Source organism: Streptomyces lichenis, assembly GCF_023218175.1.
Lineage (GTDB): Bacteria > Actinomycetota > Actinomycetes > Streptomycetales > Streptomycetaceae > Streptomyces > Streptomyces lichenis.
On the sequence record NZ_JALPTH010000003.1, the window covers coordinates 114,033 to 224,843 of the forward strand.

Genomic DNA, 110,811 nt, shown 5'->3' on the forward strand with positions numbered 1-110,811 from the left:
TGTTCCCTAATATGACGGTGCTGCGGAACATCACCGAGGCGCCGGTGCGGGTGCTCGGGCTGGACAAGGACGAGGCCGAGCAGCGCGCCCGCGAACTGCTGGAGCTGGTGGGGCTGTCGGACAAGACCGGCGCCAAGCCCTCGCAGCTGTCCGGCGGTCAGCAGCAGCGGGTGGCGATCGCCCGGGCGCTGGCCATGCGGCCGCGGGTGCTGCTGCTGGACGAGGTGACCTCCGCGCTCGATCCGGAGCTGGTCGCCGGGGTGCTCGACCTGCTCCGGGACATCGCCCGGTCCACCGACATCACGATGCTCTGCGTCACCCACGAGATGAACTTCGCCCGGGACATCTCCGACGAGGTGTTCATGTTCGACGGGGGCAAGGTCATCGAGTCCGGGCCGCCGGAGCGGATCTTCACCGACCCGGTCCAGGAGCGGACCCGGGACTTCCTCGGCGCGGTGCGCTGAAACCCGGCCGATCGCCGCCGGTGCCACCGGGGCCCCGGGTCCCCGGGTCCGCCGGCACCGGCGGGCGCGCCGGGGGGACACCGGGGCGGTCGGCGGCGGCGCGCTGACCATGGATTTCGGCCGACAGTAATGCCATGGGCATATGCCACCGCGTTCCGTCCCAGCGTATGCCCGTGAGGCAGGGCACTTTCTTGCCAACGGGGGCCCATGGAACGGGCCTTGGCGGTTATCGTGGTAGGCAAGCATGCGGTCACAACCTGAGGTGGGGGAACCGTGGCGCTGAAGCCCGAGCCGACCGCGCCGTTCCATTCGGTGCAGTACGCCCTGCGCGTCCTCGAAACGATCTCCCGCCACGGCGGCGGGGTCAGCGACGCGCAGATCGCCCGTGAGACCGGGTTGCCCACGGCGCACCTCAGCTCCCTGCTGCTGATGCTGCGGCGGGAGGGATACGTCGAGCAGATAGGCGACGGCGCGTACGTGGTGGGGGACTCGCTCGTCCTGCTGGGCTCCGGTGTCACCCGGCCCGAGGCGCTCCAGGCCAAGCTCCAGGACACCCTGACCGAGCTGCGGGACTCGGTGGGCGCCGCCGTCTACATCAGCCGCTACATCGACGGCGAGGTCAAGATCACGCAGATGGCCGACGGCCCGCACGCGCCCAAGGTGAACGAGTGGGTCGACTTCCGCTCCGCCGCCCATGCCAGCGCCGTCGGCAAGTGCCTGCTCACCCAGCTCGACCGGGACGGCCGCCGGGACCACCTCGCCCGCCACAAGATCGCCCGGCTCACCTCGCGGACGATCACCAACGAGAACGTGCTCTTCTCCAAGCTGGACAGCCAGCCCGCGACGGTCCCGGTGCTCGACCTCCAGGAGTACGCGGTGGGCACCGTCTGCGCGGCCGTGCCGCTGACCGCCGGCGCCGCGGTGGGCTGCCTGGCGCTCTCCATGCCGATCGAGCACGCGCACCGGCTGCGCACGGCCGCCGACACCCTGAACCGAAGAGCCGCCCCGGTGGTGCTCTCGCTCGCCATCTGAAGACGCCGGACGCGATGTACCGTGCCGGTCGCGACGTAATGCGCCGGCCGCGAGGTACCGCGCCGGTCGCCTGGCCGAGAATTCCGGCGGCGGCGGGTGATTCCCGTGCCGGTGGACCCTGTGCCAAGGCATGACGAAAAGGCTCCCCGCTTTCGCGAGGAGCCTTTTCCGTCGGTGCGCCGCCAGGGACTCGAACCCCGGACCCGCTGATTAAGAGTCAGCTGCTCTAACCAACTGAGCTAGCGGCGCCTGCTGACAGAGTTAATAGTACCCGGTCCTCCGGGGTGCTCACGACCACCAGCGGGTTACTCCAGTCGCGGAGGCAGGCGAGGACGGCGAGCCGGGCGGCCGGTCGGGCCCGGTCGTTCCGCCCGGCGGTGGGCGGAACGACCCGGCGTCGGGCTGCCGTCAGAACTGGACGTCCGAGCAGGCGTAGAAGGCGTTCGCCGTGTCGGCGACCGTCCAGACGGCCAGCACCAGGTGCTTGCCGCTCTTGCCGCTGGGGATGGTCCCCTGGTGCGACAGCGTGGCCGGCGGCTGCTGGCTGTTGTACGGAACGGTGAGGAACGGCTGCGGGTCGAGCGCGGCCCTGGTCAGCGGCTTGGTGCGGTCCCAGCCGTTCTTGGTGATGTAGTACTTGAAGTCGGTGGTGCGGTGGCGGGCGGTGAACTGCCAGCGGAAGGTGTAGCTCTGGCCGCCGCTGACCTGGGTGGCCGGCCAGTTGCCGCCGCGCGGGTCGTCCAGCTGGGCGAACGGGCCGTTGCCGCCCGAGCAGATCTTGCCGTCGGCGGGGCCGGCGCCCGGGAAGCCCTTGAGCCCCTCGACCGACTGGGGCTCCCACTGGATGTTGCCGCAGCCGGTCACCGTGCCGTTGGCACAGAGCTTCTGACGGCTGATCGGGGAGTCGGTGTACCCGTGGCTGCTGGCGCTGCCGGTGGCCATCAGGGAGGCCCCGGCCACACCGAGGGCGACCAGGGCGGTGCCTATCTTCTGTCGCATGCTGTCGCTCCAGACGAAACGTGGGGGAGGTTCCGGGAGTTCCGAAGGGCTCGGGAACTCAGGGAGTGCGATGAACCGTGCTGCACGCGTGCGGAGGTACGGCCGGACCGGTGGGGATAACGGCGCCGTCGCGCCGTTGCGGTCTAGACCAAGTCCCAATGTATGGATGCCGATTCAACATGTCCATACCAATCACGGGCCTTCCGGCAGACCACCGCGACCGGTGTAGAAGGCCACCGTCAGGTCCTTGACCAGCGCCTTGCGGTCGTAGTCGTCCAGCTCGACCAGACCACGCGTGGTCAGCCGGTGGACCATGTCGTCCACGGCGTCCACCACGGAGGTGAGCACGGTGTCCCGGTGCCGGGCGTCGATCGAGGCGATTCTGGCCCGCTGCATCGCGGCCGCGATCTCCGGCGCGTACTCGATGCGGGTCGGCTGCGCCGAGAAGACGTCGATGCCGACCGGGGCGCACTCGGCGAGCAGCAGGCGGGTCAGCGCCTCCCCCACCAGCTCCGCGTCCCGGAGGGTCGGCGCGTCCTCGTGGAAGGCGTCGGCCGGGAGCTGGGACAGCACCCGGGCCATCGCCGCCTCCACCTGCTCGCGCAGATAGCGCTCGTGGTCGGCGACGCCCAGCGCGGCGCGTACGGTGTCGCGGACCCGCCACACCACCAGCACCACGACCCGTAGCGCGGTGCCGTTGGCGTCCATCGCGGGCAGCGGCTCGCTGCGCCAGTGCCGCAGCCGTACGTCTACCCGGCGGCGCAGCAGCAGTGGGCTCACCCACATCAGCCCGGTCCGCCGCACCGTGCCGCGGTAGTCGCCGAACAGGGTGAGCACCCAGGCGTGGCCGACCCGGCCGCGGGCCAGCCCGCCGAACGCGAACAGCACCACCAGCACGCCCAGCGCCAGCACGGCCCAGACGGCGAGCGGAATGCCGTGGAAGGGGTACGGGGCGAGGCCCAGCATCCGGGCCAGCTCGTCCGGGATCGCGCCGACCCGCCAGAGCACGGCAGCGCAGCCGGTGGCGGCGACCACACCGACCGAGGCGCCCGCCCAGCCGGGGAGCACCGGGCCGGGCCGCTCGGCCAGCCCCCGGTCGGCGGTCGGCGCGGGACGGCGCGGCGCGCCCTTGGCCGGGGGCTTGGCGGTCGCCGAGGCCCGGGCGGGGGCGCCGGCCGCGGGCCGCCGGGTGGCGCCCGCCGGGTCGGTGGGACGGTGACCGGCCCGGGTTCCCCGGGTGCTCCGGGCCGCCCGGGCGGTGAGGGCGGCGAAGGGGCCGCCGGCGGGGCGGACGGGTGCCCCCACCCGTACCGCGCCCTCGGTCCGGCGGGCCGGACCCGAGGCCTCGGCGACGCCCGCCCCCTCCGGACCCTCGTCCGGCTCGTCGTCGCGGAACAGCAGGTGCACGGGGATGGGGCCGGTGGTGTCCCCCCCGATCACCGGCACCCGACGCGGGGCGAGCGCGGGACGGGACAGGGGCCCGGTGGTGGGGGTGGGCACGTTGCCCGCGGTCGGCGCGGTCGAGGCAGCGGTCGACCTGGCCGGCTCGATCGTGACGGAGCCCGTCGTGGTCGGCGCGGGCGAGGGGGACGCCGTCGTGGTCGGCGCGGTCACGGCTGACCCGGTCGCGGCGGTCCCGGCCGCGTTCGGCCTGTTCGTGTCCGGCCCGGTCGCGGTCGCGCCGCTCGTAGCCGAACCGGCCGCCGGGGGTTCCACCTGAGGGTTCAGCCCGGCCCGTACCGGCCCTTGGTCGGTGGCGGGCGGCCCGTCCAGCCCCGTCCGTACAGGCCGACCGGCGTCGGGGGTCGCCCCGGGCGGCACCGCGAGCGCCGTCGGCAGGGCGGGGGCGGCCTTCGCCCCGTCGGGGGCAGGGCCATCGGCCGTCGCCCCGTCGCGCGTGGGGCCATCGGCCGTCACCTCGTCGGACGCCGGGGCTCTGGTTGCGCTGGCGGACACCGGAGCCTCGGCAGTCGCGGCGCCGGGTGCCGGGACCTCCGCCGTCGTGGCACTGGGCGCCGGGATTTCGGCTGTCGCGGTGCCGAGCCGCGTCGCCCCGCCCGATTCTGGGGCCGCGGTGGTCGTGACGCCAGATGCCGTCGCCTCGCCGGACGCCGGAATCCCGGCCGTCGCTACCCCGAGCGCCGGGCCCCCGGCCGTAGCGGCAGCCTCAGGCGCCGGGACCCCCGCCATCGCCTTGCTGGACGCGGGGCCCCCGGCAGTCTCGGTGCCGGACGCCGGAACCCCGGCCATCTCGGCCCCAGGCGCCGAAGCCCCAGCCATCGCGGCCCCAGGCGCCGAAGTACCGGCAGTCGCAGCACCGCGCTCCGAGCCCCCGGCCGCCGTAGCGCCGCGCGCCGGAGCCTCCGTCGCCGTGGCACCGGGCGCCGGAACCCCAACCGTTCCGGACCGGGCGCCCCGGTCGGCTCCGCGCGCCGGAGCCCCCGTCGTCACGGTGCCGCCGGGTGCCTCGTCGGTCGCTCTGTCGCCTGCCGACGTGGTCCCGCTGGTCGCCGCGGGGGGTGTCCCGCCCCGCACCACAGCCGTGGCCGCAGCTGGCGGCGACGTGGGCGCGGGCCCGGCCGGCGGAGGCACCGAGACACCCGCCCCGCCGTCCGGCCCCTGGGCCACCCTCCGAGGCGCCGCCCTACCGCCCTCCCCGCCCGTCGGCACCGTGGCAGGGGACCCGGCCGCCCGACCAGCCACGACCCGGCCGGCGGCCGTCTCACCACCGGCGCCCCTCCCAACAGCCACCGGCACACCCGCCCCACCATCCGGAACCACGCCCCCCGCCCAGGAGGCCTCACCAGCCGTCCGACGGGCGGGTGTCTCACCACCGGCGCCCGCCCCCCGATCCGGCCCCCGACGATCCACCACCCGGGGCGCCGCGCTTCGGCTCTGGCCGGGGGTTTCCTCAGCGGCCATCGGCCGGTCGGAGGTCTTGCCCGCGGCGAGCGGCCCCATGGCCGTTGCTCCCTCGGCTCGCGTGGATTCCTCGGCTCCCGCCGTCCCCCCGGGTGTCGTCTCCTCGCACGCCGTGGTGCCGTGCATCGGCCGATCGCTCTCCGACATCGCCGTACTCAACCCGGCTCCTCCTCCTCTTTCTGGATGTCTGCTTCTGGGCTTCCGAACAGGCCTGGGGCGGGTCAGGCGAACAGGCGGCGCCAGGTCTCCGGGCCCGGGTAGCCGTTCGCGGCGGCGCCGCGCCAGCCCTGGGCGCGCTGGAAGGCCTCGACGTTGCGGCGGTCGGCCTCGGTCCAGCGGGGGCCCGGGCCGGATCGGTAGTGGCGGCCGAAACCGCGCTTGACCAGCTGGCGGCCCAGCTTCTCGACGTGGGCGTTGGACTGGCCGGGGCGGAAGTGGGCGCGGCCCGGGAAGGGGGACGCGGAGGCGCCGGGGGTGCCGGTGGCGGCGATGTCGCGGCCCTTGCCGGTGACCAGCAGCCGCCAGGTGTGCGGGCCGGGCAGTCCGTCGGCCTCCTGGCCCTTCCAGCCCTGGGCGCGCTGGAAGGCCCGGGTGGCCTGGCGGTCCGCGTCGCTCCAGCGGGGGCCGGGCCCGGAGCGGTAGTAGCGCTTGCCGCCGCGCTCGGTCAGCAGCCGCCCCAGCCGGGTGACATGCGCGTTGTTCGCGCCGGGGCCGAAGGCGGCCGCCCCGGGCCAGCGGGCCGAGACGCCCGGGCTGCCGCCCGTGGTGGTGGTCAGGCCCTTGTAGCGGTAGGCGACATAGGCGGCGGAGTTGTTCCAGTACGCCATGGGCGTCGCCTGCTTGCGGGTCTGCGGCCTGGCCTGCTCGTACGCGGTGTACGTGGTGCGCTCCGCGTCCACCCAGCCGCCGAAGATGGTGGCGTGGGAGCCCGCGTTGGGGTCGGCCGCGTTGTGGAAGAGCAGGATGTCGCCCGGCTGGAGCTCCGAGCGCTCGATGCGGGTGCCGAACGCCGCCAGGCTTCCGGTCCATTCGTTCCCGGCCAGGTTCCAGGCCATGGAGACGTACCCGGAGCAGTCCTGACGGTAGCCGTCGCTCCAGAACTTCTCCATGGAGTACGGGACCTTGGCGACCACCCAGCGCTCGGCTCGCTCCATGATCTGGGCCCGGGTGGTGGGGCGCAGCACGGGGTCGACCAGGGGGCGGCCGTGCAGGGGGCCGGCGTTGCCCTGGGGGGCGGACCCGTCGGGGTCGTCGGGGTCGTGGAGGAGGCGGTGGGCTGGAGCGGTGGCGGTGGACGGGAGGTGTACGCCGGCGGGTGCGGCGGGGGGCGCGGCGAGCGCGGTCGGGGCGCCGCCGGCGCCCAGGGCCACACCGGCGGCGGTGACCAGGACCACCGCGCCGCGGGCGCAGGGCGCGGCCGGGTGGCCGCCCTCCCGCCGGCCGGGGGCGAGCGCGCGTTCGCGCCGGCGGCGGGCGCAGCCGGGGCAGGGGCAGTCGGCGGCGGGTTCGTACTCCTCGAAGACCGGTGCGGCCATGTGGTTTCCCTCCAGGGTCTTCCGGTGCTGCGGACGTCAGCGGACGGCGGGCGGCGGGGTCTCAGCCGGTGTGACCGCACACACAACCGATCTGACATAAGGCATTTTGACGTCCTAAATGGGATAAAAGGGGAGCCGACAGGCCGGGAGCACTTCGGGAGTCGGGTAGAGTTACGCAGGTCAGCAGGCGCCGCTAGCTCAGTTGGTTAGAGCAGCTGACTCTTAATCAGCGGGTCCGGGGTTCGAGTCCCTGGCGGCGCACGCATCGCAGCGAGGCCCCTCACCATCGGTGAGGGGCCTCGCTCGCGCCGCCGGTGTGCACCTCAGCACATCCGAGCGGCCCGCGGGGCGGTTTCGGCTATGCGGACCGATCAGCTCCGCGGCGGCCCCTATCCTGTTCCCCATGCCTTCGAGGGGCGACCGTCATCGCTGGTGGCGGTGGTCCTCGGGGGCGGCCCGGCGGCGGACGGGATGCGGAGGGGAGACGGACACACGCGCGGGAGCACCCCGGGCGGCGGCCGTGCTCCCACCGTGATCTGTCTCATACAACCGGGCAGCCGCCTTTCCTGTCTCACAGGACTGGGGGGAAGGTGGCCCCGCCACCGGGGCACCGGACGCGACCCACGCGGACGCGCGCCTCGGACCGTACGACTCGACCGATCACGCACCACGCGGCAGCACGCGTGCGGGGGGATGACATGACCTCGACGCCGTCCGGCGCCCGGCGGGACCTCGACCCGTCCCAGACCACCCAGCTCCGAATACCCCCGCAGCTGAGGTCGGGGCGGCGCCCGCGCCCGGCCGACAAGCCGCTGCCGCGCTACGACTACGAGCACTACAGCCGGCTCGCCGGCCCGCTCACCCAGCCGCCGCCCGGCAAGCCGTACACCGTGCAGTACCGCTCGCTGATATCCCAGGAGCCGCACCGCATCCGGGCCGCGCTGCTGCTGGGGGCCGCGCCGCTGGTGTCGCTGGGCCTGTTCGCCTGGCTGATGCAGCCCCAGCACTGGACCGAGCGCGACCCGAACCTCGACAACGACCTGCTGCTGATCCTCGACATCGTGATGCTGGTGTCGATCGGTCTGATCGAGCTGTTCCGCACCCTGAACGTGCTCTCCAACGCGCACGCCACCCTGGTCGCCCGCGACCCGGTGCCCGTGGTCCCCGAGTCCGGCACCAGGGTCGCCTTCCTCACCTCCTTCGTCCCGGGCAAGGAGCCCCTGGAGATGGTGACGAAGACACTGGAGGCGGCCGTGCGGATCCGCCACCGGGGCCTCATGCACGTCTGGCTGCTGGACGAGGGCGACGACCCCGAGGTCAAGAAGGTGTGCGAGCGCCTGGGCGTCCGCCACTTCTCCCGCAAGGGCGTGGCCAAGTGGAACCAGCCCAAGGGCGCCCACCGGGCCAAGACCAAGCACGGCAACTACAACGCCTGGCTGGAGGCGCACGGCGGCGACTACGACTTCTTCGCCTCCGTGGACACCGACCACGTCCCGCTGCCGAACTACCTGGAGCGGATGCTCGGCTACTTCCGCGACCCGGACGTCGGCTTCGTCATCGGCCCGCAGGTGTACGGCAACTACGACACCTTCGTCACCAAGGCGGCCGAGTCCCAGCAGTTCCTGTTCCACGCGCTGATCCAGCGGGCCGGCAACCGCTACGGGGCGCCGATGTTCGTCGGCACCTCCAACGCGGTGCGGATCTCCGCGCTGAAGCAGATCGGCGGGCTGTACGACTCGATCACCGAGGACATGGCGACCGGGTTCGAGATGCACCGGCACCGCAACCCGGGCACCGGCAACAAGTGGCGCTCGGTCTACACCCCGGACGTGCTGGCCGTCGGCGAGGGCCCGACCGCCTGGACCGACTTCTTCACCCAGCAGCTGCGCTGGTCGCGGGGCACCTACGAGACGATCCTCACGCAGTACTGGAAGGGCTGGGGCTCACTGCCGCCCGGCAAGCTCTTCAACTACACGATGATGATCATCTTCTACCCGATGTCGGCGCTGAACTGGATCCTGGCCGCGCTCAGCTGCGCCCTCTTCCTGGGCATGGGCGCCTCCGGTGTGCAGATCGACCCGCTGATCTGGATGATGCTGTACGGCAACGCCTCCGCCCTCCAGATCGGCCTGTACATCTGGAACCGCCGGCACAACGTCTCCCCGCACGAGCCGGAGGGCTCCGGCGGACTGGCCGGCATGGTGATGTCGGCGCTCTCCGCGCCGATCTACGCCCGCTCGCTGATGGACGCGGTGCTGCGCCGCAAGTCCAGCTTCGTGGTGACCCCGAAGGGCGACTCGTCCAGCCCGGACACCCTCTTCGGCACCTTCCGCATCCACCTCTTCTTCATCCTGGTCTTCGGCGGCTCGCTGGTCTCCTCGTTCTTCCTCGGCCATGACCACCCGGCGATGATCACCTGGGCCACGCTGGCGCTGCTGATCACCGCGGCGCCGATCTTCGCCTGGCGCTACTCGATGCGCGAGGCGGCGCGGGAGGCGAGGCGGGGGGAGCGGCGCGGTGGCCACCGGGCCAAGGGCCGGCACGGCGCGGGGCAGCCGGCCGCGACCGCCCCGCTGCCGGCGGCGGCGCCCGCCCCGGCCCGTACCGCCGAAGAGCAGCCGGCGGCTGACGCCGCCGCCGAGGCCGCGGCGAACACCGGGCCGAGCTGGGCCGAGCAGAACGACACCATGCAGATCGCCCTTGGGGGACAGCAGAAATGAGCGCCCAGCCCGCACGGCCGCGGCCGAACCACCGCCGCAACCGCGCCCGCCGCATCCTGATCGGCACGGCGGTGGTCGCGGTGGTCGCCGGGTTCAACGGGCCTGCCCTGTACCGGTACGGCTCGGAGAAGTACCACGACTACACGATCAACAAGCCCGAGTACAAGGCCGCCAACGGCCACTGGGACTTCCTCGACGTACCGGCCGAGTTCCGGATCAACGCCATCCACGCGGCGCTGCTGCACACCGGCAAGGTGCTGCTGATCGCGGGCTCCGGCAACAACCAGAAGAACTTCGACGCGCAGAAGTTCGAGTCGGTGCTGTGGGACCCGAAGACCAACGCGTTCAAGAAGATCCCCACGCCCAAGGACATGTTCTGCGCCGGGCACACCCAGCTGCCCGACGGCAAGCTGCTGGTGGCCGGCGGGACCAAGCGGTACGAGAAGCTCCAGGGCGATGTCACCAAGGCCGGCGGCCTGATGATCGTGCACAACGAGAACCCGGACAAGCCGATGACGCTGCCGGCCGGCACCCGCTTCACCGGCAAGGCCAACGGCAAGACCTTCGTCTCCAAGGACCCGGTGGTGGTGGAGCGCGCCGAGAAGGTCCACGACAAGGCCACCGGTGCCTTCCTGCGCACCGAGCCGGGCCTGGGCCGGATCTATGTGGAGGCCGAGGAGTCCGGCAAGGAGTTCGAGACCGGCACCGAGGACAACTACAAGGTGGCGGGGCTCAAGGGCGCCGACGCCCGCAACGTCTACGGCATGGCACAGAAGCTCGCCCTGGACAAGAAGGACTTCCAGGGCATCAGGGACGCCTTCGAGTTCGACCCGGTGGCCGAGAAGTACATCAAGGTCGACCCGATGAACGAGGCCCGCTGGTACCCCACGCTCACCACGCTCAAGGACGGCAAGGTCCTCTCCCTCTCCGGCCTCGACGAGATCGGGCAGATCGTCCCCGGCAAGGACGAGATCTACGACCCGAAGACGAAGAAGTGGGAGTACACCGGGTTCGAGCGGCGCTTCCCCACCTACCCGGCGATCTTCCTGCTGGACGACGGCAAGCTGTTCTACTCCGGCTCCAACGCCGGTTACGGCCCCGCCGACGTGGGCCGCGACCCGGGTGTGTGGGACCTGGAGACCAACACGTTCGACAAGATCCCCGGGCTGAGCGACGCCGACCGGATGGAGACCTCCGCCACGGTGATGCTGCCGCCCGCCCAGGACCAGAAGTTCATGGTGATCGGCGGCGGCGGGGTCGGCGAGTCCACCGACTCCAGCGAGAAGTCCCGGCTGGTCGACCTCAACGCGCCCAAGCCCCGCTTCAAGGACGGCGCCGCGCTGGACAAGGGCACCCGCTACCCCAGCGCCTCACTGCTCCCGGACGACAGCCTGCTGGTCACCGGCGGCTCCGAGGACTACCGGGGCCGCAGCGGCTCCAACGTCCTGGAGGCGCGGACCTACGATCCCCGGACCGGCGCGTACACCCGGGTCGCCGACCCGCAGGTGGGCCGGAACTACCACTCCGGCTCGGTGCTGCTGCCCGACGGCCGGGTGATGATCTTCGGCTCCGACTCGCTCTACTCCGACGCGGCCAACACCCGGCCCGGCGTCTTCGAGCAGCGCATCGAGATCTACACCCCGCCCTACCGCTACCGGGACGACCGCCCGCAGGTCACCGGCGGCCCGAAGACGATCAAACGCGGCGGCAGCGGGACCTTCACCGTCCCCGGCGCCGCCAAGGTCAGGACGGCCAAGCTGATGCGGCCCAGCGCCGTCACCCATGTCACCGACGTGGACCAGCGCTCGATCGCGCTGGACATGGAGAAGACGGCCGACGGGATCAAGGTGACCGTGCCGAAGAACCGCGCCCTGGTGCCCTCCGGCTGGTACATGCTCTTCGTCACCGACGACAAGGGCACCCCGAGCGAGGCGGTCTGGGTCGAGGTGCCCTGAGGCCGAGGTGCCTGGGGCCGGGCCCGGCCCGCGCGGGGCTGGGCCCGGCCGTGAAAGGTGCGGGTCAGGCCGAGTTGCGGGCCAGCTCCAGGGCGTAGTCCGGGTACCACTCGCCCGCGCGCGGGCCGCCCTTGCAGTCACCGTCGGACTCGCCGGGGCGCTTGATCCACAGATACGCGTCGACCTTCGGGTCGGCCGTCTCGGTGGTGGGCGTCTCGCCGAGGGCCCGGCCGGGCGGGTTGCACCAGCTCTGCGCCGGGTCGCCCTCGGTGTAGGGGCCGTTGCCGTTGCGGCTGGTGTCGATGACGAACGGCTTCCCGCCGACCTTCTCCGAGACCTTCTTGCCGTACTCGGTGCTGGCGGCCGTGGTCTGGAAGTTGGAGACGTTCACCGCGAAGCCGTCGGCCTCCCCGACCCCGGCCCACTGGAGCGGTTCGAAGATCTGGTCCGGCTTGCCCCAGCCGGCGTTCCCCGCGTCCAGGTAGACCCGGGTGCCGGGCAGCTGCTTGAGCCGCTTGACGGCGCCCTTCAGCAGGTCGTACCGCTCCTCGTGGTACTGCTCCTGGGTGCAGCCGTCCACCATGTGCATCACCGCGTCCGGCTCCACCACCACGGTGGCCCGGCGGTCGCCGATACCGGCGGCCACCTTGTCCAGCCAGGCCCGGTAGGAGTCGCCGTCGGCGGCGCCGCCCGCGGAGTGCTGGCCGCAGTCGCGGTGCGGGATGTTGTAGAGGACCAGCACCGCGTCCCGGTCGGCCTTGGCGGCCGCCTCGGTGTAGCCGCGGGCGTCCTCCTCGGGCGTCTCCACGCCGATCCACTCGCCGACCGGCTGGGCGGCGATCCGGCGCACCAGCTCGGCGTTGTCCTTCTCGCCCTTGCGCTGGTAGTTCTCCAGCGCGGCGGCGGCCTTGCTCTTCGGGTTCACCCAGAACGGGTCGGCGCCCTTGGGCTGCTGCCCCACACCGGGCGCCGCCTCGGGCCCCTCGGGTGCCGGAGCGTCCGGGGACGAGCACCCGGCCAGCAGCAGCAGTGCCGCCGCCCCGGCCGCGGCCGCCCCGGCGCGGGCACGCCCGGTGAAACTGCCGTACATCGACTCCCCCTTGGGTGTGCCTTCGGCGGGCCCGCCCCCCAGGCGTCCCGCCCCGGTCAAGGCCGGTCCGGCCAATCCTGACACACCCGTACCAGCGGCGCCGGAGGCGGCCACCGGCGCGGACACCCGATCAGACACCGGCGGGGTCACTCGGGACGGGAGCGGGTCTCGCGGCGGCGGCGCGAGGTGCGCAGCGCGACCGCGACCGCGGCGACCCCGGCGAGCACCAGCCCGATCACCGTGTGCGGGGTGCCCGGGCCCTGCTCGTCGGCGGCCCCCAGGTCGATCGGCGCCTGGGCGGCGGACAGGCTCAGCGGCTCGTCGGTGGAGACCGGGGCGGCCGTACCGTTCGGGCCGCCACCCCGGGCGTGGGAGACCGGGGGCTGGTGGGCCACCTGGACCCTACCGGCGTCGTGGTGGGTGCGGCCGCCGCAGACCACGTCCATCGGGTGGCCGCCCGCGCGGGCGTGCGAGGCGACGGTGGTCGACCCGTAGAGCGGGCGGCCCGCCCCGTCGCGCCCGGACAGTTCGGCGACCGAGAAGAACGCCGGGGAGCGGACCTCGCCGCGCCCTCCCGGGCAGCCGAGCACCTCGACCTCCAGACCCGCGCCCGGGACGGCGGTGGCCGGGGCGACGAAGGCCCGCACCGGGACCCGGTCGGCACCGTCCCCGGCGTGGGCGGCCCCGGCCGCCGGGGAGAGCACCAGGGCGCCCGCCGCACCCGCCACGGCAAGCGGCGCACGGAGAGCAAACAGAGCTGAACGCATCGTGAACCTCCTGGAAGGAAGGTTCACCCCGTTCGGCCCTTCTCGCATCCCGAGGAGCGCCCGGCGGACCGGCTCCGCGCCAGGCTCAGACGCGTTCGACCAGGTCGGCGATGGAGTCCACGACCGTGGAGGGCCGGAACGGGTAGCGCTCCACGTCCGCCGGAGTGGTGGAGCCGGTGAGCACCAGGAAGGTCTCCATCCCGGCCTCCAGACCGGCGAGGACGTCGGTGTCCATCCGGTCGCCGATCATGGCGCTGGTCTCGGAGTGCGCGCCGATGGCGTTCAGCCCGGTGCGCATCATCAGCGGGTTCGGCTTGCCCGCGAAGTACGGCTCGCGGCCGGTGGCCTTGGTGATCAGCGCGGCCACCGAGCCGGTGGCGGGCAGCGGGCCCTCGGTGGAGGGGCCGGTGTTGTCCGGGTTGGTGCAGATGAACCGGGCGCCGGCGTTGATCAGCCGGATCGCCTTGGTCAGCGCCTCGAAGCTGTAGGTGCGGGTCTCGCCGAGCACCACGTAGTCCGGGTCGTGGTCGGTGAGCACGTAGCCGATGTCGTGCAGGGCCGTGGTCAGCCCGGCCTCGCCGATGACGTACGCGGTGCCGCCGGGGCGCTGGTCGTCCAGGAACTGCGCGGTGGCCAGCGCCGAGGTCCAGATGTTGCCGACCGGCACGTCCAGGCCCATCCGGGCGAGCCGGGCGTGCAGGTCGCGGGCGGTGTAGATGGAGTTGTTGGTCAGCACCAGGAAGGGCCGCTCCTTCTCCCGCAGCCTCTTCAGGAAGGAGTCGGCGCCGGGGATGGGCACGCCCTCGTGGATGAGGACGCCGTCCATGTCGGTCAGCCAGGACTCGATCGGCTTGCGCTCTGCCATGGTGCGGGACTCCTGCCGTACTGGATCATCCCGGTGAGGGATGCTGCTGTCTGCTGGGGACGCCGCGACAGCGCTGTGGCGACGCCCCCAGCCTAGTCAGCCACTCGGCGGGCCAGGGGAAAGAGCCGGGGGCGGCCCGGGGGCCGGTTCCGAGGCCCCGTTCCGAGCCAGGGAAGGGATCAGCCCGGGCCGGGGCAGGACTCCGCCCGGGCCGGAGGAGGGCTCGGCTACGGGGGTGGGGCTCCCCGGTGGGGACGGCTCGGCTACGGGGGTGGGGCTCCCCGGTCGGGCGCGGCTCAGCTGCGGCGGTGGCGGAGGCGGGCGGCGAGGGCGACCATTCCGGCGCCGAGGGTGAAGGCGCCGGCGGCGGCGCCCGCCAGGATCAGCACGTCGCGGCCGGTACGGGGCAGCTCCTCGGCCCGCTCACCGGTCCGGCCGCCGTCGTGGAGCGTGAACCGGTAGTCGGGGGACGTGCCGACCCAGTCCCCGTCGTCACCGCGGCGCTGCACGATCGCCGCGTTGACCGTGACGGCGTCGGGCCCGGCGTCGGAGGTGAAGGCGAGCCGGACGGGCACGGTGACCGTCCGGCCGGGCGGGACCGTGTAGCCGGGGAAGCCGTCGGCGCTGTCGTCCAGGACGCCGACCAGCTCATGCCGGTCGGTGGTCTCCACGGTCGCCGGGTAGTGCCGTCCGCCGCCGTCCTCCTCGTAGAACTCCAGCTGGACCTGGGCCGGGCGCAGGGTGCGGGAGCGGTCGGTGAAGACGATGACCGGGTGGATGTTGCCGCAGGCCTGGGCGGTGGTGTTGGTCAGCTCCACGCTCCAGCGGTGGAAGCCGCCGCCGGGCTGGTACGCGGCCGGGCCGCCGAGGACGCGGGTGCGGATCGGGAAGTCCCGGGCGGCCGGGTCGCCGCAGGTGGGCTGCCGGCCGGGCAGCGCCGCCTCGAACGCACCGCGGTCCGGCCCGGGCCCCCGGTCGGGCTCCACCCGCGCGGAGTGTGCCCCGGGCCCGGTCCGGCCGGTCTCGCCGAGGCCGGCGGCCTGCCCCGGTGCGGCGGCGGCACCGGCCGCGCCGAGGGCGAGCACGGCGGCGGTGACTCCGACGGCGGGAGCGGTACGCAGTCGCATGGCGGACCTCCGCGGGGACCTGGCCCGCCGGGACGGCACCGTCCGGAGGACCGGGGCCTGGCCGTCAGGGCGGGGCGGGCGTGGGCAGTCGTGCCCCGAGAACCTCCCACGCCGCGCCTCTCGCGTACCGAGCGGGCCAGGCCGTTCAGCCGGATGGCCGTACGCGCGGGTCCGGACGGGCTCCCGCGCGTCGGCGTCAGCGCCCCAGGAGGGGTGCGAGCACCAGTTGGGCGGCGCCCTCGGCGATCAGGTGCCCGGAGGCGGCGCGATCGGTGCCGGTGCTCCGGTCGTCGCCGGTGCCGGTGCTCCGGTCGGCGTCGGCGTCGGCGTCGGCCGGGTCCTCGGCGAGGGCGACCGGGACGGCGGGCTCGCCGCTGCGCCGGGCGCGCTCCGCCAGCACCGCGGCCACGCCCTCGGTGAAGGCCGCGGGGGCGGCGGTGACCACCCGGCCGCCGAGCAGCACCCGGTCGATGTCGAGCAGCCCGGCCAGATTGGCCGCGCCCGCGCCGAGCACCCGGGCCGCCCCCGCCGTGTCGCCCCGGGCCACGGCGGCCAGGCAGAGCGCCTCCAGGCAGCCGCGCCCGCCGCAGCCGCAGGGGGGCCCGTCCAGCTGGACCGTCTGGTGGCCGAACTCCCCCGCGGCGGTGCGCGGGCCCCGGTAGACGGCCCCGTCGAGGACGAGCCCGGCGCCCAGCCCCGTACCCACATGGAGGTACGCGAAGGAGCCCGGGTGCGCCGCCGCCCCCGCCTCCCCCTCCCGGCCGCGCAGGGCGAGGGCCAGCGCGGCGGTGTTGGTGTCCTTGTCCAGGACGACGGGCAGGCCCAGCCGGTCGGCGAGGGCGTCGCGGAGCGGGAAGCCGTTCCACTCGGGGAAGCCGGTCACCCGGTGCGGGACGCCGGCCAGGTGGTCCAGCGGCCCGGGCATCGCCACCCCGACCCCGAGCACCGGCCGCCGCCCACCCGAGGAGCCCCCCGCGCTCCTCCTGTCTCCGCCGCCCCCGGCATCCCGGCCGCCGTCTCTCCGCGCGCCGCTTCCCCGGGCGCCGGTCAGGGCCGCGACCTCGCCCTCGGCGACCTCCATCACGACCTCCGCGCCCGCGCCCAGGTCCAGCGCCACGGTGTTGGCCTCCACCACGGTGCCCGCGAGGTCGACCAGGACCGCGGTCAGCTCGTCCCGGTCCAGATGCAGGCCCACCGCGTGCGCGGCGCCGGGGACCAGCCGCAGCACGGTGCGCGGCTTGCCGCCGGTGGAGGCGCGGCGGCCCGCGTCCTCGGCCAGGCCGTCCGCCCGCAGTCGCGCGGTGATCTTGCTGACCGCCTGCGGGGTGAGGGCGGTCAGCCCGGCCAGCTCCAGCCGGCTGACCCCTTCCTCACCGGCCGCCCGCAGCAGCCCCAGCACCAGTGCGGTGTTGTGGTTGCGCAGTGCCGGCAGATTCGCGCCCAGACCCATGTTCACGGCTCCATTGTGGGGGTTGCTTGCAGTTTGGCAACAGCGTTGCTTAAGTGGGGGGTATGACTGCCACCACTCCGCATACCCCACCCCCGGACACCCCCTCCCCGGCGCCTCTGCGGGTCGGGCTGATCGGCTACGGCCTGGCCGGCTCGGTGTTCCACGCCCCGCTGATCGCCGCCACCGAGGGCCTGGTCCTGGACACGGTCGTCACCGCGAACCCCGAACGGCGCGCGCAGGCCCGGGCCGAGTTCCCGGAGGTCTCCTTCGCCGACTCGGCGGAGGAGTTGTGGGCGCGGGCCGGCGGCGGACCGGACGGGCTGGACCTGGTCGTCATCGCCTCCCCCAACAAGACCCATGTCTCCCTGGCCACCGCCGCCCTGCGGGCCGGGCTGCCGGTCGTGGTGGACAAGCCGGTGGCCGGCACCGCGGCCGAGGCGCGGGCGCTGGCCTCGCTCGCCGAGGAGCGCGGGCTGCTGCTCTCGGTCTTCCAGAACCGCCGCTGGGACAACGACTTCCTCACGCTGCGCGCCCTGCTGGACGGCGGCGAGCTGGGGGACGTCCAGCGCTTCGAGTCCCGCTTCGAGCGCTGGCGGCCCGAGCCCAAGGGCGGCTGGCGTGAGTCCGGGGCGCCGGAGGAGATCGGCGGGCTGCTGTACGACCTGGGCAGCCATGTGGTCGACCAGGCGCTGACGCTGTTCGGCCCGGCGGTACGGGTGTACGCGGAGTCCGACGTCCGCCGCCCCGGCGCGGAGGCGGACGACGACACCTTCATCGCCGTCACCCACGCGGGCGGCGTCCGCTCGCATCTCTGGGTGAGCGCGACCACGGCCCGGCTGGGCCCGCGCTTCCGGGTGCTGGGCTCGCGCGCCGGCTACGTGAAGTACGGGCTGGACCCGCAGGAGGCGGCGCTGCGGGCGGGCACCCGCCCCGGGGCGCCCGGGCCGGAGGGCTGGGGCGTGGAGCCCGAGTCGCAGTGGGGCACGGTCGGCGCGGGGGACGAGGTGCGCCCGGCGCCCTCGCTGCCCGGTGACTACCCGGCGTACTACGCGGGCATCGCCGCCGCGCTGCGCGACGGTACGCCCCCGCCGGTCACCGCCGCCGAGGCGGCGCACGCCCTGGACGTACTGGAGGCGGCCCGCCGGTCCGCCCGCGAGGGCGTGGCGGTGGCCCTGTGAGCACTCTTCCCGCCGACCCGGCCGCCGTCGAGGAGCTGACCGCCCAGCAGGAGGCGCTGACCCTGGACCGGCTCACCCACGAGGACGCCTGGGCGCTCGGCACCCTGCTGGTGGAGCTGGCGCGCGAGCGCGCCCTGCCGGTGGCGATCGACATCCGGCGCGGGCCGCAGCAGCTCTTCCACGCCGCGTTGCCCGGCTCCAGCGCCGACAACGACGACTGGATCGACCGCAAGCGCCGGGTGGTGGAGCGGTACGGCGACAGCTCGCTGCTGGTCGGCACCCGCTTCCGCGCCCGGGGCAAGTCCTTCGACAGCGACTCCCGGCTGGACCCGGCCCGCTACGCGGCGCACGGCGGCTCGTTCCCGCTGGCCGTGCGGGGCGCGGGCGTGGTCGGCACGGTGACGGTCTCGGGCCTGCCGCAGCTGGACGACCACGCCCTGGCGGTGGAGGCCCTGACCCGCTTCACGGGCCGGGGGTAGCCCTCCGGAGACCGGGCAGCGACCGGAGACCGGGCAGCGACAGACCGGGCAACGACCGGAGGCCGGTGCCCCGGGCCGGACGTGCGTCCGGGCCCGGGGCACCCGCGCCCCCTCCCCGTATCCCTTGCCCCTACGCGTCCTTCAGCTGCTGGCGCTGGCGGCCAAGGCCGTCGATCTCCAGCTCCACCACGTCCCCGGCCCGGAGGTACGGCTTGGGTTCGGGCTGGCCCATCGCCACCCCCGCCGGGGTGCCGGTGTTGACGACGTCCCCGGGGTACAGGGTCATGAAGTGGCTGAGATAGCGCACCACTTCGCCGACCGGGAAGATCTGGTCGGCGGTGGAGCCGTTCTGCCGCGGCTCGCCGTTGACCCGCAGCCGCAGGCCGAGCGCCTGCGGGTCGGGCACCTCGTCGGCGGTGACCAGCCAGGGACCCAGCGGGTTGAACGTCTCGCAGTTCTTGCCCTTGTCCCAGGTGCCGCCCCGCTCGATCTGGAACTCCCGCTCGGAGACATCGTGCGAGACGGCGTACCCGGCGACATGGGCCAACCCCTCCTCGGCCGACTCCAGGTAGCGGGCGGTGCGGCCGATGACGACCGCGAGCTCCACCTCCCAGTCCGTCTTGACGCTGCCGCGCGGCACCAGGACGGTGTCGTCCGGGCCGACGACGGTGTCCGGCGCCTTCAGGAAGACCACCGGCTCCGCCGGGGTCGCGGCGCCGGTCTCGGCCGCGTGGTCGTGGTAGTTCAGCCCGATGCAGACCACCTTGCCGATCCGGGCGACCGGGGGGCCGATCCGCAGCCCGGCGCCGTCCAGCGGGGGCAGCACACCGGCCCCGGCGGCGGCCCTGATCCGGTCGAGCAGGGCGGCATCGGAGAGCAGGGTGCCGTCGATGTCCGTGGCGATCGCCGACAGGTCCCGCAGAGTGCCGTCCCGGTCCAGCAGCGCCGGCCGCTCGGCGCCGGCCGTCCCGACGCGCAGCAGCTTCATGGTCTTCTCCCTGTGGTCGAGGTGAGCCCCGGCCGATGGGGTGCGGCCATCGTCAGGATTGGTCGATCGTCCAAGAGTCCGATCCGTCCCGCAAGACCCTGTTCACCCCCTGGACCGGGGCCCGCCCCGTCAGGCCGTGACGGGTGCGGCGGCCCCGCCCCGGTACAGACAGGCGCGCTCGGCGGCGGTCCAGGCGGTGGAGGTGACCACGTACAGCGCGGCGGCGAGCGGCACCACGGCGACGGTGATCAGGGTGGCGTACCCCAGCAGCGGCATCACCTTGGTCAGCCCGCCGACCGCGGCACCGCCGGGCCCCTCCACCGCCGCCGCCGGCATCGCGGCCAGGTCCCGACGGCCGCGCCGGTAGGTGTACGTGCCGACGGCGGCGACGATCGCGAACAGCGCCAGGTACACCAACCCGGCCGGGCCGAAGAGCCCGCCGTGGGCCAGGGCGTCGGTCCACCGGCCGCCCAGCGGGGCGGCGAGCAGGGTGTGGTCGCCGAGGCGCCCGCCGGAGAACAGGTGGAACATCAGCAGGAAGGCCGGTGCCTGGGCCAGGCTCGGCAGGCAGCCGGCCAGCGGCGACACCTTCTCCTCGGTGTGCAGCTCCAGCACGGCGCGCCGCAGCCGCTCGGGGTCCCTGGCGTGCCGCTTGCGCAGCTCGGCGATGCGCGGGGCGAGCCGCACCCGGGCCTGCTGCCCCCGGGCCGCCGCCCGGGACAGCGGATGGACGGCGAGCCGCACCAGCACGGTGAGCAGCACGATCGCGGCGGCGGTGGCCGAACCGTGGAAGACGGGCTGGAGCAGGCCGGCCAGCTCCTCGACGAGCGAGGCGGCGGCGGACATGGGGGAGGCGAGGACGGACAGGGGTGAGGCAAGGGCGGACATGGGAAGCGAACCCTCCGGGGGTCTCGTCATACCGAGGAAAGGGCACAACAGCGCGGGCCGCGAGACCAGCGGTGTCGGGATGCTCGGAAGGACGGACCACGGGGACGCCTGACCCGGCAGCGGTGCACCCGGGGTGCGGGCACCCTGGTGTGCGTGGGCCCGGGGTGCGGGCGCACGGGGGTGCGGAGGTCCCGGATCCGGGGGCACCGGGGTACGGACGCACCGAAGGTGCCGGTGCACCGGGGTGCGGAGGGTCCCGGATACGGGAGTGTGCTGCCGTGGCGATGGTGTCCGGTCGCTCGCGCGCCGGGCGCCCTACGCGGCCGTCGCCACCGGACGACCGGGCGCCCTCGGGCGTATTCGCCCCGAGGCGTCGGGATCGCGCTGCGGCAGGAAGGAGGTGCGCCGCTCACGGTCGCGCAGAGCAGTGCGCACCCTGCCCGGCGGCACCACGGGGACCAGGCGGGGAGCGAGGGCGGCGCAGGCCGAGAAGGCGGCGCCGACGGCGGTCAGGGCCACGGCGGCGGTGAACGCCCCGCCGTCCGCGTAGAGCACGGACAGCAGCCCGAGGGAGACCAGGAGGACGAACAACGGGCCGCTACGCCAGGGCAGCGGCCGAGCGCCCACGCGCCCGCCGGTCCCGGCCGTCGCGCGGGTCGTCCCCCTCGCGATGCGGTCCATGTCCGCCACCCCCTCCCGCGACACTGTAACGCCCCGCCCCGAACGGGAGTTCCCGGATCCGGCCATCGATCGCGCCACCTCTCCCCCGGCCTCCGCGGGACGTCCTCCGGCGCCCTTCGGCCCCTCTTCCCGGCCTCCCCGCTGCTCCCCGGCGCACAGCAGTACGGTGTCACCCATGCGCCCCGACACGCCTGCCGACCACATCACCGAAGCCGAGCGCCTGCTCCGCACCGCGGCGCAGTACCCCGAGGACCGCGAGCCGCTGCTGCTGCGCGCCGCCGCCCATCTGGAGGTGGCCGGCGACCCGGCCAGGGCCACCCCGCTCTACGACGAGCTGCTGGCCGCCGACGCCCCGGAGAACCCCCAGCTCATCAGGGCCCTGAAGGCGGCGAACCTGTGGGAGTACGGCCATGAGGCCGAGGCCCGCGCCATCATCGCCGGGGTCCGGGCGACGCCCCCGGCCGACGCCGCCGCCTGGGAGGTGCTGGCGGAGACGCTGGAGGCCCACGACGAACTGGAGGAGTCGGAGGCGACGTTCACCACCGCGGCCGAGGCACTGGTGGCCGCCGGGGACGAGGAGGTGCCGTATCCGGCGCAGTCCCTGCTGGCCGGGCGGCACCGGGTGCGCCGGCTGCTGGCGCTGGAGCACGACGGCTGGGACCGGCTCGCCGACCGGCTGCACACCGCCCCCGTGTCCCTGGACGAGCTCCACGACCCCAAGCGGCTGTGGGCGCTCGGCTCCTCCGACCCGGCCGAGCTCCAGGCGGAGATCGAGCGGCTCCGCTCCGAGCTGGGCTCCTTCCGCGTGGCGCTCTCCCGCCCGTTCCCGGTGGCGGTGCTGCTGTGGTCCGAGGCCGAGCTGGACGAACTCCTCGCCGCCTACCCGGAGCTGGAGTCCGAGTACCCGACGCACCGGGCGCACCTCACCGACCTGGAGGCCTCGCTGCGCGAACTGGCCGCCGCGGGCACCCCGAACCTGGGTGTCGTCCGCGGCACGGTCCCCTCCTACGAGGCGTTCGCCGCCTCCGAGGCGACCGCGCCGTCCAACGCCGCGCTGCTCCCCCAGTACGCCACCACCCTGGCCGCCCGCGGCCACGCCACCCCCTGGCCGCCGCTGCGCACGGCCCCCTGCTGGTGCGGCTCGCAGCGCCCGTACGCGGACTGCCACGGCACCCAGCGCTTCTGACCGCCCCTCCGGCACGGACGGCCGCCCGGCACCGACATACATTCGGGCGGTCGTCCGTCTTTCCTTCACACTTCAACCACTGTACGTTCATCCCTCATCACGGGGAACGACTGGTGCGCCAGGCCCCACGTCAGCCCATGTCCGAGGGAGACGCCGCCATGACGAACCCGTACCAGCCGCACCCCCAGGGCCCGTTCGTCCCCCCGCCGCCCGCCCCGCTCCCGCCCGCCGCCCGTCCCCTCCACCGGATGAAGCGGGTCTGGGCCGGCGGTCTGCTCCTCCTGCTGGTCGGCGCCGGCTGCGGTGCCGCGACCTCCTCCTCCGACGGGGCCTCGGGCACCTCCGCGAAGGCGGCCGCGCCCGCCGCCACCGTCACGGCGACGGCCACCGTCACCGCCACCCCGGCCGCCGCCGAGCCCGCCCCCACGGTCACCGCCACCAGGACGGTCACCGCCACCGCGACCACCGAGGTCACCGTCACCGCGACCGCCACGGTGACCCGCGAGGCCCCCGCCCCGGCCGCCGCGGACGACGGCGGCGGCCACGAGGACACCTCCGGCACCGAGGACGTCTACTACGCCAACTGCGCCGCCGCCCGGGCCGCGGGCGCCGCCCCGGTCCACCGAGGCGAACCCGGCTACGCCTCCCATCTGGACCGCGACAACGACGGCGTCGGCTGCGACAACGGCTGAGCCGCCCGCCCGGCCGTACCGCCGCACCGGCGCCGTACTAGCCTCGGTCGCGGAGCGCGGCCCCCGGTCGCGACGGGCGGTGGCAAAGGAGCCGCGCGATGGGCGTGGCGACGGACAGGAGGACGGACATGGCCAGGATTCCGGCGACGGTGGTGGCGGCGAGCGGGCTGGTCGGCGGGTACGCCGTGGCGCGGTGGACCAGGAAGCGGCCGCTGGGCGGGGTGGCTCTGGCGGCGGCCGGCACCGTGGCGGCGCGTGAGTGGACGCGCGACAGCGGCGGCAAGGCCGCGGCCGCGCTGACCGCCGCGTATGTGGCCGCGTTCGCCGGGTCGCACCCGCTGGCCAAGAAGGTCGGCGCCTGGCCCGCGGTGTTCTCGGTGGCCGGGGCGATGGCCGCCGCCTCCTGGGCGGTCGGCCGCAACGTACGCGCCTGAGACCGACCGGTACCGGTACCCGTAGGGGCTGAACGCCGGCGCCTCCCCCTCCGTACTACCGGGTGCCTCCCCAGGGTGGCTGGACGGGTGACCGGTCGGGCAGGGGCCGGTCACCCGCCCGGCACCACCCTCGCGGATGTCCGGGGGCGCCTCAGCCGCCGAACGCGTGCGTGAGGGTGTGGATCAGCAGACCGGCCAGCGCGCCGACGACCGTGCCGTTGATCCGGATGAACTGCAGGTCGCGGCCGATATGGGCCTCGATCTTGCGGGAGGTCTGGTCGGCGTCCCAGCTCGCCACGGTGTCGCTGATCAGCGAGGTGATCTCGGTGCGGTAGGTGGTCACCACATAGACCGCCGCGTCCTCGATCCAGCCCTCGGCCTTGGCCTGGAGCCGGCTGTCACCGGCCAGCCGGTTGCCCAGCGAGATCAGCGAGGCCCGGGCCCGCAGCCGCAGCTCGCTGCGCTCGTCCTCGGCCGCCGAGAGGATCATGGCCCGCACCGAGGCCCAGGCGGAGGCGATGATGTCCTGCACCTCCGGGCGGGCCACCAGCTCGGACTTGAGCCGCTCCACCCGGGCCCGGGTGTCGGTGTCCCCCTGCAGGTCGGCCGCGAAGTCGGCGAGGAACCGGTCGAGGGCGCCGCGCGCCGGGTGGCCGGGCATGTCCCGCATCTCGGTGACGAACCGCAGCAGCTCCTTGTAGACGCGGTCGCCGACCTTGCGGTCCACGAACCGGGGCGTCCAGCCCGGGGCGCCGCCCTGCACCGCGTCCATCACCGAGTCGGCGTGCAGCACCAGCCAGTCGTGGGCGCGGGCGCACACCAGGTCCACGGCGCGGCGGTGGGCGCCGTCGGCGACGATCTTCTCCAGGGTCTTCCCGGCGCCCGGGGCGATCTCCACCGCCTCCGCCCGCCGGGTGATGGCCTCGCCCACCACGGCCTGCACATCGGCGTCCCGCAGCACGGTCAGCGCCCCGCGCAGGGCGGTGGCCAGCTCGGCGGTGACCCGGTCGGCGTGCGCGGGCTCGGCGAGCCAGCCGCCGACCCGGCCCACGATGCCGAGCGCCCGCAGCCGCCCGCGCACCACGTCGCCGGAGAGGAAGTTCTCGCCCACGAAGGAGCCCAGCGAGGCGCCGAGCTGGTCCTTCTTGGTCGGGATGATCGCGGTGTGCGGGATCGGCAGCCCCAGCGGGCGCTTGAACAGGGCGGTGACCGCGAACCAGTCCGCCAGCGCGCCGACCATGCCCGCCTCGGCGGCGGCCGCCACATAGCCGGGCCAGCCGGTGACGCCGGACCGCTCGGCCCAGGTGGCCAGCACGTACACCACCGCCACGAGCAGCAGCAGCCCGGTGGCGGTGAGCTTCATCCGGCGCACCCCGCGGCGCTTCTCCTCGTCCGCGGCCGTGTACGCGAAGCCCGCGGCCGAGAAGCCCGGCGCCGGGTCCTTCGTCTGGTTCATCCACTCCACCCGTCGTACGCCTGCGTGTCGGGGACCGGCCGACCGGACCGCCCCCGCGCCCGGCCGTACGTCCCCGTCCCTACCTGACGTACTCCCGAGCCGCACGTCGAGTTCCCGCCCACCGGCCCGGTGATGCCCGGCGCGGGCCGGCTACCCCTCCAGCTCCCCGGCCTGCCGCTCCTTCTCCAGCCGCTTCTTCTCGCCCTTGCGCCGCTTGCGCTCCACGCCGACGCCGCCCATCAGGGCGAAGCCGGTGATCCGGACGCGGGGCGAGCCGGGGGTGCCCTCGCCGGCGCCCCGGTCGTCGAAGCCGCCCATGAAGCCGAGGCCGGTGACCTCCACATGCAGCTCCGGCGGCACGGTCACCACGATGCCGCCCATCAGGGCGAAGCAGCGGATGACGGTCTCGCGGTCCTCGAAGTCCGCCTCCCGCAGATCGACCTCGCCGCCGGCCTGGATGGCGACGCCGGTGAAGGTCCGGCCGATCGTCCACTTGCCGCGCCGCCCGAAGCCGCCCCAGAACGCGAACCCTCCCCGGGAGGTGGCGGGCTTGCCCACCCGGCCCACCCAGCTGTGGCCCGGGCCCTCCAGCCCCTCGGGCACGGCCCCGGACCCGGCCACCGGGAGGTCCCGGACCAGCGGAACCAGCTCACCCCGGGTACGGGCGGTGTACGCGGCGTCCAGCCGTTCCTGGAACTCCGCCATGTCCAGCCGCCCCTCGGCCATCGCCTCCCGCAGGCGTTCCGCGGTCTGCTCTCGCTCGGCGTCCGAGGCCCGCATCGCGGGCAGTTCGTCGGTCATACGATCAGCCTAAGGCGCACCGGGCCCACCCGGCAGGCCTGACCGAGCAAGCGGCCCGTGCCCGGGTCCGGGCGGCTACACGCGCTGCCCGTCCGGCTCCACCCCGGCCCCCTCCCCTTCCTCCTCCGTTGGCCTCCCCGACCGTTCGGCGTACATCTTGGCGATCACCGCCTCGATGTCCGGCTCCCGCACCGACAGGTCCACCAGCGGGTACCGGTCGGCGATCCGGGCCACCAGCGGCGCGGCCGAGCGGGCGGCGGGGAACGCCAGCCACTGGCGCGGGCCCTCCACCCGTACCACCCGGGCGCCCTCCTCCTCGATCGGCGGAAGCTCCCGCTCCAGGTCCACCACCAGGGTCCGCTCGCTCTCCCCCACCTCGTGCAGCCCGGCCAGCGCCCCGTCGTACATGAGCCGGCCGTGGTCGATGACCATCACCCGGGAGCACAGCTGCTCGATGTCGGTGAGATCGTGCGTGGTCAGCAGCACCGTGGTGCCCCGCTCGGCGTTGAGGTCCCGCAGAAACGCCCGCACCTTCGCCTTGGAGACCACGTCCAGCCCGATGGTCGGCTCGTCCAGGTACAGCACGTCCGGGTCGTGCAGCAGCGCCGCCGCGATGTCGCCGCGCATCCGCTGACCCAGCGACAGCTGGCGGACCGGCACGTCCATCAGCTCACCCAGGTCCAGCTGCTCCACACACCGCTCCAGATTGGCCCGGTAACGGTCGTCCGGCACCCGGTACATCCGGTGCACCAGACGGTACGAGTCCCGCAGCGGCAGGTCCCACCACAAGGTCGTCCGCTGGCCGAACACCACGCCGATCCGCCGCGCCAGCCGGGTCCGCTCCCGGCTCCCCGCCCCCGCGCCCCACCCGCCCCGCGAGCCCGGCGACGGGTCGATCCCGGCCACCCGCAACCGCCCGCCGCTCGGTGTCAGAATGCCGGTCAGCATCTTGATGGTGGTCGACTTGCCCGCGCCGTTCGGCCCGATGTACCCGACCATCTCCCCCCGGGCCACCCGGAAGCTGATCCCGTCCACCGCCCGCACCTGCCGCCGCTCCCGCCGCAGCAGCCCGGTCTTCCGCCGTACGTCGAAGACCTTGCTCACCTCGTCGAGCACGATCACATCGTCACTCGCCACCACCGCCATACACGCTCCCCGGTCAGCCCCGTTCCCGCCCGAACCGGACAGTCTTCCAGGGCCGACGCCCCCTCGGCACGCCATTTCCCGGCCGGGAGACGGCCCCTCACCGGTGCCACTGGTTATCGGGGGTGTCCACCCACAGCCGCTGCCCTCCCCGATCCACGGTGAGCCCGGCGCGATCCCGCGAGGGAGCCCCGAGGGCCCTCCACTCCCCGTACGCGCCCTCCGCCTCCGCCCACAGCCGCCGCGCCCCGAACTGCTCCACCTCGAAACCGTCGCCCCCGCCCGGCACATACTCGACAGTCGCCCAGGAGCGGCGATCGTCCGCCAGCAGCCACAAGGTGGCCTCCCCGCTGCCGTCGCCCGCCTCGGCAAGCAGATACCAGGCGTCCGGGAGCGCCAGCCCGACGAAGAACAACCCGTCGACGTCCCCCGCGAACGCACGCGGATCGATCCCCGTACGCCCAATCTCCCCCCGCTCACCCCGCCGGTAGAAGTCGCCCAGAAAGCCCCGGTGCGGGCGGGCCACCCGAGTCCCCATGAACGCGGGCCACCCGACAAACCGCCCCACCGCCCGCTCCTCCTCCACCTCCAGCACGGCATACGAGTGGGCGAAGAAGCTGCCGCCCCAGGGAGCGACGATCCGCCCGCCCGGCATCTGCTCGACCCAGGCGTACGAGATCTCCGGCACGGTGTAGGTCGCGATCAGCCGGTCATACGGCGCCCCCTCCGCCCACCCGGCCGCCGCGTCCCCCACCCCCAGCCGAGGCGCGAACCCGCCGGCCGCCAGCGCCTCCCCAGCCGCCTCCACCAGACTCCCGTCGATGTCCACCGACGTGACGTTCCGCTCCCCCAGCCGGTGGCAGAGCCAGGCCGCGTGATACCCGGTGCCGGTGCCCGCCTCCAGCACCCGCTGCCCAGGGCGCACGTCGAGCAGCCCCAGCATCTCCAGCATGACCGAGGGCATCGAGCTGGACGAGGTCGGCAGCCGGTACGCGCCCTCGGGCGTAGGACGGCCGTCATTGACCTGCGTGGTCACCGGCACGTCGTCATACACGGCCGCCAGCCACCGCCCCGGGTCCACCCGCCGGTCGACGCGCTGCTCCCCGACCTCGATCTCGTCGGGCAGGAACGCGGCCCGGGCGACGGCCCGGACCGTCAGCGCCCACTCGTCGGGCAACGCCCCCTTGGCAGCGAGGGCGTTGGCCAGGACATCGGGTGTGGTCACTTCTGTAAGCCTGCCAGCACCCGGCGCAGCAAGTCGCCATCACAGGGCGCCCAGGGCTGCTGCCAGGGCACCCGGCCCGGGGTTCGCATCGGTGTCGCCGCCGTGTGTAGTTCGGCCCAGACGACCTTGCCGCCCGGTCCGGCATCCGACCCCCAGCGCGCGGCCAGGGCGCCGACGAGCGCCAACCCGCGCCCGCCCTCGTCCCCCTCCGCCGCGTCGGTGAGGACGGGCCGCTCCCGCGACACGTCCCACACCTCGACGGTCAGACGACCGTCGGCGCCGAGCAGCCGTACGGTGACGACATTGGGCCCGGCCTCCGCGCCAGCCGGCACACCCGTCGCGTTCACGGCGTTGGTGACCAACTCGGATACGACGAGCAGGGCGTCGTCCTGCACGCCTTCCGCACACCACTTGGCCAGCGCCAGCCTGGTGAACGCCCGAGCGCAGGAGACCGCCGACTTGGCGGCGACGAGGGTCAACTGGTCGCAGGCGGCCGCCCGTTCCCTGCGCGGTAGCGGCGCCAGCACCGGCGCGTTCATGACTCGTCCAGCGCGACGACGGTGGCGCCGGTCTGAAGCTCGATCTGAAGCAGCAGGGCGTTCTGCAGCCGCTCCGTCAGCGCGAGGTCGCGGTAGGAGGGGACGACCACATGGTGCGACTCGGCCCGCCGCAGGGCCGCGACCAGCTCATCGAACGCCGAGCGCTGGTTGGGGAGAAGCTCGTGGAAGACGGTGCCCAGGGTGAGCCCTTCGGCCTGGGCGTACGCCTCCATGTCGTGTTCCTTGCGCTTGGCCTCGTCGTCGGACATGTCCGGCGGGACGCGCATGTAGCCGAAGATCAGCGGGTTCAACGCTGGAGCTCCCCTCGCCTTGCCGACGATCACCTGGAGTGATGTCGGCGACCCTTTGGGTAACCGAGTGAAGCACCGTCAGACTCGTAAATGCAAGACTACATTTCTTAGTAATCACATGTGAATGATCGAACTTTTATCCGCCATTGCGGATCCGAATAGCCGACGACTACGTTGCGGGTGAAAGAGACACCCGCCCGACAGGAAGGTGGCCGCCCATGAGCGGTGCGACGACTGGTTCCACGGTTCCTCGGCGGCAACTCGGCCGTCATCTGCGTGACTTGCGCAACGCGGCGCGCTTCACCGTCCGGGCCGCAGCCAAGCATCTGGAGTGGTCGGAGCCGAAAATCTGGCGCATCGAAACGGGCCAGGTGTCACTGCGAAGCCTCGACGTCGAGGCCATGTGCAGGGTGTACGGCGCGGACGAGAAGCTGACCCAAGCGCTGATGGGACTGGCCAAGGAGACCAAGGGGCGTGGCTGGTGGCACGCCTATGGTGACGCCATCCCGGATGACTTCGACCTCTACATCGGGCTGGAGGAGGCCACCGACCGCATCTCCTGGTACGAAGCGGAGTTGGTGCCTGGTCTCTTCCAGACGCCAGACTACGCCCGTGTGCTGATCAAGCGGTCAAACCCCGACTTGGTCGATGCGGAGATCGAACGACGCGTCCATGTGCGTGTGACGCGGCAGGCACTGCTCACGCGGGTGACGGCACCACCCCGCGTAGAGGTCGCCCTCAATGAGGCGATCCTTCGTCGTCCCGTGGGCGGCCGTAAAGTCATGGCCGAGCAGCTGGACCACCTGGTTCACTTGAATACGCTGGACACTGTGTCCATCCGTGTCGTGCCGTACGCCGCTGGGTTCCACGACGGCATCATGTCCGGACCGTTCGTCATCCTGCGCTTCCCGGACCACGGTGACACCCGCTACACCGAACCTCCCACGGTCTACGTGGAGGGCTTCACAGGCGCCCTCTACCTCGACAAACCTAACGAAATCGAGCGTTATGAGAACGCGTTCGATTCCATCTGGAGCTCGGCGCTGGACGAAGCAGCGAGTACGAGCCTCCTCAAGCACGCAGCGAAGGATCTGAGCGAATGAAGAGTGCCGACCTGACAGGTGCAATCTGGTTCAAGAGCAGCCGCAGCAACGGCGATCGCAACTGCGTCGAGGTCGCCATCCTCGACGATGGACGGGTAGCGACCCGCGACAGCAAGGAGCGCGGCCAGGGTGCTGCCCTGGTCTTCGCCACACACCAGTGGCAGGCGTTCCAGGACAATCTGCTGGCCGGAGAACTCAACCACTAGAGGGGAGCCAGATGATGGACAGTGCCGCACTGACCGGCGCCCCCTGGCGCAAGAGCAGCCATAGCAACGGACAAGCCCAGTGCGTCGAGGTCGCCGTCCTCCCCAACGGCAGCGTGGCCACCCGCGACTCCAAGGCCCACGGCCACGGCCCCGCCCTGATCTTCACCACACACCAGTGGCAGACGTTCCAGACTGGCGTACAACACGGGGTCCTGGGCCAGGTATAACCATCCGACCCCGTTGGGCGCCCGACCAGCACAACAGGTCGGGCGCCCCACTCGTGTTACATCCGAAGCTCCTGCCTTAAGGCAGGGTCGCACCCAATTGCAGCCCGCTCGCGAGGGGGCTCGTCCTCACCCTCGACGTCCAGCATTGGCGGCCCTTGCCCCTGGGCATGCTGTGGAGGGACTTCGACATATCGGGGAGCTGGAACAGTGGACAGAGCCGACCTGACAGGCGCCCCTTGGCGCAAGAGCAGCTACAGCAACGGCCAGGCCGAGTGTGTCGAGGTCGCACCCCTCGCTGACCGCCACGTCGCCACCCGCGACACCAAGGCCCACGGCCACGGCCCCGCCCTGATCTTCACCACACACCAGTGGCAGACCTTCCAGGCCGGTGTGCGCGACTGCGCGCTCGACCAGCCGTAACCCGTAAAGCAGCCACACCCTCGGGCGCCCGACCGGCACACGCACAACACCTCGGGCGCCCCCCGCTCACGCCGAGCCTGCGAGGCCCCTCAGCTGCCCGTGCTCCGGTACGACCGCAGCCCCACCCGCCAGGCCAGGCCCGCCGGGATCCAGCAGAGCGCGGCCACCAGGGGCGGGCAGAAGGCGGCCCAGGAGGGGAGGCCGGCGGGGAGGTCGCGGCCGAGGACGTACAGCGCGGGCACCCAGTTGACGAAGGCCAGGGGGACCCCGTACACCACACCCCGCACCAGGTCCTGGGCGAAGACGGAGGGCGGGTACTGGAGCAGGGTGTTGCCGCCGTAGGTGAACGCGTTCACCACCTCGGCGCCGTCCTGCGCCCAGAACTGGAAGGCCGCGCCGGCCACCATCACCGCGCCGAAGATCAGCGCCCCGGTCAGCACCATCAGGGGGAGGAGCAGGAGCTTCGCCGGGGTCCAGGCGATGTCCAGCAGGGCCAGGGACCAGATGAGGACGATCAGGCCCTGGGCGGTGCGGCCGATACGGCGCAGCGCGAACTTGTCGGCGGCGACCTGGGCCAGCACCGGCGCGGGGCGCAGCAGGAGCAGGTCGACGGTGCCGTCCCGTACGCGGCGGCCCAGCCGGCTGACCTGGCCGAGGGCGAGGTCGGCCAGGCCGAAGGCGGTGCAGGAGGTCCCGTAGAGGAAGGCGACCTCGGCGAAGGAGAAGCCGCCGAGCCCCCGGACGTGACTGAACATCAGCAGGATGACGACGAAGTCGAACGCGGTGGTGGCGAAGTTGGCGAACAGGGTCATCGCGAAGGAGAAGCGGTACGCCATCGTGGAGCGGATCCACATCGCGGCGATGAGGGCGTAGGCGCGTAGGCCCTCGCGCAGCGGGCCCGGTTCCGCCCGGGGGGTCTGAGCCGTCTCAGCCACCCTGCACCACCACCCGGCGCGCGGCCACGGACTGGAGCAGCCGGCCGCCGGCCAGCAGGAGGACCGCCCAGCCGGCCTGGAAGGCGTACGCCTCCAGCAGCCCCCAGCCGGTCCGCTTCTCCAGGAACACGTCCGCCGGCACCTGGAGCATCGCCGACCAGGGCAGCGCGCGGGCCAGATCGCCGAGCGCACCCGGGAAGAGGTTCAGCGGCAGCAGCATCCCGGAGAAGAACAGCCCGGAGAGCCAGGCCACCTGCACCACCCCGGCCCCGTCCATCAGCCAGAAGGCGCTCAGCGCGACCAGGAACCAGATGGCGAAGCTCACCACCGCGCCCAGCACCACGGAGAGGAGGAAGGCCGGCCAGGTGAGGGGGTGCTCGGGCAGCGCCAGGTCGAAGGCGAGCGCGCCGACGATCATGGGAGCCACCCCGCGCCCCAGCAGCTGGAAGGCGGCCCGGCCCAGCGAGACCGAGAGCCACCACAGCTGGAGGTCGGCCGGGCGGTGCAGGTCCAGGGCGATGTCCCCGGTGCGGATCCGCTCGATGATCTCCTCCTCCACACCGCCGGCCATCAGCCCGCAGGCCGCCAGCAGCGCCTGGCCGATCCAGACGTACGCCAGCGCCTCCGGCAGGTCGTAGCCGCCGAGCCCCGGGCGCTCCTCCCAGAGGGCCACATAGGTGTAGGCCAGCACGAAGCCGAAGACGGTGTTGGTGAAGACCCCGGCGGCGGTGGCCACCCGGTAGGTCGCGAACCGCCGGAAGCCGCCGGCCGCCACGACCGCGTACAGCCGCATGCCCTCCCCGCCCTCCTCAGATCATGGCCGAAGCGGTGGAGCCTAACGGCCCGCCAGGTGGGCCCGCGAACGTTTTTCCGGCCGCCGTTGCCGGGGATGGGCGGGTCGGCCGTGCACTATGAGGAGGCCGTACTCGTACAGATCACCTGATGAGTCGGATATGGGACGCAAGGCATACAGGGCTGATACCGGGTATAGCGGCGGACGGAGCGGGCGGAGACATGAGTGACATGCCACTGAGCGACGTGCCATCGATGCCGGGGTGGCAGCCCCGCGACCCGAGCCTCGGCGGACCGGCCGGGGGCGGCCGGGCGTTCCGTACCGGGCCGAGCAGCAGGCGCGGGGCCGCACGCGCCGAGCGCCGGCGGCGCCGCAGACGCAGTGGCTGGCGGCGGCTGCTGCCCACCTGGCGGATGCTGCTGGGCGCCCTGCTCCTCGGCGCCGCGCTCCTCGTCGGCGGCTTCTTCCTCGGCTACCACCTGGTCGCCATCCCGCCCGCCAACGCCGCCGCCACCGCCCAGTCGAACGTCTACCTCTACAGCGACGGCACCCAGATCACCCAGGCGGGTGACGTCAACCGGGAGAGCGTGCCGCTGGCCCGCGTCCCCCGCTCCGTCCAGCACGCGGTGCTCGCCGCCGAGGACCGCGACTTCTACACCAAGCCCGCCGTGGACCCCGAGGCGATGGCCCGCGCGGCCTGGAACACCGTCACCGGCAAGGGCACCCAGGGCGGTTCCACCATCACCCAGCAGTACGTCAAGAACTACTACCTGGGCCAGGAGCGCACCCTGCTGCGGAAGGTGAAGGAGTTCTTCATCTCCATCAAGCTGGACCGCGAGAAGTCCAAGGACGAGATCTTCGAGGGCTATCTGAACACCAGCTTCTACGGACGCAACGCCTACGGCATCCAGGCCGCCGCCCGCGCCTACTACGGCAAGGACGTCCAGCAGCTCGACCCCGCCGAGGGCGGCTACCTCGCCACCCTGCTCAACGCCCCCAGCGCGTACGACGTGACCGCGCACCCCGCCAACCTGGACAAGGCGACGAGGCGCTGGTCCTACGTCATGGACGCCATGGTCGGCGAGCGCTGGCTCAGCCGGGCCGACCGGGCCGACGCCGCCTTCCCCACCCCCTACGAGGCCGAGGCCACCACCGGGGTGTCCGGGCAGCGCGGCTACCTCGTCCAGGCCGTCGGCCAGTACCTCACCGAGCGCGGCATCGTGGACCGGGAGACCCTGCGGCAGGGCGGCTTCCGCATCACCACCACCATCCAGCGGGCCAAGCAGGAGGCCCTGGTCCAGGCCGTCGACAACCAGGTGATGTCCCGGCTCGACGGCTCCAACGAGGCCGACCGCTATCTGCGGGTCGGCGGCGCCTCGGTCGACCCCGCCACCGGCCGGGTCCTCGCCATGTACGGGGGCGTCGACTACACCCGGCAGTACGTCAACAACGCCACCCGCCGCGACTACCAGGTCGGCTCCACCTTCAAGCCGTTCGTCTTCGCCGCCGCCGTGCACAGCGGCGCCCGCACCCAGGACGGCGAGCGCATCACCCCCGAGACCATGTACGACGGCGCCAACAAGCGGCCGGTGCAGGGCTGGCGCGGCAAGGCCTACGCCCCCGGCAACGAGGACGACGTCGACCACGGCCCGATCAGCGTCCGCACCGCCACCGACCGGTCCGTCAACGCGGTCTACGCCCAGCTCGCCGTGGACGTGGGCCCGGCCAGGGTCGAGCAGACCGCCATCGGACTCGGACTGCCCGCCGACACCCCCGACCTCAACCCCTCCCCCTCCATCGCGCTCGGCCCGGCCACCGCCAGCGTGCTCGACATGGCCGAGGCCTACGCCACCCTCGCCAACCACGGCCGGCACGGCGAGTACACCCTGGTGCGGAAGATCGAGCGGCTCGGCGGCGGGCGGGGCGGCCACCCGGCCGGCGAGGAGGTGAAGCTGCCCGGGTCACGCACCCGGCAGGCGGTCAGCCGGGAGGCCGCCGACACCACCACCGCGATGCTGCGCAGCGTCGTCCAGGACGGCACCGGCACCGCCGCCCAGGCGGCCGGCCGCCCCGCAGCCGGCAAGACCGGCACCGCCGAGCACGACCGCGCGGCCTGGTTCGCCGGCTACACCCCGGACCTGGCGACCGTGGTCACGGTCATGGGCCAGGACCCGGAGACCGGGGCGCAGAAGTCGCTCTACGGGGCGCTGGGCGAGGACCGGATGAACGGCGGCGGGACCCCCGCGCAGATCTGGGGCGACTACACCCGGATGGCGCTGAGCGGCACCGCGCCCCGGGAGTTCGACCTCCAGGTGGCGGAGGGCATGGAGGTACGCGGCGAGGACCGGCGCGAGGACCGGGACCCCCGCGCCACCGGCGAGGAGGCGGAAGCCGACGAACCGCGCGGCGCCTACCGGCCCGACGGCCCGTCCGCGAACCCGGGCGCGGGCGCCGGGCGGGGCCCGGCCGGACGCACCGGAGGCGGCGGCGCGCCCTCGGGCCCGCCCGGCGGCACCTCGCCGGACACCGGCAACGACCGCCCGCGCGGCGGTACGGGAGCGGGTGGCGGTACGGGAGCGGGCGGTGGCCCGGGCGCCTGGGGCGGTACGGGTGGCGGCGGACCGCACCAGGACGCCGGCCCGGCCACCGCGCCCGGCTTTGACCCCGGTACGGGCCACGGGCCGGACGACGGGCCCGACGCGGGCGGCGGCCCCCTGACCGGCATCCCCGCCTCGGCCGCGTACCGCCCCCTGGCGCCCGAGGGGACCGAAGGACCGCCGGCGCCCCAGTGAGCGCGCGTGGGCCGCTCAGTGCCCCGGTGACCAGCGGCGCGCAACCGCCCCAGTGGCCATCGGAGCGGGGCCGCCTCAGTGCCCCGAGGTCGCCTTCAGGCCGACCACGGCGACCAGCAGCAGGCAGACGAAGAAGATCCGCGCGGCGGTCACCGGCTCGTTCAGCACCAGCATCCCGACCACGGCGGTGCCCGCCGCGCCGATGCCGACCCACACCCCGTACGCCGTGCCGATGGGCAGCGTCTTCGCTGCCTGCGCCAGCAGCACCATGCTGCCGACGATCCCCAGCCCGGTCAGCACACTCGGCCACAGCCGGGTGAAACCATCGGTGAACTTCATCCCGATCGACCAGGCGACTTCCAGCACACCGGCGACGATCAGCAGGACCCAGGCCATGACGGCACCTCCGAGAGACGGCACGGACGACACACACGAACGGCGGATGTGCGTCGTCTTGTCCTGACCCGGTACGGCGCGTCTCGTCGGGTCCCTCCACCGTAGCAACAGCCGGCAACGGAAGAGGGCGGCGGGACCGGTGGCCTCTGCCACCCTCCCTGCCGCCCTCCTGGGACCCGGGTCCTACAGATACAGCCCGGTCGAGTCCTCCGCGCCCTCGAAGCGGTCCGCCGCCACCGCGTGCAGATCGCGCTCCCGCATCAGTACGTAGGCCGTGCCGCGCACCTCGACCTCGGCGCGGTCCTCGGGGTCGTACAGCACCCGGTCGCCGGGCTCCACGGTGCGGACGTTCTGCCCGACCGCGACCACGTCCGCCCAGGCCAGCCGGCGGCCGACGGCGGCGGTCGCCGGGATCAGGATGCCGCCGCCCGAACGCCTCTCGCCCTCGGGGGTGTCGTTCCGGACCAGCACGCGGTCGTGCAGCATCCGGATGGGCAGCTTGTCGTGGGTGTTCTCGCTCACCGTACGAACCTACCTGCTGCCTTGCGGCGGCGCCGTCAGTCCTTGCGGCGGCGGGAGGAGAGGGCCAGCAGGCCCACCAGGCCGACGGCGAGCAGCGCCACCGGCACCACCCGCTCCAGCCGCGGGGCGCCGTCCTCCGTGGTGAACCGGGCCTTCACGTCCGTCACCACCCGGTTGACGGCGACGAAGGCGCGGCCCGCGGTCTCGTCCACCGCCGAGGCGACCTTGGCCTTGGCGTCGCCCATGATGGTGCTGGGGTGCATCCGCACCCCGATCTCGTCGAGCGTGACGGCGAGCTGCTCGCGTCGGCGGACGATGTCCGCCTCGATCTGCGCAGGGGTCCTGGCGTCCGACACCGCGCTGCCTCCGTGTGGTCGTGAGTCCCGGGGACTGAACTAGTGGGCTGGTGAAGTCGTGCAGTGATGAAGTGCTGCACAGTCTGGCAGCTCGGGCCCCCGGTGACGGTCGGCGACCCCCGTTAGGCTCTCCAGCGCGTACCCGAGAAGCGATGGAGAACCCCCATGAGCGAGCGACTGCAGCCCGGCGACACCGCCCCCGCCTTCACCCTGCCCGACGCCGACGGCAACCAGGTCTCGCTCGCGGACCACCGCGGCCGCAAGGTGATCGTCTACTTCTACCCGGCCGCGCTCACCCCCGGCTGCACCAAGCAGGCCTGCGACTTCACCGACAACCTGGAGCTGCTGGCCGGGGCCGGGTACGACGTCATCGGGGTGTCCCCGGACAAGCCGGAGAAGCTGGCGAAGTTCCGGGAGCAGGAGGATCTGAAGGTCACCCTGGTCGCCGACCCGTCGAAGGAGACGCTGGAGGCGTACGGCGCCTTCGGCGAGAAGAAGCTGTACGGCAAGACGGTGACCGGTGTCATCCGCTCCACGGTGGTCGTGGACGAGGAGGGCAAGGTCGAGCGGGCGCTGTACAACGTCAAGGCCACCGGTCATGTCGCGAAGATCATCAAGGACCTCGGCGTCTGAGCCCGGTGTCCTTCGGCCGTCCGCTGTGACCGAGGTCCCACTCCCGGGGGGCTTCGGTTTGCGGATGCCACGACCGAGCAGATGTTCCTTTCGGACTGGTCGGCGGACCGCGCGCGACAGTCCGCGCGCCGGGCTGACTCCCAGCCGGGCGAGTCCAGGGAAAGGAACCCGCTCCATGGCGGCCACCGGCCCGGAGCAGCAGCAGACGGCCGACCCCGCGGCGATCAGACGGCACCGCGTCCTCTTCCGCACCATCCACCAGCGGAAGAACCCCAGACTGCGGCGGTCGGACATCACCATCACCGACCAGGCGGCGGTCAAGCGAGCCGTGAAGGCGGCCTCTCTGGGCAACGCCATGGAGTGGTTCGACTTCGGCATCTACAGCTATCTCGCGGTGATCATCGGCCGGGTCTTCTTCCCGTCCGGGAACGACACCGCGCAGCTGCTGTCCTCGTTCGCCACGTTCGCCGTCGCCTTCCTGGTGCGGCCGGTCGGCGGAATGGTCTTCGGCCCGATGGGCGACCGGATCGGGCGCAAGAAGGTCCTCGCCCTCACGATGATCATGATGGCGATCGGCACCTTCGCGATCGGGCTGATCCCGTCGTACGCCTCCATCGGCTGGTTCGCCCCGGCGCTGCTGATCCTCTTCCGCCTGGTCCAGGGCTTCTCCACCGGCGGTGAGTACGGCGGGGCGTCCACCTTCATCGCCGAGTACGCGCCGGACAAGCGGCGCGGGTTCTTCGGCAGCTTCCTGGAGTTCGGCACCCTGGCCGGGTATGTCGGCGCCGCCGGGCTGGTCACCGCGCTGACGGCGGTCCTCGGGGACGCGTCCATGGAGGACTGGGGCTGGCGGGTGCCGTTCCTGGTGGCCGGTCCGCTCGGACTGGTCGGCCTCTACCTGCGGCTGAGGCTGGACGAGACGCCCGCGTTCCAGAAGCTGGAGGACGCCTCCGCGGGGGCCTCCTCCGAGGCGGCGGACACCGTGGAGACCAGCGCCAAGGGCGACCTGGGCCGGATCTTCCGCGACTACTGGCCGACGCTGATCCTGTGCATCGCCCTGGTCGGCGCGTACAACGTCACCGACTACATGCTGCTGTCCTACATGCCGACGTACCTCTCGGACGAGCTCGGCTACAGCGCCACCCACGGACTGCTGATCCTGCTGGGCGTGATGGCCTTCCTGATGCTGATCATCAACCAGGTCGGCAAGCTCAGCGACCGCTTCGGCCGCAAGCCGCTGCTGATGGCGGGCATGCTCGGCTTCCTGGTCCTCTCCGCCCCGGCGTTCCTGCTCATCGGCGACGGCGGCATCCTCGCCATCACCGCGGGCATGCTGATGCTCGGCCTCTCCCTGGTCTGCCTGCTGGGCACCATGTCGGCCGCGCTCCCCGCGCTCTTCCCGACCCGGGTGCGGTACGGCTCCCTGTCGGTCGGCTACAACCTCTCCGCCTCCCTCTTCGGCGGCACCACCCCGCTGGTGATCACCGCGCTGATCGGGGCCACGGGCAGCAACCTGATGCCGGCGTACTACTCGATGGCCGCCGCGCTGGTCGGCGTGATCGCCGTCGCCTGTATGAAGGAGACGGCCCAGCAGCCCCTGGACGGCTCCCCGCCCTCCGTCTGCACCAAGGAGGAGGCCGCGGAACTGGTCCAGGCCCAGGCCGGTCCCGAGCCCAGGTTCTGACCCCTGGACCCCGCCCGCCCGTGCGGCTGGTCCGCCCGCCGAGTGACCTTCGGCGGGCGGATTCGTTTACCCGTACGAGACCGCGAACGGGCGGTCGAGGCACGGAGTACGGGGACGGGGGCGCGTCATGGGCGTGCGCAGGTACACGGACGAGCGGCTGGCGGAGGCCGTGGCGGCGGCCCGGGGATGGGCGGACCTGATGCGCCGCCTCGGGCTGCACCCCAGCGGCGGGCAGCGCCGGGTGCTCCAGCAGCAGGTGGCCGCCCAGGGCCTCGATACGGGCCACTTCGCCAAGGCCAGCCCCTGGCGGAAGTACCCGGACACCGCGATCGCGGCCGCCGTGGCGTCCTCCACCACCCTCCGGGAGGTGGTCCTCACACTGGGCGCGACCCCGGCCACCGGCACGCTCTCCCACATCCAGCGCCGGATCGCCGCCCTCGGCCTGGACACCAGCCACTTCCCGGGGCTGAACAGCACCCCGGTCGAGCTGCCGTTCACCGCCGAGGAGCTACGGGCGGCCGCCGTCTCGGCGGACTCCATGCGCGACGCGGCCCGGCGGCTCGGCATCCCGGACGACAGCCGCTCCCGCGCCGCGCTCGGCCGGATGCTGCGCCAACACGGGGTCGACACCGGCCACTTCCGCAACGCCCGGCTCGCGCTCCCCGAGGCGGAGCTGCGGACGGCGGTCGCTGAGAGGAGCAGCTACGCGGATGTGCTGCGGGCCCTGGGACTCGCCGTCACCCAGGTCAACCACCGCCGGGTACGGAACAAGGTGGCCGACCTGGGGCTCGACACCGCTCACTTCACACGCCGCCCCTGGGGCGCGACCCCGGTGCCCCGCCCTCGTACGGCGGCGACCGACGTCCTGCGGGTCCATCCCACCGGTTCGGCGCGGGTCAACCGCGAGCGGCTGCACCGGGCCCTGCGGGAGATCGGCGTCCCGTACGCCTGCGCCGCCTGCGGCAACACCGGTGAGTGGCGCGGGCGGCCCCTGACCCTGCAGATCGACCACATCAACGGCGACTGGCTCGACAACCGCCCCGCCAACCTGCGCTATCTCTGCCCGAACTGCCATGCGACCACTGACACCTGGTGCCGAGGGGGTCGAACCAGGCGGCCGAATGGCCTCGTCCCTTCAGGCGACACCCCTTAGACTGAGCGCTGTCGGCGGCCGTTGCTGAATTGGTATAAGCGGAGGTTTTAGGTGCCTCTGGGCGTAAGCCCATGTGGGTTCGAGTCCCATCGGCCGCACGAGCAGTCACGAAGGTCCCGCTCCTGGTTCAGGGGCGGGACCTTCGGCGTACCCGGCCCTTCGTCCCCCGGCCGTCTCAGCTCAGCAGTTCCCGTACCACCGGCACCAGTCCGCGGAACGCCTTGCCGCGGTGGCTGATGGCGTTCTTCTCGGCGGGGGTGAGTTCGGCGCAGGTGCGGGTTTCGCCGTCGAGCTGGAGGATCGGGTCGTAGCCGAAGCCGCCGGTGCCGGCGGGGGTGGTGCGCAGGGTGCCGGGGAGGCGGCCTTCGACGACGCGTTCGGTGCCGTCGGGGAGGGCGAGCGCGGCGGCGCAGGCGAAGTGGGCGGCGCGGTGGGGCGGGGCGATGTCGCCGAGCTGGGCGAGCAGCAGGTCGAGGTTGGCCTGGTCGTCGCCGTGGGTGCCGGACCAGCGGGCGGAGAAGATGCCGGGGGCGCCGCCGAGGATGTCGACGCAGAGGCCGGAGTCGTCGGCGACGGCGGGCAGTCCGGTGGCCTGGGCCAGGGCGTGCGCCTTGAGCAGGGCGTTCTCCGCGAAGGTGGTGCCGGTCTCCTTGACGTCGGGGATCTCGGGGTAGGCGTCGGCGCCGACGAGTTCGTGGTCGAGGCCGGCCTCGGCGAGGATGGCGCGGAGCTCGGTGATCTTTCCGGCGTTGCGGGTGGCGAGGATCAGGCGGGTCATGGGGTCAGTATGACCAGGGGGAGGGACTGGGGGACCAAGGGGGCTTATAGGGTGCAGACCTTGGTGATCTCGCCGGCGGCGTCGGTGACGGGGGCGAGGTCGGGGGTGGTGTCGCCGGCGTCGACGGCGGCGCGGACGTTGTCGACGGCGCGGCCGAGGTCGTCGACGGCCTGGGCGAGGTCGGCGTTGCCGGTGCTGTCCTTGATGGTGCCGAGTTCGCGGTCGATGGTGTCGAGGTTCTCGGCGAGCTGGGTGAGGTCGTCGGCGTTGCCGGCGGCCTGGCCGAGGTTGGTGACGCTGGTGGCGATGGCGTCGGCGGTGCGGGCGCAGCCGAGGGCGGTGTCGACGGCGGAGCAGCCGGTGGCGGCGGTGAGGGCGAGCGCGGCGGTGGCGGTGAGCAGGGCCGCGGTGGTGCGGCGGTGCGGGCGGGTGCTGCGGCGCATGGTCGGGTCCTCCCCCGGTGCCCGGTCGCGGACGGTCCGCGGCGGTGGACGGGCGTACGGTGTCGAAGCCGTACGCCCGTGTGGAGGAGGACGCCTGCGGGGGCCTGGGCGGTTGCCGGGCGGCCCGGGCCTCAGAGGGTGGCGGCGAGGGCTTCGCGCTGGAGGGCGGCGAGGTCGGCGCAGCCGGCGGTGGCGAGGTCGAGGAGCGCGCCCAGCTCCTTGCGGTCGAAGGGCTCGGCCTCGGCGGTGCCCTGGACCTCCACGAAGCGGCCGTCGCCGGTGCAGACGACGTTCATGTCGGTGTCGGCGCGGACGTCCTCCTCGTAGCGGAGGTCGAGCAGCGGGGTGCCGTCCACGATGCCGACGGACACGGCGGAGACGGTGTCGATGAGGGGCTTGCGGCCGGCCTTGACGAGCTTCTTGCCCTGGGCCCAGCCGATGGCGTCGGCGAGGGCGACGTAGGCGCCGGTGATGGCGGCGGTGCGGGTGCCGCCGTCGGCCTGGAGGACGTCGCAGTCGAGGACGATGGTGGTCTCGCCGAGGGCCTTGTAGTCGATGACGGCGCGCAGCGAGCGGCCGATGAGGCGGCTGATCTCGTGGGTGCGGCCGCCGATCCTGCCGCGGACGGATTCGCGGTCGCCGCGCGTGTTGGTGGCGCGGGGCAGCATGGCGTACTCGGCGGTGACCCAGCCTTCGCCGCTGCCCTTGCGCCAGCGGGGGACGCCCTCGTTGACGGAGGCGGTGCAGAGGACCTTGGTGTCGCCGAAGGAGACGAGGACGGAGCCTTCGGCGTGCTTGCTCCAGCCGCGTTCGATGGTGACGGGGCGGAGCTGTTCGGGGGTGCGGCCGTCGATGCGAGACATGGGCGAGAGCCTAGCCCGTGATGGCGAAGGGCCCGTCCGGGACGTGGGGATGTCCGAAACGGGCCCTTCGCTGTCGGTCAGTGCGCGACCGCGCTGCTCACATCATGTCCTCGATGTCGGCGGCGATGGGGTCGGCGTCGGTGCCGATGACGACCTGGATGGCGGTGCCCATCTTGACGACGCCGTGGGCGCCGGCGGCCTTGAGGGCGGCCTCGTCGACCTTGGAGGGGTCCAGGACCTCGGTGCGGAGGCGGGTGATGCAGCCTTCGACCTCTTCGATGTTCTCGATGCCGCCGAGCCCGGCGACGATCTTCTCAGCCTTGGTGGCCATGGTCTCTCCCTGTGGATCGCGGCTCGTCAGGAGCACGTGGACGGGGTCGGCGCGGTGGTCGCGGCCCGGTCCGGGTTGTCACGGTAACTCACGGTTGGCCCATCTACGCGCGCGAGGTGGGGCCTCGTGGCGAAGGATGGCGATCACCGGTTCCCGGCCGCGTACGGTGTCGTGCCGGCCGCGCGGCGCGGTGGTGTGAGCCCCGCCGGGAGCCTACCGCAACTGGTCTACACCAGTAGGGGCCCACTGGGGCCACGGGAGGTCGAGGTCGCCGATGAGCACCGACAGCGCCGCCGAGCCGAGGCGCACCTGGCGCAACGGGCTGTTCCAGGGCCTGCAGAAGGTGGGGCGCAGTCTGCAGTTGCCGGTGGCTGTGCTGCCGGCGGCGGGACTGCTGGTCAGTCTGGGCACCCTGTTCTCGTCGACGCTGCACGGGGCGTTCTGGGACAAGACGGCGCTGGTGCTGACCAACGGCGGCACCGCGATCCTGGACGGGCAGCTGGGGCTGCCGCTGCTGTTCTGTATCGGGGTGGCGATCGGCTTCGCCAAGAAGGCGGACGGTTCGACGGCGCTGGCGGCGGTGGTCGGCTTCCTTGTCTACTTCAACGTGCTGAAGGCGTTCCCGCAGGCGGGGACGGTGACCGAGGAGGTCCCGGAGGGCGTTCCGCAGAATCCGGGGGTGCTGGGCGGGATCCTGATCGGGCTGCTGACGGCGGTGGTGTGGCAGCGCTTCCACCGCACCAAGCTGGTGGACTGGCTGGGCTTCTTCAACGGCCGCCGGCTGGTGCCGATCATCATGGCGTTCCTCTGCGTGGTGCTGGGGGTGCTGTTCGGGCTGCTGTGGGAGCCGGTCGGGGACGCGCTGACCTGGTTCGCCCGGCAGCTGATCGGTCTGGGCGCCTGGGGCGCGGGAATCTTCGGGGTGGCCAACCGGTTGCTGATCCCGATCGGGATGCACCAGTTCCTGAACACCTTCTTCTGGTTCCAGGCCGGTGAGTACACCACTCCGGACGGTCCGGTGGTGCAGGGCGATCTGACCCGGTTCTTCGCGGGGGACCCCTCGGCGGGGCAGTTCATGTCGGGCTTCTTCCCAATCATGATGTTCGGCCTGCCGGCGGCGGCGCTGGCGATCGCGCACTCGGCCCGCCCGGAGCGCCGCAAGGAGGTGACGGGCCTGATGCTGTCGGTGGCGCTGACCTCGCTCGTCACCGGGGTGACGGAGCCGCTGGAGTTCTCCTTCATGTTCGCGGCGCCGCTGCTGTACGGGCTGCACGCGCTGCTGACGGGTGCCTCGATGGCGATCACCTGGGCGCTGGGGGTGCACGCGGGGTTCAGCTTCTCGGCGGGGCTGATCGACTACGTGGTGAACTGGCATCTGGACACCAAGCCGTGGCTGATCATCCCGATCGGGCTCTGCTTCGCGGTCGTCTACTACGTACTGTTCCGCTTCCTCATCGCGAAGTTCGACATCCCGGTGCCGGGGCGCGAGCCGGAGGAGCTGGGCGAGCAGCTGGACCGCGACGCGACCAAGCCGTAGCGCTCGCCCGGCCGGGCCGCGACCCGGCCGGGCGAGCGGAGGCGGTGCCTCCGCCGGTGGCCGGAGCACCCCGCGCCAGCCGCTAGGCTCATGCGCGAACGGCCTCCATGGCCCCTGGACCTGCGGGTTCGGGGGCTTCTTGGCGTGCCGGCGACCGCAGGGAGAGCGTGCGGTGACCGTGTGGGGAGCGTGCGGAGATCGCGTGGCGAAGAGGCGGGGAGAGGGTGCGCGGGAGGTGGTCGCGGCGCGTACGAAGGGTGCGCGACCCGTCACGATTTCGCAGGTTCCTTATCTATCCCCGACCGTGCTACAACTGGTCTACACCACCCAATGGTGTAGACCACGCGGCCGGTTGACCGCCGCGTTCCCCGTTCTGAGACGCCGCCTTCCCCCTTCTTCCCGATGCCCGGGCGGCGCCTTGCCCACTGGAGGAAGTTGATGTCCACGGCCACCGCCCCCAAGGCGGAGCAGAAGAAGAAGGGTGCCGGCGCGATGGCTGTCATGCAGCGCATCGGCCGCAGCCTGATGCTGCCGGTCGCCGTGCTGCCCGCCGCCGCGCTCCTGGTGCGGTTCGGCCAGCCCGACATGCTCGGCAGGGAGTCGTTCCCCACCTTCATCACCAAGATCGCCGGATACATGGCGGCCGGTGGCGGGGCGCTGCTGGACAACATGGCCCTGCTGTTCGCCGTCGGCATCGCCATCGGCTTCGCCAAGAAGTCGGACGGCTCGACCGCGCTCGCGGCCGTCGTCGGCTACCTGGTCTTCAAGAACGTGCTGGCCACCTTCACCGACCCCAACCTGGCCAAGATAGCCAAGGTCGTGGACGGCAAGATCGTCATGGTCGAGGCCCCGGTGGACGCCAAGGTCCTCGGCGGCGTGGTCATGGGCATCGTGGTCGCCCTGCTCTACCAGCGGTTCTACCGCACCAAGCTGCCCGACTGGGCCGGCTTCTTCGGCGGCCGCCGGCTGGTCCCGATCCTCTCCGCCTTCGCCGGCCTGGTCATCGGCATCGTCTTCGGCCTGATCTGGCCGTGGCTCGGCGCCGGTCTGCACGGCTTCGGCGAGTGGCTGGTCGGCTCGGGCGCCGTGGGCGCCGGAATCTTCGGTGTCGCCAACCGCGCGCTGATCCCGGTCGGCATGCACCACCTGCTGAACAGCTTCCCCTGGTTCCAGGCCGGCACCTACGAGGGCAAGAGCGGCGACATCGCCCGCTTCCTGGCCGGCGACCCGAGCGCCGGGCAGTTCATGACCGGCTTCTTCCCGATCATGATGTTCGCCCTGCCGGCCGCCTGCCTCGCCATCGTGCACTGCGCCCGCCCCGAGCGCCGCAAGGTCGTCGGCGGCATGATGTTCTCGCTCGCGCTGACCTCCTTCGTCACCGGTGTGACCGAGCCGATCGAGTTCACCTTCATGTTCATCGCCCCGGTGCTGTACGCCGTCCACGCGGTGCTCACCGGTGTCTCGATGGCGCTGACCTGGGCGCTCGGCATGAAGGACGGCTTCGGCTTCTCGGCCGGCGCGGTGGACTTCCTGCTCAACCTGGGCATCGCCTCCAAGCCGTGGATGCTGGCCCTGGTCGGCCTGGCCTTCGCGGCGGTCTACTACGCGGTCTTCCGCTTCGCGATCATCAAGTTCAACCTGCCCACCCCGGGCCGTGAGCCCGAGGGCGAGGCCGAGGCGGTCGTGGACGCCACCCAGGCGGAGAAGCCCGCCAAGGGCGCGAAGCGCGAGGCCGCGACGGCGGAGGCCGAGAAGGGCGAGGCCGAGACCGCTCCCGTCGAGGCCGCTCCCGTCGAGGCCGCCAAGGAAGCCGAAGGCACCGAGGCCGCCAAGGCCGACAGCGCGGCCGACGCCAAGGCGTAACCGGCGGCGCACCGCGCTCCACCGCACCGCAGCCGAAGGCCCCCGGCGCCGCACACCGCGGCACCGGGGGCCTTCGGCCGTCACCGGCCCCGTACCGCTCCGCTCGGATACCGCTCAGATCTCGTAGACCGCGCCCGGCCGGGCCAGCTCGGCCGGGCCGTCGTAGACCGCGCGGGCGTCGGCGAGGTTGCGCTCGGCGTCGGTCCACGGCGGGATGTGCGTCAGCACCAGCCGCCCCGCCTTCGCCCGGGCCGCGTGCTGCCCGGCCTCCCGGCCGTTGAGGTGCAGGTCGGGGATGTCCTCCTTGCCGTGCGTGAAGGACGCCTCGCACAGGAAGAGGTCGGTGCCGGCGGCCAGCGCGTCCAGCTCCGGGCAGACCCCGGTGTCCCCGGAGTACGTCAGCGATCGGCCGCCGTGCTCGACGCGGATGCCGTACGCCTCGACCGGATGGCACACCTTCTCCGTACGCACCCGGAACGGCCCGATGTCGAACGAGCCCGGGCCCAGGGTGCGGAAGTCGAAGACCTCGCTCATCGACTTCTCGGAGGGCGTGTCCGCGTACGCCGTGGTCAGCCGCTCCTCGGCACCGTCCGGCGCATACACCGGGATGGCCGGGCAGCGCCCGCCCTCGTGGCGGTAGTAGCGGGCCACGAAGTAGCCGCACATGTCGATGCAGTGGTCGGCGTGCAGATGGCTGAGGAAGATCGCGTCGAGGTCGTACAGACCGATGTGGCGCTGCAACTCGCCCAGGGCGCCGTTGCCCATGTCGAGGAGCAGCCGGAAGCCGTCGGCCTCTACGAGGTAGCTCGAACAGGCCGATTCCGCGGACGGGAACGACCCCGAGCAGCCGACGACGGTGAGCTTCATGGAGCGTGAACCTCCGTGGACGTAAGCCGGGCAGGCGCTGAGGGGGGAGGTCGTGCGGTTTACCGAGCGTAAGGCGCGCCCTACTCCGCCGCTCCTCCGGGCGCCCCCGTTGTGGGGGAACTCACCTGCGCTGTCACCGGTTCGGGGGGCGCCGGCCCCTTGTACCGTGACCTCCGTGGACACGTGGTGGTGGCCGGCGCTGGGCGCCGTGGTGGTACTGGCGGCCGTGGCCGCCGTGGTGGACGGACTGGGGCGCGGAGGCAAGCGTTCCGCCCGTCGGCCGGGCGGCCGGACCCGTCCGCCGGGGCGGCCCCCGGGCCGGTCGCCGCGGACCAGGGAAGGGCGGCCGGAGAAGGCCCCGGCGAAGGCGAGGAAGGCCCCGGGGCGGTCGCCGGAGGTGGGCGAGGTCTGGTGGGCTCAGGTGCCCTACGAGGACGGGCCCGGGTCGAAGGACCGGCCCTGCCTGGTGCTCGCGGTGCGGGACGGCGAGGCGCTGGTCGCCAAGATCACCACCCGCCACCGGGACGGCCGGCCGGGGGTCATCGCGCTGCGCCCGGGTGCGGTGGGCGACACCCGGGGCCGGCCGAGCTTCCTGGAGACGGAGGAGCTGCGGGAGGTGCCGCTCGGCTCCTTCCGGCGCCGGGTGGGCCCGGTGGACCCGCTGGTCTGGGACCGGGTGCGGCACCTGTCGGCCTAGGCGCCGGCTGGGGCGGGCTACGGGGCTACGCCCAGAGCTGGCCGTGCAGGGTCTCGATGGCCTCTTCGGTGGTGGCCGCGGTGTAGACGCCGGTCGACAGGTACTTCCAGCCGCCGTCGGCGACCACGAACACGATGTCGGCGCTCTCCCCGGCCTTGACCGCCTTCCTCCCCACCCCGATCGCGGCGTGCAGCGCGGCACCGGTGGACACCCCGGCGAAGATGCCCTCCTGCTGGAGCAGTTCCCGGGTCCGGGTGACCGCGTCGGCGGAGCCCACCGAGAAGCGGGTGGTCAGCACGGAGGCGTCGTACAGCTCGGGCACGAAGCCCTCGTCGAGGTTGCGCAGCCCGTAGACCAGGTCGTCGTAGCGGGGCTCGGCGGCCACGATCCTCACGTCCGGCTTGTGCTCGCGCAGATAGCGGCCGACGCCCATCAGGGTGCCGGTGGTGCCGAGCCCGGCCACGAAGTGGGTGACCGAGGGCAGGTCGGCCAGGATCTCCGGGCCGGTGGTGGCGTAGTGGGCGCCGGCGTTGTCGGGGTTGCCGTACTGGTAGAGCATCACCCAGTCGGGGTGCTGCCCGGACAGCTCCTTCGCCACCCGCACCGCCGTGTTGGAGCCGCCGGCCGCCGGGGAGGAGATGATCTCCGCGCCCCACATGGCGAGCAGGTCACGGCGCTCCTGGGAGGTGTTCTCCGGCATCACGCAGACGATGCGGTAGCCCTTGAGCCTGGCCGCCATCGCCAGCGAGATGCCGGTGTTGCCGCTGGTGGGTTCGAGGATGGTGCAGCCGGGGGTGAGCCGGCCGTCCTTCTCCGCCTGCTCGATCATGTGCAGGGCCGGGCGGTCCTTGACCGAGCCGGTCGGGTTGCGGTCCTCCAGCTTGGCCCAGATCCGCACGTCCGCCGAGGGCGACAGACGCGGCAGCCGGACCAGCGGGGTGTTCCCGACGGCGGCGAGGGGGCTGTCGTAGCGCATTGCGGGTCAGCGCATTCCGCCGGCGACCGCCGGGAGGATGGTGACGTTGTCGCCGTCGGACAGCTTGGTGGAGATGCCGTCCAGGAAGCGGACGTCCTCGTCGTTGAGGTAGACGTTCACGAACCGGCGCAGCTGCTCGCCGTCCACGATCCGCTCCCGGATGCCCGCGTACCGGGTGTCGAGGTCGGCGAAGAGGTCGGCAAGGGTGTCCCCGCTGCCCTCGACGGCCTTCGCGCCGTCGGTGTAGGTGCGGAGGATGGTCGGGATGCGGACCTCGATGGCCATGGCGGGCTCCTGTGTCGAAGAAGAGGGCGTGCACGGGGGTGGCGGTGCGGTACGCGGACGGGATCCGGTCGCGGTACGGGGGTCCGGTGGCCCATGGTCCCGGGCGGCCGGCCACCGGATCGCGCGGCATGACGCTCGGCGGCGGCGTCTTCCGGCGTACGGTCCGGGGCGGGCGCCGCCGGTCAGACGGCGCCGCGGCGGTGGGCCGCGCCCGGGGGGCCGGGCGGACAGATGGCGCTGGCCAGACGGCAGAGGTCGACGTGCAGGCGCGCCACGAGCAGGGCACTCCCTGCCGCGGTCTCAGTCACGTCGATGGCAACCATGCGCTCATCGTATCGATTCCCGGTCCGCCTTTCGGAACACCGTCTCGGATCCCGGACGCCAGCGGCTCACCATCCGGATACCGTCGTCGGGATCCGGCCGCCGGGGTCGCGGGACCGCGCGGGGAATCGGCCCTCGGGGCCGCCCGCCGGGGCCCGGTCGGCGCCTGGCGACCGGGGCTCAGTAGGCGTCCACGATCCGTACGTCCTCCTCCGTGATCTCCCCGTCCACGATCCGGAACGAGCGGAACTGGAAGGGCCCCGCCCCGTCGGTGTCGGCGGTGGAGACCAGGACGTAGTGGGCGCCGGGCTCGCCCGCGTAGGAGACGTCGGTGCGCGAGGGGTAGGCCTCGGTGGCGGTGTGCGAGTGGTAGACGACCACCGGCTCCTCGTCGCGGTCGTCCATCTCGCGGTACAGCTTCAGCAGGTCGCCGGAGTCGAACTCGTAGAAGGTGGGCGAGCGGGCGGCGTTGAGCATCGGGATGAAGCGCTCGGGACGGCCGGTGCCGGCCGGGCCCGCGACGACGCCGCAGGCCTCGTCCGGGTGGTCCTCGCGCGCGTGCGCGACGATCTGGTCGTGGAGGGCCCGTGTGATGGTCAGCATGGGCTCAGAATAGGCCGCACCCCGCGCCCGCCCGGGGCCCGGTCCGGAGGGTGGCACACCCGGACCGGACGGTGGTACGGGCGGGACCTCACGGCCGCCTCAGGGGCGCGGGTCGATCGGGGCGAGGGTGCCGAGGCGGTCCTCGACCGCCTGGGCGGCGGCCAGGCACAGGTCCTCGCGGAACGCCCGCCCCACCAGCTGCACCCCGGTCGGCAGTCCGTCGGCCGTCCCGGTCGGCACCGCCACCGCGGGCACCCCGGCGAAGCTCGTCACCGTGCACAGCCGCATGGCGGTGGCGACCCGCTCGCGCCCCGCCTCGTCCCGGGACTCCAGACCCGGCTCGACCGGCGGCTCGGTGAACACCGGCCCGAGCAGCAGCGGATACGTGTCCAGGAACTGGGCCCAGGAGCGGCGAATGGACGCCCAGGTGCCGGTCAGCGCGACCAGTTCGGCGGCGGAGACCGGCGGGGTGCGCTCCATGGCCCGGGCGACATAGTGGTCGCCGCCCTCGCCGAGCAGGGTCCGCACCACCGGCCAGCTCGGCGCGAACTCGGTGACGGTGAGCTTCCCGTACACCTCCAGCGCCTCGTCCAGCCGCGGTACGTCGGCCACCTCCCGTACCTCGTAACCGGCGTCCCGCAGCGCGCCGGCCGCCGCCTCCACCGCGGACCGTACGGCCGGGTGGACGCCATGGCCGCCGGGGTCGGCGACGACGGCGACCCGCACCGGGCCGGGCAGCGGCTCCCCGTACAGCGGGGCCGGCACCGCGCGGGGGTCGCGCGGATCGGTGCCGGCCAGCACCTCGTACGCCGCCCGCAGATCGGCGACCGTGCGGGCCAGCGGGCCGTCCTTGACCAGCGCCTGGGAGGCCGGGCCGGGGTCGTCGGGGCCGATGACCCGCTGGTCGGCGGGGAACCGCCCGGTGGTCGGGTTCAGCGCGGCCACCCCGCAGAAGGAGGCCGGGATCCGGACCGAGCCGCCGGAGTCGTTGCCCAGTCCGAGGGCGGCCATCCCGGTGGCCACGGCCACCCCGTCGCCGCCGCTGCTGCCGCCCGAGGTGCGGCCCGGGTCCCAGGGGTTGGCGGTGTCCCCGTACAGCTCGCTGCGGGTGTGCATCCCGGCCAGGACCAGGGTCGGCATGTTGCTGTGGCCGATCGGGATGGCGCCGGCCGCGCGCAGCCGGGCCACCGGGAGGGCGTCCGCCCGCGCCACCAGCTCGCGGAAGCGCGGGGTGCCGAAGGTGGTGGGGACGCCCTCGATCGGGGTGCACTCCTTCACCGTGAACGGGACGCCGGCCAGCGGTCCCAGCCGCTCCCCCGCGGCCCGGCGCCGGTCGGTGGCCGCGGCGGCCTCCCGGGCCCGTTCGGCCAGCAGCCGGGTGACCGCGTTCAGCCGGGGGTTGACCTCGGCGACGCGCTCCAGATGGCTGTCCACCAGCTCGGCGGCCGTCACCTCACCGCGCCGGACCGCCGCCGCCTGCTCGGTGGCCGGCAACCGCCACAGCGCCGCCGCCCCACTCCCCGTACCCGATGCCATCCCCGTACCTCCCCGTCCCGCAACCCGTTCCGATACGGTTGTATCGATACCTTGCGCCGCCGAGCATAACCCCCGTACCGATACGCTCGCATCGGAAAAAGTCCAGAAGAGAAGGTGCGAGGGGCATGCCCAGGCAGGTGGACCAGGAGGAGCGGCGGCGGCGGATCGCCGACGCCGTCTGCGCGCTGACGGAGGAGGGCGGGCTGGAGGGCGTGACCCTGCGGGACGTGGCCGTCCGGGCGGCCATCTCACTGGGGGCGGTGCAGCGCTGCTTCCGCACCAAGGAGGAGATGCTGCTCTTCGCGGTGGAGGCGGTCGGCGGGCGGATCACCGCCCGGGTGCGCGCCCGGCTGACCGCGAGTCCCGCCCAGTCGGCGGCCACCGCGCTGGGGCACGCGGCCGGCGAGGTGGCGCTGGTGCGCGCGGAGCACCGGGCGGAGGCCCGTATCTGGCTGGCCTTCCTCGCCCAGGCGGCGGTGAGCCCGCCGCTCGCCGGGCATCTGCGCACCGGGTACGCGGCGCTCCAGGGGCTCTTCGCCCGGCTGATCGAGGAGGCGGCGGCGGGCGGCACGGGCGCCGGGCTCGACCCGGAACGGGAGGCGCGGACCCTGCTGGCGCTCGCGGACGGGCTCACCGCCCAGGTGCTGGTCGGGCACCTCACCGAGCGGGCCGCCGAGGAGGTGCTGGACGCCCAGCTGGCGCGGATGTGGGCCGGGCCCTCCGGCCCCTGACGACGGAACGGGCCCTTCCGTACCAGTCGGTGGTACGGAAGGGCCCGAATGCCGATACGGCACGCTACGGGGCCGGGGTCCGGCTCAGCGGTTGAAGGCGGCGCCCTCGGGGTTGCGGCGCTTGAGCACCAGGTAGGAGACGCCCAGGATGAGCGCCCACAGCGGGGCGCAGTAGAGCGAGACCCGGGCCTCGGCGTCCACGCCCATCATCACGATCACGCCGAAGATGAACAGCAGGGCGAACCAGCTGGTGAAGGGCGCTCCGGGGGCCCTGAACTCGGACTGCGGCAGCTCGCCGCGGTCGGCCTTGGCCCGGTAGCGGATCTGGGCGACCAGGATCATGATCCAGGCCCACATGCCGGAGATGGTGGCGAAGGAGACGACCTTGTCGAAGGCGTCGCCGGGCCACTGGTAGTTGATCCACACGCCGACCAGCATCAGCGCGGCGGAGAAGCTGGTGCCGACCAGCGGGGTGCCGCTCCTGGTCAGCTTGGTGAAGACCTTGGGGCCCTGGCCGTTGAGGGCGAGGTCGCGCAGCATCCGGCCGGTGGAGTACATACCGGAGTTGCAGGAGGACAGCGCCGCGGTGAGGACCACGAAGTTGACGATGGCCGCGCCGACGCCGAGGCCCATCTGCTCGAAGGCGGCGACGAACGGCGAGATGCCGGGCTGGAAGTGGGTCCACGGCACCACGGACAGGATCATGATCAGCGCGCCGACATAGAAGACGGCGATGCGCCACGGCACGGTGTTGATGGCCTTGGGCAGGGTGGTCTTCGGGTCCTTGGACTCGCCGGCGGTGACACCGACCAGCTCGACCGCCAGGAAGGCGAACATCACGATCTGCAGGGTCATCACGGTGCCGCCGATGCCCTTGGGGAAGAAGCCGCCCTCGGACCACAGCAGGGTCATCGAGGCGGTGTCCCCGGCGTCGGAGAAGCCGATGGTGAGGATGCCGGCGCAGATCAGGATCATGCCGATGATGGCGGTGACCTTGACCATGGAGAACCAGAACTCCAGCTCACCGAAGAGCTTCACGGAGATCAGGTTGGCGCCGTACAGGATGATCGTGAAGATCAGCGCGGAGACCCACTGCGGGATGTTCCACCAGTAGGTCATGTAGGTGGCGGCGGCGGTCACCTCGGTGATGCCGGTGACCACCCAGAACAGCCAGTACGTCCAGCCGGTGACGAAGCCGGCGAAGGGGCCGACGAACTCGCGGGCGTACTCCGAGAAGGAGCCCGACACCGGGCGGTACATCAGCAGCTCGCCGAGCGCCCGCATGATGAAGAAGATGACGAGGCCCGCGACGGCGTACGCCAGGATGAGGCTCGGTCCGGCCTTGGAGATGGCCTTGCCCGCCCCGAGGAAGAGCCCGGTCCCGATGGCGCCGCCGATGGCGATCATCTGGATCTGCCGGGCGCCCAGGCCCCGCTGGTAGCCCTCGCCCTCGCCGGACGCGGTGCCCGCGGCGTCGCCGCCGTCCTGCTGCTTGTCGACCTGCACTGAGGCCATGGTGTGGTGCGCCTTTCTCCACGCTGATCCGCGCCGACGACTGTCTCGGCAGCGGACCAGGTCCTGATCCCCCCGGATATGGATGGAGTGCCGCCGGCGGTCAGCCGGCGAAGCGCACCCGGGCGACAGGGGTGGCGTTGCCCGGGCGATCGTGCAGGTGTATCACGGTGAGGATGATGATCAATTGATACGACTGTGACACAGGTCACGGAGAGAAGGGGACAGAAGAGGTCGCAGCGGTGCGTACCAGGACAGTCTGGTAATCCGATCGTTATACGGATTTGAGCGTCCGCTGAGCGAACACCCCGCGAGGCCCGGCCGGGGGCACGGCGCGGCTCACATCAGGGTCTCGACCAGCGTCTCCTGGAGGGCGCCGAGCCAGAGGTACGCCATCACCATCGGCTTGCGCGGATCGGAGTCGGGCAGCCGGTAGAGCCGGTCGCTCTCCTCGTCGTCGGCGATCTCCAGCCGGGTGCCGATGGTCAGCCGCAGGTCGTTGAGCGCGCCCAGCCAGTGGCGGGAGTCGTCGGCGGTCAGCTTCAGCACCGCCACCCCCTCCCCGGCGGCCCCGAGGGCGTCCAGACTGCGCACCACCGCGAGGACGTCGCCGCGCTTGCGGTCGCGCAGATCGGTCTCGGTGAACCGGCGGAACTCGGCGGAGGCCGCGCGCAGCTCCTCGTCGTCGTCCGCGTAGGCGTTGGGGAAGAGCCGGGCCAGCGCCGGATCGGAGGGCGGCTCGCTGGGGCCCTCGCGGAACAGCCCGGCGAGCGGGTCCTCCCCCACCGGCGGCTCGTCGCCCGGGCCGATCAGCTCCAGCAGCTGGACGGCGAGCGAACGGAGGATGGAGATCTCGACCTCGTCGAGCGGTACGGCCGCGCCGCCGCCGGGCAGCGCCTCGAAGTGCCCGCTCATCAGTTGCGGTCCTGGGAGAGGGTGGCCCACAGCCCGAACCCGTGCATCGCCTGCACGTCGCGCTCCATCTCCTCGCGGGTACCGCTGGAGACGATGGCCCGGCCCTTGTGGTGCACGTCCAGCATCAGCTTGTGCGCCTTGTCCTTGGAGTAGCCGAAGTACGTCTGGAAGACGTAGGTCACGTAGCTCATGAGGTTGACCGGGTCGTTGTGGACGATCGTCACCCAGGGGACGTCGGGTTCCACGACGGCGAAACCCTCGGCGGCCGGCTCGGTGCGTTCGATCTCAGTGGGAGCAACACTCACTCGGTCCATGCTGCCACCCGGGGTGGGGTACCGCACAAACCGGCCGCCGCGCGTGCCCGTTCGGCGCGGGTCCGCCTTCCCCGGGGATCGAAATCGTCAAACTGACGCTATGGGGGTACCATCCGCCGTATGAACACTGCGAACGCCGTGAACGGCGGGGATCTCGGTCTGCCGGTGGACGTGCCGTCCACCGCGCTCTTCACCGACCAGTACGAGCTGACGATGCTCCAGGCGGCGCTGCGGGGCGGGACGGCCGACCGGCGGTCGGTCTTCGAGGTGTTCACCCGGCGGCTGCCGCCCGGGCGCCGCTACGGCGTGGTGGCCGGCACCGGGCGGGTGCTGGACGCGGTGGAGAACTTCCGCTTCGACCCGGCCGTGCTCGCGTTCCTGCGGGAGCGGGACATCGTGGACGAGCGGACCGCCGACTGGCTCGCGGACTACCGCTTCCGGGGCAGCGTCTGGGGCTACCCGGAGGGCGAGGTCTACTTCCCCGGCTCCCCGATCCTGCGGGTGGAGGGCTCGTTCGCCGAGTGCGTGCTGCTGGAGACGGTGGTGCTGTCGATCCTCAACCACGACTCGGCGATCGCCGCGGCGGCCTCCCGGATGTCGGCGGCGGCCGGCGGGCGCGGGCTGATCGAGATGGGCGCCCGGCGCACCCATGAGCTGGCCGCGGTCGCCGCGTCCCGCGCCGCGTACATCGGCGGCTTCCAGTCGACCTCCGACCTGGCCGCCGGGTTCCGGTACGGCATCCCGACCGTCGGCACCTCGGCGCACGCCTTCACCCTGCTGCACGACACCGAGCGGGACGCCTTCCAGGCCCAGGTCGAGTCGCTGGGCCGGGGCACCACCCTGCTGGTCGACACCTACGACGTGGCCGAGGCGGTCCGTACGGCGGTGGAGGTGGCCGGTACGGAGCTGGGCGCGGTGCGCATCGACTCCGGCGACCTGCTGCTGGTCGCCCACCGGGTGCGCCAGCAGCTGGACGAGCTGGGCGCGAAGGACACCCGGATCGTGGTCACCTCGGATTTGGACGAGTACGCCATCGCCTCGCTGGCGGCGGCGCCGGTGGACGCGTACGGGGTCGGCACCCAGCTGGTCACCGGCAGCGGGCACCCCACCTGCTCGATGGTCTACAAGCTGGTGGCCCGGGCCGAGTCGGCGGACGAGGGGGCACCGCTGGTGCCGGTGGCGAAGAAGTCGCTCGGCGGCAAGCTGTCGGTCGGCGGCCGCAAGTGGGCGGCCCGCCGGCTGGACGCCGAGGGCGCCGCCGAGGCCGAGGTCATCGGCACCGGCCCGGTCCCGCCCGAGCTGGCCGACCGGCAGCTGCTGGTGGAGCTGGTACGGCACGGCGAGGTCGTCGGCCGCGAGCCCCTGGACACCGCCCGCGACCGCCACACCCGCGCCCGCGCCGCCCTGCCGATGTCCGCCCTCCAGCTCTCCCGCGGCGAACCGGTCATCGCCACGGAGTACGTCTGAGGTCTACGCCTGAGGCGTCCGTCGACCGGAACGGACCCGGGCCACCTGCCCGCGGCGATCCCGCCGGGGGCGTCCGTCGCCGGCCGACACCGCCGGGGCCACCCGCCCGGGGCGACTCCCCACCCGGGCGCCGTCCGCCGGCAGCCGGCACGACCCGGGCCACCCGCCTGGGGCGATCCCGCTGGGGGCGTCCATTGGCCGGATCGGGCCCGGGCCACCCGCCCGGGGCGGCGCCCCGCCCGAGGTCGCGTCCTCCCGGGGGCTGGGTCCTCCCCGGGACCGAGCCCTCTTCCCCGGGCCCGGGCCACCCGCCCGGGACCGAGTCCTCCCGGGGGCCGAGCCCTCCCAGGGGGCCGAGCCCTCCCCGGGACCGAGCCCTCCCGGCCCGGGAGGACCCCTCCCGCCGGGGCGGTGGAGTCTCTAGGCTCGGGTGGCGCGCCGATGGCGTCCGGGTCGCCGACGGCCTCGGTGGCGTCGGAGGCCGCCGACGGACCCGCTCCCGCCGCGCCCCGTACCACCCGCACGCCCCGCACCCTCCGCACCGCCGCTCCCTCGGTTTCCCCGTCCCCCCGCCCGCGCCTCCCCCGAAGGACATCCCCATGCACCGCGCACTGATCGTCGTGGACGTACAGAACGACTTCTGCGAGGGCGGCAGCCTCGCCGTGACCGGGGGCGCGGATGTGGCCGCCGCCATCACCGACCTGGTCGGGGAGGCGGCCGGGGCCGTGTACCGGCATGTGGTGGCGACCCGCGACCACCACGTCGACCCGGGCGGCCACTTCTCCGACCGGCCCGACTACGTCGACTCCTGGCCGGTGCACTGCGTGGCCGGGACCGAGGGGGCCGGCTTCCATCCGAACTTCGCCCCCGCGGTGGCCTCCGGTGCCATCGACGCGGTCTTCGACAAGGGCGCCTACTCCGCCGCGTACAGCGGCTTCGAGGGGGCGGACGAGAACGAGACCGGGCTGGCCGACTGGCTGCGGGAGCGCGAGGTGACCGAGGTGGACGTGGTGGGCATCGCCACCGACCACTGCGTACGCGCCACCGCGCTGGACGCGGCCCGGGCGGGCTTCCGCACCCAGGTGCTGCTGGACCTGACCGCCGGGGTGTCGGCGGAGACCAGCGAGCGGGCGCTGGAGGAGCTGCGGGCCGCCGGGGTGGAGCTCACCGGCAAGCCCGTCGTCCAGCCCGCCGGAGGCTGATCGGCCGACACAGGCCGGGGCGCGTCAGAGCGCCCCGGTGCGGTGGCCGCCCTCGGCGGCACGCGGGCCGGCGCCGGGAGGACCGAGAGGGCCCTCGGCGCGCGGATCGGCGGCGTACGGCCCCAGGGCACCGGGCTTCCGTCCCTCGGCCGCCGTCCGGGCGTCGGGCACCCGCGGGCCCGGCGGGTGGAGCAGGCGGCCGGCCGGCGGGCGGCGCGGCAGGGCGCGGATCGGGTGCCAGAGCTCGGCGTCGGCCTGCGGCAGGGCCCGCCAGAGCAGCCCGTCGGGGTGGTGCAGCACGGCGGTGACCTCGTCCGGGGTGGGCGGGTGGGTGTTGCCGCGCAGGTAGACGGCTCGCAGCCCGAGGTTGCGGAGCCGGGTGAGGGCCCGGGGCCGGTTGACGGCGTGCACCAGGATCCGTACCGAGGAGCCGTCGCCGGCCGGGCTGGGCAGGCCGAGCGCGACGACCACGCTGCCGCCGGGCAGCTTGCAGAACCCTCCGCCGGGCATGCCGATCCTCCTCCTCGCTGGCCGATCCCCTGTGCAGTCCTCGTGATGCCCCTGTGGTGTCAATAAGGACTGAGCCTCATGCACCTAAACACGAACGGCCGCCGCCCGCCAGGGGGCAACGGCCGATCATGATGTGACCTGCGGTTTCGCGATTACTTCGAGGACTTGCCGACCTTGACCTTGATCGTCTGGCCGTTCCGCGGCTGGTTGACGATGGAGATCTTGGTGTTGGTGTCAGTTACCTTGACGCCGGCCCGCTCGGTCTCCGGGTACCAGTAGACGCCCTTGCGGTCGTCGAAGACCGAGACCCCGGCCTGCGACGGGATCCGCGTCGGGACGTTCGCCTTGTGCAGGGTGAGCGCGTCGGTGCGGTACAGGCTGAAGGGCGAGTCGTAGGCCTGCACCCGGTTGCGCTGGAGGGTGCCGTCCTTCCACTTCAGCGGCTTGGCGTGGGCGTCGATCGGCAGGATCAGGCCCTGGCCCGGGTGGACGGCGGTGTTGTTGTCCTTCTGGGAGGTGTCCCACTGCCAGATCAGCAGACCGGTCTGGTACGGGTAGTGCTCCACCCAGCCGTCCTTCGGCGCGGCGAAGCCGAAGTTGTACGGGCCCGTCTTCAGGGTCTGGTCGTACGAGACGTACTGGCGGTTCTCCGCGATGTAGTACTGCTCGTAGGCGTTGGTGAAGGACTCACCGATGCGCGAGAAGCCCTTGGCGGTCCAGCCGTTGTCGCCGTTCTCGGCGTTGTCGGAGAAGACCGCCGCGCCGTCCGCGGTGAGCACGATGGAGTCGGCGGTGAAGCCCTTGCCGCCCGCGCCGCCGTCGGTCTGGTAGCGGAAGCGGAGGTCGAACTTCTTGCCGGCGTACGCGTCGAGCGGGTACACGAGCTTCTGGTGCGAGCCGGAGACGTCGGTCAGCGCGGGCGCGCCGGAGGCGTCGACCGGGATGGCCTTGCCGCCTGCCGTACCGGCCAGCGCGGTCCAGTTCTTGCCGCCGTCGGTGGACACCTCGGTGTAGAGGTAGTCGTAGTCCTTCTCGATGTCCCACCAGCCGTCGAGGGTCAGCTCGGCCTTGGTCTTGCCGGTGAGGTCCACGGAGCGGGTGAGGGTGTTCTTCAGGTCGTCGCCCATGTCGCTCCACCACTGGGTGGCGCCCTGGGCGGGCTTCACGACCGCGGTGGAGACGTTCTTCTCGGGCAGCTCGACCACGAGGGCCTGGGGCTTCTTGGTGTTGTACTCCGAGACGCCCAGGGTGTGGGTGGAGGCGGTGGCCGCCTTCGCCTTCTCGTAGTTGAGCCAGCCGAGCTGGAGCTTGTCCCACGAGTTCATGTCGCCGGGCAGGTCACCGATCTCGTTCTTGCCGGTGCCCAGCCAGGAGCCGGAGGACATCAGGGACCAGAAGCCGGTGGAGTTCTCCGCGCCGGTCGCGCCCGAGGTGTCGTAGAGGTCCGGCAGACCGAGGTCGTGGCCGTACTCGTGGGCGAAGACACCGAGGCCGCCGTTCTCCGGCTGCATGGTGTAGTCGCCGACCCAGATCCCGGTGTTGCCGATCTGGGTGCCGCCCGCCTTGTTGCTCGCCGGGCCGGTCTTGCCGGCGTCGGTGCCGTAGGCGTACCAGCGGTGGGCCCACAGCGCGTTGGTGCCCTCGGCACCGCCGCCCGCGGACTCGTCCTCGCCGGCGTGGACGATCTGGAAGTGGTCGATGTAGCCGTCGGCCTCGTTGAAGTTGCCGTCGCCGTCGAAGTCGTAGCGGTCCCACTGGTCGTACTGGGCCAGCGCCGCCTTGATCTGGGCGTCCGTCTTACCGGCCGCCTTCTGCTGCGCGGTCCAGGCGGTCACACCGTCGCGGACGGCGTCCCAGACGTTGGAGCAGTTGGTGGAGCCGCACCAGTTCGAGCCGTAACGGGCCTCGTTGTACTCGACCTTGACCCAGTCGGAGACCGCGCCGTCGACCGAGTAGCGGCCGGAGGAGGTCTTCTCGTAGTAGGTCTTCAGGGACTGCTTCTGCTTGCCGGTCTTCTTGTCCTTGCCGGTGCCGAAGTACAGGTCCTGGAAGTGGGCCTGGTTGTAGTCCTTCTTCCAGGCCGTGGAGTTGTCGACCTTGCGGTCGGGCTCCGCGATCTTGTTGTGCAGCGGGCCGGGTGTGCCGCCGTACTTGACGACCGGGGGCTTGGGTCCGGCACCGTCCGGGTCGACGGTGGTGGTGTTGTCCACCTTGTCGCCGAACTCCACCAGGATGGTGAAGATCTTGTCGGTCTTCTCCCGGCCGAGCTCGACGTACTTGCGGTCGTCCAGCTTGACGACGTTGGAGGCACCCCTGCGCTCCACCTTCACGTCGCCGGCCAGGACCTGCTCCAGCGCGGCTTCGCGCTGCTGGGCCTGCTGCTTGCTGAACGGGCCGTCGAGGTCGTGGTCGACCTTGGCGGCGTGGTCGTGGCCCGGGGACCCGTGCGCACCGGGCGCGGGGTCATGGCGCTCCACGGAGCGAACCGGGCGGTTGTCGGCCTGCGCCGTGGTGAAGGCGGAAGCCGTGGCGGCGGTGGCGGCGAGCGCCACGAACACCGCGGACGTTCTGAACGCCCGTCGTCTGCTGGTCACTTGATCTTGTCCTCCCCGCGCGCCGCGAACCGCGGATGGGGGGTCGAAGTGTTATCCGCGTGCGGTGTCGCGTCACAAGTGACGACATTCGACCGGATGATGGCCGGAAAAGACAGACCTTGACTTGTCCGGCCCCTGTGCTCTATGTGGACACGTCAATCCGGATGACGAACAGCCCCGAGCAGCACGAACGCCGGCGGACATCCGCCGACAGCCCTGAACAGCGCCGGGCCCGGCCGCGATCCCGCCGCCCCGGCGCGCCCGGCCGTCCAGAATGCGGGCACCGTGGGGCATATGACTCCGTGCGCCCCCCGTGCACCGGCACCGTGGGTCAACTCACGCTTACCAGCGGTTCCTTCGGGGCATCCACCCTCGTAGAGTCGGACCCGCACCGCCGAGGGGCGTTTCGACCGCACGCCCCTTGCCCGTTCTTCCGCACCCTATGTACGGCCCCCGCACGTCCCTGCCCGGTGTACGCCTGCCACGTCTGCCACGTCACGAGGACGGAAGCCGCCATGCCGCGTCCGATCACCGCCCAGCTCGCGTACGGTTCCGCCACCGTCGTCCTCGCGACCGTCACCCTGCTGCTCGCCTCGGGCACCAGCAGCGGCCCGGGCGTCGCCCTCGTCGCGGTGGTGTCCCTGCTGCTCGGCGTGGTGGTCGCGGTGGGGGTGCGGCTCCCGGCCACCCTCAGGGCCCGCGCCCGGTCCCGTACCGCCGGACGGGACACCGCCACCGTCCCCGGGACACGCAGCCGGGCCGGAGCAGAAGCCCCGGCCCGAGAGCACTCGCTACGCCGCTGACGCGGATCCCGCCGCCCCGCTACGGCGTGGTGACCACCACCACCGTCTTGGCGGCCTTGTCGTGCAGGCCCTGCTTGTAGGGCTTGTCCACCAGGATCAGGACGAGCAGCAGCAGCGGCCACAGGCACGCGCAGCAGATCAGCGCGGGCAGCCAGAGGACCACGGCCCGGATCAGCGAGGCGTTGGTGTCGGGCACCCGGCCGTCGTTGAGCATCGCCACCCGCAGACCCATCAGCCGCTTGCCGAGGGTCTGGCCGTTCCGCCGGGTGAGGACGGTGTCGTAGCCGACGTACGCCACGATGGTGATGAGCTGGAACACCACCTGTCCGGTGCTGCTCGCCGCCCACACATCCGCGACGTCCTCCTCCGACACCCGCCGGTAGATGTCGAACGGGATGCCGATGAGCGCGAGCGGGACGGCGACGATCAGCCAGTCGATCAGCCGCGCCAGGATGCGCCGCCCGACGGGCGCCAGCGGCGGCATCCCGGCGAGCGGGTCGGCCCCGCCGTAGCCGTAGGGACCGCCCCCGTAGGGCGGCGGCCCACCGCTCCAGGGCCCGCCCGGGCCACCGGGCCCACCCGGCCCCTCGGGCCCGCCCGATCCACCGGGACCGTACGGCCCGCCTCCGCCGTAAGGGCCGCCCTGGCCCTCCCCTCCCCCGCCCCCGTAGGGGCTGCCCCCGTACGGACCGCCCCCGCCTGGAGGCGGCGGCGGGGACGCACCGGCGCCCTCCGGCCCCTGCGGCCTCTTCCGGAAGGGGTCGTCCTCGGGCGGCTGCGGACCGGAGGTCGGAGGTTCGTTGCTCATGTGGGCAGTGCATCCCGGCGCACCACCCCCCGCAACGGCTCACCGTCCGTCCGGGCGACCGCCGTACGGGGGACCCGGCGGGGTCAGCGGGTGCGGCCGGCCACGAAGGTGTGGGCCGCCTTGTCGTGCCAGCACTGCCGCCACGGCCGGTCGAAGAGGCACCACAGCACATTGCCCACGCCGACCACCAGCAGCCCCAGCACCCCGTAGACCAGCCAGCGGCGCAGCGCGGCACCGAAGGAGGGCGGCTGGTGCGACTCGATGTCCCGGACCTCGATCCCGCACAGCCGCTTGCCGAGGGTGCGGCCCCAACGGGCGGTCGGCAGCGCCTCGTAGAGCACCCCGAGCACCAGCAGCACGGCCAGCGCGCCGCCGAGGCAGCCGCCCGTGGTGCCGTCCAGCAGCCAGACGGTGACGGTCTCACCGGACTGCTTGGCCTGCTCGATCTTGGCGTCGATGTGGTCGAGCGCCCGGGTGACCAGCGGTACGGCGGCGGCCCCGGCGAGCGCGCCGAGCACCAGGGTGTCCACCAGCCGGGCCGCCAGCCGCCGCCCGAGCCCGGCCGGACGGGCCGCCGCCTGGGCCTGGGCGGCCTGGAGGAACGGGTCCGCGACCGGCGGCTTCCATGGGATCACCGGCTCCTGCACCTGGGGCGCCCGGGGCTGCGCCGGTACGGCGGCCGCCGCCTCGGCCGCGGGCGGCTGGGCCAGCCGGTGCACCTGCTGCGCCCAGGACGCCGAACCGCCGCCGTCCCCCGCGCTCATGGGCGAGGCCGCGGCGGCTGCCGGTGCCCCCGGGGCGGCCGGAGCCGGGTCCGGCACCGGCGCGGGCGGCGCGGTGCGGGCGGGGGCCGCCGGTGCGGTGCGGGCGGGGGCCGCCGGTCCGGGGTGCGCGGGGGCCGGCGCGGGCGGCGCTGTACCGGCGGGGGCCGCCGGGGCGGGGTGCGCCGCGGGCCGTACCGCTGCCGCTCCCTCGGCCCGGGGCGGTACGGCGGGCCCGGCGACGGGCCGCTCGCCCTGCCGCGGCGGTACGGCCCGCAGGGTCACCGTGCCCTCCCGCGCGACCGCCCCCTCCTGCCCCACACTCCGCACCCCGGGCAGGGCGCCGCCGGTCGGATCCCCACCCGCCGCGTCCCCGGAGGCTGCCGAGGACCCGGCCGGGTCGGCGGGAGCCGCGGAGGCCGTACGCGGGTCCTGCCCGGGCTCGGCGCCCCAGGAGACCCGGCGGTCCCGGTCGCCGCCGAACCCGCTCTGGTGCGAGGCGTCCGCCTGCCACACGGCCGCGGGCTGCGGGGCCTCCGCCCGGGGCCCGTCCTCCCCCATCTCGTCGAAGAAGACCGGCCCCGTCTCCTCCACCGCCGCCGGGGCAGGCGCGGGCGCGGGAGCGGCCGGTGCCGCCGCCGCGGGCGCGGGCGCGACGGGCGACGCCTCGCCCTCCTTGGGCGCGGGACGGCTGGTGCCGGGCACCCAGGCGGCGCCGTTCCAGAACCGGATGTAGCCGGGGATGGACGGGTCGGGGTAGTAGCCGGGCGTGGGGCTGCCGTCGCCGGTTGCCGGGGTCGGGGCGCTCATAGCCGTGGTCCCGTATCTCTTCGAGGCCTCAAGTCTGAGCACCACATCTATCAGACCCCCGCCCGCTCCCGGACCGGTCCGGCCACAACGAACACCATCGGTCATCCGGGACGGACATCCTCGGTCATCCCCGATCGCACCCCGCCTCTCTCCGTCCCCCTCCCCGCCCGCAACCAATGTGCCGAAGTCGCGTAATGGCGGAGGCGGAACGCCCTCTCCTTCTCTACGGGCCCCGTCCGGCGGCCCCGGAGACCGAGCGACGACCTCGGCGAGCAGGAAGGACGACCTCCGATGCGGCAGAACACGGTGGAGAGCGAGCTGGAGTTCACGATGGTGCTGACGGCGGAGCGGCGGATCACCGTGCCGACCCGGCTGACCTACCGCGGTGACGACCCGTACGCCGTGCGCATCACCTTCCACACCGGCTCACCGCAACCGGTGTGCTGGACCTTCGCCCGTGAGCTGCTGGTGGAGGGGGTGCACGGCCCGTGCGGCCACGGCGACGTGCGCATCTGGCCCACGGCGGTGGACGGCGCGCCCGTCGTCCTGCTCGCCCTCTCCTCCCCCGAGGGCGAGGCCCTGCTCGAAGCCCCCGCCGGGTCCCTGGCCACCTGGCTGGAGCGGACCCTGGACGCGGTCCCGCCCGGCGCGGAGGACGGGCAGCGCGGCCTGGACGACACCCTCGCCGGGGTGCTGGCCCGCGCCACCGGTGACGGCCCCTGACCCGCCCCCGTCCCCGACCGCCTCACCCACCCACATACGTATGCGTGATGAATTCGATCGAGTGACCGTCCGGGTCGTCCACGTAGACGCCACGCCCCCCGTGCAGGTGATTGATCGTCTGCGGCTCCTGGTGGAAGGGGTCCGCCCAGTAGGCCAGTTCGCGCTGCCGGATCCGCTCGAAGATCGCGTCGAACTCCTCCTCCGAGACCAGGAACGCCAGGTGCTGCCAGGCGACCTCCTCGGCTCCGACCTCCATGTAGTCCAGGGTCACACCCCCGTCCAGCGGCACCGACGCGAACGGCCCGAAGGCCGCGGGCTCCGGCGCGTCGAGCAGCCCGGTGAGGAACCGCGCCCCGGCGAACCGGTCCCGGCTGCGGACGATGGTGTGGTCAAGACGTGCGGGCACGGTTCCTCCTGCGCAGCTCCGACGGAATGCCCCACGGCTGGGCGGGGCGGGGCGGACCCTACCCGCCGGACGGCACCCTCCGCGGTCAGGCGAACCGGGGCAGCACCCGCCCGGGCTCCCCGAACCACGGCCGCGCGCCCCCGTCCGCCGCGACCGTCAACCCGAACCGCTCCACACCGGGCCCACCCAGCCCCTTCCACCACCCCAAGGCCCGCTCCACCTCGTCCCAGAGCCTCCGTGGCCCGTACTGGTACACCGTGGCGTCCGCCTCGTCCCGCCGGAAGTCGACCGCCGCCCACGACCGGCTCCCCAGGTCGAAGAACCAGGCCGTGCCGCTCCCGTCCACCCCCACCCCGTCCTCTCTCCTGTTGACGACATGCGCGCAGTCCGGCACACACAGCCCCATGACAAACCGCACCGCGTCATAACGCCCGCCCAACTCCCCCATCCCGACCTCCGTAGTGCGTGCCGAACGGGGCGAGGACGAGCCCGCCGGGCCGGGTCTGCGCCAGCCAGTGCGGTGAGACCTCCCGTACGCCCGCCGTGACGATCACCCGGTCGTACGGCGCCCCCGCCGCCCACCCGTCCTGCCCGTCCCCGTGCACCAACTCGCCCGCCAGCCCCGCCCTTGTCAGCGCGGCCCGAGCCCGTACGGCCACCGCGCCGTCGATCTCCACGCTGACGACCTGGCCGGGACCCAGCCGATGGGCGAGCAGCCCGGCGTTCCACCCGGTGCCGGTGCCGATCTCCAGCACCCTCATGTCCTCGCGCACGTCCAGCTCACCGAGCATGGCGGTCACCACCGAGGGCATGCTCGCGGAACTCGTCGGAACCGTCCCCGGTGCGGTGCCGGTGTGCCGCCCGTCGTCCCACTGGGTGACCAGCGGAACGTCCGCGAAGGCAGCCCCTCGCCACGCGTCGGCGTCCGCCCGGTGGACCGGCTCGCTCCTCCCCGTCCCCATGTCGTACGCCCACACCAGTTCCGGCAGGAACAGGGAGCGCGGTACGGCCCTGAACGTCCCGACCCAGTCGGCCGCCAGGGCCCCAGTGTCCAGCAGGTACCGCGCCAGCTCCTCACCGGCGCGGTCGTCCCGCTCATCCGCGAGCGTCACTTGCGGTGCTTCCCGTCCCCCGGCGGCGTGGACCCGTCCGGCGGTGGCGGTGGGGGCGGCGTCCAGGGCCGGCCGGGCACCTTGTCCCCGCCTCCTCCATCACCGCTGGCTCGTGTGATCGGTTGTGTCATGGTTCCGTGCCTTCCTCTTGTGGTGCGTGGGACCCGCCCCCATCGGGACGGGCGGCTCAACGGGGTTCAGCCTCGGCGGTCTCGTAACGGACCTCGCCCCAGCTGTCCGCCGGGTGCTGGTCCAGCGGGAGCAGCCGGTGGCGCCGCCGGCAGTCGGGGCAGGCGTACACGACCCGTCCCGGGCCGCTGGCCACGTGCTCGACCGCGACGGAGACCGGCTCGTCGGTGGGCTCGGCGCACCAGGTGCATACCTGCGTCACGGTCGTCCCCTCTCGCCGGGTGCCGCCAACTCGGCCCAGACGGTGGTGTGCTCGGGCACCCGCTCGTGCCCGTATCGGGAGCACTCGGCGAGGGCGAGCAGTACGGCCGTCCGTGCGGCAGGACCGAGGTCGTCGGGCAGGACGGTCTCGATACGGATGCCTTCCGCCGCGTGCGTGACGGTGGGCTGTCCGCCGGTCGCGGCGGTGAGCATGCCGACGAGGGCGGCGGCGCGGGTGCGGGGGTCGAGCACGGCAAGCTCTTTCGGCGCGGCCTCACCCTCGGCATCGTTGTCCAGGGCACGGAGGAGGGTGCGCGGTTCACTGATGTCCACGACTCGACTCTGCCCATATCCGCAGCACCAGCGAATACGACACCCTGTGACACGGAGTTGATCATGCGCGTCGTTGCCATCACCGGTACACGCTCAACCGGGCACCGGCTGTCCGGCGACTACAACCGCTTGTTCAGTGGCTACCTGGCACCCTTCGCATCGGATGCGCGATTCCTCGTCGGCGGCGCTGTTGGCATCGACACCCTTGCTCTGGAATGGCTCGCAGGGCATACGGAGGCCGCACTTACCGTCGTCACCCCCGGCACTGTCCGGCAACAGCCGAAGCGGGCCCACGACGCCGTCAAGCGGCTTGGTGAACGGGTCGAACTGGTTGAGCTCGGAGCTACCGAGTTGTGCACGGCCACCTACCATGCGCGCAATCGCTATATGGTCGACCGTGCGGACATGACGATCGGGTTTCCCAGCGGCGAGCCGGATGCAGCTTCCGGCACCTGGTACACCCTCGGCTATGCAGCACGTAAGGGGCAACCTCGCCTGATCGTGCCCGTCTGAGGTGGAACGTCCGTCAGCATGGAGCCATGTCCGACAGAGCAGCCGGAGCGGCCCGCCTGAAAGCGCTGCGGAAGTCGCGGGGTTTGTCGCTCGCGGAGACAGCCAGGGCCCTCATCGCGATCGCCGAAAACCTGGGTCAGCCCCGCAGCAGCCTGCCATCCGTCGCGGGACTCCAACGGTCTGTCGCTCGCTGGGAGTCCGCGCGCCCTTCGCGACCGGACGAGCGCCATCAATTGCTTCTGGCCCACCTCTACGCCCGGAGAGCCAGTGGTGGTGTGTGCCTCGGTTCCGGCTCCGACTTCGCCGAGTTGTCGGAGGCCCTCGCGTACCTGGGAGAGGGAGAGCACCGTCTCGCCAGTCTGCGGCTCACATTGCTGCGGACGGCGACCGAAAGGGGCGACGGCATCCTCGCGCTACTGCCGTCGAACGCGCAGTCTGACATCGCCAAGGCACTTGTTGATCCGACCCGGCTCGATACCGCCATCGCTCGGTCGCTCATGGAGGTCGTCACCGAAGTCAACTCCGCTGTCGGCTCATTACCATTCGTCAGGCTTCAGCTCGTTCTCACCCCGGTTCTGGGGACCTGTCGCCAGTTGCTCGCCGCCTCGCTTCCGGCATCGCTGCGAACCGCGCTTCTCGATACGGCCGTGACTGCGGCGACGCTGGCCGGTCGGCTGGCTTTCGAGACTCGCGACGATGTGGCCTCACGTGCCCTGTACGCCGAGGCGTCACGTCAGGCCGATCACCTTGCCCCGTGGCGGCGCGCCAACGTAGGTCTGTCCCATGCCCTGGTCACTCTCTACTCCGCTCCGGGCACGGAAGGTGCGCGACTCCTGGTGAGTTCGGCCGTACAGGACGCCACGACCGGCGGTAGCCGCGTAGTACGGGCACGTGCCCACGCTCTGCAGGCCGAGATCGCTGCCCGTGCCCGTCAGGGGCGGCAGGCGCAAGACGCCCTTCGACTGGCCTGGTACGACCTCGACCGCGCAGGAGATGAGGGTCATCCGGCTCCGATCAGCTTCTCACCTGCCCATTTGCATGGTTTCGAGGGGTTGTGCGAGCTGTATACAGGAAGCCCTGTCATCGCCCATGACCGGTTCGAGACGGCTGCGGCGGCGCTCGGTGCGCCTCGCGAGCGGGTTCAGCGGGCGATCGTGCGGACGGACCAGGCACTTGCCCTCGTACGCATGGGTGAGCCGGAGGCAGCCGCGTCGCTCCTGCACGAGTGCGTGTCAGCGGCTGCGGAGACCGGCGGGCGGGTCTGCACCATGCGACTGGCCCGGGCTCGTCGGGAGCTGCGTCCATGGCGGCTGGAGAACTGGGTGGTCGAGTTGGACGACCGTCTCTTGGACCTGTTGGAATCCTGATGGGCGCCATCTGTGAGAGGGGCAGAGGCCGGGTCCGCTCACCCCCCATCGGTCCCGATGGTCCGCACCGCCGCCCGGCGTTCGCGGAGGTGGCGGTGGAGTATCCAGGCCGTGACGAGGAAGGCGCCGGTCCAGACGAGGGCGGTTGCCAGGGTTTCGGAGCGGGTGGTGGTGAGGCTCGAGCCGTAGGGCAGCAGGACCATCTGGGCGGCGGCGCCGAGGGGGACGGTCAGGGCGGCGAGGACGCCGGGCAGACCGGGGCGCCGGGTTCCGGGGTCGCCGAGGTCGGGTACTGGACGGCGGCGCGGGGGCGGGGAGTTGCGGGGGCCCTGGGGGTGCTGACCTAGTGGGCGTTCGGCCGGTTCGGCTCCGGGGAGGGAGAGGGCGCGCTGGGGAGGATCGAGTTGCTGCATCAGGTGGACAACGTCGCCTCGTGCCGGGTCGCCGAGAAGGGCGGGTACGCGCTGGAGCGGATCATGCCGGGCGTGACACCGTGGCGGAGGGGGATCAGGGCCGGAGGCCGGTGTCCTCGCTCCAGGCCTGGACGGCCACCGCGTCGCCGACGGAGAGCTTGCCGGGGCGGAGGACGGAGAACTTGGTGCCGAAGATGACGCCGCCGGTGGCCGCGCGGCGGTAGGTGGCGAGGGTGCGCAGGGGTTCGGGGCCCTGGCGGGTGCCGGCGTCCTGGTCGACCAGGGTGACGGCGCAGCGCACCGCGAGTTTGGCGAAGCCGAGGTCGGTCTCGCCGATGGTGAGGCGGCGGGCGTGGTCCTCGGCGTGGGGGGTGGCGGCCCAGTCGGCGGGGTCGCGGGAGTCGAGGACGATGTTGGGGCGGAAGCGGTCCATGGGCAGGGGTGGGGCGCCGCGTTCGGCCATGCGGTGGTTGAGCTCGGTGAGGGAGGCGCGGGAGATGAGGTGGACGGCGCTGCTGTCGGCGTAGCCGGAGGGGCCGGGGGTGACGCCGTCGGCGATCCGGTCGTGCTCGGGCGGGACGCGGACCAGGCGGCTGGGGGCGGAGAGGAGGTCCGAGAACCAGGCGGCCGCCTCCTCGCCCTGGTCGATGCCCTGGAAGGGCTCGCCGAAGAGGTCGACGGGGCGGCGGGGCGCGGTGGTGGTGATGTCGAGGGTCAGGGGCCCGTGCCCGTCGGCCGGGTCGGTGGGGGCGAGGGTGAGGCGGCTGCCGTCGGGGGTGACGGCGGGGCGGACCAGGGCGAGGCGGGGGTGGCGGCGCTGGGTGCGGAAGACGCCGTCCTCGTCGGTGACCATGAAGGCCCGGTCGTGGGCCAGGCCGGCCGGGGTGAGCAGGGCGTCCGGCAGCGAGGTACCGGCGCAGCCCTTGATCGGGTAGCAGATCAGGTCGATCACGTCGGCCATGTCGGCGCCCTCCTTCGGCCGCCGGCCAGCCTAGATCATGTGGATGAACGGCTGGGGGTCAGAAGAGCTTGCCGGGGTTGAGGATGCCGAGGGGGTCGAAGGCGGTACGGATGGAGCGCTGCAACTCCACGCCGACCGGGCCCAGTTCACGGGCCAGCCACTCCTTCTTCAGCACGCCGACGCCGTGTTCGCCGGTGATGGTGCCGCCCAGTTCCAGGCCGAGGGCCATGATCGCGTCGAAGGACTCGCGGGCGCGGCGGGACTCGTCGGGGTCCTGCTGGTCGAAGCAGACCACGGGGTGGGTGTTGCCGTCCCCGGCGTGGACGCAGACGCCGATGGTCAGTTCGTACTTGGTGGCGATGGCGGCGGTGCCGTCGAGCATGGCGGCGAGCCGGGAGCGGGGTACGCAGACGTCGTCGATCATCGTGGCGGACTTGACCGCCTCCAGCGCGGTAAGGGACATCCGGCGGGCCTGGAGGAGGAGTTCGGACTCGGCGGCGTCCTCGGCGGGGACGACCTGGGTGGCCCCGGAGGCGGTGCAGAGGTCGCCGACGGTGGCGAGGTCGGCGGCCGGGTCGGGGGTGTCGAAGGCGGCGAGGAGGAGCGCTTCGGTGGACTCGGGCAGGCCCATGTTGCCGAGGCGGTTGACCGCGTGGAGGGTGGTGCGGTCCATGAGTTCGAGGAGGGAGGGGGTGTGGCCGCGCTCCATGATGGCGCAGACGGCGTCGCAGGCGGCGGTGGCGGAGGGGAACTCGGCGGCCAGGACGAGCTGCTGGGGTGGCTTGGGGCGCAGGGCGAGGGTGGCGCGGACGACGATGCCGAGGGTGCCCTCGGAGCCGACGAAGAGGCGGGTGAGGTCGTAGCCGGCGACCCCCTTGGCGGTGCGGCGGCCGGTGGTGAGGAGGCGGCCGTCGGCGAGGACGACGTCCAGGCCGAGCACGTACTCCGCGGTGACCCCGTACTTCACGCAGCACAGCCCGCCGGACGCGGTGCCGATGTTGCCGCCGATGGTGCACATCTCCCAGCTGGAGGGGTCCGGCGGGTAGTAGAGGCCCTGCTCGGCGACGGCCCGGGAGAGGACCGCGTTGATCACGCCCGGTTCGACCACGGCGACCCGGTCCACCGGGTTGATCTCCAGGATGCGGTCCATGCGGATGAGGGAGAGCACCACACAGCCCTCGGAGGCGTTGGCGCCGCCGGACAGGCCGGTGCGGGCGCCCTGGGGGACGACCGGGACGCGCAGGGCGGTCGCGGTCCGCATGATGTGCTGCACCTCCTCCACCGTGCGCGGCAGGGCGACCACGGCCGGGGCGCCCGCCTCGCAGAAGCTCGCCGCGTCGTGGGCGTAGGAGACGGTGACGTCCGGGTCGGTGATCAGGGCATCGGCCGGGAGACCGGCGCGCAGCCGGTTCAGGAGCTCGTCCACGGCTCCAGCCTGGCACTCCGGGGCCATCGGTGTGAACCCGTGGGCGGGGCCGGTCGGGCGGCCCGGAGCACATGGAGGGCGGCCCGCACAGTGGCGGGATGAAGCCGGAACGGGTGTGTCGGGTCGTGCTGGGCGCCGGGGCGGGCGCGGTGGCGCTGGTCGCCGCGCTGATCTTCGTACCGTGGCCGGGGCCGGGAGGCCTCCTGGAGGGGGTGGGGCGGCCGCCGGCGGCGGGGGCCGGTGGTGCGACGGCGGTGGTACGGGCGGAGACGGCGCTACGGGCCGGGGCGCGGGTGCCGGAGGCGCGACTGGCCGCGCTGGTCGCCGACCGGGAGCGCTGGCTGCGGGCCCATCCGAAGGACGAGGCGGTGTGGGCGGAGCTGGGCACGGCGTATCTGGAGGCCGGGGACCCGGCCGCGTACGGGAAGGCGGAGGGAGCGCTACGGCGTTCGCTGGCGCTGCGGCCGGCGGCGCGGGGGAACGCGGCCGGGCAGACGGGGATGGGCGCGCTGGCGGCGGCGCGCGGGGACTGGGCGGCGGCCCGGAGGTGGGGTGAGGCGGCGGCGAAGGCGGCGCCGGAGGGGTGGCGGGCGCAGGCGGTGCTGGCGGACGCCTACACCGGGCTGGGCGACAGCGCCTCGGCCGCCAAGGCGGTGGAGCGGCTGCGGGAGCTGGCCCCGCACGCGGCGGCCGGGATGGGGCGGGCCGCCGAGGCGTACTGGCAGCGTGCCTGGCGGGAGGACGCCTCGGCGGCGGCGTTCGACGCGGTGGCGCTGACCGCCTCCCCGCTGGAGCGGTCGGCCGCGCTGACCCGGGTGGGTGAGCTGGCCTTCGAGCGCGGCGAACCGGCGGACGCGCTGGGCGCGTACGACGAGGCACTGCGGGCCGCCCCGAAGGCGGAGGCCACCGGGCGGGCCGCCGCACTGGCGGGGCGGGCCCGGGCGCTGGCCGCGCTCGGCCGGGGCGAGGAGGCGCTGCGCGGGTACGCGGCGGCGCTTCAGGCCCGTCCGCTGCCCGGGTACGCCCTGGCGGCGGCCGAGGCGGCGGAGGCCCTGGGTGATCAGGAGGCGGCCCGGGAGTACGGGGAGCTGCTGCGGGCGAAGGTGGCGGAACGGGCCGCCCACGGGGTGGACGGGGCACTGGTCCTGGCCCGCTGGCAGGCCGACCACGGAGGTGCGGAGGAGGCGGTGGAGGCGCTGATGGAACGCTGGTGGGTGCGGCGGCACCGTTCACCGCAGGTCGCCGACGCGCTGGGCTGGGCGCTGCTGCGGGCGGACCGGGCGCGGGACGCCCTGCCGTACGCCCGGCGGGCGCATGAGCAGGGCCCGCGCAACGCGCTGCCGGTGTACCACCGGGGCATGATCGAGCAGGCGCTGGGCCTCGCGGGCCCGGCCCGCCGCCATCTGACCGAGGCGCTGCGGATCAACCCGTCCTTCTCGCCTCTGGGCGCCCCGGCGGCCCGGCAGGCCCTGGAGGAGCTGGGCGAACCGGCCGAGGGCGGCCCGAAGGACGTGTACGGATCAGAGGTGCCGCAGAGCCCCGGCGTCCCGAAGGCCAAGCCGAAAGGCCCCCGGCCCGCGAAGAAGGCCAGGGAGTAGCAGGGGGCGGGCGTCCCGGCACGGCGGAGGGGTGGCCGCGCCCCCCGTGCGGCCGCGGCCACCCCGTCGGTTCCCCGCCTCGTACACGCGTCCGGCGGGTGCGCACGTCATTGGGCGCACCCGCCGGACGGTGGATCCCCTGGGGGGGAGATCAGAGGTTGCCGCGCTTCTCCTGCTCGCGCTCGATGGCCTCGAACAGGGCCTTGAAGTTGCCCTTGCCGAAGCCCATGGAGCCGTGGCGCTCGATCATCTCGAAGAAGACGGTCGGACGGTCCTGGACCGGCTTGGTGAAGATCTGCAGCAGATAGCCGTCCTCGTCGCGGTCGACCAGGATCTTCAGCTCGCGCAGGATCTCCACCGGGACGCGGGTCTCGCCGGCCCACTCGCCGAGGGTGTCGTAGTACGAGTCGGGGGTGTCCAGGAACTGCACACCCGCCGCCCGCATGCTGCGCACCGTGGCGACGATGTCGTTGGTGGCCAGCGCGATGTGCTGGACGCCGGCCTCGCCGTAGAACTCCAGGTACTCGTCGATCTGCGACTTCTTCTTCGCGATCGCCGGCTCGTTGATCGGGAACTTCACCTTGAGGGTGCCGTCCGCGACGACCTTGGACATGAGCGCGGAGTACTCGGTGGCGATGTCGTCGCCCACGAACTCCTTCATGTTGGTGAAGCCCATGACCTTGTTGTAGAAGCCGACCCACTCGTTCATCCGGCCGAGCTCGACATTGCCCACGCAGTGGTCGATGGCCTGGAAGGTGCGCTTGGCCGGCGGCTCCACGATCGGGTCGGCCGCGACGAAGCCGGGCAGGTACGGGCCGTCGTAGCCGGAGCGCTCGACCAGGGTGTGCCGGGTCTTGCCGTAGGTGGCGATGGCGGCGAGGACGACGGTGCCGTGCTCGTCCTTGACCTCGTGCGGCTCGGTGATCCCGGTGGCGCCCTGCTCGACGGCGTAGGCGTACGCCTTGCGGGCGTCGGGGACCTCGATGGCGAGGTCCACCACACCGTCGCCGTGCGCGGCGACGTGCTCGGCGAGGAAGCGGCCCCGGTCGGTGGAGGCCTTGATGACGGAGGTGAAGACGAACCGGGCCGCGCCGTTGGTCAGGACGTAGCTGGCGGTCTCGCGGCTGCCGTTCTCCGGACCGGAGTAGGCGACGAGCTTCATGCCGAAGGCCGTGGAGTAGTAGTGGGCGGCCTGCTTGGCGTTGCCGACGGCGAAGACGACCGCGTCCATCCCCTTCACCGGGAACGGGTCGGCCTGCCGTGCGGTGGAGGGCGTGGAGGAAAGGGTCTCTGTCATGTCGGCAGGTTCTCGCCGTTCCACAAGGTGCGCAATAGTTCGCGCATTCACTGGTCAATGTGCACAGTCGGGAGGCACCATGGGCGCACTTTCCGTACACGATGACCACCGGGAGACGGACATGGCGATCGATCATCTGGACGGCCGGCTCATCGTGCTGCTGGCCCGTGAACCGCGTATCGGCGTCCTGGAAGCCTCCCGGCGGCTGGGCGTGGCGCGCGGCACGGTGCAGGCGCGGCTGGACCGGCTCCAGTCGCAGGGCGTGATCCGCGGATTCGGCCCGGACGTGGACCCGGCGGCGCTCGGCTATCCGGTGACCGCCTTCGCCACGCTGGAGATCAAGCAGGGCCAGGGCGCGGACATCCGCGAGCACCTGGCCGGCGTCCCGGAGGTGCTGGAGCTGCACACCACGACCGGCACCGGGGACATGCTCTGCCGGCTGGTCGCCCGCTCCAACGCGGATCTCCAGCGGGTGATCGACAAGGTGGTGGGCTTCGCCGGGATCGTGCGGGCGTCCACCGCGATCGTGATGGAGAACGCGGTGCCGCTGCGGATCATCCCGCTGGTCGAGCAGGCTTCGGGCGAGTAGGCCGCGGGTGGGTGGCGGCCGGGGGCGCCACCGTGCCGGGTACGGCCCCCTCCGCCCCGTCAGCAGCTCGGGACCGCCTTGCCGTGGGCCAGGTCCGTCAGGGAGTTCACCGCGTGGGCGACCGAGTCGACCGGGATGAGGCGCATCCCGGCGGGCAGTTCGGCCTCGGCCTCGCCGCACTCGGCCTGGGGGACGAGGAAGACCGTGGCGCCGTCGCGGTGGGCGGCCTGGGTCTTGAGCGAGACCCCGCCGACCGGGCCGACCTCGCCGTTCTCGTCGACCGTCCCGGTGCCGGCGATGGTGCGGCCACCGGTGAGGTCGCCGCCCGAGCCATCGCCGCGGATCTTGTCCACGATGCCGAGGGCGAAAAACAGCCCGGCGCTCGGGCCGCCGACGTCGGCGAGCCGGAGGTCGACCTTGATCCGGTCCGGGTCCTCGGGCGGCTGCTCGGAGTCCTTCAGATAGCCGAGGGCGGCGCTGACGGCACTGTTCTGGGACTGGGCCATCTGACCGAGGTTGCGCTTCTCGATCTCCTTGACCGTCTGCCCGGGCGGGTAGACCGAGGCCTTGGGCAGGACGGCCCGGTCGGTGCGGAACCAGCCGTCCACCACGTCCCCGAGGTCCACGTCCGCGTCGGGCCCGGTGGCCAGGATGGTGGTCATCAGCAGCTTGCCGCCGGTGCGGCGCACCGGGGTGCCGGAGACGGTGATCACCGGCTCCCCCTGGTGCTCCCCGAGCACATCGCTGGTCGAACCGGGCTGCGCCACCGTGTAGGGCAGCGGTGCCGTCCCGGCGACGGCGAGCAGCGCCGCGACGGGCAGGGCGCACAGGGCGAGCGCGCGGGAGCGGGGCAGGCGGGAGAACCAGGAGGACACGGGGTCAATCTACCGACCGCGGGGGCGGGGCGGGGACGGTGCCCGGCACCGTGGGCCGGAAGCCGGTCCGGTCCGATCCGGCGGTCAGCGCAGGGCGTCGGCGACCTCGCGGGCGGCGTCCATGACCCGGGGGCCGACGCGCTCGGGTACGGCGTCGGCGAGCATCACCACGCCGACGCTGCCCTCGACCCCGGTGACCCCGAGCAGCGGGGCGGCGGCGCCGCTCGCGCCGGCCTCCAGTTCGCCGTGGGTGAGGGTGTAGCCGGGGTCGTCGGGGAGGGCCTGGCGGGCGGCGAGGATGGCCCGCCCGGCGGCCCCGCGGTCCAGCGGGTGGCGGAAGCCGGCCCGGTAGGCCACGTGGTAGTCGGTCCAGGTCGGCTCGACCACCGCGACGGCGAGGGCGTCGGCCCCGTCGACCAGGGTGAGGTGCGCGGTGGCCCCTATGTCCTCGGCGAGGGCGCGCAGCGCGGGCAGCGCGGCCTCCCGGACCAGCGGGTGCACCTGGCGGCCCAGGCGCAGCACCCCGAGGCCGACCCTGGCGCGGCCGCCGAGGTCGCGGCGGACCAGGGCGTGCTGCTCCAGGGTGGCGAGCAGCCGGTAGACGACGGTCCGGTTGACCCCGAGCCGGTTGGACAACTCGGTGACGGTCAGCCCGTGGTCGGTGTCGGCGAGCAGCTTGAGGACACGCAGTCCCCGGTCGAGCGTCTGGGAGGTCTCCGCGGTCACGACGCCCTCTCTTCGGGTGAGTGGCGGCGGACACTCCCCCGGTGCGCCGGCACGGCTGCCGGCGATCCGGGAGCGGCACCGGTCCCATCGGCGACGCACGGAGAGGCCGCCGGCAGGCCATGGCGCACCGGCTGCGCTCCGCGGCGGCGCTGCCACGGGGCGTTTCTTTGCGATTGGCGGGAATGTAGCGAGCCACTCCGCTCAGCGGAAGACCTCGTCCAGAATCCGGGCGCGAACGCCCGGACCCGACCGTTTCGTACCCCTCACCGATCACCCTCGCGCGTCAGCGCATACGGGTGGCCCACTCCTGCACCTTCTTGATCCGCTCGCGGATCTGCCCGGCGGTGGCCTCGGCGCTGGGCGGGCCGCCGCAGACCCGGCGCAGCTCGGTGTGGATCACGCCGTGCGGCTTGCCGGACTGGTGGACGTAGGCGCTGACCATGGTGTTCAGCTGCTTGCGCAGTTCGAGGAGTTCCTTGTGGGAGACCACCGGGCGCCGTTCGGCGGGCAGTTCGAGCAGGTCGGCGTCCTCGGCGGGCTTCTGCCGGCTGTGCGCGATCTGCCGGGCCTGGCGCTTCTGCAGCAGCAGGTTCACCTGGTCCGGTTCGAGCAGGCCGGGGATGCCGAGGTAGTCCTGCTCCTCCTCGCTGCCGGGGTGGGCCTGCATACCGAACTCGGCGCCGTCGTAGAGGACCCGGTCGAAGACCGCGTCGGACTCCAGCGCCTCGAAGGGCAGCGCGTCCTGCTCGCCGGTGTCCTCGTCCTCCTGCTTGTTGGCCTCCTCCATCTCCTTCTCGGACTCGGCGTACGGGTCCTCCTCGCCCTCCTTCCTCGGCTTGTCGAGGGCGTGGTCCCGTTCCACCTCCATCTCGTTGGCGAAGGTGAGCAGGTTGGGGATGGTGGGGAGGAAGACGGAGGCGGTCTCGCCCCGGCGGCGGGAGCGCACGAAGCGGCCCACGGCCTGGGCGAAGAAGAGCGGGGTGGAGATGGTGGTGGCGTAGACGCCGACGGCGAGGCGGGGGACGTCCACGCCCTCGGACACCATCCGGACCGCCACCATCCAGCGGTCGTCGCCCTCGCTGAACTCGTCGATCCGCTTGGAGGCGCCGGCGTCGTCGGAGAGCACCACGGTGGCCCTGGAACCGGTGATCTCGCGGATCAGCTTGGCGTAGGCGCGGGCCGAGTCCTGGTCGGAGGCGATGACCAGGCCGCCGGCGTCCGGGATGGCCTTCCTGACCTCGGTGAGCCGGGTGTCGGCGGCGCGCAGCACCTTGGGCATCCAGTCGCCGCGCGGGTCCAGCGCGGTGCGCCAGGCCTGGGAGACGGCGTCCTTGGTCATCGGCTCGCCGAGCCGGGCGGCGACCTCGTCGCCGGCCTTGGTGCGCCAGCGCATGTTGCCGCTGTAGCTGAGGAAGATCACCGGGCGGACGACGCCGTCGCCCAGCGCGTTGCCGTAGCCGTAGGTGTAGTCGGCGGACGAGCGCCGGATGCCGTCGTTGCCCTCCTCGTAGGTGACGAAGGGGATGGGGTTGGTGTCCGAGCGGAACGGGGTGCCGGTGAGCGCGAGGCGGCGGGTGGCCGGCTCGAACGCCTCCAGGCAGGCCTCGCCCCAGGACTTGGAGTCACCGGCGTGGTGGATCTCGTCCAGGATGACCAGGGTCTTGCGCTGCTCGCTGCGGTTGCGGTGCAGCATGGGGCGCACGCCGACACCCGCGTAGGTGATCGCGACGCCGTGGTACTCCTTGCTGAGCGGGCCCGCGCTGTAGTCCGGGTCCAGCTTGATCCCTATCCGCGCGGCGGCGGCGGCCCACTGCTTCTTCAGGTGCTCGGTGGGCGCGACCACGGTGACCTGCTGCACCACGTGGTGGTGGAGCAGCCAGGAGGCCAGCGTCAGCGCGAAGGTGGTCTTCCCGGCGCCGGGGGTGGCCACCGCGAGGAAGTCGCGGGGCTGCTCCTGGAGGTAGCGGTCCATGGCGCCCTGCTGCCAGGCACGGAGCTTGCTGGCGGTGCCCCAGGGGGCGCGGCCGGGGAAGGCGGGCGAGAGGTGGTGGGAGGCGGTGGCGGTGGTGGTCACGGTCTGACGGCGCTGCCCCTCGGTCACGGCGTTACGTACGACAACCGGGCCACCCTACCGGTGGCCCGCCCGCCGCTCGGGCTCACGCCGCGAAGGGGCGGGCGGATGGGAGATGGGTCACAGGGCGGGGGCTACGGGCCCCCGCCCCGCCTCGCCCACTCGTCAGTTGGCCGCGAACCGGGGCAGCTGGGTGGCGATCTTGGGCACGTCCAGTTGCCCCTGGGCCACGTCCAGCACGAACTGCTCGGCCTCGTCCACGCTGAACGCGGCGTCGAGGGTATGGCCGTTCATCTGCAGGAAGACCCAGGTCGAGTACCAGGCCAGCCGCTTGTTGCCGTCGACCATGGCGTGGTTCCGTGCCACCGACTCCATCAGGGCGGCCGCCTTCTGCCGGATGTCCGGGTGGGCGTCCTGGCCGAACACGCTGGACTGGGGCCGGGCGAGCGCGGAGTCGAGCAGCCCGTAGTCGCGCACCTCGGCCTGCCCGAGCCGTTCGGCCAGCTTGAGCAGCTCGGGCAGGGTCAGGTAGTGCGTCACGCCAGCCTCCGGTTCAGCTCCTCGCTGACCCTGAGCACATGATCCGCCGCCTCGTTGAACAGGCGGGAATGCTCGTTGATGGCGCGCATGACGGCGTCGTGGGCGAACGCCTGCATGCTGCGGCCCTCCGCCTCCGCGCGCTCTCGCAGGGCGTCGAGCTCTTCCTCGGTGAACCTCACGTTCAGACCAGCCATGACCTCACGGTACTGCGTGGTACCACACGGTGTCACCGCCCGGAGGGCGTGCGCAGCCGCGTCGCCACCCAGCTTCCCACCAGGGCGACCGCCGCCATGGGGAGGAAGACCGCGGCGAAGGCGGCCGGGTGGGAGGCGGAGGCGGCGGCGGTGGCCGAGGGGTGGGCGTCGGCGAGGAGGCGGCCGCCGAGGGCGGCGAAGGCGGCGCCGCCGACGGTGAGGAGGAGGACGTTGGACAGGCCGTCGGAGATCTGGAGCGCGGCCGAGTTGGTGCCCGCCTCGTGCGGCGCGGACAGCTTCAGCAGCAGCACGCTGGTGGAGGCGATCACCAGGCCCATGCCGAGGCAGCCGAAGCCCCAGGCCACCGCGACGGTCCAGACCGGGACGGAGGGGATCAGCACACTGGGGGCGGCGAGGATCGCGGCGGCGACCAGCAGCATGCCGAGGACGACCAGCCGCTCCCGGTACGGCTCCACCCGGGGCCGGGACTGGAGCCAGGATCCGAACGCCCAGGTGACGCCGCCCACCGCCAGGGAGAGCCCGGCCGTGGTGGGGCTCAGCCCGCGCTGGGTGACCAGCATCAGGGGGATGAAGGACTCGGCGGCGATGAAGGAGCCGGCGGCGATGCCGCGCAGCAGGACGACGGAGGGCAGGCCGCGGGCGACGCGGAAGGTGCCGGCGGGCAGGAGGCCGAGCGCGGCCGGGACGAGCAGCGCGGCGCCCGCGAGGGCGAACAGCGCCGACAGCGGGCGCAGCTCCTGGCCCGCGTACTGGACCAGCCCGGCGCCCAACGAGATGGCGAGGGCGAGGCGGATGCGGCGCCGGTCGAAGGGGGCCGGGGCGGCGGGGTCGGCCGGACCGGCGGCGGTGCGCCGGATCGCGGGCAGCGCGAGCGCCAGCGGGAGCACCACCAGGACCGGGATGCCGGCGAACACCCAGCGCCAGCCCAGCCGTTCGGTGACCGTCCCGGCGATCAGCGGCCCGACCACCGAGGGCACCACCCAGCTCGCCGCGAACGCCGCCATGATCGCGGGCCGCAGCCGCTCGGCGTAGGCGCGGCTCACCACCACGTACAGGGCGACGATCACCAGCCCGCCGCCCAGCCCCTGCACCGCCCGGCCGAGGATGAACACCCACATCGCCCCGGCCGTACCGGACAGCAGCAGCCCCGCCCCGAACGCGCTGATCCCGGTCGCCAGCGGCGCCAGCGGCCCGGAGCGGTCGGACCACTGCCCGGACAGCACCATGGCGAACAGGCTGGTGGTGAAGTACGCGGAGAAGGCGAACGCGTACAGCGGGATGCCGTCCAGCTCGCGCGCCGCCACCGGCATCGCGGTGCCGACCGCGGTCGCCTCGAAGGCGATCAGCAGCACCACGGAGACGGTGCCGAGGCTCAGCGCCCGATGGGCCCGGTCCAGCACACTCCCCTCGCCGGTGTCGGGGGGATGGGGAGCGGTGCCGGGGCGGTGATCGGTTGCGGCCATGACCGTCAGCGTAAGGGCCGCAACGGCGTTCTGCCCCTGTCGGGAGGCGGACGGTGGCTGGTCCCTTGGACGTACGACCGGGCGACGGCCGGACCGGCGACCGTGAACGGCGTGTGGCAGTCGTGTTGCGGGCGGGCCGGGGGCGTTGAGGGAGGCCGGGGTGCTGTCCTACGGTCGTGGAGTCGAGAAGGACAGGACCGTGTGCCCGAGTGGTTCAGGGGCTTGACTGCAACTCAAGTTACACCGGTTCGAATCCGGTCACGGTCTCGATGGCACAGGGATGGCACAGGGAAGGGCGCGGACCCGCGGGAGGGGGTCCGCGCCCTTTCGCCGTGCCCCGGACACCTACGCCCGCGACGCCGCCACCGCGGCCTGGGGGCGGATGGGGAGGCGGTTGACCGGGCGGCCGGTGGCGGCGCGCACGGCGGCGGCCACCGCGGCGGGCGAGGTGACCACCGGGACCGCGCTCGCGGGCTTGGCGCCGAAGGGGGCGACCACGTCCCGCTCCTCGACCAGCTTCACGATCCGCACCTCGGGGGCGTCCAGCGCGGTGGGCAGCGGATAGCCGGTGAGGTCCGGGTGGCGGACCAGGCCGCGCGGGGTGCGCAGGTTCTCGGTGAGCGCGGCGCCGATGCCCATGGTGACCCCGGCCTCGATCCGGGTGGCCAGCTGCGCCGGGTTGAGCACCCGGCCCACGTCCTGGGCGACCGCCATCTCCACCACCCGGATGGAGCCCAGCTCGACGTCCACGTCCACCACCGCGCGGATCGCGCAGAAGGCCAGGCCCACGAAGGCGTCGCCCTGACCGGCGCCGTCCAGCGGCTCGGTGGGGTGCGGGCGGCACTGGGCGGTGGCCCACAGCTCCTTGCCGTCCATCGCCTCCATCACGGTGGTGGAGAGCACCCCGTCATAGGAGGTGATCTTGCCGTCGGTGATCTGGAGCAGCTCGGTGGACATCCCGAACTTGTGGGCCAGCGGCTGGAGCAGCTGGGTGCGGACCATCTTGGCGGCCCGCTCCACCGCCCCGCCGGACACCCAGGTGTGCCGGCCGTGCGCGGCGGCCCCGGACGGCGGCTGGTCGGTGTCGACCGGCGCCACCTGCACCTCGTCGATGCCCAGGGTCTCCTGGACGATCTGCCGGGCCAGGGTGGTGAAGCCCTGCCCGGTCTCCACCGCCGCGCAGATGACGGTGGCCCGGCCGTCGTGCACCTTCACGGTGGCGGTGGACACCTCGTCGGTGCCCTCCGCGCCGAGCATGTGGACCATGCCGAGCGCGTAGCCGACGCCCCGGCGCACCGCGCCCGGTTCACCGGCGCCCTCGGGTCCGCCGGGCAGCAGCCAGTCGTCCTCGGGGGTGTCCCGGGGCAGCGCGGGCAGGGGCGCGTCGCGGACGGCGCGCAGCAGCTCGGCGACCGGGGCGGGGCAGGTCACAGTCTGGCCGGTGGGCAGGATGTCGCCGGTGGCCAGGGCGTTGCGCAGCCGCAACTCAGCCGGGTCCACGCCCAGTTTGAGCGCCAGCTTGTCCATCTGCGCCTCGTAGGCGGCGCACACCTGGAGGGCGCCCTCGCCCCGTACGTGCCCGGAGGGCGGGTTGTTGGTGCGCACCGCCCAGCCCTCGACGAAGGCGTGCGGGACGACGTACGGGCCGCAGGCGAAGGAGACGGCGGCGGCCAGCGACTCGGCCGAGTCGTCCGCGTACGCCCCGGCGTCCAGCAGGATCTGCGCCTCCACCTTGACCAGGTTGCCCTCGGGGTCGGCGTGGTGGCGGTAGCGCAGCAGGGTGGGGTGGCGGTGGGCGTGGCCGAGGAAGGACTCCTCGCGGGTGGCGGCCAGCTTCACCGGGCAGCCGGTGCGCAGCGCGAGCAGCCCCAGCGGGATCTGGAAACCGGGGTCCTCGCGGTCCCCGGTGGCCCCGGGCACCCCGGTGACCACGATCTTGACCTGGTCGGAAGCGAGCCCGAAGCAGGCGGCGGCCAGGTCGCGGTCGGTGTGCGGGTCGGTGGAGGCGGTGTACAGGTCGACCCCGCCGTCCGGGCGCGGGACGGCGAGACCGGCCTCGGCGCCGATGGGGGCCGGGTCCTGGCGGCCGATCCGGTACAGCCCCTCGACGACGACCTCGCCGTGCGCGTCCGGGTCGCCGTAGCGCAGCGGGATGTGCCGGATCAGGTTGCCGTCGGGGTGCAGCGGTTCGGCGGCGAAGGCCTTCTCCGGGTCGGTGACCGGCTCCAGCACCTCGTACTCGACGGCGATGGCGGCGGCGGCCAGCCGGGCGGTGTCCGGGTGGTCGGCGGCGACCGCGGCGATCGCCTCCCCGTGGTGGCGGACCAGCTCGCGGGCGAACACCGGCCGGTCGGCGACCTTGCGGCCGTACGAGGGGTCGCCGGGCACGTCGGTGTGGGTGACCACGGCCCGCACCCCGGGCATCGCGGCGGCTGCGGAGGTGTCCACGGAGAGGATCCGGGCGTGCGGGTGCGGGGAGCGCAGCAGCGCCGCCCACAGCAGCCCCTCGGCCCACAGGTCGGCGGCGTAGGGGAAGGTCCCGGCCGCCTTGGCGGGCGCGTCGGCGGACGGCAGCGAGGCGCCGATCCCGTGCACGGGGGCGTCCGGCCGGGCGCCCTGGATGGAGTCGACCGCCGGGATGGCGGTGGCCGCGTCGTTGCTCACGCCGTGCCTCCGTCGTGCGGATGGGGAATCTGGTGCGGGATCCGCGGCTGCGGCGGCCCGTCACCGGGCCGGCCGCCGTCCGGGGCGGTACGGGCGGCGCGCTCGGCCTCGGCCGCCTCGGCCGCGGCGGCGGCGCTCGCCCCGCGTTCGGCGACGACCTCCCGTACGGCGTCCAGGACGCCCCGGTAGCCGGAGCAGCGGCAGAGGTTGCCGCACAGCGCCTTGCGGGTCTCCAGCTCGCTGGGGGCGTGGTTGCCCTCCAGCAGGTCGTGCACGGTCATCGCCATCCCGGGGATGCAGAAGCCGCACTGCACGGCCCCGCACCGGGCCAAGGCCCGCTGCACGTCGGAGGGTTCGCCGTTCTCGGCCAGCCCCTCGACGGTGGTGACCTCGCTCCCGGCGGCGGTGGCCGCGGGCACCAGGCAGGAGGCCACCAGCCGCCCGTCCACCTGGACGTTGCACGCCCCGCACTCGCCCTGCGAGCAGCCGTCCTTGGCCCCGGCCAGACCCAGCCGCTCACGCAGGACGTAGAGCAGCGACTCGCCGATCCAGGCGTCGCTGACCGGGCGGTCGGTGCCGTTGACCCGCAGGAGATAGGAGATGTGCGGGTGCTCCTCCCCGGCGGCCACGGGGCCCTCGGCGGGCGCGGCACCTTCGGCGGACGCGGGTACGGCTTCGGGCGCGGGCGCGGGCGCGAGTACGGGCTCGGGCTCGGCGGCGGCCTCGGGCTCGACAACCGGTTCGGGCTCGGAAGCGGGTACGGCTTCGGGCTCGGCGGCCGGTGCGGCCTCGGCGACCGGTTCCGGCTCGGGGTCGGGCGCGGCAGCCGCGTCCGGTACGGGAGCGGGGTCCGGTACGGGGTCGGGCTCCGGCTCCTCCGGTACGGGTACGGGCTCGGCCGTGTCCTGGGCGCCGGGCGCCTCCTCGGCGGGGTCCGGCGCGGCCTCGGCGGCGGGCGCCGGTTCGGTGGCCCAGGGGGCGGGGGCACCGCCCGGCAGGGTGGCCGGGGGGTTGCCGCTCATCCAGGCGGAGGCCGTCCAGGAGGAGGTGGCCGTCACCGCGTACTCGCCCGACTCCTCGGGCAGGTCGCCCGGGGCGAGCGGGATGGTCCACTGACCGGTCAGCTCGGAGGGCGCGGCCTCACCGGGCCCGCCCTGGTGACCGTGGCCGGGGTCGGGCGGGAGGCTCCACTGGGCGGTGGTGTCCGGGTCGCCGGACTGCCAGTCGCCGTGCCCGGACCGGTCCGGGATCTCCGGCGGTACGTAGCCGTGGCCGGGCGCCTCCAGCGGGGCGCCCTCGACGCCCTCGGGCGGGAGCTGCACGAAGGCGGTGGCGTCCGCGTCGTACTCGCCCTGCGGGACCGGCTGCCAGCCGCCGTCCCCGGCGCCGAAGTCCACCGCCCCGTAGGTCTCGGTGCCGTAGGCCGGGGTGGAGCCGGGTGCGGAGCCGTAGGTGGGCGTGCCGTAGGCCGGGGTGCCGTACGGCTGGGCCGCGTACCCTCCGGCGGCCGGGTAGCCGTAGGAGCCACCGCCGTAGGAGCCGTTGCCGTAGGAACCGCCGTCGTGGGAGCCGCCCCCGTGGGGGCCCTGCTCCGCGCCCCCGTACCCCTCGGAGCCGTACTCCTCGGCCGGGTGCCCGTCGGGGCCGGTCCGGTCGGCGCCGTGCGCACCGGTGCCGTACTCCTCGTGGCCGTGGGGGCCGCCCTCGCGGCCGGTGCGGCCCTCGTAGCCCTCGTAGCCGTCGTAGTCGCCGTTGCTCACGACAACGCCCTCCCCAGTGCCCTTCGGGCCAGTGCGGCGACCGTGCGCCGCAGGTGCAGTACGGCGGGCGGCAGCGGCTCGCCGCCCGGGGCGTCCGGGACGCAGGCGGCCGCCACGTACTCGCCGAAGGCGGTCAGCGCCTCGGGGGCCACCCCGCGGTCGCCGTCCCAGTCGATCCGGCGGGAGATCCAGTCCTCGGCCTCCAGCGGGCGCAGCGGCATCGGGGCGATGGCGCCCACCGCGCAGCGCACCCCGCGCCGGGCCGGGTCCAGCACCACGGCGGCGGAGGCGGTGGCCCGGCCGGGGCCGGTGCGGCCGGTGGCCTTGAGGAACACCTGCGGGGCGTGCAGCAGCGGCACCCGGACGAAGCCGATCAGCTCACCGGGGGCGAGCAGTTCGCGGCCCGCGAGGAGGTGGGTGACCGGGATCTCGCGGCGGCCGCCGGGTCCGGCGACCACCAGGTCGGCCTCCAGCGCGGCCAGCACCGGCAGCGCGTCCCCGGTGGGCGCGGCGCCGGCGATGTTGCCGCCGAGGGTGCCCGCGTTGCGGATCTGCGGCGGACCGGCGGCGCGGGCCGCGGCGGCGAGCGCGGGGATCAGGGCGGCGAAGTCGGGGCGGCCCATCCGGGCGTGGGTGAGCCCGGCGCCGAGCAGGGCGTGGCCGTCCTGGTACTGCCAGCCGCGGATCTCGTTGATCCGGCCCAGGCCGACCAGTCCGGCGGGACGCAGCAGGCCCTTGTTGACGGCGGCCATCAGGTCCGTACCGCCCGCGACGGGTACGGCGGCGGGCATGGCGGTGAGCGCCGCCACTGCCTCGTCGAGCGTGCCCGGCAGCGTCACGGACTGCGCCGCCCGCGATGCGTGCGTGGTCAACCCAGCTGCCCCTTCCCGGTGTCCCGGCTGTACCGGCCGTCCCGCCTGTGCTGGCCGTACCGTACGTGCTCACAGCCGGGACGTGGCAACTCTGGCACATTCTCCGGGCCGCCCGGTGCGCAGGTCCGCGAAGGGAGGATCCGTCCCGGACGTCCGATGACCTGCGAGATGGCCGGATTTGACAGGGCACTTCCGACTCCGTCGTATTGCCACTTCCCGGCGACCTTGTACGACGTGTTCGAGCGGTCGAGGGTGACGCCGAAGCGGTGGCGGCGGGGGTCAGCGGGTCGGCGGTGGTCCCTCCAGCGGGCGGCCGAGGACGCCGGGGCGGCGCTGCCAGGGGCGGGGGCCGGCGGGTGGCCGGTAGTCGACCCCCAGCGCGTCCAGCCGCGCGTAGTGGGCGCCGAGCCGGTGGGCGAAACCGGCCGGGTCGCGGTCGGCGGGGGCGGGCAGCCCGGTGGACCAGACGACCTCCGCGAAGGCGGCGAGCCGGGGGAAGACCTGGTAGTCGACCCGGGCCCGGCTGTCCATGGCCTCGGTCCACACATTGGCCTGGGCGCCGACGACATGGGCGGCCGCGGCCGGGGAGAGCCCGGGCGGCACCGGGTCAAAGCGGTAGACGTCGGCCAGGGTGCGGACGTAGCCGATCGGCACGGGCTCGTCCTCGCCGGCGTCCTGACGGTGGTCCAGGTACACCTGCTGCTCAGGGCACATCACCACGTCGTGCCCGGCCTCCGCGGCGGCGACCCCGCCCCCGTAACCGCGCCAGGAGGAGACCATCGCCCCCGGGGTGAGGCGTCCTGACCCGCCGTCCGCCTCCGCGCTCAGGCTGCCGCCCTCCAGGATCTCGTCCCAGCCGACCAGCCGGCGGCCGCGCTCGGCAAGCCAGCGGTCGAAGTGGCGCAGGAACCAGGACTGGAGCCCGTCCTCACCGGACAGCCCCAGCTCGGCGATCCGGGCCTGGGCGGCCGGGGAGGCCCGCCACTGGTCCTTGGGGCACTCGTCGCCGCCGAGGTGGACGAAGGGGGACGGGAAGAGGGCGAGCACCTCCTCCAGCACCTCCTCGTAGAACCGGAGGGTGCTGTCAGTGGGGGCGAGTACGTTCTGACTGATGCCCCAGGTGTCCCAGACGGTAAGGGAGGTCGTGTCGATGACATCGGTGTTGCCGAGTTCGGGGTACGCGGCGATGGCGGCCTGCGAGTGGCCCGGGATGTCGATCTCGGGGACGACGGTGATATGCCGTTCGGCCGCGTAGGCGACGATCTCCCGGATGTCGTCCTGGGTGTAGTGGCCGCCGTGTGGCGTCTCCGTCCACAGCGGTGAGGCCCGGTGGCCGAGCTTGGTGCGGGCGCGCCAGGCGCCGGTCTCGGTGAGCCGCGGGTGGCGCCGGATCTCGATCCGCCAGCCCTGGTCGTCGGTGAGATGGAGGTGCAGCACGTTCAGTTTGTGCGCGGCCAGCAGGTCGAGGTAGCGCAGCACGTCGTCCTTGGGCAGGAAGTGGCGGGCCACGTCCAGCATCATTCCGCGCCAGCGGAAGCGCGGGCCGTCCTCCACGGTGGCCGCGGGCAGCGTCCAGCGGTGCCCGTCCGGTCCGGCCGGCGTCAGGGGCACCCGGCGGTACGCGGCCGGGCCGAGCAGCTGGCGGAGTGTCTGGGCGCCCCAGAACACCCCGGCGGGCCCGCCGCCCTCGATCAGCACGGCGGCCCCGGCCCGGGCGCCGTCGACGGAGAGCCGGTAGCCCTCGGGCCCATGGCGCTCCGTCACCTCCTCGCTGACCCGGAGAGCGACGGTGACCTGCCCTTCCGCCGCCGCGGGCGGGAGGAGGTCCAGACCGGTGGCGGGGCCGACCACCGTACGCAGCCAGCGGGCCGCCACCTCGGTGCCGGGGCCCGCGTCCAGGGCGGTGTCCGGGCCGAGGACGACCGCGCCGGTGCCTGTCCCGCCGGGGAAGTGGGCGGCGGTGGGGGCGGGGATGAGGAGATGGCCGGTCAGGGAGTCGGCGTCGGGGCCGGGTCGGTGGTCGTCCATGGACGGAAATCCTTACGGCGAGAGGGAGTCAGGGTCAGTCCTTGACGGCGCCGCCGAGCCCGGAGACCAGGCGGCGCTGCACCAGGACGAAGAAGACCAGCACCGGGACGGTCATCAGGGTCGAGGCGGCCATGATGCCGCCCCAGTCGTTCTCGTCCGGCTTGAAGAAGACCAGCAGTGCCATCGGCAGGGTCGACTGGGAGGTGTCGCTGATGATGAACGACTTCGCGAACAGGAAGTCGTTCCAGGTGGAGATGAAGGAGAACACGCTGGTGGCGACCAGCCCGGGGAAGACCAGCGGGAAGAGGATCTGCCAGAGGAAGCGGGAGCGGCTGGCCCCGTCCAGATAGGCGGCCTCCTCCAGCGCCTCGGGGACGGCCTTGACGAAGCCGCGCAGCATCCAGATGGCGAACGGGAGGGAGAAGGCCAGATGCGGCAGGATCAGCGCGCCCAGGGTGTTGAGCTGGCCGAGGTCCCGCATCAGGAAGAACAGCGGGATGGTCAGCGCCTCGACCGGCACCATCTGCGCCACCAGGAACATGATCAGCAGCGTGGTGCGGAAGCGGAACCGGAAGCGGGTGACCGCGGTGGCCGCCAGGAAGGCGATCAGCGCGGAGGCGAGCACCACCGACCCGGCCACCAGCAGGCTGTTGAGGAAGTAGCGGCCGAAGTCCTGCTGGGTGAGGACCCGCCGGAAGGAGTCCAGGGTGGGGTCGAGGGTCCAGGGGCGGGGGCTGGTCGACTGGACCTCCCCGGCGGGCTTCAGCGCCGACAGCAGCATCCAGTAGAGCGGGAAGGCGACCGCGGCGGCGATCAGCAGGGCGGTCGCCTCGGCGGCCAGCCGCCAGGGCCGCCGGATCCGGAACGTCCTCCGGAAGGTGCTCACCGTGCTCCTCGGGTGGTTCACAGCGCTTCTCCCGGTCGGCCGTCGCGGTCGGCTCCCCGGCGCAGCAGCCGCAGGTAGAGCAGCGTGACGGCGAGGAGGATCAGCAGCATCACGACCCCGATGGCGGAGCCGAGGCTGTACTGCGAGGAGGCGAAGGCCTTCTGGTAGGCGTAGACGTTGAGGACGAGGTTCTGCCCGGCGATCCCGCCGCCGCCCGTCATCACATAGATCTGGGTGAAGACCTTGAAGTCCCAGATGATCGACTGGATGGTGACGACCAGCAGGATCGGCCGGAGCATCGGCGCGGTGACCGACCGCCAGATCCGCCACTGGGAGGCCCCGTCCAGCGCCGCCGCCTCCAGCACCTCGGTGGGGATGGCCCGGATGCCCGCGTAGACGGTGACCATCACGAACGGGAACGAGCACCACACCACCTCCAGCAGCACCAGGGCGAAGGCGCTGTAGCGGCCGTAGGTCCAGGAGAAGTCGCCCAGCCCGAGCAGCCGGTTGACCGGGCCGTGGTCCGGGTCGAAGAGGAACACCCAGACGGTGGACCCGGTGACGGCGGGTGTGGCCCAGGCGCCGAGCGCGGCGAGCATCAGCGCCAGCCGGGGCAGCGCCCGTATCCGGGTCAGCAGGACGGCCAGCGCGCAGCCGACCGCGAGGGTGGCCAGCACACAGGCGGCGGCGAAGACCACGGTGGCCAGCAGCACCTGCCGGAACTGCTCGTCCGCGAAGAGCGCCTGGTAGTTGCCGAGGCCCTGGAAGGAGGTCGGTTTCCCGCCGCTGACCTGTTCCTGGGTGTACTCCAGGAAGGAGATCAGTCCGAGCTGGTAGATCGGGTACACCAGCAGCGCGGCGAGGACGGCGAGGGCGGGCGCGAGATACAGCCACGGCGTCCAGCCCCCGTTCCGGGAGCCCGCCCGGCCGGGGCGCGGGCGGTGGGTGCGGTCGGCCATGGTCAGCGCGCCGCCGAGGCGAAGGCGTCGTCCATTTTCTCCGCCGCGTCGGAGGTGGCGGCGGCCACGTCCTTACGGCCGCTGACGATCTCCTGGAGCATGGTCGGCAGCACCTGGGAGGCGTCGATCTGTCCCCAGGCGGGCGAGGCCGGGACGGGCTTGGTGCCGGCCGCCAGGGTGTCGGTGAACGGCTTGACATGGGGCTGGGCCCGGGCGATGTCGCCGCGCACATCCGCGTACGTGGGCAGGAAGCCCATCGCGTCGAACAGCGCCCGCTGGGTCTTCTTGCCGGCCAGCTCCTTCATCAGGTCCACCGCCAGGGTGCGGTGCCCACTGCTCTTCAGCACCCCCAGGTTGTTGCCGCCGGCGAAGGCCGGGGCCACCGAGCCCTTCGCCACCCCGGGCAGCGGCACCACCGCGTACTTCCCCTTCGCCGCGCCGGCCTCCACGGCCGCGTGGCTGAAGTCGCCGCCGATCGCCATCGCGGCCTTGCCCGAGGCGAAGGCGGTGACGGTGGCGTTGCCGCCCATCGAGGCGCAGGAGGCGGCCGGACAGTTCTCGGGGCCGAACAGCGAGGTGTACGCGGCGACGCCCCGGCGGGCGGCCGGACTGTCGATCGCGGCCCGGTAGCCGCCGGACCCGCCCTCCCGGGTGGCCAGGTCGCCGCCGTGCGCCCAGACGAAGGGCAGCGCCCCGTAGGTGTAGGCGCCGCCGACGGCTATCCCGTAGAGCTCGGGGCGGGCCTTGCGGATCTTCCGGGCGGTGGCGGCGAGTTCGTCCTGCGAGCGGGGCACCGCCAGGCCCAGCTCCTTGAAGACGTCGGTGCGGTAGTACAGCGCCCGCACCCCGACCAGCAGCGGGGCCCCGTACACCTTGCCGTCCACGGTCGCCCCGGCGCGGGCGGTGGGGTCGGTGTCCTTGGCCTCCGCCCAGGCGCCGAACTCGGCGGTGACATCGGCCAGTCCGCCGTCCCGGACATAGCCGGCGGTGTCGGTGTTGCCGTACTCGATGAGGTCCGGGGCGCTCGACGGGTCGTTGAAGGCCGCCTTGACCCGCTCGGCGCGGCTCTCCACCGGGATGTACTCGACCTCGACGTCTGTTCCCTCGTGCCGGGCCTCGAAGGCGGAGACGGCGGCGTCCACCACCTTCTTCTTGGGCTCGTTGCCCACCTCCTGGAAGAGCCAGACCCGCAGGGTCCCGGTTCTCTCGTCGCCCCCGGCCCCGCCGCCGGAGGTGGATGGGGCGCACCCGGCGGCGGTCAGCAGCAGGGCCCCGGCGAGGGCGGAAGCGGCGGCGGTACGGACCCGGCGGGCGGACGGCTTCATGGGAGGTCCCCTCCGAAAGCGTTGCAGCATACGCAATGGACGTTTCGCTATGTGCTTCGCAGGAGAGTAGAGCGCCGGAGTGAGGGCCACAAGAGGTCTCGACCACTTCGCGATCACGGTCCCGGCCACGTCGCGGTCACGACGGCCTCCCGGAGCCTCCGAAGCGTCCGGGAACGACGAAGGCCCCCGGTGGCGGCACCGGTACGAGTGGTCGATCTCGTACCGGTGTCGCACACCCGGGGGCCTCGCGAGGCGTCGGGGAGGCGCGGAGGCTCCGAGGAGGAGCGGAGCGCGGCGCCTACTTCTTGTCCTTGCCGCCCTTGCCCTTGTCCTTGTCGCCGCCGGCGCCCATGGACTCGTAGATCTCCTTGCACATCGGACAGACCGGGTACTTCTTGGGGTCCCGCCCCGGCACCCAGACCTTGCCGCACAGCGCGACCACGGGAGTGCCGTCGAGGGCGCTCGCCATGATCTTGTCCTTCTGGACGTAATGGGCGTAGCGCTCGTGGTCGCCGTCGCCGTGCGACGTCTGCGGCGTCGGCTCTACGAGGGTCCCCGTACCTGCCCCGCGCTCGGGCTCAAGAGTGCTCATGGGCTCCAAGGGTACCCACGTCGGCGACGGGCCGGGAGCGCGGTCGCACGTCCGTGCGGCGGACCGCGAACCGCCCGTACCCGCCCTTCCCGCCCACCGCCCGGCTGTGAACCCCATCACGCCACCTCCGCCCCCGGGGCCCCTTCCGCGCCGGCCGTCCAGCCGCCCGCGACCGCCGGGCCGGTGGCCGAAAACCCACGGCCGGAAGCCGGTGGATCACCCGGCTGACGCGACAGCTCAGTTCAGCGAGGGGTCATCCGGATAGGTGGCGATCATCGCCAACTCGCTGCGCTGCCGCCGCAGCACATCCCGCCACAGCGTCTCGGGGCGCGGCGAGGAGACGTCACCGGGCTCGGAGTCCACCACGAACCAGGCGCCCTCGGCCAGCTCGTCCTCCAGCTGGCCGGGCCCCCACCCCGCGTACCCGGCGAAGATCCGCAGCGAGCCCAGCTCGGCCGCCAGCAGCTCGGGCGGCGCCTCCAGGTCGACCAGGCCGATCGCCCCGTACACCCGGCGCCAGCCGAGCAGCCCCTCCGGCTCGTCCGACTCGTCCGGCTCCCCGGCATCCGCCGTCCGCGATCGCGAACCATCCGGGCCGCCGCCGGGGGATCCGTCCACGCGGTGGCCGCCGGTCCCGTCCGGGCCGGGGGCGCCGGGCGGTCCGTCCAGGCCACCGGGGCCGTCACCGGGGACGACGGCCAAGCCGAGCGCCGCGTCCAGGGACACCGGGCCGCCCTGGAAGACCACCCCGGGCTCACCGGCCAGCGGCGCCCAGGGCTCCAGGATGTCGCCGACGTCCACCGGGGTGGGCCGGTTGAGGACCACGCCGAGGGTTCCCTCGTCGTCGTGGTCGAGCAGCAGCACCACCGCGCGGTCGAAGTTGGGATCGGCCAGCGCGGGGGTGGCGACCAGCAGCCGCCCGGTGAGCGAGGACACCTCGGTCATGCCTGACATCATCCCGCATCCGGCCGCCCGATGGGGGCCGACGGCGAAGCGGATGCCGGGAAGGACCGGGAGCGGGCACCCGGAGCGGCGGGGAGCGGATGTCCGAGCGGCAGGGAGCGGATCACCCGGAAGGTCCCGGAGCGAATGCCCGGAAGGTCCGGGAACCGGCGCCCGGGAGGTCCGGCCGGGGGCGCTGCCGCCGGTCCGGCTGGCCGAAAGCGGACGGTAACCCTCCGCGAGAGGTTCGGAACACACGGTGTTGTGCCGAATTCATTACATCTGGCAGGCGTCCGCGGGCTACCGGAACGGGTGGTGCACCCCCTTACCCTTTTCCCTGGCCCCCTGCCCGACCTCCTCCCTGGCTCCGCCGGGGGGACCCCCATCGGAACGCGAGATTCATGACCGGCACTGACGATGTCCTGCTTGTCCACGGCGGCACCCCGCTGGAGGGCGAGATCCGCGTCCGCGGCGCGAAGAACCTCGTGCCCAAGGCGATGGTCGCCGCCCTGCTCGGCAGCTCGCCGAGCCGGCTGCGCAACGTCCCCGACATCCGGGACGTCCGCGTGGTGCGCGGGCTGCTCCAGCTGCACGGGGTGACGGTGCGCCCGGGCGACGAGCCGGGTGAGCTGGTGCTCGACCCGACGCACGTCGAGTCGGCCAACGTCGCCGACATCGACGCGCACGCGGGCTCCTCGCGCATCCCGATCCTGTTCTGCGGCCCGCTGCTGCACCGTCTGGGGCACGCCTTCATCCCCGGCCTCGGCGGCTGCGACATCGGCGGCCGGCCGATCGACTTCCACTTCGACGTGCTGCGCCAGTTCGGCGCGGTCATCGAGAAGCGGGACGACGGCCAGTACCTGGAGGCCCCGCAGCGGCTGCGCGGCACCAAGATCCGGCTGCCGTACCCGTCGGTCGGCTCCACCGAGCAGGTGCTGCTGACGGCCGTGCTGGCGGAGGGTGTGACCGAGCTCTCCAACGCGGCCGTGGAGCCGGAGATCGAGGACCTCATCTGCGTACTGCAGAAGATGGGCGCCATCATCTCCATGGACACCGACCGCACCATCCGGATCACCGGTGTGGACAAGCTCGGCGGCTACACCCACCGGGCCCTCCCGGACCGCCTGGAGGCGGCCTCCTGGGCGTCGGCGGCGCTGGCGACCGAGGGCGACATCTACGTCCGCGGGGCGCACCAGCGGTCGATGATGACCTTCCTCAACACCTACCGGAAGGTCGGCGGCGCCTTCGAGATCGACGACGAGGGCATCCGCTTCTGGCACCCGGGCGGCCAGCTGAAGTCGATCGCGCTGGAGACGGACGTGCACCCCGGCTTCCAGACCGACTGGCAGCAGCCGCTGGTGGTGGCGCTGACCCAGGCCACCGGGCTGTCCATCGTGCACGAGACGGTGTACGAGTCGCGGCTCGGCTTCACCTCGGCGCTCAACCAGATGGGCGCGCACATCCAGCTGTACCGGGAGTGCCTGGGCGGCTCGGACTGCCGCTTCGGCCAGCGCAACTTCCTGCACTCGGCGGTCGTCTCCGGCCCGACCAAGCTGCAGGGCGCCGACCTGGTCATTCCCGACCTGCGGGGCGGCTTCTCCTACCTGATCGCCGCGCTGGCGGCGCAGGGCACCTCGCGGGTGCACGGCATCGAGCTGATCAACCGCGGCTACGAGAACTTCATGGACAAGCTCAAGGAGCTGGGCGCCAAGGTCGAGCTGCCGGGCAGCGCGGCGGTCTGACCGGCCCGCACGCCCGGTGCACCGCGGCCCCCGCGCGCCCTTCCCGGCGTACGGGGGCCGCGGTGCGTCCCGGGGGCGGCCAGGGAGGCCCGGGGAGGGCCTGTGGACGTACGCGAAAGGGCGGCCACCCCCCATCGGGGGCGGCCGCCCTTCTGCGTACGCTCAGCCGAGCCCGCTCGGCCGGTGCGGTGGCCGGACGGTGCCGGTCATCGCTCCGGGCGGCTCACTTGCCCTTGGCGGCTTCCTTGAGCTTGGAGCCCGCGGAGACCTTGACGCTGTAGCCGGCGGGGATGTTGATCGGCTCGCCGGTCTGCGGGTTGCGGGCGGTACGAGCGGCACGCGAGGTGCGCTCGAAGGTCAGGAAGCCGGGGATGGTGACCTTCTCGTCACCCTTGGCGACGATCTCACCCACGGTCTCGGCGAGAGCGGCCAGCACGGCGTCGGCGTCCTTGCGGGTCACCTCGGCACGGTCGGCCAGGGCGGCCACCAGCTCACTGCGGTTCATGTTGTTACTCCCGTGTTCTTCTTGCTGTCAGGCGTGCCAGGCGGCGGAGCCGCACAGGGGGCACAGCAGAGCCGATGCTGCCAGGGCCCTTGGTCGGTTCTCGGACCCGGGTCTGCCGTCAGACCCTCGCCCAGATAGGCATCCTGCCCCCACCAGCGCCGGGAAAGCCAATCCGGCACCCCCCGGAGTCACACGAAAAGCGCCACCCGGAGGTGGTGGTGACGGTCCGTGGACCGCCCCGGGACTCCCCGGAGCGGCCCGCCCCCGCGCGTACGGAGTCCCCGCGGCGCGCGGGGACCCCCGTACGGGGGAGGCGGCCCGGGGTCAGGAGGCGGCCGGGGCCGTCACCCCCGCGGCCTTGGCGGCCTCGCGGACCGCGCCCGCGACCGCGCCGGCGACCTTGTCGTTGAAGACCGAGGGGATGATGTAGTTCGGGTTCAGCTCGTCCTCGGTGACCACGTCCGCCAGGGCGGTGGCGGCGGCGAGCATCATCTCGGTGTTGACGGTCCGGGACTGGGCGTCCAGCAGGCCGCGGAAGACACCCGGGAAGACCAGCACGTTGTTGATCTGGTTGGGGAAGTCGGAGCGGCCGGTGGCCACCACCGCGGCGGTCTGGCGGGCGACGGCCGGCTCCACCTCGGGGTCCGGGTTCGCGAGTGCGAACACGATGGCGCCCTCGGCCATGGCCGCCACGTCGTTCCCGTCGAGCACGTTGGGGGCCGAGACGCCGATGAAGACGTCCGCGTCCACCACGGCCTCCTTGAGGGTGCCGGTGACGCCCTCGGGGTTGGTGTTGTCGGCGATCCAGCGCAGCGGCGACTCGGGGTCGGCGTCCACCAGGTCCTCGCGGCCCGCGTGCACCACACCATGGATGTCGGCGACCACCGCGTGCTTGACGCCCGCGGCCAGCAGCAGCTTGAGGATGGCGGTACCGGCCGCGCCCGCGCCGGACATCACCACCCGGACGTCGCCGAACGCCTTGCCGACCACCCGCAGCGCGTTGGTGAGCGCGGCGAGCACCACGATGGCGGTGCCGTGCTGGTCGTCGTGGAAGACCGGGATGTCCAGGGCCTCGCGCAGCCGGGCCTCGATCTCGAAGCAGCGCGGCGCGGAGATGTCCTCCAGGTTGATGCCGGCGAAGCCGGGGGCGATCGCCTTGACGATCTCCACGATGGCGTCGGTGTCCTGGGTGTCCAGGCAGAGCGGCCAGGCGTCGATGCCGGCGAACCGCTTGAACAGGGCCGCCTTGCCCTCCATCACCGGCAGCGCGGCCTTGGGGCCGATGTTGCCCAGGCCCAGCACCGCGGAGCCGTCGGTGACGACCGCGACGGAGTTGCGCTTGATGGTGAGGCGGCGGGCGTCCTCGGGGTTCTGGGCGATCGCCATGCAGACCCGGGCCACGCCGGGGGTGTAGATCATCGAGAGGTCGTCGCGGTTGCGGATGGGGTGCTTGGACGCCATCTCGATCTTGCCGCCGAGGTGCATCAGGAACGTACGGTCGGAGACCTTGCCGAGGACGACGCCCTCGATGTCGCGGAGCTTGGCGACGATCTCGTCGGCGTGCGCGGTGGAGGAGGCGGCGATGGTGACGTCGATCCGCAGCTTCTCGTGGCCCGAGGCGGTCACGTCGAGGCCGGTGACCGAGCCGCCCGAGGACTCCACCACCGTGGTGAGCTGGGAGACCGCGGTTCCGCTCGCGGGCACCTCCAGCCGGACCGTCATCGAGTAGGAGACGCTGGGCGCCGTTGCCATGGCCGTGTTCCTCTGCTTTCCGCTTCGCTTCGTTGCCGCACCGCCCTGGCCGGTGGCCGGGCGGCGCCCTCCGATGGTCGCACCTACCTGCGAGTAGCAGGTAATAACGGTCATTGAGGTTTCGGAAACTGTTTTCCGCTATGCGAGAGACACTGTACGAGGCTCACGGTCCGGGCGGAACCCCCGCCCTCGGAGGACGCCCTGAGCCGCAAACGCCGGCGGGTCCGTGTCTTCGTCGGAAGACACGGACCCGCCGGCGTTCTCAAGCGTGGAAGTGGCACCGGCCCGCCATGCTCGCCTCGCGGCAAGTGGTCGCTCTCAGCGACTAAGGTTGGGCCCGGGGGCTTGGATCGGGCCGGTGCCACACCCAGGCTAACAAACCCTCCCCGAAGGTGATTCCCGCACGCGGCAACCGATTTCCGCGATGCCCCCGAGCGGCCCCATCACCCGGGCCCCGCCTCTCAGTCCCGCAGCAGATCCGGTACGCCGTCCGCGTCCGGCTCGTCGCGCGGACCGGCGACCACGGTCAGCTGCTGGGTCGCCCGGGTGAGCGCCACGTACAGCACCCGCAGCCCGGCCGGGGACTCGTCGGCGATCTCGGCGGGCGAGACCACCACCGTGGCGTCGTACTCCAGCCCCTTGGCCTCCAGGCTGCCGAGCGCCACCACACGCTCGCCGAGGCCGTCGAGCCACCCGGCCGCCTCCTCGCGCCGCCGCATGGCGACGACCACGCCCACCGTGCCGTCCACCAGCTCCAGCTGGCGGCGCGCCTCCTCGCGTACCACCGCGCCCAGCTCGGCACCGTCCAGCGCGGTGAACCGGGGCCGTACGCCGGTGGAGCGCACCGCGCGAGGGGCCGTCATGCCGGGCATGGCCAGCGCCAGCACCCGGGCCGCCAGCTCGGCGATCTCGGCCGGGTTGCGGTAGTTCACGGTCAGCTCGAAGCGGCGGCGCGGCCGGGTGCCCAGGGCCTCGTCGCGGGCCTCGGCCGCCTCCTCGGGCAGCGGCCAGGAGGACTGCGCGGGGTCGCCGACCACGGTCCAGGTGGCGGTGCGGCCGCGCCGGCCGACCATCCGCCACTGCATGGGCGTGAGGTCCTGCGCCTCGTCCACGATGACGTGCGCGTACTCGGTGCGCTCCTGGGCGAGCCGCTCGGCCCGCTCGCGCCGGCTCTCCTCCCGTACCGGCATCAGCTCCTCCAGCCCGGTGAGCTGGTCCAGCGGGTCCAGCTCCCGCCGGCGGCGCGGCCGGGCGGGGGTGCCGAGCAGGGTGTTCAGCTCGTCCAGGAGCGCCACGTCGTGCACGGACAGCTCCGGGCGGCGCAGCGAGCGGGCGAGCCGGCGGACCTCGCCGGGGTTGAGCACCCGGCGGGCCCAGCGTCCGAGCCGGCGCTCGTCGGCCATGGCGGTGAGCACCTGGCGCGGGGTCAGCTCGGGCCACCAGGCGTCCAGGAAGCCGGTGAAGGAGTCCTCGGTGGTGACGTCCTCGTCGAAGGAGGAGCGCAGCTCGGCGGCGAGCTCGGGGTCGTTGTGCCGGGAGCCGGCGCCGGACTGGGCGTACAGGGCGTCCAGCAGCAGCCGGCGGGCGCGCGGGCGCAGCAGGTTGACCGGGGCGGTGCCGCCGAGCACGGCGTGGCGGATCCGGGTCAGCTCCTCGGCCTCCAGCTCCAGCCGGCGGCCGAAGGCGACCACCCGCAGCCGCTGCGGGGCGCCGCCGCCCTCCAGGGCGCCCCGGGCGGCCTTGCGGAGCACCTTGAGCATCCGGGCGGAGCCCTTGACCCTGGCGGTGGCGGGATCGTCGTAGCCGGTGGCCTCCGCCCCGTCGACCAGGCTGCCCAGGGCGCGGATGGCGACCTGGCCCTCCTCGCCGAGCGAGGGCAGCACGCCCTCGGTGTAGGAGACCAGCAGCGGGGTGGGCGAGACGATGAGGATGCCGCCGGAGTAGCGGCGCCGGTCCTGGTAGAGCAGGTAGGCGGCGCGGTGCAGGGCGACGGCGGTCTTGCCGGTGCCGGGGCCGCCCTCCACATAGGTGACGGAGGCGGCGGGGGCGCGGATGACCAGGTCCTGCTCGGCCTGGATGGAGGAGACGATGTCCCGCATGGTGTGGCCGCGGGAGCGGCCGAGCGCGGCCATCAGGGCGCCGTCGCCGATGACGGCCAGTTCGGCGCCGTCCAGGGCGGCGGTCAGCTCGGGGCGCATCAGGTCGTCCTCGACGCCGAGGACGCGGCGGCCCTTGGAGCGGATGACCCGGCGGCGCACCACCCGGCCGGGGTCGACCGGGGTGGCCCGGTAGAAGGGGGCGGCGGCCGGGGCGCGCCAGTCGATGACCAGCGGGGTGTAATCGGCGTCCAGCACGCCCATCCGGCCGATGTGCAGGGTCTCGCCGATGTCGGCGGTGTGGTCGGCGCGTACGGCGTCGTCGGCGGGCTCGATGGAGGTGTACGCCCCGTCGGGCCCCTTCTTGCCGTCCTTGCCGTTCAGCAGGTCGATCCGGCCGAAGAGGAAGTCCTCGTACTCGTTGTTGAGCCGGTTGAGGTGGACGCCGGCCCGGAAGACCTGGGCGTCGCGCTCGGCGAGGGCGCCGGGGGTGCCGACCTGGCCGAGCCGATGGGCGTCCTTCATCAGGAACTCCGCCTCGTGGATCTTCTCGTCCAGGCGGCGGTACACCTGGTCCAGATGCTCCTGCTCGACCCCGATCTCCCGGTCGCGGACCGTGTCGACCAGTCTGTCGGCTTCCTGCGCGGCCACCGAGGCCCCCTTCTCATGTGCGTTGGGCAGCCGTCGAGCTTATTGCACAGGAGGCGGGTGTGTCAGGCCGCGTGGCCCGGCGGGGCGGGGTACGCCCGTACGGGTGGCACGGTACGTGCGTACGGGTGTCCGCTCACCCGCGTACGGGGGCCGGGGGCCGGCCGTCAGGCGTCCACCTCCACCAGCCGCTGCCCGTCGAAGGTGCGGACCTCGAAGCGGTCGATGTCGGCCCGGCTCATCGCGGCGCCGCCGTGCACGTAGAGCGGGGAGCGGGCGGCCTCGTGCGGGCTGTCGGGAAAGCCGTACCCCCACGTGGGCACCGACCAGGAGGCGACGGTCTCCTCCTCGCCGCTCTTGGAGACGGCGACCAGCCGGCACTTCAGCGGGCCCTTGACGTTCTTCAGCTCCAGCACGGCGTGGGTGCCCCAGCCCTTCTTCTCCAGCCCGACGGTGGCGGCGACCTTGCTGCCCGGGTCGGTGCCGGTCAGCTTCTCCTCCATGTGGTGGAAGAAGGCGTCCTCGGCGGGGCTGGTGGGGTGCGGGTCGGCGGCCGCCTGGTTGGTGCGGGCGTCCTGGGCGGCGGTGCCGCCGCCGGTGGCGGCGATGGCGGCGACCGGGCCGCCGATGATCAGCGCGGCGGCGGCCGCGACCAGCAGCCGGGTGCGGCGGCGGCGCTGGGCGCGCTTGCGGGCCACCTCGTCCACCAGCCGGCCCAGCATCGGCCCGTCGCCCTCGCCCGGCGCGCCGGAGCGCGGCCCCGGCACCGGGGCGCCGTGCCGGGCGTGTCCGGGCCCGGACAGCGCGGAGGGCCCGTGGTGCGACGGGCCCGGGAAGGCGAGCGGCGGTTGCGTCCGCCGGGGTACGGAGTCCCCGTACGCGGTGTCCGGCGGGTCGCTCCACAGCGGGCCGCCCGCTCCGGGCGGGGCCAGCGGCCGGTCGGCCGGGCCGGGTGGTTCGGCGAGCAGCGCGAGCATGGGCGCCAGCCCGGAGAACTCCTCCAGGTGCGCGGCGCACACCGGGCAGCCGGCGAGGTGGGCCTCGAAGGCGGTGGCCTCGGCGTCGTCGAGAATGCCGAGCGCGTAGGCGCCGACGGCGTCGTGCACCGACTCGTTCTCGTATGTCGTCATGCCGAGATCCCCCTCTCCTCCAGTGCGAGCTTCATGGAGCGCAGCGCGTAGAACACGCGGGACCGCACGGTCCCGCTGGGTATGCCGAGTTTCTCGGCCGCCTCGTTGACCGTACGCCCCTTGAAATACGTCTCGACCAAGACTTCCCGATGGGCCGGGGTCAAATCGTCGAGCGCGTCAGAGAGCGTCATCAGCCACAACGCCTTGTCGATCTCGTCCTCCGCGGGCATGACCTCAAGCGGCGACGGATCGACCTCCTGCGGCCGGGCCTGCCGGCTGCGGTGGCCGTCGATGACGATGCGCCGGGCGACCGTCACCAGCCAGGGTCGGACAGAGCCGGTCGCGTGGTTCAGCGAACCGGCGTTCTTCCAGGCACGGATGAGCGTCTCCTGCACCACGTCCTCGGCCCGCTGGCGGTCGCCGGCGACGAGGCGGAGTACATAGGCGAGCAGGGGGCCGGCGTGTTCACGGTAGAGCGCCCGCATCAACTCCTCGTCCGGGACTTCGGGTTTGGTGCGTGGCGCCGCCGCGCGGTGCCGGGCCCGATGCGTCCCCCGACGGTCATCGGCCACGGCGGCATCCTTGCGCACCTGGAACCTCCCGGTCGAGACCCTGATCTGAGTCGTTGTCCTCCATCACTACGGGACCCCGGGCCCGGTCCACTCAACGCCGACAGGATTTTTCTCGGAAACTTTCACAAGTGCCCGTATGCGCACGGTCGGTGACGGGCGGGACGGGTGATTCGCCTGCGCTTGCCGCCGGTTGACCCCTTGGAGCCGTACGCGGGGTAACCGCCGGAGGGGGCGGAGATGGGCGCGTACGCGCCGAGGGGGCCTCCCGACAACTGGTCGGGAGGCCCCCTCGGGCAACCGGTGCGTCAGCCGGTCTTGGCGGCGGGCTTCTTCCTGGTGCCGTTGGGCCACAGCCGCGGACTGCGCTTGGCGGCGACGTCCTCCAGCCAGCCCACCGAGACGATCGCGGCGGCGAGCAGCGGGAAGACCAGCAGCAGCATCAGCACCGGGTACGCGGCGGAGATCTGCGCCTCGTAGGCCTCGATGCCGGGGATGTCCCAGACCATGTCGATGATCGGCACGGTCAGCATGATCAGCAGGTTGTGCCAGAGGTAGATGGTCACGGCCCGGTTGTTGGCGAGGGTGACCAGGCTGTCCCAGCCGGCCAGCTTCCCCGGCAGGGTCTGCCAGGACGGCGAGTACTGGAGCAGGATCACGCAGAAGCCGAACGACCAGGCGGCCTGGGCCATCGGGATGTCGTTGAGGTCCCAGCCGTCCGGGCCGAGGTGCCCGGACGCCCACCACAGCCCGAAGGCCATGATCAGCGCCGACACCGAGACCGTGGCGTACTTCGGCACCTTCGCGAACAGCCCCTCGTGGTGGGCGAAGCCCAGCACCCAGCAGGAGCCGTAGACGGCGAAGTCGGTGAGGGCCAGCCCGGTCTCACCGGGGATCCGCACCAGTCCGGTGCCGATGACGGCGGTCAGCGCGAGCGGGGCGAGGAGCGTGGCCCACGGCAGCCGGCGGAACGCCCACAGCAGCAGCGGGGAGGCGATCACGAACCACAGGTAGGCCCGGATGTACCAGAGCGGTCCGGCGGCCTGCGCGGCCCAGCTCTGCTCCAGGATCCCGGACTGGCTGCCGCTCTGCCACGGGTAGGGCGGGGCGCCGATCGGGAAGAGGTAGGAGGTCAGCCTGAGGAACCACCAGATCCCCTCCTCCTTCACCGGCTTCCAGCCCAGGTAGAACATCACCGGCAGCACGACCGCGCCGAACGCCCACATGGGCGGCAGCAGCCGGCGGATGCGCCCCCGGATGACCTCCCAGGCCGGCCGGGACAGCGAGCGCGCCATCAGCGAGCCGGCCAGCGCGAACATCACGCCCATGGACGGGAAGAGGATGGTCAGCCAGGCCCAGCCGAAGATGTGGTAGACGATCACGCGCAGCAGCGCGACGGCCCGCAGCACATCGAGGTAGCGGTCCCGGCCCGGCTTCCTCCTCGCCGCCGGCTCGGGGTCGGGCGCGGGCACGGGCTCCGGCCCGGACGCGGCCGCCGAGGGGGCCGGTTCGTCCCGGGTGTCCACCGGGGACCCGGGACCGGCCGGGACGGTGGGCAGCGCGGCGGTGGCACCCATGGCGTGGTCCGCCGCCGGTCCGCTCGCCGTGCGCTGCGCGGGCACCGGTACGGGCACGGGCGCGGGCTCGTGGCCGCGCACCGGCGGCTGGGCCGGGGCGTAGGGGTCCGCGGGGCGGGCCGGCTCCACCGGCCGCCGGGCGCCGAACGCGTCGAAGGACGCGCCAGGGTTCCCGTACGGCTCGGGGCGGCCGGTCGCCGGTCCGGGCGCCGGGTGGCCCTGGCCGTACCCGCCCCCGTAACCGTCGTTGGCGTAGCCGCTGCCGTAGCCGTCGTTCCCGTAGCCGTGACCGTCCGGTCCGGGCTGCCCGGTGCCGTTCCCGGCCTGCGGATGTCCGCCCCCGAACGGCTCGTAGGAGGCCGACGGCTCGTAGGAGGCCGAGGGGTCGAAGGGGGCCGCGGGCTCGAAGGGGTCGCGGGGCCGGGTGGGGCCGGAGCCCTCCGGCGGGGTGGGGTAGCTCATGCCACCGGCCTCCGGTCCTCGCCCGAGCGCCGCTGGCTCGGGATGGAGCCGGGCGCCTCCACCACACCGGTGCGGCGCAGCTTCTGCCAGCGCAGCCGGCCGCCGGTGAGGGCGGTGATCCAGGACTGGAGCAGCACCACGTACATCAGCTGCCGGTACAGCAGCTGCTGGAGCGGCAGGGATATCAGATGGGTCATGCGTTCCTTGTCGAGCCGGAAGGCGTACGCCGCGCAGACCGCCTGGATGGCGAGCACGCCCAGCCAGGCGACCACGGTCTGCCCGGTCGGGCCGAAGACCAGGCCGTACAGCAGGAAGACGTCGATCAGCGGGGCGAGTAGCGGGAACAACACCATGAACAGCGAGACCAGCGGCAGGCCGACCCGGCCGAAGCGGCCGGAGGGGCCGCGCTCGACCAGCGCCCGCCGGTGCTTCCAGATCGCCTGCATGGTGCCGTACGACCAGCGGTAGCGCTGCGACCAGAGCTGCTGGACGCTCTCCGGCGCCTCGGTCCAGGCGCGGGCGCGCTCGGCGTAGACCACGCGCCAGCCGTCGCGGTGCATGGCCATGGTGATGTCGGTGTCCTCGGCGAGGGTGTCCTCGCTCATGCCGCCGACCCGCTCCAGCGCCTCGCGGCGGAACGCGCCGACCGCGCCGGGGATGGTCGGCATGCAGCCGAGCACGTCGTACATCCGGCGGTCGAGGTTGAAGCCCATCACGTACTCGATGTGCTGCCAGGCGCCGATCAGCGAGTCGCGGTTGCCGACCTTGGCGTTGCCGGCCACGGCGCCGACCCGGGGGTCGCCGAAGGGCTGGACCAGCTCGCGGACGGTGGACGGCTCGAAGACCGTGTCGCCGTCCATCATCACGATGATGTCGTGGCGGGCGTTGCGGATGCCGTTGTTCAGCGCCTCCGGCTTGCCGGAGTTGACCTGCCGCACCACCCGCACGTTCGGCAGCCACATCGACTCCACGATGCCGGCGGTGCCGTCGGAGGAGCCGTCGTCGATGACGACGACCTCGATCGGGTGGTCGCTGGCCATCAGCGAGCGCACCGTGTTCTCGATGCACTCCTTCTCGTTGTACGCCGGGACCAGCACGGTGACCGGTTCGGTGACCGGCGCGCCCCAGTGGAAGCCCCGCCGGCGGACCTTGCGGGCGTGCGCGAAGGAGAGCACCAGCATCAGGCCGAAGCGGACGAAGACCAGCACACCGATGATGGCCAGGCCGCCGACCAGGACGGTGGTGACGTTCTCGGAGACGGCGACCGCCCCGGTCCACGCCTTGCCCTTCCACAGCTCCGGGCCGGTGACCGGGGTGTGGGCGCTGGGCGCGCCGAGGGCGTCGGTGAGGGTGGTGAACTCGTAGCCGCGCTTCTGCATGTCCGGCAGGAACCGGTCGAGCGCGGCGACGGTCTGCGAGCGGTCACCGCCGGAGTCGTGCATCAGCACGATGGAGCCCTCGGTGCCCTTGGGCGTGGCGCGCTTGATGATCGCCTCGACGCCGGGGCGCTTCCAGTCCTCGGAGTCGGTGTTGTTGAAGGCGGTGATGTAGCCGCGGCTGCCGATGTACTGGGTGACCGGCCAGGCCTCGTTGTCGAGGGCGTCGGAGAACGAGGAGTACGGGGGCCGGAACAGCGAGGTGCGCACCCCGGCCGCGCCGGTGATGGCGAGCTGGTTCTGCGACAGCTCCCAGTCGATGCGGTCCTTGGACTGGAAGGACAGGTCGGGGTGGTTGAAGGTGTGCAGCCCGAGCTCGTGGCCCTCGTCCACCATCCGCTTGACCAGGTCCGGGTAGCGCGAGGCCATGGTCCCGGTGACGAAGAAGACGCCGTGGGCGTCGTACTCCTTGAGCTTGTCCAGCACCCGGGGCGTCCAGACCGGGTCGGGTCCGTCGTCGAAGGTGATGACCAGCTTCTGGTCGGGGACGCTCAGCGCCTTGGGCTCCGCGCCGCGGGCGTCGATGACCGGGCCGCCCTCCAGGATGTGCTGGGGCACCTTGTCGGTGGGCGCGGGGGTGCGCACCCGGTGGTCGGCGAGGATCTCGCTGTGCACATAGCCGCGCAGCATGAGCATCGCCATGAGCGCGACCAGGAACAGGGAGGGAAGCAGATAGCGCATGGGCAGCCTGCGCCGGCGGACGCGCCGCTGCTTCTGGGCGCGCCGCCTGCCGGAGGATGTCATCTACGGTGTGCCTTCCGCGGCCATCTGCTGGCCGCCGCTCTCTTCGACCGGCGGGTCGGCGGGGTCTTCGGTGGGTGGGGTGACGGTCGGCTCGTCCGTCGGCTCCGTGGTCGGCGGCTCCTCGGTGACCGAGGGCTTGCCCGTGGAGGGTTTGGTGGCGCCGGTGCCACCGCCGGAGGGCCGCTCGTCGGAGGGCCGGGTGTCGGGCCGGTCGGGCCGCTCCGACGTGGTCTCGCCCTCGCGGCCGGGGGTGGTGGTCCCGGCGTCGGCGGAGGTGCCGGGCCGCGGATCGGCGGGGGTGCCGCCCTTCACGTCCGCGCTGCCGGAGGAGCTCGGGTTCGCCGCGCCCCCGGGGTCGGCGGAGGTGGTGGCGCCGGGTTCGGCGTCGACGGCCTCGGTGACGGGTGCGCTGCCGCTGGGCGCGGGCTCGACCTTGGAGGTCTCGGCCTTCTTCTCGGCGGCCGGGCCGGGGATGAGCAGCCAGGGGGCGGCCGAGTTGCCTCCGATGACGGAGACGACGAGCGTCACGGCGTAGACGGCGCAGGCCGCGGCCAGCACCCAGCCGAGGCGGCGGAACTTCTTGCTGCGGCGGCCGCTCTCGTCCACGAAGACGGGGCCGTCGGGGGCGGCGTCGGAATCGGCGCCGGGTATGTCCACCGGGTCGGGTATGACGGATATGCCCGCCCCGCCGGATATCGGGTCACCCGCCATGCCGACCGGCGGCAGCACCGTGGTCGCCTCGACGGGGTCCTCGTCCTCCACCGCGGCACCGACCGACGGCAGCACGGTCATCTGCCCGCCCGCACCGCCGACCGGCGGCAGCACGGCGGTCTGGTCCGCCGCGCCGTACGGGGCGTCCGCCCACTGGCCGTGGCCGTGGTCGGCATACGCGGCGGTGCCGCCCTGGTGTCCGCCCCGGTCGCCGGAGTACGCGAAGTCGTCCAGCTGCTGGGGCAGGGTGCCCTGGTGTACGGAGTGATCGAACGGGTAGGAGGCGTCCGGACCCGGGTAGCCGTAGCCGCCCGCCGCACCGGTGGCCGAAAGACCACCGTGCTGTACGGCGCTTTGGTATGTACCATCTGACGAGGTGTCACCGTACGTCTCGTACGGTTCAGCCGCATGCCCGTTCCAGGCAGGTTCTTGCCACTTGTCCACTGTGTACGCACATCCCCCATTGAGCCGGAGCTGGGCGCACATGGACTGGCTGGAATCGTGGCGCCGGACCGGTCCCCACCCGTCCCTGCGCCACCACTGTTTCTGCTGCACCCGAGACCTATGAATGTAGCGCACGACTACCAAGGACATGGGTTTGGTTCAGTCATTGCCAGTCATGTGCCAAAGGTCACTCTCCGGCAGCCATGTCCCCTCCGCCCTGCGCAACCACCCTCCCTCGGCCGCCAACTCGGCGGCCGCCGCCCGCAATGCGTCCAGCGCGGGATGGCGCAGACCCCGGCGCCAGACCAGCGACACCGGTGACAGCGGCACCGGCCGCACCAGCGGGCGGAGCACACAGCCCGCCATGGCCGGAAAGTCCACCACGGCCAGGACCGGGCGGCGGGTCTTGGCCATGATCCGGCGGAACTCCTCCGCGCCCACCGCCACCGGGGCGGGCGGCGCCACCGCGATCGAGCGCCCGGCGAACAGCCGCGCCGCCAGGTCGGTCCACTCCAGGGTCGCCGGGTTGCCCGCCCCCGCGTAGACCGTCTCCCCGGCCAGCGCGTCCAGCTCCACCTCGTCCCGCCCGGCCAGCGGATGCCCCTCGGGCAGCAGCACCGCCATCGGCTCGTACCGCACCGGCTGCGCCCGGAGCCCGGCCCGCGCCCGCTCCGGCAGCCCGGCGAACCGCCCGAAGGCCGCGTCGATCCGCCCGGCCGCCAGCTGGGCCACCGCACCGGTCAGTCCGCTGCCGTAGCGGGCCATCAGCTCGCAGCCCGGAGCCAGTTCGCGGGCCCGGGCCAGCACCCGGCCGGAGACCAGCCCGTCGGTGTTGACGTCCACCAGCAGCGGCCGGGCGGCGTCGGTGAAGGCCGCGTCCAGCCCCTCGTACGCGGCGAGCACCGCCCGCGCGTGCGGCAGCAGCCGCTCCCCGTCGGCGGTCAGCGCCACCTGGCGGGTGGAGCGGGTGAACAGCTCCGCCCCCAGCTCCCGCTCCAGCCGGCGGATGTCCCGGCTCAGCGCCTGCTGGGCGGTGAACAGCCCGGCGGCGGCGCGGGTGAAGTGCAGCTCCTCCGCCACCGCGAGAAAGCCCCTCAGCAGCCGGGGCGGCAGATCGGCGACCATGGCCCCAGAACTTACAACACAGACGCGTCAATCGCCCTCGACCAGGTGTTGGACCCCCACCGCCCTCCCCGCCGAAGCTGACCCCGTGCCCTCCCCCGAACCCCCTCCCCACACCTCCTTCCACCTCGCCCTCTCCCCCGAGTCCCCGGTCCTCGGCCCGCGCCGCTCCTCCCCCGCCCTGATCCCGCGCACCGGCCTCCCATCCCACCGCGCCCCCCGCTCCCCTTCTCCGCGCGGCTCCTCCTACCGCCGGCTCTTCGACGCCCCCGGGGCGCGGGCCTTCACCCTGGCCAACCTCCCCGCCCGGCTGACCGCCGGGATGTTCAGCGTCAGCGCGGTGATCATGATCGCCGGGGCCTACGGCTCCTACGCCCTGGCCGGGGCGGTCACCGCCACCGGGCTGACCGCCACCGCGCTGGTGGCCCCCTTCACCGCCCGGCTGGCCGACCGCCACGGGCAGGGCAGGGTGGCCGTCCCCGCCACCGCCCTCGCCGTCCTCGGCTCCCTCGCCCTGCTGCTCTGCGTCCACCTCCGGGCGCCCGCCTGGACCCTGTTCGCCGCGTACGCCGCGACCGCCACCACGCCCAACCTCGGCGGGATGGCCCGCGCCCGCTGGGCGCGTCTGCACCGGGACGACCCGGCGGCCCGGCACACCGCCAACGCCTTCGAGCAGGCCGTGGACGAGCTGTGCTTCATGCTCGGCCCGGTGGCCGCCGCCTTCCTGTGCGCGGCCCTCTTCCCCGAGGCCGGCACCCTCACCGGCGCCGCGCTGCTGCTCACCGGCACCCTGCTGTTCGCCGCCCAGCGCACCACCGAACCCCCGGCGACCCGCCCGGCCACCCGCTCCCCCACCCCCCTCCGATCCCCCGGCATGCCCGCCCACCTCACCGTCTTCCTCGCCACCGGCGCGGTCTTCGGCTCCCTGGAGGTGGTGACCCTGGCGTACGCGGAGGGCCCGGCGGGCGGTGTGGTGCTGGCGCTCCAGGCGGCCGGCTCCTGCCTGGCGGGGCTGGTCTACGGCCGGTCCCGGCGCGGCGGCGGTCTCACCGGCTGCCTGGTGGCGATGACGGCCCTGATGTGCCTTCCGCCGCTGGCGGTGGCTGCGACCGGCTCGCTGCCGGTGCTGGCCGCCGCCCTGCTGGTCGCGGGCGCGGCCACCGCGCCGACCATGGTGACCGGGATGACCCTGGTCCAGAAGCTGACCCCGTCCGGGCAGCTCAACGAGGGCATGACCCTCGCGGTGACCGCCCTGCTCGGCGGTATCGCGGCGGGCGCGGCCGGCGGCGGCCGGCTGGTCGAGCACCTCGGCCCCGCCACCGCCTACGCCACCCCCGCCGGCGCCGCCGCCTTGGCCCTGTTCCTCTCCCTCCTCAGCCTTCGGCGGCCAGCCTCCCGCCGAGCTCCTCGTCCGCCACATCCTCCTGGTGGGTGAGGAACACCCACTGATGGCCCGAGGGGTCGCGCAGGATGACGGTCCGGTCGCCGTGGAAGGTGTCCGTCGGCGGCTGGAGGATCTCCGCCCCGGCCTCCTCGGCGCGCGCCGCCAGCGCGTCCACGTCGTCCACGAAGACATGGAGCGCCACCGAGGTCCCACCCAGCGCCGTGGGCGCCCGGAACCCTCCGCCCCCGCCCTCCCCATCGGAATCACCCAGCATCAGCACCGAGGGCCCGATGCTGATCTCGGCGTGCAGCACCCCGCCGCCCGGGGCGTCCACCCGTACGTCCTCCCGGGCGCCGAAGGCCCGCTGGTAGAAGTCGATCGCCGCCGCGGCGTCCGCCACCCTGATGTTCGGCACCACCGCGTACCGGTACCGGTCCGGGGTCTCGCCGCCCTTTTCCGTGCCCTCACTCATCCTCGGCCTCCCCTCGTCAGGCGCCGGGGCGGACCCCCCGCGCTCCGCCACCCAACGTAGGAGCCCGCCCCCACCCGAGGTCAAGGGCGCCTGGGGCCAAGGGCATTGGCGCCCCCGCTACCGCAGCGCCGCCGACCGCGCCTGACCTCGGACGTACTCCGGGTACCACTTGGTGAACTTGATGGCGAGGACCAGCAGGATGATCGGGATGACCCAGTTGAACCAGTCGCCCAGGCCACTCGTGTGCAGGGCGATCAGTCCCAGGACGGCGGTGACCAGGAAGACGGTTGCCCACACGGCGGTCAGCACCTGGTTGGTGCGGTGGAAGGCGGGGGTGTTCCACAGCTCCCGGGGCACCGACTCCCGGGCGTACTGCTCGGTGAAGGGCATGGTGGCCAGGGAGGCGAAGGCGACCACCGCCAGCACGCCGTTGGACAGCACCTGGGCGTAGGTCTCCAGCCAGATCAGGTCCTGGCGGTCGAGGACGAACCCGAGGATCCAGATCACCCCGAAGAAGAGGATGGCGGCCACGTTGAGCAGCTTGGCCGTCCCGTGCCGGAGGTCGGGCAGGCTGAGCACCACCGAGGCGACGAGCGCGGTGAAGGCGGCGAGCTTCCAGGTGCTGGGTCCGGCGATCACATCGAAGATGATCCAGGGCGCGAAGCTGAGGATGACCCCGCCGCCGTGCAGGGGGGAGGGCCGCGTACCCGTGTCGCTGCCGGTCCGTTCATGGAGATGAGCCATCGGTACCTCCGCGGAAGGGGCGCCCCGTACGACGCCACTCCGTACTCATCGTGCGAGCCCCGCCCCCCGCCCGCATCTCGGACGCACGGCAGACACGACGACGAGCCTTCGGGGCCCAAGACCACGAACGCCCACCCCGACGAACCCCCGGGGGTGCGGGTGGGCGAAGCCCCCCGCCCAGCGCGGACGAAGTCCGCGCACAACACGACGAGGCGACCCATGCCCGCGCTGTCCGCGGGCACAGATCGCCTGTCGCCGAGTGGAGATGGCGGGAATCGAACCCGCGTCCAACGGTGCGGAATCAGGGCTTCTCCGTGTGCAGTCCGCTTCGCTTTTCTCAGCCCCGGAGATCACGCGGACAAGTCTCCGACGGGCTCAGTCACTGTTTGTTTTTCCGCTACACCCCGTGACCGGGTCTAGCGGTGGAGTTCCCTAGTCGATGCCAGGATCCGGGTCGGGAACACCCCCGGGCTGACACTTCGCAAGTCGCTACTTAGGCAGCGAGGGCGAAGGAATCGCGCTTGGTGTTGGCGATTATTGGTTTCGGCGCGTG

At 73.1% G+C, this 110,811-nt stretch carries 102 protein-coding genes, 4 tRNA genes, 1 other RNA gene, 3 pseudogenes and 1 riboswitch (2 of these 111 running past the window's edge); of the genes and pseudogenes, 35 read left to right on the forward strand and 75 right to left on the reverse strand.

Annotated elements, in window-relative coordinates:
- Positions 1-464 carry the 3' portion of an ectoine/hydroxyectoine ABC transporter ATP-binding protein EhuA gene (gene ehuA, locus M1O15_RS04120; protein WP_248631990.1) on the forward strand. It extends 316 nt beyond the left edge of the window, so the window shows 464 of its 780 coding nt (coding positions 317-780); its start codon lies off the left edge, out of view; the stop codon is at positions 462-464.
- Between the two features lie 273 nt (positions 465-737).
- On the forward strand, positions 738-1,496 hold the full coding sequence (locus tag M1O15_RS04125; RefSeq protein ID WP_248631789.1) for an IclR family transcriptional regulator: 759 nt from the start codon (positions 738-740) through the stop codon (positions 1,494-1,496).
- Between the two features lie 175 nt (positions 1,497-1,671).
- Here the strand turns inward: M1O15_RS04125 and M1O15_RS04130 are convergent.
- The 3 genes and pseudogenes from M1O15_RS04130 to M1O15_RS04140 form a co-directional block, all read right to left on the reverse strand.
- A tRNA-Lys gene (locus M1O15_RS04130) sits at positions 1,672-1,745 on the reverse strand.
- A gap of 159 nt (positions 1,746-1,904) precedes the next feature.
- Positions 1,905-2,495, reverse strand: a complete 591-nt coding sequence (locus M1O15_RS04135) for a lytic polysaccharide monooxygenase auxiliary activity family 9 protein (protein ID WP_248631790.1) — start codon at positions 2,493-2,495, stop codon at positions 1,905-1,907.
- A 192-nt stretch (positions 2,496-2,687) separates the two neighbouring features.
- A pseudogene (locus tag M1O15_RS04140) lies at positions 2,688-4,076 on the reverse strand (SPFH domain-containing protein); the annotation flags it as partial.
- Here M1O15_RS04140 and M1O15_RS31330 point away from each other — a divergent pair.
- Positions 3,988-4,215: a hypothetical protein gene (locus tag M1O15_RS31330; protein WP_282576266.1), complete on the forward strand. Its 228-nt coding sequence runs from the start codon at positions 3,988-3,990 to the stop codon at positions 4,213-4,215. The pseudogene M1O15_RS04140 and the gene M1O15_RS31330 sit on opposite strands and share 89 nt — an antisense overlap.
- A 1,423-nt stretch (positions 4,216-5,638) precedes the next feature.
- Here the strand turns inward: M1O15_RS31330 and M1O15_RS04145 are convergent.
- On the reverse strand, positions 5,639-6,952 hold the full coding sequence (locus M1O15_RS04145) for a peptidoglycan-binding protein (RefSeq protein WP_248631791.1): 1,314 nt from the start codon (positions 6,950-6,952) through the stop codon (positions 5,639-5,641).
- 187 nt (positions 6,953-7,139) lie between these two features.
- On the opposite strand from M1O15_RS04145, the gene M1O15_RS04150 reads away from it, so the two are divergent.
- The 3 genes from M1O15_RS04150 (at position 7,140) to glxA (ending at position 11,627) form a co-directional block, all read left to right on the forward strand.
- Positions 7,140-7,213, forward strand: a tRNA-Lys gene (locus tag M1O15_RS04150).
- A 437-nt stretch (positions 7,214-7,650) separates the two neighbouring features.
- Complete coding sequence (locus M1O15_RS04155) at positions 7,651-9,672, forward strand: glycosyltransferase family 2 protein (protein WP_248631792.1); 2,022 nt, start codon at positions 7,651-7,653, stop codon at positions 9,670-9,672.
- The gene (glxA, locus tag M1O15_RS04160; RefSeq protein ID WP_248631793.1) at positions 9,669-11,627 is read left to right on the forward strand and encodes a radical copper oxidase GlxA; all 1,959 of its coding nucleotides are present in this window, start codon (positions 9,669-9,671) and stop codon (positions 11,625-11,627) included. The genes M1O15_RS04155 and glxA overlap by 4 nt, the downstream gene beginning before the upstream one ends.
- Positions 11,628-11,691: 64 nt before the next feature.
- On the opposite strand, the gene M1O15_RS04165 is transcribed toward glxA, so the two are convergent.
- From M1O15_RS04165 to M1O15_RS04185, 5 genes are all read right to left on the reverse strand, one after another.
- Positions 11,692-12,717, reverse strand: a complete 1,026-nt coding sequence (locus M1O15_RS04165) for a glycoside hydrolase family 6 protein (RefSeq protein WP_248631794.1) — start codon at positions 12,715-12,717, stop codon at positions 11,692-11,694.
- Between the two features lie 146 nt (positions 12,718-12,863).
- Entirely contained in the window at positions 12,864-13,484 is a 621-nt protein-coding gene (locus tag M1O15_RS04170) for a hypothetical protein (protein WP_248631795.1), read from the reverse strand.
- Between the two features lie 85 nt (positions 13,485-13,569).
- Complete coding sequence (locus M1O15_RS04175) at positions 13,570-14,349, reverse strand: HAD-IIA family hydrolase (RefSeq protein WP_248631796.1); 780 nt, start codon at positions 14,347-14,349, stop codon at positions 13,570-13,572.
- A 296-nt stretch (positions 14,350-14,645) separates the two neighbouring features.
- Positions 14,646-15,476 carry a hypothetical protein gene (locus tag M1O15_RS04180; protein ID WP_248631797.1) on the reverse strand — a complete coding sequence of 277 codons (831 nt, stop codon included), beginning with the start codon at positions 15,474-15,476 and terminating at the stop codon, positions 14,646-14,648.
- Positions 15,477-15,672: 196 nt separating this feature from the next.
- Positions 15,673-16,926 carry an ROK family protein gene (locus M1O15_RS04185; RefSeq protein WP_248631992.1) on the reverse strand — a complete coding sequence of 418 codons (1,254 nt, stop codon included), beginning with the start codon at positions 16,924-16,926 and terminating at the stop codon, positions 15,673-15,675.
- Between the two features lie 62 nt (positions 16,927-16,988).
- Between M1O15_RS04185 and M1O15_RS04190 the strand changes: the two genes are divergently transcribed.
- Positions 16,989-18,104 carry a Gfo/Idh/MocA family oxidoreductase gene (locus M1O15_RS04190; RefSeq protein WP_248631798.1) on the forward strand — a complete coding sequence of 372 codons (1,116 nt, stop codon included), beginning with the start codon at positions 16,989-16,991 and terminating at the stop codon, positions 18,102-18,104.
- Entirely contained in the window at positions 18,101-18,583 is a 483-nt protein-coding gene (locus M1O15_RS04195; RefSeq protein WP_248631799.1) for a heme-degrading domain-containing protein, read from the forward strand. The genes M1O15_RS04190 and M1O15_RS04195 overlap by 4 nt, the downstream gene beginning before the upstream one ends.
- 130 nt (positions 18,584-18,713) lie before the next feature.
- On the opposite strand, the gene M1O15_RS04200 is transcribed toward M1O15_RS04195, so the two are convergent.
- From M1O15_RS04200 to M1O15_RS04210, 3 genes are all read right to left on the reverse strand, one after another.
- Positions 18,714-19,571, reverse strand: coding sequence for a fumarylacetoacetate hydrolase family protein (locus tag M1O15_RS04200; protein WP_248631800.1), 858 nt, complete (start codon positions 19,569-19,571; stop codon positions 18,714-18,716).
- 129 nt (positions 19,572-19,700) lie between these two features.
- Positions 19,701-20,417 carry a YidC/Oxa1 family membrane protein insertase gene (locus M1O15_RS04205; RefSeq protein WP_248631993.1) on the reverse strand — a complete coding sequence of 239 codons (717 nt, stop codon included), beginning with the start codon at positions 20,415-20,417 and terminating at the stop codon, positions 19,701-19,703.
- A gap of 357 nt (positions 20,418-20,774) precedes the next feature.
- Positions 20,775-21,140: a DUF6412 domain-containing protein gene (locus M1O15_RS04210; protein ID WP_248631801.1), complete on the reverse strand. Its 366-nt coding sequence runs from the start codon at positions 21,138-21,140 to the stop codon at positions 20,775-20,777.
- 175 nt (positions 21,141-21,315) lie between these two features.
- Here M1O15_RS04210 and M1O15_RS04215 point away from each other — a divergent pair, with 175 nt between their 5' ends.
- The 3 genes from M1O15_RS04215 to M1O15_RS04225 all read left to right on the forward strand — a co-directional run bounded on the left by M1O15_RS04215 (position 21,316) and on the right by M1O15_RS04225 (position 23,452).
- Entirely contained in the window at positions 21,316-22,326 is a 1,011-nt protein-coding gene (locus M1O15_RS04215) for an SEC-C metal-binding domain-containing protein (RefSeq protein WP_248631802.1), read from the forward strand.
- Between the two features lie 158 nt (positions 22,327-22,484).
- The gene (locus M1O15_RS04220) at positions 22,485-23,018 is read left to right on the forward strand and encodes an excalibur calcium-binding domain-containing protein (protein ID WP_248631803.1); all 534 of its coding nucleotides are present in this window, start codon (positions 22,485-22,487) and stop codon (positions 23,016-23,018) included.
- Positions 23,019-23,146: 128 nt separating this feature from the next.
- A complete protein-coding gene (locus M1O15_RS04225; protein WP_248631804.1) occupies positions 23,147-23,452 on the forward strand; it encodes a hypothetical protein in 306 nt (101 codons plus the stop codon).
- 151 nt (positions 23,453-23,603) lie between these two features.
- On the opposite strand, the gene M1O15_RS04230 is transcribed toward M1O15_RS04225, so the two are convergent.
- The 6 genes from M1O15_RS04230 to M1O15_RS04255 form a co-directional block, all read right to left on the reverse strand.
- The gene (locus M1O15_RS04230; RefSeq protein ID WP_248631805.1) at positions 23,604-24,908 is read right to left on the reverse strand and encodes a DUF445 domain-containing protein; all 1,305 of its coding nucleotides are present in this window, start codon (positions 24,906-24,908) and stop codon (positions 23,604-23,606) included.
- 150 nt (positions 24,909-25,058) lie between these two features.
- Positions 25,059-25,709 (reverse strand): DUF1707 SHOCT-like domain-containing protein, encoded by a 651-nt coding sequence (locus M1O15_RS04235; RefSeq protein ID WP_248631806.1) that lies wholly within the window; start codon positions 25,707-25,709, stop codon positions 25,059-25,061.
- A gap of 75 nt (positions 25,710-25,784) precedes the next feature.
- Positions 25,785-26,855: an ABC transporter ATP-binding protein gene (locus tag M1O15_RS04240; protein WP_248631807.1), complete on the reverse strand. Its 1,071-nt coding sequence runs from the start codon at positions 26,853-26,855 to the stop codon at positions 25,785-25,787.
- Between the two features lie 97 nt (positions 26,856-26,952).
- Positions 26,953-28,077: a methyltransferase domain-containing protein gene (locus tag M1O15_RS04245; protein WP_248631808.1), complete on the reverse strand. Its 1,125-nt coding sequence runs from the start codon at positions 28,075-28,077 to the stop codon at positions 26,953-26,955.
- On the reverse strand, positions 28,074-28,616 hold the full coding sequence (locus tag M1O15_RS04250) for an ATP-binding protein (protein WP_248631809.1): 543 nt from the start codon (positions 28,614-28,616) through the stop codon (positions 28,074-28,076). Before M1O15_RS04250 ends, M1O15_RS04245 begins: the two co-directional genes overlap by 4 nt.
- Positions 28,613-28,927, reverse strand: a complete 315-nt coding sequence (locus M1O15_RS04255; RefSeq protein ID WP_248631810.1) for a recombinase family protein — start codon at positions 28,925-28,927, stop codon at positions 28,613-28,615. Before M1O15_RS04255 ends, M1O15_RS04250 begins: the two co-directional genes overlap by 4 nt.
- A 218-nt stretch (positions 28,928-29,145) precedes the next feature.
- On the opposite strand from M1O15_RS04255, the gene M1O15_RS04260 reads away from it, so the two are divergent.
- The 4 genes from M1O15_RS04260 (at position 29,146) to M1O15_RS04275 (ending at position 30,883) form a co-directional block, all read left to right on the forward strand.
- On the forward strand, positions 29,146-30,030 hold the full coding sequence (locus tag M1O15_RS04260) for a helix-turn-helix domain-containing protein (RefSeq protein ID WP_248631811.1): 885 nt from the start codon (positions 29,146-29,148) through the stop codon (positions 30,028-30,030).
- On the forward strand, positions 30,027-30,236 hold the full coding sequence (locus M1O15_RS04265; protein WP_248631812.1) for a DUF397 domain-containing protein: 210 nt from the start codon (positions 30,027-30,029) through the stop codon (positions 30,234-30,236). Before M1O15_RS04260 ends, M1O15_RS04265 begins: the two co-directional genes overlap by 4 nt.
- Positions 30,237-30,250: 14 nt before the next feature.
- Positions 30,251-30,463, forward strand: coding sequence for a DUF397 domain-containing protein (locus M1O15_RS04270; RefSeq protein ID WP_248631813.1), 213 nt, complete (start codon positions 30,251-30,253; stop codon positions 30,461-30,463).
- Positions 30,464-30,670: 207 nt separating this feature from the next.
- Positions 30,671-30,883: a DUF397 domain-containing protein gene (locus tag M1O15_RS04275; protein WP_248631814.1), complete on the forward strand. Its 213-nt coding sequence runs from the start codon at positions 30,671-30,673 to the stop codon at positions 30,881-30,883.
- An 89-nt stretch (positions 30,884-30,972) separates the two neighbouring features.
- On the opposite strand, the gene M1O15_RS04280 is transcribed toward M1O15_RS04275, so the two are convergent.
- Entirely contained in the window at positions 30,973-31,737 is a 765-nt protein-coding gene (locus M1O15_RS04280) for an ABC transporter permease (RefSeq protein ID WP_248631994.1), read from the reverse strand.
- 73 nt (positions 31,738-31,810) lie between these two features.
- On the reverse strand, positions 31,811-32,611 hold the full coding sequence (locus M1O15_RS04285) for an ABC transporter permease (protein WP_248631815.1): 801 nt from the start codon (positions 32,609-32,611) through the stop codon (positions 31,811-31,813).
- Between the two features lie 221 nt (positions 32,612-32,832).
- On the opposite strand from M1O15_RS04285, the gene M1O15_RS04290 reads away from it, so the two are divergent.
- On the forward strand, positions 32,833-35,403 hold the full coding sequence (locus M1O15_RS04290) for a transglycosylase domain-containing protein (RefSeq protein ID WP_248631816.1): 2,571 nt from the start codon (positions 32,833-32,835) through the stop codon (positions 35,401-35,403).
- Positions 35,404-35,478: 75 nt separating this feature from the next.
- Here M1O15_RS04290 and M1O15_RS04295 read toward each other — a convergent pair whose 3' ends face one another.
- The 3 genes from M1O15_RS04295 to M1O15_RS04305 all read right to left on the reverse strand — a co-directional run bounded on the left by M1O15_RS04295 (position 35,479) and on the right by M1O15_RS04305 (position 36,677).
- Complete coding sequence (locus M1O15_RS04295; protein ID WP_248631817.1) at positions 35,479-35,799, reverse strand: DMT family transporter; 321 nt, start codon at positions 35,797-35,799, stop codon at positions 35,479-35,481.
- Between the two features lie 47 nt (positions 35,800-35,846).
- Positions 35,847-35,911, reverse strand: a riboswitch (guanidine-III (ykkC-III) riboswitch).
- A gap of 71 nt (positions 35,912-35,982) precedes the next feature.
- A complete protein-coding gene (locus tag M1O15_RS04300) occupies positions 35,983-36,321 on the reverse strand; it encodes a GroES family chaperonin (RefSeq protein ID WP_248631818.1) in 339 nt (112 codons plus the stop codon).
- Between the two features lie 35 nt (positions 36,322-36,356).
- Entirely contained in the window at positions 36,357-36,677 is a 321-nt protein-coding gene (locus M1O15_RS04305) for a DUF3618 domain-containing protein (RefSeq protein WP_248631819.1), read from the reverse strand.
- A gap of 165 nt (positions 36,678-36,842) precedes the next feature.
- On the opposite strand from M1O15_RS04305, the gene bcp reads away from it, so the two are divergent.
- The 4 genes from bcp to M1O15_RS04325 all read left to right on the forward strand — a co-directional run bounded on the left by bcp (position 36,843) and on the right by M1O15_RS04325 (position 40,245).
- Positions 36,843-37,310 carry a thioredoxin-dependent thiol peroxidase gene (gene bcp / locus M1O15_RS04310; RefSeq protein WP_248631820.1) on the forward strand — a complete coding sequence of 156 codons (468 nt, stop codon included), beginning with the start codon at positions 36,843-36,845 and terminating at the stop codon, positions 37,308-37,310.
- Positions 37,311-37,485: 175 nt separating this feature from the next.
- Positions 37,486-38,994, forward strand: coding sequence for a glycine betaine/L-proline transporter ProP (gene proP, locus M1O15_RS04315; RefSeq protein WP_248631821.1), 1,509 nt, complete (start codon positions 37,486-37,488; stop codon positions 38,992-38,994).
- Positions 38,995-39,121: 127 nt separating this feature from the next.
- Positions 39,122-40,147, forward strand: a complete 1,026-nt coding sequence (locus tag M1O15_RS04320; protein WP_248631822.1) for an HNH endonuclease signature motif containing protein — start codon at positions 39,122-39,124, stop codon at positions 40,145-40,147.
- A gap of 14 nt (positions 40,148-40,161) precedes the next feature.
- A tRNA-Leu gene (locus M1O15_RS04325) sits at positions 40,162-40,245 on the forward strand.
- Positions 40,246-40,322: 77 nt separating this feature from the next.
- On the opposite strand, the gene rdgB is transcribed toward M1O15_RS04325, so the two are convergent.
- The 4 genes from rdgB to M1O15_RS04345 all read right to left on the reverse strand — a co-directional run bounded on the left by rdgB (position 40,323) and on the right by M1O15_RS04345 (position 42,562).
- Positions 40,323-40,925, reverse strand: a complete 603-nt coding sequence (gene rdgB / locus M1O15_RS04330; protein ID WP_248631823.1) for an RdgB/HAM1 family non-canonical purine NTP pyrophosphatase — start codon at positions 40,923-40,925, stop codon at positions 40,323-40,325.
- Positions 40,926-40,969: 44 nt separating this feature from the next.
- Complete coding sequence (locus M1O15_RS04335; protein ID WP_248631824.1) at positions 40,970-41,368, reverse strand: hypothetical protein; 399 nt, start codon at positions 41,366-41,368, stop codon at positions 40,970-40,972.
- A 131-nt stretch (positions 41,369-41,499) separates the two neighbouring features.
- Positions 41,500-42,231, reverse strand: a complete 732-nt coding sequence (gene rph, locus M1O15_RS04340) for a ribonuclease PH (RefSeq protein ID WP_248631825.1) — start codon at positions 42,229-42,231, stop codon at positions 41,500-41,502.
- A 97-nt stretch (positions 42,232-42,328) separates the two neighbouring features.
- Positions 42,329-42,562, reverse strand: a complete 234-nt coding sequence (locus M1O15_RS04345; protein ID WP_105869475.1) for a PTS sugar transporter subunit IIB — start codon at positions 42,560-42,562, stop codon at positions 42,329-42,331.
- 274 nt (positions 42,563-42,836) lie between these two features.
- Here M1O15_RS04345 and M1O15_RS04350 point away from each other — a divergent pair, with 274 nt between their 5' ends.
- Positions 42,837-44,099, forward strand: a complete 1,263-nt coding sequence (locus M1O15_RS04350) for a PTS transporter subunit EIIC (RefSeq protein WP_248631826.1) — start codon at positions 42,837-42,839, stop codon at positions 44,097-44,099.
- A gap of 438 nt (positions 44,100-44,537) precedes the next feature.
- Positions 44,538-45,962 (forward strand): PTS transporter subunit EIIC, encoded by a 1,425-nt coding sequence (locus M1O15_RS04355; protein WP_248631827.1) that lies wholly within the window; start codon positions 44,538-44,540, stop codon positions 45,960-45,962.
- Positions 45,963-46,076: 114 nt separating this feature from the next.
- Here the strand turns inward: M1O15_RS04355 and M1O15_RS04360 are convergent, their stop codons facing one another.
- Positions 46,077-46,829, reverse strand: a complete 753-nt coding sequence (locus tag M1O15_RS04360) for an MBL fold metallo-hydrolase (RefSeq protein ID WP_248631828.1) — start codon at positions 46,827-46,829, stop codon at positions 46,077-46,079.
- Positions 46,830-47,004: 175 nt separating this feature from the next.
- Here M1O15_RS04360 and M1O15_RS04365 point away from each other — a divergent pair, with 175 nt between their 5' ends.
- On the forward strand, positions 47,005-47,526 hold the full coding sequence (locus tag M1O15_RS04365; protein WP_248631829.1) for a type II toxin-antitoxin system PemK/MazF family toxin: 522 nt from the start codon (positions 47,005-47,007) through the stop codon (positions 47,524-47,526).
- Between the two features lie 25 nt (positions 47,527-47,551).
- Here M1O15_RS04365 and M1O15_RS04370 read toward each other — a convergent pair whose 3' ends face one another.
- The 5 genes from M1O15_RS04370 to M1O15_RS04390 form a co-directional block, all read right to left on the reverse strand.
- Positions 47,552-48,502: a PLP-dependent cysteine synthase family protein gene (locus tag M1O15_RS04370; RefSeq protein WP_248631830.1), complete on the reverse strand. Its 951-nt coding sequence runs from the start codon at positions 48,500-48,502 to the stop codon at positions 47,552-47,554.
- A gap of 6 nt (positions 48,503-48,508) precedes the next feature.
- Positions 48,509-48,787, reverse strand: coding sequence for a MoaD/ThiS family protein (locus M1O15_RS04375; RefSeq protein ID WP_248631831.1), 279 nt, complete (start codon positions 48,785-48,787; stop codon positions 48,509-48,511).
- A gap of 182 nt (positions 48,788-48,969) precedes the next feature.
- Positions 48,970-49,110: a putative leader peptide gene (locus tag M1O15_RS04380; RefSeq protein WP_248631832.1), complete on the reverse strand. Its 141-nt coding sequence runs from the start codon at positions 49,108-49,110 to the stop codon at positions 48,970-48,972.
- Between the two features lie 178 nt (positions 49,111-49,288).
- Positions 49,289-49,711 (reverse strand): M67 family metallopeptidase, encoded by a 423-nt coding sequence (locus tag M1O15_RS04385; RefSeq protein WP_248631833.1) that lies wholly within the window; start codon positions 49,709-49,711, stop codon positions 49,289-49,291.
- A gap of 99 nt (positions 49,712-49,810) precedes the next feature.
- Positions 49,811-51,247, reverse strand: coding sequence for an amidase (locus M1O15_RS04390; RefSeq protein ID WP_248631834.1), 1,437 nt, complete (start codon positions 51,245-51,247; stop codon positions 49,811-49,813).
- Positions 51,248-51,372: 125 nt separating this feature from the next.
- Here M1O15_RS04390 and M1O15_RS04395 point away from each other — a divergent pair, with 125 nt between their 5' ends.
- Entirely contained in the window at positions 51,373-51,978 is a 606-nt protein-coding gene (locus tag M1O15_RS04395) for a TetR/AcrR family transcriptional regulator (protein WP_248631835.1), read from the forward strand.
- Positions 51,979-52,062: 84 nt separating this feature from the next.
- Here M1O15_RS04395 and M1O15_RS04400 read toward each other — a convergent pair whose 3' ends face one another.
- From M1O15_RS04400 to clpS, 3 genes are all read right to left on the reverse strand, one after another.
- Positions 52,063-53,493: an amino acid permease gene (locus M1O15_RS04400; RefSeq protein WP_248631836.1), complete on the reverse strand. Its 1,431-nt coding sequence runs from the start codon at positions 53,491-53,493 to the stop codon at positions 52,063-52,065.
- A gap of 336 nt (positions 53,494-53,829) precedes the next feature.
- Positions 53,830-54,405, reverse strand: a complete 576-nt coding sequence (locus M1O15_RS04405; RefSeq protein WP_248631837.1) for a DUF2017 domain-containing protein — start codon at positions 54,403-54,405, stop codon at positions 53,830-53,832.
- A complete protein-coding gene (gene clpS / locus M1O15_RS04410; RefSeq protein ID WP_248631838.1) occupies positions 54,405-54,719 on the reverse strand; it encodes an ATP-dependent Clp protease adapter ClpS in 315 nt (104 codons plus the stop codon). The genes M1O15_RS04405 and clpS overlap by 1 nt, the downstream gene beginning before the upstream one ends.
- A gap of 138 nt (positions 54,720-54,857) precedes the next feature.
- On the opposite strand from clpS, the gene M1O15_RS04415 reads away from it, so the two are divergent.
- On the forward strand, positions 54,858-56,186 hold the full coding sequence (locus M1O15_RS04415; protein WP_248631995.1) for a nicotinate phosphoribosyltransferase: 1,329 nt from the start codon (positions 54,858-54,860) through the stop codon (positions 56,184-56,186).
- A gap of 599 nt (positions 56,187-56,785) precedes the next feature.
- Positions 56,786-57,388 (forward strand): nicotinamidase, encoded by a 603-nt coding sequence (locus tag M1O15_RS04420; protein ID WP_248631839.1) that lies wholly within the window; start codon positions 56,786-56,788, stop codon positions 57,386-57,388.
- A 201-nt stretch (positions 57,389-57,589) separates the two neighbouring features.
- Here M1O15_RS04420 and M1O15_RS04425 read toward each other — a convergent pair.
- Both M1O15_RS04425 and M1O15_RS04430 read right to left on the reverse strand, forming a co-directional pair.
- A pseudogene (locus M1O15_RS04425) lies at positions 57,590-57,898 on the reverse strand (hypothetical protein); the annotation flags it as partial.
- Between the two features lie 152 nt (positions 57,899-58,050).
- A complete protein-coding gene (locus M1O15_RS04430) occupies positions 58,051-60,492 on the reverse strand; it encodes an immune inhibitor A domain-containing protein (RefSeq protein ID WP_248631840.1) in 2,442 nt (813 codons plus the stop codon).
- Positions 60,493-61,007: 515 nt separating this feature from the next.
- On the opposite strand from M1O15_RS04430, the gene M1O15_RS04435 reads away from it, so the two are divergent.
- A complete protein-coding gene (locus tag M1O15_RS04435) occupies positions 61,008-61,295 on the forward strand; it encodes a hypothetical protein (protein ID WP_248631841.1) in 288 nt (95 codons plus the stop codon).
- Between the two features lie 19 nt (positions 61,296-61,314).
- Here M1O15_RS04435 and M1O15_RS04440 read toward each other — a convergent pair whose 3' ends face one another.
- Both M1O15_RS04440 and M1O15_RS04445 read right to left on the reverse strand, forming a co-directional pair.
- Positions 61,315-62,103, reverse strand: a complete 789-nt coding sequence (locus M1O15_RS04440; RefSeq protein ID WP_248631842.1) for an RDD family protein — start codon at positions 62,101-62,103, stop codon at positions 61,315-61,317.
- Positions 62,104-62,186: 83 nt separating this feature from the next.
- On the reverse strand, positions 62,187-63,674 hold the full coding sequence (locus M1O15_RS04445) for an RDD family protein (RefSeq protein WP_248631843.1): 1,488 nt from the start codon (positions 63,672-63,674) through the stop codon (positions 62,187-62,189).
- Between the two features lie 291 nt (positions 63,675-63,965).
- Here M1O15_RS04445 and M1O15_RS04450 point away from each other — a divergent pair, with 291 nt between their 5' ends.
- On the forward strand, positions 63,966-64,397 hold the full coding sequence (locus M1O15_RS04450) for an SsgA family sporulation/cell division regulator (RefSeq protein WP_248631844.1): 432 nt from the start codon (positions 63,966-63,968) through the stop codon (positions 64,395-64,397).
- A 22-nt stretch (positions 64,398-64,419) separates the two neighbouring features.
- Here M1O15_RS04450 and M1O15_RS04455 read toward each other — a convergent pair whose 3' ends face one another.
- The 4 genes and pseudogenes from M1O15_RS04455 to M1O15_RS04470 form a co-directional block, all read right to left on the reverse strand.
- Entirely contained in the window at positions 64,420-64,803 is a 384-nt protein-coding gene (locus tag M1O15_RS04455; RefSeq protein WP_248631845.1) for a VOC family protein, read from the reverse strand.
- Between the two features lie 85 nt (positions 64,804-64,888).
- Positions 64,889-65,915: pseudogene (locus M1O15_RS31595) on the reverse strand (methyltransferase domain-containing protein).
- A 187-nt stretch (positions 65,916-66,102) separates the two neighbouring features.
- Positions 66,103-66,306, reverse strand: coding sequence for a hypothetical protein (locus M1O15_RS04465; RefSeq protein WP_248631846.1), 204 nt, complete (start codon positions 66,304-66,306; stop codon positions 66,103-66,105).
- A complete protein-coding gene (locus M1O15_RS04470; RefSeq protein WP_248631847.1) occupies positions 66,303-66,638 on the reverse strand; it encodes a hypothetical protein in 336 nt (111 codons plus the stop codon). Before M1O15_RS04470 ends, M1O15_RS04465 begins: the two co-directional genes overlap by 4 nt.
- A gap of 63 nt (positions 66,639-66,701) precedes the next feature.
- Between M1O15_RS04470 and M1O15_RS04475 the strand changes: the two genes are divergently transcribed.
- Positions 66,702-67,151, forward strand: coding sequence for a DNA-processing protein DprA (locus tag M1O15_RS04475; RefSeq protein ID WP_248631848.1), 450 nt, complete (start codon positions 66,702-66,704; stop codon positions 67,149-67,151).
- 26 nt (positions 67,152-67,177) lie between these two features.
- Entirely contained in the window at positions 67,178-68,518 is a 1,341-nt protein-coding gene (locus M1O15_RS04480; RefSeq protein WP_248631849.1) for an NsdA family TPR-like regulatory protein, read from the forward strand.
- Positions 68,519-68,556: 38 nt separating this feature from the next.
- Here M1O15_RS04480 and M1O15_RS31790 read toward each other — a convergent pair whose 3' ends face one another.
- The 3 genes from M1O15_RS31790 to M1O15_RS04495 form a co-directional block, all read right to left on the reverse strand.
- Complete coding sequence (locus tag M1O15_RS31790; protein WP_372499343.1) at positions 68,557-68,931, reverse strand: hypothetical protein; 375 nt, start codon at positions 68,929-68,931, stop codon at positions 68,557-68,559.
- Between the two features lie 94 nt (positions 68,932-69,025).
- Positions 69,026-69,892: an MOSC domain-containing protein gene (locus M1O15_RS04490; RefSeq protein WP_248631850.1), complete on the reverse strand. Its 867-nt coding sequence runs from the start codon at positions 69,890-69,892 to the stop codon at positions 69,026-69,028.
- A gap of 58 nt (positions 69,893-69,950) precedes the next feature.
- Positions 69,951-71,318, reverse strand: coding sequence for an FAD-binding oxidoreductase (locus M1O15_RS04495; protein WP_248631996.1), 1,368 nt, complete (start codon positions 71,316-71,318; stop codon positions 69,951-69,953).
- Between the two features lie 98 nt (positions 71,319-71,416).
- Here M1O15_RS04495 and M1O15_RS04500 point away from each other — a divergent pair, with 98 nt between their 5' ends.
- Positions 71,417-72,916, forward strand: coding sequence for a tetratricopeptide repeat protein (locus M1O15_RS04500; protein WP_248631851.1), 1,500 nt, complete (start codon positions 71,417-71,419; stop codon positions 72,914-72,916).
- 151 nt (positions 72,917-73,067) lie between these two features.
- Here the strand turns inward: M1O15_RS04500 and hppD are convergent, their stop codons facing one another.
- Positions 73,068-74,213, reverse strand: a complete 1,146-nt coding sequence (gene hppD / locus M1O15_RS04505) for a 4-hydroxyphenylpyruvate dioxygenase (protein ID WP_248631852.1) — start codon at positions 74,211-74,213, stop codon at positions 73,068-73,070.
- A 121-nt stretch (positions 74,214-74,334) separates the two neighbouring features.
- On the opposite strand from hppD, the gene M1O15_RS04510 reads away from it, so the two are divergent.
- Positions 74,335-74,802 carry an Lrp/AsnC family transcriptional regulator gene (locus tag M1O15_RS04510; protein ID WP_248631853.1) on the forward strand — a complete coding sequence of 156 codons (468 nt, stop codon included), beginning with the start codon at positions 74,335-74,337 and terminating at the stop codon, positions 74,800-74,802.
- 59 nt (positions 74,803-74,861) lie between these two features.
- On the opposite strand, the gene M1O15_RS04515 is transcribed toward M1O15_RS04510, so the two are convergent.
- The 6 genes from M1O15_RS04515 to M1O15_RS04540 form a co-directional block, all read right to left on the reverse strand.
- A complete protein-coding gene (locus M1O15_RS04515) occupies positions 74,862-75,677 on the reverse strand; it encodes a S16 family serine protease (protein ID WP_248631854.1) in 816 nt (271 codons plus the stop codon).
- Between the two features lie 84 nt (positions 75,678-75,761).
- Positions 75,762-76,403, reverse strand: a complete 642-nt coding sequence (locus tag M1O15_RS04520; RefSeq protein ID WP_105868698.1) for an IclR family transcriptional regulator — start codon at positions 76,401-76,403, stop codon at positions 75,762-75,764.
- A gap of 283 nt (positions 76,404-76,686) precedes the next feature.
- Positions 76,687-78,477 carry a DEAD/DEAH box helicase gene (locus tag M1O15_RS04525; protein ID WP_248631855.1) on the reverse strand — a complete coding sequence of 597 codons (1,791 nt, stop codon included), beginning with the start codon at positions 78,475-78,477 and terminating at the stop codon, positions 76,687-76,689.
- A 162-nt stretch (positions 78,478-78,639) separates the two neighbouring features.
- A complete protein-coding gene (locus M1O15_RS04530; RefSeq protein WP_248631856.1) occupies positions 78,640-79,014 on the reverse strand; it encodes a type II toxin-antitoxin system death-on-curing family toxin in 375 nt (124 codons plus the stop codon).
- Entirely contained in the window at positions 79,011-79,208 is a 198-nt protein-coding gene (locus tag M1O15_RS04535; RefSeq protein WP_248631857.1) for a plasmid mobilization protein, read from the reverse strand. Before M1O15_RS04535 ends, M1O15_RS04530 begins: the two co-directional genes overlap by 4 nt.
- A 32-nt stretch (positions 79,209-79,240) precedes the next feature.
- Positions 79,241-80,692, reverse strand: a complete 1,452-nt coding sequence (locus M1O15_RS04540) for an MFS transporter (protein ID WP_248631858.1) — start codon at positions 80,690-80,692, stop codon at positions 79,241-79,243.
- A 195-nt stretch (positions 80,693-80,887) separates the two neighbouring features.
- Between M1O15_RS04540 and M1O15_RS04545 the strand changes: the two genes are divergently transcribed.
- Positions 80,888-80,959, forward strand: a tRNA-Cys gene (locus tag M1O15_RS04545).
- A gap of 78 nt (positions 80,960-81,037) precedes the next feature.
- Here M1O15_RS04545 and M1O15_RS04550 read toward each other — a convergent pair.
- The 9 genes from M1O15_RS04550 to M1O15_RS04590 form a co-directional block, all read right to left on the reverse strand.
- Complete coding sequence (locus M1O15_RS04550) at positions 81,038-83,356, reverse strand: xanthine dehydrogenase family protein molybdopterin-binding subunit (protein ID WP_248631859.1); 2,319 nt, start codon at positions 83,354-83,356, stop codon at positions 81,038-81,040.
- Positions 83,353-84,753: a (2Fe-2S)-binding protein gene (locus tag M1O15_RS04555; protein ID WP_248631997.1), complete on the reverse strand. Its 1,401-nt coding sequence runs from the start codon at positions 84,751-84,753 to the stop codon at positions 83,353-83,355. Before M1O15_RS04555 ends, M1O15_RS04550 begins: the two co-directional genes overlap by 4 nt.
- 359 nt (positions 84,754-85,112) lie before the next feature.
- Positions 85,113-85,988, reverse strand: a complete 876-nt coding sequence (locus tag M1O15_RS04560) for an FAD binding domain-containing protein (protein WP_248631860.1) — start codon at positions 85,986-85,988, stop codon at positions 85,113-85,115.
- A 279-nt stretch (positions 85,989-86,267) separates the two neighbouring features.
- Complete coding sequence (locus M1O15_RS04565) at positions 86,268-88,016, reverse strand: beta-N-acetylhexosaminidase (protein ID WP_248631861.1); 1,749 nt, start codon at positions 88,014-88,016, stop codon at positions 86,268-86,270.
- 34 nt (positions 88,017-88,050) lie between these two features.
- Positions 88,051-88,902, reverse strand: a complete 852-nt coding sequence (locus tag M1O15_RS04570) for a carbohydrate ABC transporter permease (protein WP_248631862.1) — start codon at positions 88,900-88,902, stop codon at positions 88,051-88,053.
- Positions 88,903-88,919: 17 nt separating this feature from the next.
- Positions 88,920-89,861: a carbohydrate ABC transporter permease gene (locus M1O15_RS04575; protein ID WP_248631863.1), complete on the reverse strand. Its 942-nt coding sequence runs from the start codon at positions 89,859-89,861 to the stop codon at positions 88,920-88,922.
- 2 nt (positions 89,862-89,863) lie between these two features.
- A complete protein-coding gene (locus M1O15_RS04580) occupies positions 89,864-91,186 on the reverse strand; it encodes an extracellular solute-binding protein (RefSeq protein WP_248631864.1) in 1,323 nt (440 codons plus the stop codon).
- Between the two features lie 298 nt (positions 91,187-91,484).
- Entirely contained in the window at positions 91,485-91,778 is a 294-nt protein-coding gene (locus M1O15_RS04585; protein WP_248631865.1) for a DUF3039 domain-containing protein, read from the reverse strand.
- 237 nt (positions 91,779-92,015) lie between these two features.
- Entirely contained in the window at positions 92,016-92,723 is a 708-nt protein-coding gene (locus M1O15_RS04590) for a YqgE/AlgH family protein (RefSeq protein ID WP_248631866.1), read from the reverse strand.
- A 398-nt stretch (positions 92,724-93,121) separates the two neighbouring features.
- Here M1O15_RS04590 and murA point away from each other — a divergent pair, with 398 nt between their 5' ends.
- Positions 93,122-94,462: a UDP-N-acetylglucosamine 1-carboxyvinyltransferase gene (murA, locus tag M1O15_RS04595; RefSeq protein ID WP_248631867.1), complete on the forward strand. Its 1,341-nt coding sequence runs from the start codon at positions 93,122-93,124 to the stop codon at positions 94,460-94,462.
- 223 nt (positions 94,463-94,685) lie between these two features.
- Here murA and M1O15_RS04600 read toward each other — a convergent pair whose 3' ends face one another.
- The 9 genes from M1O15_RS04600 to M1O15_RS04640 form a co-directional block, all read right to left on the reverse strand.
- Positions 94,686-94,967 carry an HU family DNA-binding protein gene (locus M1O15_RS04600; RefSeq protein ID WP_248631868.1) on the reverse strand — a complete coding sequence of 94 codons (282 nt, stop codon included), beginning with the start codon at positions 94,965-94,967 and terminating at the stop codon, positions 94,686-94,688.
- A 324-nt stretch (positions 94,968-95,291) separates the two neighbouring features.
- The gene (locus M1O15_RS04605) at positions 95,292-96,719 is read right to left on the reverse strand and encodes an NAD-dependent malic enzyme (protein ID WP_248631869.1); all 1,428 of its coding nucleotides are present in this window, start codon (positions 96,717-96,719) and stop codon (positions 95,292-95,294) included.
- Positions 96,720-97,180: 461 nt separating this feature from the next.
- Positions 97,181-99,466, reverse strand: a complete 2,286-nt coding sequence (locus tag M1O15_RS04610) for a HelD family protein (RefSeq protein WP_248631870.1) — start codon at positions 99,464-99,466, stop codon at positions 97,181-97,183.
- Between the two features lie 164 nt (positions 99,467-99,630).
- Positions 99,631-100,593: an anti-sigma factor family protein gene (locus tag M1O15_RS04615; RefSeq protein ID WP_248631871.1), complete on the reverse strand. Its 963-nt coding sequence runs from the start codon at positions 100,591-100,593 to the stop codon at positions 99,631-99,633.
- Positions 100,590-101,183 carry a sigma-70 family RNA polymerase sigma factor gene (locus tag M1O15_RS04620; protein WP_248631872.1) on the reverse strand — a complete coding sequence of 198 codons (594 nt, stop codon included), beginning with the start codon at positions 101,181-101,183 and terminating at the stop codon, positions 100,590-100,592. Before M1O15_RS04620 ends, M1O15_RS04615 begins: the two co-directional genes overlap by 4 nt.
- A gap of 287 nt (positions 101,184-101,470) precedes the next feature.
- Complete coding sequence (locus tag M1O15_RS04625; RefSeq protein ID WP_372499349.1) at positions 101,471-102,739, reverse strand: acyltransferase family protein; 1,269 nt, start codon at positions 102,737-102,739, stop codon at positions 101,471-101,473.
- A 458-nt stretch (positions 102,740-103,197) separates the two neighbouring features.
- Complete coding sequence (locus M1O15_RS04630; protein ID WP_248631873.1) at positions 103,198-105,381, reverse strand: bifunctional polysaccharide deacetylase/glycosyltransferase family 2 protein; 2,184 nt, start codon at positions 105,379-105,381, stop codon at positions 103,198-103,200.
- The gene (locus tag M1O15_RS04635) at positions 105,382-106,536 is read right to left on the reverse strand and encodes a hypothetical protein (protein WP_248631875.1); all 1,155 of its coding nucleotides are present in this window, start codon (positions 106,534-106,536) and stop codon (positions 105,382-105,384) included.
- 159 nt (positions 106,537-106,695) lie between these two features.
- Entirely contained in the window at positions 106,696-107,661 is a 966-nt protein-coding gene (locus M1O15_RS04640) for a LysR family transcriptional regulator (RefSeq protein WP_248631877.1), read from the reverse strand.
- A 178-nt stretch (positions 107,662-107,839) separates the two neighbouring features.
- Between M1O15_RS04640 and M1O15_RS04645 the strand changes: the two genes are divergently transcribed.
- Positions 107,840-109,093 (forward strand): MFS transporter, encoded by a 1,254-nt coding sequence (locus tag M1O15_RS04645; RefSeq protein WP_372499350.1) that lies wholly within the window; start codon positions 107,840-107,842, stop codon positions 109,091-109,093.
- Here the strand turns inward: M1O15_RS04645 and M1O15_RS04650 are convergent.
- The 3 genes from M1O15_RS04650 to ssrA form a co-directional block, all read right to left on the reverse strand.
- Positions 109,032-109,514 carry a VOC family protein gene (locus tag M1O15_RS04650; RefSeq protein WP_248631880.1) on the reverse strand — a complete coding sequence of 161 codons (483 nt, stop codon included), beginning with the start codon at positions 109,512-109,514 and terminating at the stop codon, positions 109,032-109,034. The two genes, M1O15_RS04645 and M1O15_RS04650, sit on opposite strands and share 62 nt — an antisense overlap.
- A 117-nt stretch (positions 109,515-109,631) precedes the next feature.
- Complete coding sequence (locus tag M1O15_RS04655; RefSeq protein ID WP_248631882.1) at positions 109,632-110,258, reverse strand: DUF3159 domain-containing protein; 627 nt, start codon at positions 110,256-110,258, stop codon at positions 109,632-109,634.
- A 257-nt stretch (positions 110,259-110,515) separates the two neighbouring features.
- Positions 110,516-110,811: a transfer-messenger RNA gene (ssrA, locus tag M1O15_RS04660) on the reverse strand; it runs 74 nt beyond the window's last position.

What these genes read in the sequence shown, in the direction of transcription:
- M1O15_RS04135 (WP_248631790.1), bottom strand. Translation starts at nt 2,495, where the DNA reads ATGCGACAGAAGATAGGCACCGCCCTGGTCGCCCTCGGTGTGGCCGGG.
- M1O15_RS04145 (WP_248631791.1), bottom strand. Translation starts at nt 6,952, where the DNA reads ATGGCCGCACCGGTCTTCGAGGAGTACGAACCCGCCGCCGACTGCCCC.
- M1O15_RS04155 (WP_248631792.1), top strand. Translation starts at nt 7,651, where the DNA reads ATGACCTCGACGCCGTCCGGCGCCCGGCGGGACCTCGACCCGTCCCAG.
- glxA (WP_248631793.1), top strand. Translation starts at nt 9,669, where the DNA reads ATGAGCGCCCAGCCCGCACGGCCGCGGCCGAACCACCGCCGCAACCGC.
- M1O15_RS04165 (WP_248631794.1), bottom strand. Translation starts at nt 12,717, where the DNA reads ATGTACGGCAGTTTCACCGGGCGTGCCCGCGCCGGGGCGGCCGCGGCC.
- M1O15_RS04170 (WP_248631795.1), bottom strand. Translation starts at nt 13,484, where the DNA reads ATGCGTTCAGCTCTGTTTGCTCTCCGTGCGCCGCTTGCCGTGGCGGGT.
- M1O15_RS04175 (WP_248631796.1), bottom strand. Translation starts at nt 14,349, where the DNA reads ATGGCAGAGCGCAAGCCGATCGAGTCCTGGCTGACCGACATGGACGGC.
- M1O15_RS04180 (WP_248631797.1), bottom strand. Translation starts at nt 15,476, where the DNA reads ATGCGACTGCGTACCGCTCCCGCCGTCGGAGTCACCGCCGCCGTGCTC.
- M1O15_RS04185 (WP_248631992.1), bottom strand. Translation starts at nt 16,926, where the DNA reads ATGGGTCTGGGCGCGAATCTGCCGGCACTGCGCAACCACAACACCGCA.
- M1O15_RS04190 (WP_248631798.1), top strand. Translation starts at nt 16,989, where the DNA reads ATGACTGCCACCACTCCGCATACCCCACCCCCGGACACCCCCTCCCCG.
- M1O15_RS04200 (WP_248631800.1), bottom strand. Translation starts at nt 19,571, where the DNA reads ATGAAGCTGCTGCGCGTCGGGACGGCCGGCGCCGAGCGGCCGGCGCTG.
- M1O15_RS04205 (WP_248631993.1), bottom strand. Translation starts at nt 20,417, where the DNA reads ATGTCCGCCGCCGCCTCGCTCGTCGAGGAGCTGGCCGGCCTGCTCCAG.
- M1O15_RS04210 (WP_248631801.1), bottom strand. Translation starts at nt 21,140, where the DNA reads ATGGACCGCATCGCGAGGGGGACGACCCGCGCGACGGCCGGGACCGGC.
- M1O15_RS04215 (WP_248631802.1), top strand. Translation starts at nt 21,316, where the DNA reads ATGCGCCCCGACACGCCTGCCGACCACATCACCGAAGCCGAGCGCCTG.
- M1O15_RS04220 (WP_248631803.1), top strand. Translation starts at nt 22,485, where the DNA reads ATGACGAACCCGTACCAGCCGCACCCCCAGGGCCCGTTCGTCCCCCCG.
- M1O15_RS04225 (WP_248631804.1), top strand. Translation starts at nt 23,147, where the DNA reads ATGGCCAGGATTCCGGCGACGGTGGTGGCGGCGAGCGGGCTGGTCGGC.
- M1O15_RS04230 (WP_248631805.1), bottom strand. Translation starts at nt 24,908, where the DNA reads ATGAACCAGACGAAGGACCCGGCGCCGGGCTTCTCGGCCGCGGGCTTC.
- M1O15_RS04235 (WP_248631806.1), bottom strand. Translation starts at nt 25,709, where the DNA reads ATGACCGACGAACTGCCCGCGATGCGGGCCTCGGACGCCGAGCGAGAG.
- M1O15_RS04240 (WP_248631807.1), bottom strand. Translation starts at nt 26,855, where the DNA reads ATGGCGGTGGTGGCGAGTGACGATGTGATCGTGCTCGACGAGGTGAGC.
- M1O15_RS04250 (WP_248631809.1), bottom strand. Translation starts at nt 28,616, where the DNA reads ATGAACGCGCCGGTGCTGGCGCCGCTACCGCGCAGGGAACGGGCGGCC.
- M1O15_RS04260 (WP_248631811.1), top strand. Translation starts at nt 29,146, where the DNA reads ATGAGCGGTGCGACGACTGGTTCCACGGTTCCTCGGCGGCAACTCGGC.
- M1O15_RS04265 (WP_248631812.1), top strand. Translation starts at nt 30,027, where the DNA reads ATGAAGAGTGCCGACCTGACAGGTGCAATCTGGTTCAAGAGCAGCCGC.
- M1O15_RS04270 (WP_248631813.1), top strand. Translation starts at nt 30,251, where the DNA reads ATGGACAGTGCCGCACTGACCGGCGCCCCCTGGCGCAAGAGCAGCCAT.
- M1O15_RS04280 (WP_248631994.1), bottom strand. Translation starts at nt 31,737, where the DNA reads ATGTGGATCCGCTCCACGATGGCGTACCGCTTCTCCTTCGCGATGACC.
- M1O15_RS04285 (WP_248631815.1), bottom strand. Translation starts at nt 32,611, where the DNA reads ATGCGGCTGTACGCGGTCGTGGCGGCCGGCGGCTTCCGGCGGTTCGCG.
- M1O15_RS04290 (WP_248631816.1), top strand. Translation starts at nt 32,833, where the DNA reads ATGAGTGACATGCCACTGAGCGACGTGCCATCGATGCCGGGGTGGCAG.
- M1O15_RS04295 (WP_248631817.1), bottom strand. Translation starts at nt 35,799, where the DNA reads ATGGCCTGGGTCCTGCTGATCGTCGCCGGTGTGCTGGAAGTCGCCTGG.
- bcp (WP_248631820.1), top strand. Translation starts at nt 36,843, where the DNA reads ATGAGCGAGCGACTGCAGCCCGGCGACACCGCCCCCGCCTTCACCCTG.
- proP (WP_248631821.1), top strand. Translation starts at nt 37,486, where the DNA reads ATGGCGGCCACCGGCCCGGAGCAGCAGCAGACGGCCGACCCCGCGGCG.
- M1O15_RS04320 (WP_248631822.1), top strand. Translation starts at nt 39,122, where the DNA reads ATGGGCGTGCGCAGGTACACGGACGAGCGGCTGGCGGAGGCCGTGGCG.
- rdgB (WP_248631823.1), bottom strand. Translation starts at nt 40,925, where the DNA reads ATGACCCGCCTGATCCTCGCCACCCGCAACGCCGGAAAGATCACCGAG.
- M1O15_RS04335 (WP_248631824.1), bottom strand. Translation starts at nt 41,368, where the DNA reads ATGCGCCGCAGCACCCGCCCGCACCGCCGCACCACCGCGGCCCTGCTC.
- rph (WP_248631825.1), bottom strand. Translation starts at nt 42,231, where the DNA reads ATGTCTCGCATCGACGGCCGCACCCCCGAACAGCTCCGCCCCGTCACC.
- M1O15_RS04345 (WP_105869475.1), bottom strand. Translation starts at nt 42,562, where the DNA reads ATGGCCACCAAGGCTGAGAAGATCGTCGCCGGGCTCGGCGGCATCGAG.
- M1O15_RS04350 (WP_248631826.1), top strand. Translation starts at nt 42,837, where the DNA reads ATGAGCACCGACAGCGCCGCCGAGCCGAGGCGCACCTGGCGCAACGGG.
- M1O15_RS04355 (WP_248631827.1), top strand. Translation starts at nt 44,538, where the DNA reads ATGTCCACGGCCACCGCCCCCAAGGCGGAGCAGAAGAAGAAGGGTGCC.
- M1O15_RS04360 (WP_248631828.1), bottom strand. Translation starts at nt 46,829, where the DNA reads ATGAAGCTCACCGTCGTCGGCTGCTCGGGGTCGTTCCCGTCCGCGGAA.
- M1O15_RS04370 (WP_248631830.1), bottom strand. Translation starts at nt 48,502, where the DNA reads ATGCGCTACGACAGCCCCCTCGCCGCCGTCGGGAACACCCCGCTGGTC.
- M1O15_RS04375 (WP_248631831.1), bottom strand. Translation starts at nt 48,787, where the DNA reads ATGGCCATCGAGGTCCGCATCCCGACCATCCTCCGCACCTACACCGAC.
- M1O15_RS04380 (WP_248631832.1), bottom strand. Translation starts at nt 49,110, where the DNA reads ATGGTTGCCATCGACGTGACTGAGACCGCGGCAGGGAGTGCCCTGCTC.
- M1O15_RS04385 (WP_248631833.1), bottom strand. Translation starts at nt 49,711, where the DNA reads ATGCTGACCATCACACGGGCCCTCCACGACCAGATCGTCGCGCACGCG.
- M1O15_RS04390 (WP_248631834.1), bottom strand. Translation starts at nt 51,247, where the DNA reads ATGGCATCGGGTACGGGGAGTGGGGCGGCGGCGCTGTGGCGGTTGCCG.
- M1O15_RS04395 (WP_248631835.1), top strand. Translation starts at nt 51,373, where the DNA reads ATGCCCAGGCAGGTGGACCAGGAGGAGCGGCGGCGGCGGATCGCCGAC.
- M1O15_RS04400 (WP_248631836.1), bottom strand. Translation starts at nt 53,493, where the DNA reads ATGGCCTCAGTGCAGGTCGACAAGCAGCAGGACGGCGGCGACGCCGCG.
- M1O15_RS04405 (WP_248631837.1), bottom strand. Translation starts at nt 54,405, where the DNA reads ATGAGCGGGCACTTCGAGGCGCTGCCCGGCGGCGGCGCGGCCGTACCG.
- clpS (WP_248631838.1), bottom strand. Translation starts at nt 54,719, where the DNA reads ATGGACCGAGTGAGTGTTGCTCCCACTGAGATCGAACGCACCGAGCCG.
- M1O15_RS04420 (WP_248631839.1), top strand. Translation starts at nt 56,786, where the DNA reads ATGCACCGCGCACTGATCGTCGTGGACGTACAGAACGACTTCTGCGAG.
- M1O15_RS04435 (WP_248631841.1), top strand. Translation starts at nt 61,008, where the DNA reads ATGCCGCGTCCGATCACCGCCCAGCTCGCGTACGGTTCCGCCACCGTC.
- M1O15_RS04440 (WP_248631842.1), bottom strand. Translation starts at nt 62,103, where the DNA reads ATGAGCAACGAACCTCCGACCTCCGGTCCGCAGCCGCCCGAGGACGAC.
- M1O15_RS04445 (WP_248631843.1), bottom strand. Translation starts at nt 63,674, where the DNA reads ATGAGCGCCCCGACCCCGGCAACCGGCGACGGCAGCCCCACGCCCGGC.
- M1O15_RS04450 (WP_248631844.1), top strand. Translation starts at nt 63,966, where the DNA reads ATGCGGCAGAACACGGTGGAGAGCGAGCTGGAGTTCACGATGGTGCTG.
- M1O15_RS04475 (WP_248631848.1), top strand. Translation starts at nt 66,702, where the DNA reads ATGCGCGTCGTTGCCATCACCGGTACACGCTCAACCGGGCACCGGCTG.
- M1O15_RS04480 (WP_248631849.1), top strand. Translation starts at nt 67,178, where the DNA reads ATGTCCGACAGAGCAGCCGGAGCGGCCCGCCTGAAAGCGCTGCGGAAG.
- M1O15_RS31790 (WP_372499343.1), bottom strand. Translation starts at nt 68,931, where the DNA reads ATGCAGCAACTCGATCCTCCCCAGCGCGCCCTCTCCCTCCCCGGAGCC.
- M1O15_RS04490 (WP_248631850.1), bottom strand. Translation starts at nt 69,892, where the DNA reads ATGGCCGACGTGATCGACCTGATCTGCTACCCGATCAAGGGCTGCGCC.
- M1O15_RS04500 (WP_248631851.1), top strand. Translation starts at nt 71,417, where the DNA reads ATGAAGCCGGAACGGGTGTGTCGGGTCGTGCTGGGCGCCGGGGCGGGC.
- hppD (WP_248631852.1), bottom strand. Translation starts at nt 74,213, where the DNA reads ATGACAGAGACCCTTTCCTCCACGCCCTCCACCGCACGGCAGGCCGAC.
- M1O15_RS04510 (WP_248631853.1), top strand. Translation starts at nt 74,335, where the DNA reads ATGGCGATCGATCATCTGGACGGCCGGCTCATCGTGCTGCTGGCCCGT.
- M1O15_RS04535 (WP_248631857.1), bottom strand. Translation starts at nt 79,208, where the DNA reads ATGGCTGGTCTGAACGTGAGGTTCACCGAGGAAGAGCTCGACGCCCTG.
- M1O15_RS04540 (WP_248631858.1), bottom strand. Translation starts at nt 80,692, where the DNA reads ATGGCCGCAACCGATCACCGCCCCGGCACCGCTCCCCATCCCCCCGAC.
- M1O15_RS04565 (WP_248631861.1), bottom strand. Translation starts at nt 88,016, where the DNA reads ATGGACGACCACCGACCCGGCCCCGACGCCGACTCCCTGACCGGCCAT.
- M1O15_RS04575 (WP_248631863.1), bottom strand. Translation starts at nt 89,861, where the DNA reads ATGGCCGACCGCACCCACCGCCCGCGCCCCGGCCGGGCGGGCTCCCGG.
- M1O15_RS04580 (WP_248631864.1), bottom strand. Translation starts at nt 91,186, where the DNA reads ATGAAGCCGTCCGCCCGCCGGGTCCGTACCGCCGCCGCTTCCGCCCTC.
- M1O15_RS04585 (WP_248631865.1), bottom strand. Translation starts at nt 91,778, where the DNA reads ATGAGCACTCTTGAGCCCGAGCGCGGGGCAGGTACGGGGACCCTCGTA.
- M1O15_RS04590 (WP_248631866.1), bottom strand. Translation starts at nt 92,723, where the DNA reads ATGACCGAGGTGTCCTCGCTCACCGGGCGGCTGCTGGTCGCCACCCCC.
- murA (WP_248631867.1), top strand. Translation starts at nt 93,122, where the DNA reads ATGACCGGCACTGACGATGTCCTGCTTGTCCACGGCGGCACCCCGCTG.
- M1O15_RS04600 (WP_248631868.1), bottom strand. Translation starts at nt 94,967, where the DNA reads ATGAACCGCAGTGAGCTGGTGGCCGCCCTGGCCGACCGTGCCGAGGTG.
- M1O15_RS04605 (WP_248631869.1), bottom strand. Translation starts at nt 96,719, where the DNA reads ATGGCAACGGCGCCCAGCGTCTCCTACTCGATGACGGTCCGGCTGGAG.
- M1O15_RS04615 (WP_248631871.1), bottom strand. Translation starts at nt 100,593, where the DNA reads ATGACGACATACGAGAACGAGTCGGTGCACGACGCCGTCGGCGCCTAC.
- M1O15_RS04625 (WP_372499349.1), bottom strand. Translation starts at nt 102,739, where the DNA reads ATGGGTGCCACCGCCGCGCTGCCCACCGTCCCGGCCGGTCCCGGGTCC.
- M1O15_RS04630 (WP_248631873.1), bottom strand. Translation starts at nt 105,381, where the DNA reads ATGACATCCTCCGGCAGGCGGCGCGCCCAGAAGCAGCGGCGCGTCCGC.
- M1O15_RS04640 (WP_248631877.1), bottom strand. Translation starts at nt 107,661, where the DNA reads ATGGTCGCCGATCTGCCGCCCCGGCTGCTGAGGGGCTTTCTCGCGGTG.
- M1O15_RS04650 (WP_248631880.1), bottom strand. Translation starts at nt 109,514, where the DNA reads ATGAGTGAGGGCACGGAAAAGGGCGGCGAGACCCCGGACCGGTACCGG.
- M1O15_RS04655 (WP_248631882.1), bottom strand. Translation starts at nt 110,258, where the DNA reads ATGGCTCATCTCCATGAACGGACCGGCAGCGACACGGGTACGCGGCCC.